The following is a 115343-nucleotide window of genomic DNA, read 5'->3' on the forward strand; positions in this document are numbered from 1 at the left end:
GTGTTCGGAGGCGGGGCGATTGGAGGCCGGGTCGGGCCTGACGTCGCCGATGCTGAAGATGCCGAATTGCATGGTGCTGCCTTCCGTAGCGGGCCGAATTACTTGGCCGACCACATAACTGTAACTCCAAATCTAGTGGCTGGCCACACATCTGCTCATCGGAAGTCCCTTCAGCCTCCACCGGGAGCCGATCACTTGTGCGAGCAGGCAAGGCTGACCGCGTATGCTGCACGGACTGCTTGAAGATCACCCACAACTACAGCGAGGTAGCCATGAGCCTGGAGCGAGAGGGCTCATTCGCCAGTCGGCTGACCGCCGCACGTGACCGGCTGTTCGTCGGCCGGGAAGCCGAACAGGAGCTGTTCCGGGCGGCGTTGAGCGAGCGGCCGGGTGCCGCTCCGGTGCACTACCTGCACGGCCCCGGCGGTATCGGCAAGTCCGCGCTGCTTCGGCGCTTCGCCCAGGAGGCCCGGCGGGCGGGCCGGTTGGTGGTCGAGGTCGACGGGCGTACAGTCCCTCCCACGCCGGAGGACTTCACCGCCGCCGCGAAGGACGCGGTGAGCGAGGCGGGAGCGGTGCTGCTGGTCGACACCTTCGAACGCTGTCAGGGTCTGGAGGGCTGGCTCTGGGAGCAGTTCCTGCCCGCGATGCCGGCCGGTGCCGTCGTCGTGGTCGCCGGACGGGTGCCGCCCGACGCGCGATGGGTGTCCGACCTGGGATGGGCGGACCTCCTCAACGTGGTGGCCCTGCGCAACCTCACGCCCGGGGACGCCCTGGCCTTCCTCGCGGCGCGCGGCGTACCCGCCCCCCGTCACGAGGTGCTCCTGCGGTTCACGGGCGGCAATCCGCTGGCCCTCGCGCTGGCCGCCTCCGTCGCCGTGAGCGCCGAACACCCCGCCGTCCCCACGGTGGGGCACACCCCCGACTGGACGCCCAGCCAGGATGTCATCGCCACGCTGCTGCCCCAGCTCATCGGCGAACCCTCGCCCAGCGCCACCCACCGCAAGGCGCTGGAGATCTGCGCGCACGCCTACGTCACCTCGGAAAGCCTGCTGCGGGCGCTGCTCGGCGAACAGGCGCCCGAACTCTTCGCCTGGCTGCGTGCCCAGCCGTACATCGAGAGCACCGCCCTGGGTCTCTTCCCCCACGACGTCGTGCGCGAGACGCTCGTCGCCGACCTGCGCTGGCGCGACCCGGAGGGCTTCGCTTCCCTGCACAAGCAGCTGCACCAGCACCTCTTCGAGCAGCTGCGTGCCGTGCCCAGCGCCCAACTCCTGCCCGCCACGGGCGCGTTGCTCTACCTCTACCGGACCGACGGCCACATGGACGACTTCCACGACTGGAACCAGGCGGGCCTGGTCTACGACGGCCCGTGCGTGCCGTCCGACGAGTCCCGCCTGGTGGCACTCGTCGAGGAGACCGAAGGCCCCGAGTCCGCGGCGATCGCCCGCTACTGGCTCGATCAGCAGCCCGAGGCGTTCCGCGTCTACCGCTCCGCCCGCACCGACGAGATCGTCGCCTGCTCGGCCTGGCTCCGGCTGACCGATGACCTCGGCTGCGACGTCGACCCCGTCGTGGCCGCCGCCTGGGAGCATGCTCGCGCCCATGAGCCCCTGCGCGCCGACGAGTTCCTTGCCGTGGCCCGCTTCACCGTCTATCCCAAGGCCTACCAGCGGCCCTCACCGGCCACCACTCTCGCCCAGTGGCGGGCCATGGGGGAGATCTTCCGCGCCGACCGCCTGGCCTGGCATTACATCGTCATGCGTGACGACGGTTTCTGGAACAAGCACCTCATCCACTTCGACATGCCTCCGACGTCGACCGCCCCGGTCGTGGGGGGCCACCCCTACCGCCTGTTCGCCCACGACTGGCGGGCCCAGCCCGTCATTCCGTGGCTGGCAGCCAGGACCGATGCCATCCTGGCGGGCGCCGAGGGCCCGGCGGAGGCGGCCGTCGACCCGGCCGTACGACAGCTGCCCGAACTGGCCGTACTGTCCCGGCCCGAGTTCGACGCCGCCGTACGCGACGCGCTGCGTGCCCTGCGCCGTCCCGACGCGCTTGCCGCGAACCCCCTCAACCGCAGCCGCCTCGTCCTGCAGAACGGCGGAGACCTCAAGGAGGTCCTCCAGCGTGTGGTGGAGGCGCTGCCCCGCGAGCGCGGGGGTGAGAAGAGGCACCGGGCGCTGGTCACGACGTACCTCAAGGGCGCTCCCACGCAGGAGGCGGCGGCCGAACGGCTCGACCTGCCCTTCAGCACCTACCGCCGTCACCTCACCTCCGGCGTCGAGCGCGTCGCCGAACTGCTCTGGCAGCATGAACTGAGCGGCACACCGCTGCCCGTTGCGGACGCGCCGCACGCGTGAGGAGCGCCGGTCTCAGGTCACCGGACGACGTCCGTGACCGCGCCACGAGCCTCCAAGGCCCGCCTCAGGGCGCGCAGCGCGCAGCGCGTAGTAGGACCGGGACTTGACGGTGCCCACAGGAATGCCCAGGTGTTCGGCGGCCTGCGCCGCGTTGAACCGGCCGTGGTAAAGGAGGCCGATCGCCTGGCGCTGCTGTTCGGTCAGCTCGGACACGGCGTCGAGCGCCAGTCGGCCCCGTAGCAGCCGGTCGGTCGGATCCGGCACCGACACCTCCAGGGTGGCGAGCACCGTGCTGGCGCGCAGGACCGCCTCCTGGAGGATGTCCTCGGCCAGATACCAGTCGCCGCCCAACGGGCGGGAGGCGTACCGCAGCGTGGCTCCTCCGTGCAGTGCGTACACGCCGCCGTGGCGCCGACATGAACCTTTCCTCCGCCGACGGCGTAGAACCCACGGGCCGACGCATCCGCGAGTACGGCCGTGATCTGTGAAGGGACATGTACGTGCGACCCACCACGACGAAGACCTGGACCCGTCGCTCACTGCTCGTCGCCGGCGCCGCTGCGGCCCTCGCCGGTGGCTCCGCCGTGCCCGTGGCTGCCCGCGCCGGCGAGCGGCGGGACGACGCCGTGCGCTCGCTGCGGGCCCTGGAGCGCCGGCACGGAGCCCGGCTCGGGGTGTTCGCCTGGAACACGGTGTCCGGCGAGACGGTGCGCCATCGCGCCGACGAGCGGTTCCCCATCTGCTCGGTGGCCAAGACGCCCGTCGTCGCCGCGGTGCTGCGGGACCTCGACCAGGACGGAACGTTCCTCGCGAAGGTCATCCGGTACGGATCGGACGACGTGACACGGTCCGGGTACGCCCCGGTCACCGGACTGGCCGAGAACCTGGCTCAGGGGATGACGGTGGCAGACCTGTGCGCCGCGACCATCACCCACAGCGACAACACCGCCATGAACCTGCTGGTGCGCGAGCTGGGCGGCCCGACCGCCGTGACGTGTTTCTGCCGCTCGCTCGGTGATGACGTGACCCGCCTGGACCGCTGGGAGCCGGAGCTGAACTCGGCCGAGCCCGGCCGCGTCACGGACACCACCTCCCCGCTCGCCATCGGCAAGACGTACGCGCGGCTCGTCCTCACCCGGGCGCTCGCCCCCGCGGACCGGGAACGCCTGACGGGGTGGCTGCTGGCCAACACCACGGGGGACAACCGGATCAGGGCGGGCCTGCCCGAGGGCTGGACGGTCGCGGAGAAGACGGGCACCGGGGAGTACGGCACCACCAACGACGTGGGAGTGGCCTGGACGCCCAAGGGTGAGCCGGTCGTGCTGGCGGTCCTGTCCACCCGGCCGGACCCCGAGGCGTCGGCGGACGAACTCCTGCTCGCGCGAGCGACGGCCGTAGCCGCCGCGGCTCTGGGCTGAGCGAGCGGCCCACCAACCCGCTTCTGGAATCTCAGTCCAAGTGTTAGATTCTAGGTCTAGTCGCTGGGCGTCGAAGGCGCCCGTCACCGGAGGCGTGGAATGCTGCACACAGAGCTGAGCGAAACCGACGATCACCCCTACCCCGTCGCCCGACGCAGCGGCGACCTGGTCGCGGTCTCCGGGCGGCTGGGGGTGAACGAGGCGGGAGAGCTCGTGCCGGGCGGCTTCGAGGCCGAATGCGTCCAGGCGTTCAGCAATCTGGACGCGGCACTGCGCTCGGTCGGCGCGACGCGCGAGGACGTGATCCAGGTCGTGGCGTACCTGACCGATGTCACCGACCGGGACCGGCTGAACATCGCCTACGGGCAGTTCTTCGCCCAGCCCCGGCCCGCCCGCTCCTGCGTCGGCGTGGCGGCGCTCCCGTACGGAGCCTGCGTGGAGATCGAGGCACTCGCCCACCTGCGGACGCACGCCGAGGCCACCGATGTCGCCTGAGGAACGGGCACGGGAGCAGGACGCGATCCTCGCGGCCTTGGCCCCGGTCGCCGACGGCCTCGCCGCGACACTGGGGTCCTTCTGCGAGGTGGTCGTGCACGACTTCCGCCGTCCGGAACGATCCGTCGTGGCCATCGCCGGATCGGTCACCGGACGCCAGGTCGGCGGGGCGATGAGTGAGATCGGCATGGGCCTCGTCGCCCGCGGCAACGACGCCGACGACGAGCTGAACTACCTCACCCGCACCCAGAGCGGAAAGCTCCTCAAGTCGTCCACCATGGTGCTGCGGGACTCGGCCGGCACGGTGTTCGGTGCACTGTGCGTCAATCTCGACGTCACCACCCTGCACCAGGCGGGTGCCCTGATCGCGGGCCTGGCTGGCGTGGCCGACGCCGCACCGGTGCCCACGACCACCTTCGGCAACGACATCGACTCGGTGGTGGACTCCCTCGTCGACACCCACCACCTGCACCAGGGCAAGACCTGGAGCGCCCTCGACCGCGACGAACGCCTGCGCCTGTTCGCCGCGCTGGACGCCGACGGCGTCTTCGCGGTCCGCGGCGCGGCCCAGCGGGTCGCCGAACGGCTCGGCATCTCCCGGGCGTCCGCCTACAACTACCTCGCCCAGGCCAGGGCCACCGCTCCCGCGCCGCCCCAGGACGGCACCGGGCGACAGCGCAACGATCGAAACGGAGAACCAGCATGACGGTCACCCTGAACGACGTACAGGACGCCGCCGCGCGCATCGAGGGAGTGGCGCACCGCACCCCCGTGCTGCGCTCCCGCACCCTGGACGCCCTCGTGGGTGCCGAGGTGCACGTCAAGTGCGAGAACCTGCAGCGCATAGGCGCCTTCAAGTTCCGCGGCGCCTACAACGCGGCCTCCCGGCTGTCCCCCGAGCAGGTGGCACGGGGCATCGCGGCGTACTCCTCGGGCAACCACGCCCAGGCTGTGGCACTGGCCGCCCGCGAACTCGGCACCACGGCGGTCATCCTCATGCCCGAGGACACCCCGCGCTCCAAGGTCGAGGCCACGCTCGGCTACGGCGCCGAAGTGGTCACCTACGACCGCTACACCGGCGACCGTGTCGCCATCGGCGAGGCGCTCGCCGCCGACCGCGGGCTGACCCTCATCCCGCCGTACGAGCACCCCCACGTCATCGCGGGCCAGGGCACCGCCGCCCTCGAACTGATCGAAGAGGTCGGGGACCTCGACGCCCTGGTGGTCCCGGTCGGCGGCGGCGGACTGATCGCCGGCAGCGCCACCGCCGCCAAGGGCCTGCTGCCCGGCATCAGCGTGATCGGCGTCGAGCCGGAGCAGGGCGACGACACCAAGCGCTCGCTGGAGGCCGGGCGGCGCGTCTCCGTCCCGGTGCCGCGCACCATCGCCGACGGACAGGCCGCGGACATCCCCGGCGAACTCACCTTCTCCCTCAACCAGAAGCTCGTGGATGACATCGTCCTGGTCAGCGACGACGAGATCCGTGACGCCATGCGCTTCGCCTTCGAGCGCATGAAGACGGTCATGGAACCCAGCGGCGCCACGCCACTGGCCGCGCTGCTGGCGGGCCGGATCGAGCCGCTGCCCCGCCGCGTCGGAGTCATCGTCTCCGGCGGCAACATCGACGCCCGCCGGTTCGCCGAGCTGATCGGCTGACGCCCAAGGGCTGCGCGGCTACCGGGAGTCGGCGTTGACCCGCCGCCGGGATCGGCCGCGTTGGCGGCGAGCCGGGGTGCCCGTGGCCATCCGGCTCTGCGCGTCGGCCCGGTGCCACCGGTAGCTGTGCAGGGACACCACCGCCGCGAGCGGGGCGCCGGCCGCCGCCCGCAGCGGGACCACCGTCCCGTGCCGTACGGCGTCGGCGCCCGCCGTTCCTGTCGCCTCCTCACCGCTTTCCGGAGAGGAGGCGGCGGCCGTGAGAAGGGCGTGCGCGAGAGCCGTCGGCGACCGCCGGCCCAGTACGTTCAGGAAGTGCGTGCCGTCACCGCCCATACCGGCCCTGGCGGCGACGGTGTCGAGAAGCCCGCGAAGGTCATCGGTGAGGTGTGTGCCGACGCCGGGGCTGGGGATCGCGGCGCGCACCGGCCGTCGCGCGTGTTCGTGAGGGTCGCTGTGGCCGGCGGGGTCATGTCCGCTGTCGCGGGCCGGTACGGCGGCAGGCCCGGGCGCCGTCCGCAGCCGTACGGGGGCCGACGCCGAGGCCATGGGAGCCGGTCCGGGCGCGCCGAAGACCTCGTGCCGCAGGATGCTCTCGTGAGCCCGGCGCAGTTCCGGCCCGGGGTCCATGCCAACCTCGTCGGCCAGCGTTCGGCGTACCGTCTCGAAGCGGCGCAGCGCTTCGGCGGCTCGCCCCGAGGCGTACAGCGCGTGCAGCAGCACCGCCCACGAGGACTCGCGCAGCGGGTCCCGGCCCACGACGTCCTCCGCCGCGGCAACGGCCCGCGCGTAATCCCCTTCCGCGTACAGCACGCGCGCCCGCAACTCCTCGGCGTGAGAGCGCAGTTCCCACATCCGGTACGACTCGCCCTGGGCGAAGCGGCGGCCCTGGGCGTCGTAGAACGGTTCCCCGCGCCACAGTGCCAGCGCGGCTTCCACCTCGCGCAGCGCTTGCCGGGTGCGGCCGGCGGTGAAGTATCCGCGGGCCCGGTCAGTGGTCGCCGCGAAGAGCGTGCTGTCCCGGCGCTCTGCCGGGAGCCGCAGGACGTACCCCGTCGCTTCGCGGGTGAGTACCGTGGCGCCCGGGCCGGGGCGGGACGAGTTGAGCGTCGAGCGCAGCCTGCTGATGTGGGCCTGGACCGAGGAGGCCGCGGCGGCCGGCGGCGCGCCCTCCCACAGGTCGTCGCACAGGCGCTCCACGCTCACCGGACAGGCGTCCGCGACCAGCAGCCGCAGCAGCAGCGCGCGGCGCTGCGGCGGTCCCAGGTCGATGACATCCGCTCTGCCTTCCCAGCGCAGCCGGAGCGGGCCGAGCACGTCCACGCGCAGAGCGGCACCGGTCCCGTGCGGGGCGGCCTGCCTCTCGTGTGCGTTCGGCCGGTATGTTCCGAGCATTTGCACGGTCTCGCTCACTTGCTTCCCCTTGCCGGCGGTCACCCTGACGAACGGCATCGTCGTCCGGCGCACTGCTCACACGGCAGACCGATTTCCTGCTCACTTCGCGCTACGCGCACGTCAGGCACTGCGGCTGCCGGCCGGCATGTCGCTCCAGGGCGGCCGTGAGTCAGCGGTGCAAGGAGCGGTTGAGTTCCACGGTCGCCTCCAGGGTGGGCGCGGAGGTGAGCGCGGCGAAGCGCTGCATCTGGCGGTCGCGGTCGCGGGGGGCCGCACTGCGGTCGGCGGCGGCAAGGGCCTTTTCGAGGTCCCGGAGGCTCAGTTCGGTGCAGTAGGCGGGCGTCATCGGCTGCTGGCGCCAGGAGTCGGCCAGTACACCGGCGTCGAAGGGCTCGAAGCCGCTCTCGTCCACCAGGCGCATGGCGACGCGGCGTTCCTCGTCGGAGTCGGCGGCGACCGGGAGCGCGATGCGGCCCGGGGTCCCCGCCGGTACGCCCCGGGTCTGCAACGTGCCTGCGAGGGCCGCGTTCCACGCCTTCGCCACGGGGCGCCCCAGCTGCTCGGCCACCCACAGGCTCTCCACCTGGCCGTCCTCCACCGCTTGGACGCGGCCGCTCAAGTGGGGGAAGTAGTTGGAGGTGTCGATGACCACCGCCTCGGCCGGCACCGACGCGAACAGCACGGCCACGTCCGGAATGCGCGTGAAGGGAACGGACAGGATGATGACGTCCTTGCCCTGAACGGCGTTCTCGGCCGTCACCGCCTGCGCCCCGAACTCCAGCACGGCGGCTTCCACGGTTTCCGGGCCGCGGGAGTTGGCCACCTCGACGTCGTGCCCGCCCGCACTGAACGTGCGCGCCAACGATGTCCCGACCGGGCCTGTTCCGATGATGCCGAGTTTCATGATGTGTCCGATCAAAAGGGTGCGAGTCAAAAGGGTGCGAGGCGCCGCCCGAAGAGGCGACGCGGGGGAGGGGTGCAGCGGCGAGGCGCGGGTGCCCGGGGTCTTGGGGGGCTACCCGGCGTCGCCGGGGCGGCGGTATCCGCTTTCGATGAGGTCGCGCAGGCGGCCGAGTGCTTCCTCGTCGGTGGCGCCGGTGCCCATCAGCCAGGCGACGGAGCAGGCGGCGAGGAACAGATCGAAGCCGGTCACCGAGGAGCGGGCACGCCCCGCCCGCTGAGCGGCTTCGACGTACTCGTCCGTGGTGGCGATGAGGGTGTCGCAGGGCAGGGTCAGGGGGTTGCCGGGTTCCTGCGCCTTGGCCGCGGCCATGAGCGGTTCCGGCAGCCCGCTGAAGGCGCTGAAGTACTCCTCCATGGCCCGCAGCCACCGGCGCAGCCGCTCGGCCGCATCCTCGACCCGGGCGATCTCGGCCCGGCGGGCCATCAGCTCGTCCGAGCGTGTCTGGAGCACCGCCGCGAGCAGCGCCTCCCGGGTCGGGAAGTGCCGGTACAGGGTCGCGGGACCGACCCCGGCCTCCTTGGCGACTGCCTCCAGTGACGTGCCCACCCCGTACCTGAGGAAGTGGCGCTGCGCCGCCTCCAGGAGAGCGGCCCGGTTGCGCAGGACGTCCGCGCGGGGCTTGCGTCCCTGTCGGCCGTCGCCACCCATGTCCACTCCGCCTCCGTCCACCCAGAAAAACGAATGCTGCCTCCGTATTTCGGTCCAGCGTAAAACGGAGGCAGCATCCGGTCAATTTTCGGCGCGCACCCGAATGCCGCGTTGCTCACACCGACGCCACCCGGGCGGACAGCGACGCCCGGGCTTCCTCCGACATGATCGGCTCGGCCAGGCGCAGGAGCTGGGCGGAGAGCGGGGCCGGGCGCAGCGTGGCCGGATCGAGGTTCACCTGGGTCCGCCGCCCCGTGGCGTGCACGGTCGAGCCGTCGGCCGACAGGAGCCGGAATCCGTAGCGGTAGCTCGTCCGTCCCACGTGCTCGATGCAGAAGTGCACGCGGATCTCCCCCATGCGCGTGATGGGCACCTCGTAGATCAGCTCAAGGCCCCGCACGACGTGCACGACCCGCTCACCGGCCGGGGAGCCCGTGCCGCCGAGGGGCACGTCCCGCGCGGCCCAGTAAGCAATCATCGCCCGCTCGAACAGCACCGCGTAGCGGCCGTGGTGCACCATGCCGTACGAGTCCAAGTCGTCGAAGTAGACCGGAACCGTCTCGCGCGCCCCCGGGCTGTTCCGGTGCTCGTTCGTGGCCGTCGTCATCATCGTGCCTCGTTCCTTTACATCGCTGTTCGAGGGGCACAACGGCCGCAGTCGGGGTCCGGTTCATCACCGGGCTTGTTGCCGCGGGGCGGGGCGGGGGTGGTGCTCGGCCGGCTTCCCCCGGCCGCCGTCGAACCGGTCCTCCGATCGGCACGTTACTGGGGACAGACAGGCGCACATCCGAGGCGTCGGCCCTGACACGGGCGGCCAAGTCGGTGACGGGGAGCGGCCGTTCTGGCCGGTCGCGGTACACACTGCCCGCAGACGGGCCGAAGAACAGGAGCGCGCGTATGAAGTCGCTGACCTACACCGGCAAGGGCGAGTTGAGCTGGAGTCATCTGCCGGCGCCCCGCATCCGGCAGCCGCACGAGGCGATCGTCGCGCCGGTGGCCGCGACCACCTGTGACCTCGACCGAGCCATGATTGCCGGACACACCCCGTTCCGGGGGCCCTTCGCGCTCGGACACGAATGTGTGGCCCGCGTCGTCGAACTCGGTTCGGACGTGGCGGGGCTCGCCGTGGGGGACCTCGTGGTCGTTCCCTGGCACGTCGCGTGCGGAAGCTGCGCTCCGTGCCAGGCGGGCCGCCCCTCCCAGTGCTCCCTCACCCCCGCCTACGCCATGTTCGGGATCCCGCTGGGTGGCGAATGGGGCGGAATGTTCTCCGAGTTGCTGCTCGTGCCCTGGGCGCGCACTGCCCTCACCCCGCTTCCGGAAGCCGTCAGCGCGGCTGCCGCAGCGGCCGCGTCGGACAGCCTCACCGATGCGTACAGCGCGGTCTGGACAGGCTTGCGGAATCGACCCGGGCAGCCGGTGCTGGTGGTCGGGGGCCTGACGCACGGCCTGTACGCGTGCGCCTTCGCGGTGGCGCTGGGCAGTTCGCAGGTCGTGTACGCCGACTCCGACGCGCGTCGGCGCCGCATAGCCGAGTCCTACGGCGCGCAAACCGTCGACAGCGCCGCCGAGCTGGACGCCGGAGCATTCCCCGTGACGGTGGACGCCTCGGCGGATCCGCGCGGGCTCGCCGCGGGGCTGCGCGCGACCGCACAGGGGGGCCACTGCCATAGCGTCGGCATTTACTTCGAACCGGTGAAGCTGCCCTTGATGTCGATGTACATGGACGCCGTCACCCTCACCACCGGGCGCCCCGACATCACACCGTACCTACCGGCCGTCCTGTCCCTGCTGGCCTCCGGACAGGTGGACCCTCTGCCCGTGTACAGCGACACGCTGGCCTACGACGACCTGCCCGAAGCCCTGCTCGACCTGCCGGCGAAGCCGCTGGTCCTCTTCGGCTGAGCAGGGAGTCAGTTCGCCCCGTGACCTCGTGCGGCGAGCGCCTTCTTCAGGGCGCGCAGGGCGTAGTACGAGCGCGACTTGGCGGTCCCCGGCGGAATGCTCAGGTGGTCGGCGACCTGGGCGACGCTGCACTCGAGGTAGTACATGAGGCGGATGATCTCCCGATGCTGCTCGGTGAGATCGTCGAGGGCGTCGGTGACGAGGTGGGAGGTGAGAAGACGCTCGACGTTGTCGTCGGTGGCGGTCGCGTTGTGCAGGGTGTCGAGGGCCACGTTCTCGGGCGGCCGGATGGTGCGGGCGCGCCGGTGGTCGATGACCAGGTTCTTGACGACCGTGAACATCCAGGGGCGCGCCTCGGCGACGTCCAGACCGAGGGCGAGGGCATGCTTCCAGGCACGCAGGGCGGCCTCTTGCAGGATGTCCTCGGCGCGGTGCCAGTCTCCGCCGAGCAGGCGGGCGGCGTAGCGCAGCAGGAGCGTGCCGTGCTCGGCGTAGAGGCGCCGGATGAACTCCTCCTCGCTGCCGCAGGGGAGGCCGCCGGGTACGGGAGACATGCGGGTGTTCAGGCTGTGCGGGAGCTCCGCGGTCCGCAACATGGGGTGGCGTCCTCATCCGTGATCAGTGTGTTTTCCGTCGCGGACTCACACTGCTGGGCGGGGCTTGGACGAACCTTGTCGCCACCTTGCCGATCCCCTTTGTCGGGCGGGTAGTTGCAGGGGACCTGCCGGGGCAGTGCTCAGGCCGCGCCAGGCATGCGGGGAAGGTCGGCCATGCTCTTCCGGTACTCGGCGCGCAGGGTGCGCGCGGTACCCTCCCGGCCCAGCCGACGCACCAGGCCCAGGCGCAACTCTCTGCGCTGCGCCGGTGTCGTCGCGCCCCAGATGCCGTCGTAGGTGAGCGCCGGGTTGTCCAGGGCCCAGATCAGGCAGAGGCGAACCAGTGGGCAGCGGCGGCACAGCGCCGTGGCGGCCAGCACCTCGGAGCTGCCCGACGGGTACTGGTCGAGGAAGAAGGCGTCGGAAGCGGTGCACGCCTCGGCGCCGGTCGTGAGCGGCATGGGAATGGGCCGTGCGGTGTTCATGAGGTGGTCACTCCTGGGGCACTGCCGGTGGCCGTGCCGCCGCCCGCGTGAGGGTGCGGCGCGCGGTCTCCGGCTTCTTCGTGGCACAGGGGACTACGACGGTGGGCGCGTGGTGGTTCGGAGGCGGTGGACGCCGTGGTGCGGGCGCGCTTCGCGCAGCGGCCGGAATCGGTCAGGAAAGTGACCTGTCGAATGAGCAGCGGTCCGCCGGATTCTCTGACGCGAAGACAGTCACTGTTCCAAGGAGTCCGCATGGCACACATCGTGGTGACAGGCGCCGGTATCGTCGGCAGTTTCGCGTCCATGGTCCTCGCGCAGGTGGGTCACCGTGTGACCCTGCTCGAGCGGGACCCGGTCGGCCGCGAGGCGCTGGAGGCCCGCCAAGGCGTCAAGCAGTACGAGCAGACGCACATCCTCATGCCGGGCGGCGCCCGCATCCTCGACCAGGAGACGCCCGACGCGGTCCGCCGCATCCTCGACGCGGGCGGCCGTAGCCACGACATGCTCGCGGGTGTGTGGGCAGCGGGCACCGTCGGCCCCCGGCGGCCCGGCGACGAGCAGTACGAGACGTACGCCGCCCGGCGGCCGGTGCTGGAAGCCGCCCTCCAGGGGGCTGCCACGGCCACCGACGGCGTGACCCTGCGCGCCGGTTCCCGGGTGCGGGCCCTGCTGACCGGCGAGCCGCGTGTCGTCGGCCGCCCGCACGTCACCGGCGTCGTCACCGACGACGGCACCCGCATCGAAGCCGACCTCGTCGTGGACGCCTCCGGGCGCCGCACCGAACTGCCCGCGATGCTGGAACGGCTCGGCGCGACGCCCCTGGTCCACCGTGAGGAGACCGGGTTCCGCTACTACTCGCGGTTCTTCCGCGCCGACGACCGCGGCCTGCCCGTGTCCCGCTACTGGCCGCTCACCCACCACGACAGCGTCTCCGTCATCACGGCCCCCGGCGACGGCGACCACTGGTCGGTCACCCTGGTCACCTCCGGCCGCGACCAGGCCCTGCGCCGGCTGAGCGACAGCGGCGTGTGGGACGCCGTCCTCGCCCTGTACCCGGAGGCCGCGCACTGGGCCGAAGGCGTCCCCGACGGCGACGTCCGCGTCATGGGCGGTACGGGGACCACGCATCGCCGTTGGGTGAGCGACGGCGAGCCGCTCGTGACGGGCCTGGTCGCCGTAGGGGACGCCCACATGACGCTCAACCCGCAGTTCGGCATGGGGATGACGGCCGGACTGGGCCAGGCCCAGGTGCTGCGCGACGTCGTACGCCGTACCGGGCTGGGTGACCCCGCCGACCTCGTGCTCACCCTCGACTCGGAACTGGAGGAGCGGTACTGGCCGATGTGGAACGACGGCGACACCTGGGACCGGCACCGGCTCGCGGAGGTCGACGCCGAGATCCGCGGCGAGTCGTACTCCACCGACGACCCCGCCTGGGCGCTGCGCACCGCGCTGGACACCGCGGCCACGCTCGACGCCGACGTGGTCCGCGGCTTCGGCCGGGTGGCCTCCCAGCTCGCGTCCGCGGAGGAGGCGCTCATCAAGCCCGGTCTGGTGCAGCGGATCGTCGAACTCGCCGCGGGACACCCGCGTTACGCGCCGGGGGCACCGGACCGGGCAGTGCTGCTGGAGACGGTCGGCCGCCTAGCCTGAGCGGCATGGTACGAGCAGGGCCGGGGGGCGGGTGGCCCCCCGCGCCCAGCCGCTCAGCCGCTCAGTCCAGCGAGTCCCAGAACGTGGTCAGCTCCCATGCGCTGTGCTCGGGATCCTCCAGCATCCACCAGTGCCCGAGATCCGGCAGTGCGACGGGGCGCGCGCCGAGGAGTTCGGCCGTCTGCTCGGACAACTCGGCGATCTCGACGTGGTCCTTCTCCGGGACGAGCACCAGGCCGGGACTCTGCGGCGCGGCGGTCGTCGTCCCCCAGTCGGCGAACACGTTCGGGGTGGCGGACCGGTAGAGCGAGAGGATCGCGTCACACATCGTCCGGTCCAGCCGGCCGTGCATGGCCAGGGCGTGCTCCTCGGGCACACCCCAGCCGCGCATCGCGGTCGCCGTGCTCTCGGGGTGGTCCGCAGGTGTGGTCAGCGCGTGCTCCATGAACGCCTCGCCCGCCGCGGGCGTCTGCCAGATCCGGGCCAACTCGTGCCAGTCGTAGGAGGGGTGGTAGACGCATGCCACGTCCATCGCCCAACTGCGCAGCGGCACCGCCCCGGTGGTGGCGACCCTGGCGGCCAGCAGCGCGCCCCAGTCGTGACCGACGAGGTCTATCGGGCCGTCCAGCTCCTTCAGGGCGCCGGCCAGCCAGTCGGCGTAGAACTCCTTCGTCGGGGTGGCCCCCTCCGGCAGCGTGGTGCCGAAGCCGGGCAGGGACAGTGCGACGCTGTCGCGGCCGAGCAGGGGACGCAGTTCGTCCCACACCTCAGGGGTCTCGGGCACGCCATGAACCAGGACGACGGGCATGGGTGGGCTCCGTTTCATCGGGCGACTGGATACACCACTGACTACGTGCGGGGAGCTGGGTCGGTTCGACCCGGTCTGTGGCGATGTGGCAAGCGGGCGCCCAGAGGCGGTGAACCGTGGCAATACCACCGACGTTGAAACGAAGACGAGAACAGGAGCAAGGGATGAACGACGTAAGCGCCCCACACCCGGCGGAGGGCCCGCGCACTGGTGACACCGTGCTGGTGACCCGGACCCTGCCGGACGGTACGACCCACCGCTTCCGCGGCACCCTGGAGCTGACGGCTCCCCCCGGCGGCTTCAGCGTCACCGGCGAGGACCTCGGCACCGGCCAGCGCACCCGCGCCTTCTTCCTGGCCGAGGACACCTCACCGGGCACGCGGCAGTCCGTCGAAAAGGTGCCTGTGCCCGGGAGTTCGACCAGCTGAGGTGCTACGCGCAGAGCCGCTTGAAGCTGCTCGCACCTGGCCGGGCGCGGAAGTGGACTTCATGTCCGGCGTCGTCGGTGAAGACGGCTTCCCTGGCGGACTTCAAGGTCATCGTCCCCCGTTGGGTGGGGTTGTCCCATCCCTCGGGCGGGTTTCCCGAACCGTCGGAGAGGGGGACTTCCGCCTCGAAGTACGCCGAGCCGATGCGGGCTTCGTCGATTCCGCAGTGCGTGTAGAGGTCGTAGGGGACCGCCCGGCCGGACGGCGGCGATTGGACAGCGCCCACGTCCGGGCCACCGGCCGTCGCACAGCCCGTGAGTATCCCGGCCGCCAGCGCGGCGGCGACGACGACTTGCCCAACTCTCTCAGCCATGACCGTCTGACGCGCAGGCCAAGTCGGCGGTTCCACGGTTTCGTCGCACGGGATGCGGAACACTTCGCCGGGTGATCGTGATGCAGCCCGTTCTGGAGGTATGCGCGCCGGACGGCTTCGACCTCTGGCCGGTAGCCGAGTTCAAGCCGCTCGAATTGCTGCCCCTGAGCTGTGGATTGTCACCGGCCGAGGTCGGGACGGCCTTGATGTGCATCGCCGGCTGTAATGACCTCGACCCCGACGGCGATCGGCCGCCTCGGCCGGCCGCCGCGCTCGACTCGTTCCTGCACGGACTGCTGACCTTCGACACCCTCTTCGCGGCCGGCGGCCTGAGGGTCACCGACCACTCCACGGGCGTCACCTTCCGGCCCGGGTGCTGCGATGGCCTGGAGGACTGGCGGGACTGGCACCGGTTCGTCGACGACGGCAGCATGCTCAGCTTCGGCCATGACCCCGTGTCGCCGATTGCGGAGCGCTTCGGCGACACCGTCCGGCTCACTGTCAACGCAGAGCGCAGCGACAGCCCGGTGATCGAGCTGGGTGTCGCCGAGCTCCGCCACCTGCTCAGCGGCGCTGAGCGAGACCTGACCGACTTCCTCACGCTGGCGACCGAATGGACCTCCAGGCACCTGCCTGGCCACAGCGTTGCCGTCACCGCCGCCGTGGCCCGACTTCTCGGCTTTCCCGCGGCGGCCATGCCGCCTCAGCCATAGGCCGCTCCCTCAGCCGCGCCGTCACCCCCGCAGCCGACCCACCCCCTCCACGAGCGGTGCCACGACCTGGTCGAGCAGATGCAGTGGCCCAGCAGCGACCCCGGCCCCCTCCACGGCCTGCCAGTACGCCAGCGCGGTAGGGGCGTCGACCAGGCCCCGTACCAGGGGGACGTCCACGCCGGAGGCGTGCAGCAAGGACTCCGCTCGGCAGGACGCCAGCGTGCCCGCGATCCCGTATGCGGCCGTGGCCTCGGCAGAGGCGACCGCTTCGGGAAGCCCGTCCGCCAAGGTGCGCCGAGTGTCACCGACCGTCAACAGGCCCCCGCCGACGACGAGTACGTCCCCCCGCTCCCGCATCCTGGCCAGCGCGCGATCGGAGGCGAAGCAGTGCGGGAAGCTGTCGTCAACGACGACGGCACCGGGCCGCAGCCGGTCCACGTCGATGAGGTCCCGGTGCCCGCTGACCGCCGCGACGACCAGCCCGGCCCGGTACACGGCGTCGGGCAGGTCCGGGTCGGAGACGTGGACCGCGATCTCGTCGGCCAGCCCGCGTTGCCGCAGTGTTCGGGCCAGCTCCGCGAGACGTGGGCCGCTGCCGGGCACATCGCACAACACCAGCCGGGCGGGCGGCCGTTCGGCCAGGGTGAGCAGCAGCTCCAGCGACGAGGCGCCGATAGAGCCGAGCCCCACTACGGCCACCTCCAGGTCGGCCAGGTCGCCGCCGGTCGCGGTCAGCGCGGCGTTCACCGTGCCGACCACGGAGACGACGGTGGTCGCGTGCCCGGTGGTGACGGAGGCTGCCGCGGCCCGGTCGGCGCGCAGTACGTCGAAGCCGTAGCCGGTGAGTGAGGGGATCATGCCGGCCAGCGAGACGCACCGGGCGCCGAGTTCGGTGGCCGTTCGCACGGCCCGCACGGTGTGCGTGACCAGGGCGCGCTCGCCTGCGAGTTCGTCGGCGAAGAGCGGCAGGGCGACGAAGCCGGAGCGGCCCAGCGGCGTAGTCGTCGTCTCCAGCAGGCGCGGTTCGCCGCCCGGGAACAGCAGGCGGCGGATGTCCTCGCGGGCCGCAGGGGTCTCCGGCAGGCCCGCGAGCCGGGCCAGATGGGCGGGAGCGGGGAGATAACCGACGAGTGCGGCGTCCAAGTCCCTCTCCGCGGTGCGCGGGGTCCGCCGTACGAGCCGGTGCTCGGCGGCCGGTACGGTCCGCACGAGCCGGTCGCGCAGCCCGTCGGCGAACGCGGCGAGCGCGGCCGGATCGAAGGCCGCCGCCGCGCCCCGCACGGTGATCCGCAGCCGGTCCCCGTCGGGCCGTACCGCGAGGAACACGTCCGTCCCGGCCGCGGGCGGAGTGAACCCGCTGTCCTCCTCGTCCCACGACACGGCCAGCACCTCCCCGCCTTGCGGGCCCAGCGCGCCGAAGTCCAGGAAGGTGAAGAAGAACTGCGAGGTCAGCGGCAGCCCGTTGGTGTCACGCGGTACGACGTCCTCATGGACTCGGGCGGCGACCGTCTCCGCCACCACCCGGTGCACCCGGGCCGCGAAATCGTCGCTACGAGGCGCTGTCACGCCCGGCCCGAAGGGGCGGACGGCGACGGCGGTGGCGTACGGCCCGAAGACACGATGGATGTCGGGCAGGGCGTGGTCCCGGCCGGACACGGCCACTCCGATGACCAGGTCCTCCTGACCGGTGCGGGCGGCGAGCGCCGCGTGGTAGGCGGTGAGCAGGGGCGCGTACAGGGTGGCGCCCGCGTCGGCGGCGATCTTTCGGAGTGTGCCCGAGACAGTGGCGTCCAGGATGAAGGCGTGAGAGTGGAAGCCCGGTTGCGCCGTCGGGGTGGGGCGCAGGACCGGCTTGGCGTACGGCGCGGACAGTGCCAGCCGCCGTTGCCGCGCGCCCTCCTCGTCCGCCTGCGGATCCCCGGCCCGCTCGGCGAGGCGCTGCGCGAAGGCGCGGAAGGTGCCGCGCAGTTCGGGCAGTGCGGGTGCCGTACCGCGGCTGAGGGCGTCGTAGGCCTCCGTCAGTTCACCGAGCAGCAGGGCGGCGCTGTAGCCGTCGCCGATCAAGTGGTGGGCGTGCACGACGAGTACGTGGTCGTGCGGAGTCAGGGTGAGGACCCGCAGCCTCAGCAGGGGCCAGGCCCACGGCTCGAAGCGGCGGCGCCGCTCGTGTGCCACCTGTGACTCCAGCTCGTCCGTCCCGGACACGGTCGCGAAGTCGACCGGCAGCCGCAGCGACGCAGGCAGTTGCTGCTGCACCGGCGGCCGTTCCCCCGCCGGGAAGACCGTGCGCAGCATCGGATGCCGGGCCACCAGGGTGTCCACGGCCCGCTGGAACGCCTCCCGGTCGAGCGGGCCGGTGAGGCGCAGCCGCGCCAGCCAGGACCCCCCGTCGCCCGGGGCGAGGGCCTCGGCGAGCAGGAAACCGCGCTGACTGGGCGTGGCGGGGAAGACCGCCGGGACGGCGAGGTCCTCGGGGAGGTGTGCTGCTCCCGGGCTGCCGTCGGCGTCGGCGTCGGCCGGTTCGGCCTGGGTCGCCGCCCTGTCCACGGCCGCGGCGAGGGCGGCCAGCGTGCGGTGCCGGTACACGGCCGTAGGCCTGGGCAGCGGACCGCCGCCGTGCCGGGCGAGCCGGTCGAACACCTGGAGCGCCAACAGCGAATCACCGCCCAGCTCGAAGAAGTCGTCGTCCGGTCCGACCTGGTCGACGCCGAGCACCTCGCACCAGATACGCCCCAGCCGGTCCTCGGTGTCACCGGCGCCGGACCGGGACTCATCCGCCTCCGGCGCCTCGACCGGGGCGGCCAGCAGCGCCCGCCGGTCGACCTTGCCGGTCCCGGTCAGCGGCAGGGCGTCCAGGAGGGTGATGCGGGCCGGCACCATGTACGGCGGCAGCGTCCGCGCCAGATGGCGCCGCAGCGACACCGCGTCCAGGTCCGTACCGCCCTCCGTGTCCCGGAGCACGACGAACGCGGACAGCCGCCCCTCACCGGCCATTACGACCGCCTGCGCGACGTCCGGCCGGCCGCGCAGCACAGCCTCCACCTCGCCCGGCTCGACCCGGTGGCCCCGTATCTTCACCTGGTCGTCGAGGCGGCCGACGAACCGCAGCGCCCCGTCGGGCAGCACCTCCACGCGGTCACCGCTGCGGTACCAGCGACGCCCGTCCCGTTCGATGAACGCGGCCTGTGTCAGGCCGGGTTCGCCGAGGTAGCCGGCGGACAGTCCGATGCCGCCGATCAGGAGTTCGCCGGTGCCGCCGGGACCGTGCGGCTCACCGTCGGGGTCGATGACGAGCAGTTCGGTCCCGGACAGGGCACGGCCGATGGGCAGGGCCTTCGCCTCCTCGTCCGGGCGTTCGGTGACGACGTGGTAGGTGGCGTTGATGGTGGTCTCGGTGGGCCCGTAGAGATTGACGATCGTCTGGCCCGGACCGAACAGGTCGTACCAGCGGCGCACCCAGTCCGCCCACAGCACCTCACCGCCGACGTGGACGAGGCGCAGCGCGGACAGGTCCGGCAGCGGCACACCGCGCCGGACGAGGTCCTCCGCGGCGGTCAGCAGCCGTTCCCACAGCGACGGCACCGAACTCCACACGGTGATCCGGGCCCGCGCCACGTGGTGCAGCAACAGTTCCGGGTCCCGTACGAGGTCGCGGTCGGCGGTCACCACGGTGGCACCGGTGAGCAGGGGCGCGAGCAACTGGCGCACGGAGGCGTCGAAGCAGGGCGAGGAGGTGTTGGCGAGCCGGTCGCCGGGGCCGTAGGCGAAGGTGGTCGTGGCCCAGTGGAGGTAGTTCTCCATGGCGCGGAAGGTGATGGGCACCGCCTTGGGGCGGCCGGTGGAGCCGGAGGTGAAGATGACGTACGCCGTCGCGTCGGCGTCGGCTGTCTCACCGGGGCCTTCGGCTGCCCGTCCGTCGTCGGGCCCGGTGACGGGCACGGCCGTCAGCGCGGTGAGCGCCCGCGCGGCGGTCTCGGTGCCCTCGTCGTGCACGACCACGCGCACAGCGCACCGGCCGGTCTGGTCGGCGAGGCGGGCCGCCGGGTGCTCGGCGTCCAGCGGCACCCATCCCGCGCCCGCGCGGAGGATGCCGACGACGGCGAGCACGGTGCAGGGGCCGGGGGTGGTGAGCATCCCCACCAGGTCGCCCCTGCCTACTCCGTTCTCCCGCAGCCGCCGGGCGAGGGCACCGGTGGCCGCGTCGAGATCGCGGTACGTCAGGACGCGCCGGCCGTCGTCGACGGCGACCGCGTCCGGAGTGGCCCGGAGCTGCTCCAGCAGCCGGGTGACCAGGGTCGACCGGCTGAGGCCCTCCGGTCCCGCCGCGCAAGCGCGCAGCTCGCCCTCGAAGGCGGTGGCGAGGCGGGCGATCGTCGCCTGGGTGAAGAGGCGTTCGGGGAAGTTCCAGGACAGGCGCAGCGTGGGCCCGTCCTCCCAGCAGAGCAGGTTCAGCCGGGTGGCGGCCGAGCCGGTGCCCGCCGCCGTGGGCCGGACCTGGACCGGGCAGTCCGGGTCCAGAGGAGCGGGGAAGCGGGCGAAGCTGAAGCTCGCGGGGCTCACGGTGCGCGGTCCCGAGGTGTCGCTGGGCAGCAGCCGGGCGAGGTCGAGGCTGCTGACGGTGGCGTGCCGCTCGCTGTCGAGCCAGGCCAGCCGCACACGCTCGGCGAGTTGGGGGAGCGGCTCGTCCGGGTCGGTTGTCAGCAGCAGGGGCAGGGTGTCGGCGAGGGGGCCGACCAGCCGGTCGAGGCCGGGCAGCCGGGCGTCGCGGCCCGCGCGGGCGACGTTGACGGCGATGTCGCGCTGTCCGCTCCAGTTGGCCAGGCAGCGGGTGTAGGCGGCGAGCAGGAGGTGGAACAGGGAGACGTTCCAGCGGGCGGCGCGTTCGCGCAGCCCGGCGACGAGGTCTTCGTCCAGGAAGCGGTGCGCGGAGAGCAGCGGGCCGTGGCCCTCCTCGGGGTCGGGGCGGCCGTCGTAGGGCAGGGGCATGGGGGAGTGGCCCGTGAGGCGGGCCGTCCAGTACGCGGTGTCCTCGGCGCGGGCGGAGGGTGTGCCGCCGGTGGCGAGGGCGGCGAAGTCCGCGGTGGGCGGCAGGGGGGCGGGGGCGCGGCCCAGGGCGAGGTCGGTGTGGAGCGTCCACAGTTCCGTGCCGAGGACGTTGAGGCTGTAGCCGTCGGCGGCGACGTGGTGCGCGGACAGCACCAGATGGGCCACTTGGGGGCGCTCGGTCAGCAGCAGGGCCCGAAGGGGCGGTTCGGCGGTGAGGTCCAGCGGCCGGTTGGCCAGCTCCGTCTCCAGCGCCTCGGGCCCGCCCTCGGGGCACGGCCGCGCCTCGAACCACACCGCGGGCTCGGCGCCCGGCGTCACCGTCTGGTGCGGTACGGGGGAGGGGTGGGCGTCGTCCTGGCCGATCCGTACGCGCAGCATGCCGTGCCGCTCGGCGAGCGCGGCGAGGGCGCGGCGCAGCAGACCGGCGTCAAGGGGGCCGTGAATGGTCTGGCGGACCCAGCCCCGTGCGGGAGTCTCGGGATACAGGACGCTGCTGGTGTGCAGGGCCAGTTGGACCGGGGTGAGGGGGAAGGGCATGCCGGGCGGGACGGCGCTCGCCGGGACGGTGCCTCCGCTCGCGTCGGAGGGCGTGGCGTCCAGGCGGGCAGCGAGTTCCCGCACCGTGCGGTACTCGAAGAACAGCGTCGTCGGCAGCTCCCTGCCCAGGGCGCGCTCCAGCCGCCGGACCAGGTCGACCGCGGCGAGCGAGTCCAGGCCGAGGGAGAGGAAGGGGGCGTCCTCGTCGACCTCCTCGGCGGGCAGGTGCAGGGCTTCGGCGAGCAGAGTGCGTACGAGGGCGCGGGTGCCGGAGGCGGCGGGAGCGGGTGCGGGGACGGGGACGGGGACGGGGACGGGGACCGGAGTCGGCACCGGGCTGGCCGCGGGCGCGGGGACCGCAGTGGGCGCCGGCTGCCGAGACGGCCGTACCGCCGGCGCGAGGTCGCTGAAGTCGGCGAGCACGAGCTGCGCGGTGTCGACGGTGCAGGCGGCGCGCAGCGCACGCAGTGCTTCGGCCGGTGCGAGGGGTGTGCCCCCGGCCTGCAGCGGCATCCGTGCCGCTGCAGCGGCGGCGAGCCCCGTGCGGGCCACGGCGCCGAGGTTCACCGCCAGCCAGTGGCGCCCGGCGGCACGCTCGGCCGCCGCGAAGGCGTCGAGGTAGGCGTTGGCGGCGGCGTAGTCGCCGAGCGCGCCCGCGGCACCGGGAACAACGGAGGCCACCGAGGAAAAGGCCACGCACAGGGCCGGGCGGTGCCCGTGGCGGTCGAGGGCACGGGCCAGCAGACGGGTGCCGACGGTCTTGGCGGCCAGTGAACGGCCGGTGTCCGCTTGGCCGGTGCCACGCAAGGAGCCCGGCATGGCAACTCCGGCCAGATGGAACACGGCGTCCAGCGGGGGGACTTCGGCGAGGAGCGCGTCGAGTTGCCGTGTGTCGGTGACGTCGGCCTGTCGGTAGCGGGCGTCGGCACCGAGTTCGACGAGTTCGGTGAGCAGCGCGGCCGGTGGCCGTGGGGAACGGCCGGTGAGGACGAGGGTGGGGCGGCCGCGCCCGGCGAGGTCCCGGGCGAGCGCGGCGCCGAGGCCGCCCGCGCCACCGGTGATCAGGTAGGTGCCGTCGGCGGGCAGCGGGTCCGTGCGGTCGTCGTCCGTCGCGGTGTCTCGGGGCAAGGGTTCGACTCCCCGCAGCAGTCGCGCACCACCGCGCCAAGCGGCTACGGCCACCTTGTCGCCCGGCGCGGCCAACTCTGCGATCAGACCGGCGAGTTGCCGGGCAGCGGTGTCCCGGGAGGACAGGTCGACGCAGACCAGCTCCGCGCCCTGGGTCTCCTCCGGGAAGGCGAGGGCGAGTCCGGTGAGCAGGGCCCGTCCGGGGCGCGGGGTCGCCTCGCCGTCCGCGCCGGTGCGGTGGGCGTCCTCGGTGAGCACGAGCAGGCGCTGGGCACCGGCCCGGTCGAAGAGCCGCAGGGTGTCGCGGAAGGCCGCCGCGGCTTCCGATCCGGTGTCGTCGTCGGCCCGCCCCGCGAGGTGGACGACGGTGTGCGCGGACTCCGTCCCCGGCGCGGCCAGCGGTACCCCGCACTCGGCCAGCCGCGCGGACAGCTCCCGTACCGCCTCGCCGTCGGGCCCGGTGACCAGCGTGACCGGAACCGGTGACAGCGGCTCGGGAAGAGCAGCGGGCGTCCAGACGACCCGGTGCAGCAGCCGGGCGGCGTCGGGGCCGGGCCAGTAGGACCGCCGCTGGAAGGGGTAGGTGGGCAGCGGCACTCGGCGTCCCGTCGGCGCGAGCGCGGCGTGGTCTACGGCGACACCGCGCGTCCACAGCCGGGCGACGGTACGCAGCAGCGCCGCCTTGCCCCGTCCGACCTCCTCGCTCGCGGCGGGCAGGGCGGAGAGCGTGAGGGGCGGCGGGCTGGACCGGTCGGCCGCCAGGCGCACGGCGCCCGGGAGATCGGTGCCGGGCCCCATCTCCACGAACGTGTCGAAGCCGTCCTCGACCAGCCGCCGTGCAGCAGAGGCGAAATCCACCGGTTGCAGGGCGTGTTCGCGCCAGTGGGAGGCGTCGGGGGAGGGTGCCCAGTCGCGTGTGAGGGTGCTCAGCAGCGGTATCGAGGCGGCCCCCGGCGACAGGGCGCGGGCGGCGTCGTACAGCGCCCGCGCGGCCGGTTCCATCAACGGTGAGTGGAACGCCCGGGTGACGCCGAGCCGTTGTGCGGCGACGCCTCGGCCGGTCAGCTCGGCCACCGCGGCCTCGACCGCGGGCACGGTCCCGGACAGCACCAGCCGACCGGGGGCGTTGCGGACGGCGACGGTCAGTGTCCCGTCCGACGCGGCGACCAGGGCGTGAACGACGTCGTCCGCCCCGCGTACGGCGGCCATCGCGCCCTGCTCGGTCAGTTCGGCGAGGATCCGGCCCCGCTCGGCGGCGAAGCGGACGGTGTCGGACAGCGGGAGCACGCCCGCCGCGCAGGCCGCGGCCAGCTCCCCGACGCTGTGGCCGGTGACGGCGTCCGCTACGACGCCCCAGGCACCCAACTGCCGGGCGAGCGCGACGGCGTGGGCGACCAGGACGGGCTGGGTGATCTCGGTGCGTGCCAGGTCGGCCGGGTCGACGCCGGGGTCGGTGCACCATTCGGTGAGGGTGCGGCCGTGGAGCGGGCCGAGGTGTGCGGAGGCCTCGTCGAGGGTGTCGCGGAACACGCGCGCGGTGGCGTACAGACCGGCCCCCATGCCGGGACGCTGGGTGCCCTGCCCGGGGAAGAGGAAGGCGAGGCGGGGGCGTGCCCGGACCGTGCCGGCGGACGGCAGTTGCGAGGTGCTGTCACTCGCCGAGGCCAGGGCGGCCAACTGTGCGCGTACGTCGCCGTCGCAGACGAGCGCGAGCCGGTGCGGGGCGTCGTCGCGGGCCGTGCCCGCGGTCAGGCACAGGTCGGCCTCGGTGATGTCCGGGCGGGCGGTCAGGTGGTCCGCCAGTTCCCGGACGAGGGCGCTCAGGGCAGGTGGGGTGGCCGCGGAGAGTGCGAGGAGGTGGGGCCCGTCCGCCTCCTCCGGCGCCGCGTCGCTTGTACGGCCGAGGGGTGCGGGCGCCTGTTCCAGTACGGCGTGGGCGTTGGTGCCGCCGAAGCCGAAGGCGTTGACCCCCGCCACGAGCGGGCCCCCCGAGGGTGGCGCGGGCCAGGGGACGAGCCCGCCGGGCACCTGGAACCCGGATCCGGCGAGTGCAGCGGCGGGCGGCTCGGAGTGCAGCGAGGGCGGCACCTGGCCGTGCTGCAGCGCCAGTACGACCTTCACCAGGCCGGGCAGCGCGGCGGCGTTGAGCAGGTGACCGATGTTGGTCTTGGCCGAGCCCAGCAGGCGCGGCCGTCCGTCCGGCAGCGGGGGGAAGGCGTGGGCGAGGGACTTCAGTTCGACCGGGTCGCCGAGGGCGGTGCCGGTGCCGTGCGCCTCGACGTACGTCACGTCGGCCGGGTCGAGGGCCGCTGCGGTGTGGGCGGCGGTGATGACCTCGCGCTGGCGGGCGGGGTTGGGGGCCAGCAGGCTCAGTGAGGTGCCGTCGTTGTTGACGGCGGTGGACAGGACCACGGCGAGCAGGTCGTCGCCCGCGCGCCGGGCGTCCTCCGTTCGTCGCAGGACGAGCACCGCGCCGCCCTCGCCGGGTACGAAGCCGTCCGCGCCGGCCGCGAAGGCCCGGCTGCGGCCGGTCGGGGACAGGGCCTGCGCGCCGTGCAGCATGCGGTGCCCGGTCGGCGTGAGATGCAGGTTGACGCCGCCGACGAGGGCGATGTCGCACTCGCCGTCCGCGAGGCTGCGGCGGGCCAGGTGCACGGCGACGAGCGCGGACGAACAGGCGGTGTCCACGGTCAGGGCGGGACCGTCCAGGTCGAAGCTCTGCGCGATGCGGGCCGCGAGGAGGTTGGGGAGGTTGCCGGTCAGTGCCGCGGGCGGCAGCTGGGTGCCGTGTGCCCGCTCCAGGAGTTCGCGGTAGCCGCTGTCGCCGGTCGTGGTGAACACGCCGATGCGGTGGGCGCGGCGGCGCGGCCCGGCGTAGCCGGCCCGTTCCAGGGCTTCGTGGGCCAGTTCCAGTAGCAGCCGGGCTTGCGGGTCGAGTGCCCGGGCCTCTTCGTCGCCGATCCCGAACCGGGCGGCGTCGAAGCCCGCCGGGTTCTTCAGGAACGCTCCCCACCGGGCCTCGGGTATCTCCTCGCCTTCCCACCGGTGCGGTGGCACGGGGGTGACGAGGTCGCGTCCATCGGCGAGCAGCTGCCAGTACTCGTCTGGGGTGGTGACGCCGGGGAAGCGGCAGGCGAGACCGACGACGGCGAGCGTGCCGTCCGGCAGCCGGCCCGTTTGGCGTGCCGTCGACGGCGCCGTCCCCTGCGACTTCGGCTCCGGCCTGTCGAGCAGGTGGCCGACGATGTCGGACACGGTGTCCGCCCCGGCGCGCAGCGCCGACACCTCCAGGTCGCTGCCGAAGACGTCCTCCAGCGCGGCCAGTACCTCCATCGCCTTCAGCGAGGTCCCGCCGAGCGCGCGGAAGGACGTACGGGCGTCGATCCGCTCGACAGGCAGGCCCAGCACGGCGGCCCACACCTCGCGCACCGTCCGCTCGGCCGCGGCCTGCGACCGGGGCACACCGCGCTCGCCCGGCTCGCGGGTCATGCCGCCGGGCGTGCGGAGCACGAGGTGGGAGAAACGGCCCGCCTCGAACCGCTCGCGCAGCGCATGGCGGCGTATCTTGCCGCTGGTGGTGCGGGGGAAGCGGCCGGGCGGCAGGGCCACGACCCGTACGTCGTCGTGGAAGAGCGCCTCGCCCACCCGGTCCGCGACCCGGCGCAGCACCTCGTCGGCCGAGCGGGGCGGGCGGGCCCAGGCGACGCAGACCAGCACGCGTTCATGGCCGGTGACGGGGTCGGTGGAGCCCACCACCGCGGCGGTTCCGGGCGGCAGGCCGGGCGTTGCGGCGGCGACCTCCTCCAGGTCGGCGGCGTGGTACTTCAGCCCGTTCAGGAAGAGCACGTCCTTGCGCCGGCCGCTGACGAAGAGCCGCCCGTCCCGCAGAAAGCCCAGGTCTCCCGTGCGCAGCCAGCCCTCCGTGCCGAAGGCGGCGGCGGTGGCGTCGGGCAGTCCCAGGTAGCCGCGGGCGAGTTGGGGCCCGCGTACCTCGATGTGCCCCACCCGCCGCTCACCGAGCACCCGTCCGCTGTCACCGACGATCCGCACGGAGCAGCCGGGCACGGGATGGCCCAGGTCCATGAGTTCGACGGCGCCGCCAGCCGCGCCGGAGGGAGCGTCGACCACGCGCCCGCGGCTGAGCGCGTCCCGCTGCACCGCCAGCGGCACGGCCACTTCGCCCGGCGGCGGGAACGTCACGGCCAAGGTCGCCTCGGCGAGCCCGTAGACGGGCTGAAGAGCGTGCGCCGCAAGTCCCGCGAGCCGCGTATGGCAGGCGAAGTTCCGCCAGACGGTGGGGGAGATCGGCTCGGCCCCGACCACCACCCGCCGGACGCTGCGCAGGTCGAACCGGGCCATGTCCGCCTCCGCCGTCCGCCGAACGGCCAGCGCGAGGGCGAAGTTGGCGGCCGACAGATGGGTGGCCCGGTGCGCGGTGGCCTTCTCGAACCAGAGTCCCGGCCGCCGGGCGAACGCCGACGGCCCGATCTTGACCTGCCGGGCCCGGGCGGCGAGCGGCGCGAGGTGCGTGCCTATCAGCCCCATGTCGTGGAAGTACGGCATCCAGCTCAGCACCACGTCGGCGGCGCCCAGGTCGGACACGGCCACGATCTGGCGCAGGTTGGCCGTCACCGCCGCATGGGTCAGCTCGACGCCCTTGGGCTGCCCGGTGCTGCCGGAGGAGAACTGCACGAACGCCAGATCGCCAGGCGCTCCCGGCCAGGCCGCGTCCCAGGGCTCGTCGTCCGGCAGCGCGTCCACCCGCAGTACGGCGGCCTCGGCGGGCAGGTGCCGTGCCAGGTCCTCTCCCGCCGCGTCCACGAACAGGGGCGGTCGGCCCAGGTGTTCCCACACCGGCGCCACCCGGCGGGCGTCGGCGGCGAGCGGCACCGGGACCAGACCGGCACCGACGAGGCCCCAGAACATCATCTGGAAGTCCTCGCTGCGGTCGGCGACCAGCGGCACACAGGTGCCGGGCGCGACACCGGCCGCCCGCAGCCCTCCGGCGATGCGCACGGCGTCGGCCAGCAGTTGGCGGTAGGTCACGGTCGACTCGCTGCCGTCGCCGCGCACATGCACGGTCACCTGCTCGGGGGCCTGGCGGGCGGCGTCCAGCAGGACGTTCCACAGGGTGTCGTTGCTCATGTCGTCTGCTCACACCAGGTCGAAGCCCTGCGGCAGGGCGGGACGGAGTCGGCCGGCTCGCACCGTCGCGAACCGGCCGTAGGGTGTCGTGGCGATCTTGTCCACTGCTTGTCGGGCGCTTGCTGCCGAGCACCGAGGACCGTGCATCGGGCCCCCGCCGGACCGGCAAACGGATGGGGACCCCCGCCACACACGTTCGAAACCGATATGGATCAAGATCTACCCGATGTGTATATCACCACGGCTCGTCGATCTGATGCGGCACCTGGAGTGCTGTGGGTGAGGTGCAGGTCAGCCGAGCGGGTTCGTCGTGTCGCGCAGGAGGGCCAGAGCCGGGGCGTACATGCGGGACTTGATGGTGCCGAGGGTGTCGCCGGCCTTGTTCACCTGGGCCTGGGCGAGCTCGATCGCGCTGGTGCGCACGGCGTCCTCGGCGACCGCCTGGTCGACTATGCCGACGGCCGCGGCGTCGGTGCCGCCGTAGCGGCGGGCGGTGAGCATGGCCTCGTGCGCGGTCCGCGGCGCCAGCCGGGACTGGATGAGGGCGGCCATGCCGGGCGTGAAGGGGATGTTGATGTCCGCTTCGGGCAGGCACCAGTAGCCGCGGTCGGCGCGCATCACGCGGAAGTCGTGAGCGAGGGAGAACATCGCTCCGGCGGCGAAGGTGTGTCCCTGCAGCGCGGCCACTGTGATGAGCGGCAGCGACAGCATCCGTGCGAGAAGCTCATGGACGGAGACGACGTAGTCCTGGTGCTGGTCGGCGTGGGCGAACAGCCACTCCAGATCGAGCCCGTTCGAGTAGAACTTGCCGGTGGCGGTGGTGACCAGGGCACGAGGGCCTTCCGCCTTCTCCACCTCGTCGAGCGCGGCGCTGACGGCGGTGAGCCAGTCGGGGTGGAAGCGGTTCTCGGTGTCTCCCAGGTCGAGGACGAATATGTTGTCCTGACGGTCCAGCGAGGGCATGGCGACTCCTTCGAGCTGTGTGGGTGAAGCGGCTGCGGGCTACGGCCGTGGACCGGATCCTGAACCGGGACGGTCGCGCAGGGCGTAGATGAGCAGGTCGTGGATCTCGGCGGCGGCCGCCTCGATCGGGGCGGTGTTCCGCTCGGCCCGGCACATGATCACCGCGCCTTCGACCGCGGCGATGACGAAGGCTCCGAGCCGGCGGCTGCGTTCCTCGGTCAGACCGTGCCGGACGAACAAGGCCGCAAGGGCCTCCTGCCAGCGGGCGAAGACCGCGGCGGCGGAACGGGCGAGCTGGGGCGCGTCGTCGTTGGTCTCCACGGCCACCGCCGCGATCGGGCAGCCGGCCCGGAAGTCGCTCTCGAGGAGCCGGTCGCGCCACAGTACGAAGAACGCGTCGACGGCCTCCAGCGGATCGTCCGTCTGCATGGCGGCGTGGATGAGGCCCGCGATGAAGTCCCCCGCCAGTTCCACCGCTTCGTCGATGAGCTGCGCGCGCCCGCCGGGGAAGTGGTGGTACACCGAGCCCCGGGGGGCGCCGCTGTGAGCGAGTACCCGGTCGATGCTGGTCGCGCTCGCCCCGTACTCACGCAGCAGAGCTGCAGCACTGAGGATCATACGGTCGCGGCTCTCACCCTTGCGCGGACTCATCCGCTCCCGACCTTCCGCACGGCGATACCGCCCCCCCCAGTTGGCTACCTGCTGGTAACTTATGGGGTATGCCATAGAACATGCAAGAGGGCTGCGGGGGAAACGGAATCGGCAGGTGGCCGACCGCAGATGCTGGAATAGAAGGTCCGGCCGGAGCCAACGCCGCGCTACAGCGGCGATGCTGGTGGCACATGTCTCGATCCGGCGGCGCATGGCCTTATTGGGGTACCACCCGCCGGAACAGCGGAATTTGTTCCGGTCCCGCCGCGGCCCTCGTCGGCGTAGGCCGTCAAACGCCACGCCGACAAGGGCTGCTCGCCGGCCGCCGCCGGCTCCACTGCCGCTACGAACGCGAAGCCGAGGACTCCCTCGCCTTCACCAGCTCCGCAGCCACCATCACTTAGGTGACGCGGACATCAGTTCACTACGACATTGTCCCCGGCCGAGGTCGAGGGTCCGGTGGTGGTGTTGCCGTGGTACGCCCAGCGCCACGTACCCGTCTTGGAGGCCTTCACGGTCGTCCTGAGGTCACCCGAGCTGTTCGCGTACACCTTCTTCACCGTGGTGTAGGAGGCGGCGCCGGAGGGCTTGAACTGCAGGCTCACCAGGCGGCCTCCGTAGGAGGCGTACTTCCTGGTCTCCCAGTTGGCCCGTGTGACCTTTCCGGTCACGGTGATGGTCTTGTCCTTGGCCACCGGTTCCGGCGAGGCGTTGACGGTCAGGCGGGAGTTGCGCTTGACGTAGACGGTCAGACCCTCGTCGTCGGTGTCACCACCGTCGCCCTTGAAGTACACCTGGGCCGCGACCTTCCAGGCCCCGGCCTCGCTGTTGTGCATGTCCCATACGCTCGGGTCGAAGTACATCGTCTCGTTGAAGTCGCAGACGCCCGAGCTCACCTTGATGCAGTCGCTCGTCTCGATGGCGTGCCACAGTTGATCACCACCGTTCGCAGTTCCGCGGTAGAGGAATACCGCTGGGTACTCCCACGCCTCAGTGGTCGCCATCCGGAAGGAGGCGGGCGCCGCGACCTCGTTCGACACCCCGATCACAATCGGCTTGCCGCCGTTCACCTGGACGCGGGTGAACGAGACCCCACCCTCGGCCGCCCCGGCCGGCACGGCGGCCACGGCCGTGAACACCACCGCCGCACCACCGGTCACGGCGGCTCTCCAGACCTGCTTCCCCACCTGATCCCCAATCTACGTACACATATGCTCCCGAGGGCATATCCCTCCAGCGCCTTGCAGACAGCCGGCGTCCCTACGTGGTTGTGCACCCGCGCATCACAATGCGGTCTCGGACAATCCCCGCCCGAGTTCGGCGTCTGGGCGCCGGTCGCAACGGCTCGGATCGTGTTGCGTTGGTGGCCCACCACCTGAGAGTGGTGCGAGCACCGCCCAGCGCTGCTGGCGCCGGGCAGTGCTCGCGCGGGTCTGGATGCCGTGACCCCTACGCTGACGGGCAATCAGTGGTTGCTAGCACGACTCGCTCATGCTGTTGAGCAGCTTGAAGGACGACAACTTGTCGTTGGCGAACGGGTTGACGTTGGGCGAGTAGTACCCCGGCGGGATCTTGGCGATGCCCTGCACTGCCATCGGGTGTTGGTAGTCGATGGCTTCGTACACGCACACATACTTGCTCGTCCGGTTCCAGTACGAGGTCATGTGGTCGTTGATGAAGGGGCCGACGTTGGGCGTGCTGTAGCCGCTCAGGAACCAGCGTCCCGTGTAGTTCGAATCGCCCCAGATGCAGAAGGCGTTGGCCACGCAGTCGCTGGTGGCCGATATGGAGGAAGAACCATCTGCGGGTGCGACCTGAGCGAGCGGGCTCGCTGCCGCGCTGGGTCCGGTGATGGTGACGAGCGAGATGACGGAAGCGGCCGCGACCGTTCCGGCCGTGCGGGAAAAGATGTTGACCACGTCATTCCTGGAGTTGAGGAACGGGATGCGCGACGGCGCATGCACCGTCCTTGACGGATACAGAGGCAGAGTCCGGACCGGATTTCCCTGGTCCTGCGCTGTGAGCACGGGCACGCCCTGCACAAAGTCGGAACGTGCCTGATCTCCCGCTACTACGAGCGTTGTGCCGTGCCGGTTCGAGCGGCAGTGAAGAACGCCGCGACGACGTGCGGTGGGAATGCCGTGTCACGTGAACCGTTCTCAGTCGGCCGTCGTTGTAGCGGGTGCCACCACACGCCGAGCTCTGATGCCAACAGCCGGGCGATGGCGCCTATGTGACGACTCATCGAAAGGCCCACGATCATGGCCAAACCCCTGTCCGCCGCCAAGATGCTCTCCGCCCTGAAGGCCGAGGGCCTCACCGTGCACGAGCACGCCGGATGGAAGACCCACAACCGCGAGGCGGCCACGGGAAAGACGTTCGGCCCGGTGATCGGGGTGCTCATCCATCACACCGGCGGGCACAACGACAAGGAACTCTGCTTCCGGGGCCGACCCGACCTTCCAGGCCCGCTGTGTCATGCCTGGCTGGGCAAGACCGCCGGGCTGTGGTTGCTCGGACACGGCCGGACCAACCACGCCGGTGCCGTCGATCTCGACGTACTCGAAGCGCTCCGCGACGAAGCTCCCCTCCCGCGCGACAACCAGGCCAACGCCGACGGCAACGACGCGTTGTACGGGCTGGAGATCGAGAACCGCGGCAGGGGCAACGATCCGTATCCAGACGCCCAGTATCAGCGGGCCGTGCTGTGGGCCGCCGCGATCTGCCGGGCCCACGGCTGGAGCGAGAAGTCGATAGCGGGGCACAAGGAGGTCCAGCCCGGAAAAATCGACCCGAGCTTCGACATGGACGACTTCCGGGCCGACGTGAAGAGGCAGCTGACCCGTAAGCCGGGTGGAGGCGGGGCGGCCAAGCCCGGCGGCGGCTCCGCGGCCAGGCCGCGAGTCGACCTGTCACGCCTGATCAAGGCGGCGAAGACCGACCCCGGTGCCAAGCAGGGCCACATCACCTACATGGCGGGGACGAATCTGACCGAGGCCGCCCTGGTCCAGTTGGGCTACCTCGCCAAGGCCTACGCGGGCGACGGGTCCTTCGGCTCCACCACGGTGGCCGCGTACGCCAAGTGGCAGCGCCGGCTCGGGTACTCCGGCGACGATGCCAACGGCATCCCGGGCAAGGTCTCGCTGGCCGAACTCGGGGACAAGACAGGCCTGTTCACGGTCACCGCCTGAGCGGCTGGTCGAGACGCCTCTCGGCGTCCGAGTGCCGTCGCGTGACCAGGTAGCCGAAGGCGGTCGCGAGGACGTACATGAGGATCGAGTACACGGCGCTGGGGATCGCGACCTCGGTGCTGTCGAGCACGCTGAGCGCGATGGTGAGTGCCACGGTCGTGTTGTGGATCCCGACCTCCATGGAGCTTGCTATCGCCTGGCGTTTGTCCAGGCGCAGCAGCCGGGCACCGGCGTAGCCGAGGGTGAGGCTTGCGAGGCAGAAGATGCCGGTCACGAGCCCGACCTGCTGGGTGTAGTCGGCCAGGTTCTCCCGCTCACCCAGCAGGGCACCGACCGAAACGATCACCAGTACGGCGATGGAGAAGATCCGGACCGGGCGGTCGCTGCGAGCGGCGAAGTCGGCCGAGCGCCGGCGGACCACCATGCCTATGCCGACCGGGATGAGCACGACCGCGATCACCTGTACCACTTTGCCGAGTTGCAGGCCGAGGTCGCCCTGGGCGTCGAAGTGGTCGATGGCGAGGTTGGTGATGACCGGGATGGTGATGGCGGCCAGCACCGAGTTGATGGCGGTCAGGGTGATGTTGAGGGCCACGTCTCCGCGGAAGAGGTGGCTGAACAGGTTGGCCGTGGTCCCGCCGGGGGAAGCGGCCAGCAGCATCACGCCGACGGCGAGCAAGGGGTCGAGGTCGAAGACCTTGACCAGCCCGAACGCCACGAGGGGGAGTACCAGCACCTGCAGCACCAGCGCGACGACCACCGCCTTCGGGGTGCGAGTGACCCTCCTGAAGTCGTCGGTGGTCAGGGACAGCCCGAGGCCGAACATGATGATCGCGAGCGCGATCGGCAGGCCGGTGGTGATGAGTGCCGAGTCGTTCATTGCTGTCCTTGAGGTCTGGACGGGGTGTGGGTGGCGCGTGTGTTCCGGCTCCTGCTGAGGGGCGTTGCGCGTCCGCTTCCCGGGCACGCCCGACGCCGAGATTGCGCCACCAGGTTTTGGCCACCGCTTCAGACGTGAGTGTGACTCACCGCTGGTCAGTTGGGGAGGGGGAGGCGCCGCCAATATCGTCCGCCCCCTCCCGCGTTTTCCGCTGGGCCGCCTCCTGTGCTCAGCCGGTGCGAGTGGTGGACAGGACCGCGGCGGCGAGGGCGTGCCCGATGGCTTTGGAGCCGTTGGCGTTGGGGTGGAGCGGTGTGGCGACGTGGGTGGGGACGAGTCCTTCGATGTGGCGGTCGGCGGGTGCCGCGCACGTGTCGTGGCCGATGCCGAGGGAGTAGGTGTCCACGTAGGTCGCACCGTTCTGCCCGGACGTCGTCCGGAGTGCGGCGCTGAGGTGGTCGACGGCGCCCTGGATGTAGGTGGCGTCGACGTCCCAGATGGGCTGGGTGGGGTAGCAGCCGCCGGGACGGATGTAGTTGCCGTATCCGATGACGAACACCTCGGCGTACGGTGCGCGTTGGCGGACCTGGTCGAGGGTGGTGGCGAACTTCGGGGCCCAGACGTCGATGCGTGCCTTCACGGTGTCGACGCCGTCCTTGGTGTTCCTGGCGGCGCAGCTGGTTCCGACGGGCTTGGGCAGCAGGTTGACGCATCCCAGGGCGGTTGCGACCAGTCCGGTGTCGTTGCCGCCGATGGTGATGCTGACGACGTCCGTCTCGGCGGAGAGGGCGTCGAACTGGGGCTTGGTGCCGAGGTGCTGGGAGGTGGTGAAGTGGTCGGCGGTGGCGCCGGAGCAGCTGACGTCGGTGAGTTCGGCGCCCAGCGCCTTGGCGGCGATGTGCGGGTAGTCGGCCAGGGAACGCGCGCACAGCAGGTTCGAGGGGTCGATCGGCGGCACCAGGGGTGCGGCGGCGTACGAGTCGCCCAGGGCCACGTACTCGAGGGGCTCGGTGGTCTCGGTGGCAACGGCCGGGGCGACCACTGTTGTTGACAGTGCTGTGGCTGCCACGGTGGCTGCCAGCGCCGTTCGCAGGCTGAGGTTCACGTGCGGCTCCTTTGGCTCTTGGGGGGGTGCGCGCGGATGCACCGGGGTGTCAGGGGATGGGGGCCGGCCGGCAGGCGGACAGTCCTGTTTACCGGCCGGTAAGTTTGTGGTGCGATACATCATGTCGGTTGCCGCTCCCCGTGCTTCCGGTCAGGAGAACAGCGTTCCGAGGGGTGGTTTGTGTCCGCGTACAACGTCGGCACGCTTGGCGACAGCGGTGAGAGCGTGCAGCAGTACCTCCTCAGATCCGTATACCGGCTGCAGGCAGCGGTCCTGGAGCGGCTGACCGCGGAGCTCCCCGTCTACCGGAAGTTGCCCACCGAACAGCTCAACGGCGATGTCGCGCGCATGGTGCGTCGCGGCATCACCGACTTCGCGGGGGTCCTGGCGAGCGGCTCGATGCCAGGCCCCGAGCAACTCGCTCAGCTGACCAGCTCGGCCACCCGCCGGGCGGAGGAAGGGTTGCCGGCCGAAGCCATCGTCTGCGCCTACTTCCTCGGGGCCCGCCTGTGCTTGGACGACGTCACCGCGGCGGCCCGCCCGGAAGACCTTCCTGCCGTCACCGCCACGTACAGCCTGCTGCTGGGGTACCTCCAGCACGTCACCACCGCCGTCACGGCCGGTTATCTGCAACAGCTGTCGACCACCGTCGGCGAACGGCACAGTGCCCGCCAACTACTGCTGACCGCGCTGCGCGAGGGCCGCGTCGACGAGGGGGCGGCCAGGGAAGCGGGGCTCACCCTCCCTCCCGGCTACCTCGTGCTCGCCCTGGCCATCGGGGCGCATGCCGATGAGCACGCGCCCGGCGTGGACACCAACGCGGCGGCCCAGCGCAAACTCAGGCGTCTGCGCACGGAACTCGCCCTGCACAGCCGCGGCGCAGCGCTCTCCTCACTGACCACTGCCGGGGGCCTGGTGCTCCTGCCCAGCGACACCAGCCCCTGCGAACTCGGCCCGGCCCACTGGGAGGACACCGCGCAGCTCCTGACCCGTCTGCAACGAGCGTGTGGTGCCACCGTTCTCGCCGCCGCAGTCCCGGCTGTGCCGGGCGATGTCGCCCGTGCGTGCCCCATCGCCACCGAGCTGGTCCACATCGCGACGACCTCCGCCCGCCCACCGGGCCTGTACCGGCTGGAGGACCTCGCCCTGGAGTACCAGCTTGCCCGGCCCGGCCCCGCCCGCGCCCACGTCGCCCGCCTCCTGGACCCGCTGGACGCTCACGCCGACCTGCTGCTCACCCTGACGGCTTTCCTGCGTCACGACCTGGACCGCCGCGCCACCGCCAGAGCCCTCAACGTGCACCCCAACACCGTGCTCTACCGGCTCCGCAAAATCGCCGGGCTCACGGGCCTCGACGCCTCCCGCCCCACCGACCTGCCCACCATTCATGCCGCTCTTACCTGCCGTACCGTCCAGGACTTGCCGGACGCGAGCAGCGGTTGAGGGCCGCTGTGGGCGCCGGCCCCCTGATGGCTCGCGGTCAGTGACCGACGTCGTGGTCGCCCGCTTCGATCAGTCCGCTCTCGTAGGCGAAGATCACGATCTGGATGCGGTCCCGCAGACCGAGCTTCGCGAGGATGCTCGACACATGGGACTTGACGGTCGCGGCACCGATGAAGAGCTGCTCGGCGATCTCCGAGTTGCTCGCGCCGCGGGCGGCGGCGATGACGACCTCGCGCTCGCGGTCGGTGAGCCGCGCCACCCGGCCCGACGCGGCTGAGCTGACGACACGGCGCCCGGCGAACTGGTCGATGAGACGCCGCGTGATCGAGGGAGCCAGCAGGGCTCCGCCCTCGGCCACGGTGCGTACGGCGACAGCGAGTTGCTCCGGCGGGATGTCCTTGAGGACAAAGGCGCTGGCTCCGACGCGCAGGGCCTCGTAGACGTATTCGTCCGGCTCGAAGGTGGTCAGGATCAGCACCCGCACCGGCCAGTCCGCCTCCTGCAGGATCCGGGAGGTCGCTTCGAGGCCGTCCATCTCGGGCATGCGGATGTCCATCAGGATCACGTCCGGACGCTGCAGGCGGGCTGCCTCGATCGCCTCCAGACCGGTCCCCGCCTCGGCCACGACCTCGATGTCGGCGTGGATCCGCAGGATCATGGCGAAGCCCCGGCGGACCAGCGCCTGGTCGTCGGCGACGACGACGCGGATGGTCACGCGGGCTCCTCATGGACGGGTTGGAGGGGCAGATGGGCGGTCAGGCGGAAACCGCCGCCGGGCCGCGGCCCCGCGTCGAGCGTGCCGCCGAGCAGCAGCGCCCGCTCCCGCATGCCGACGATGCCGTGGCCGCCCGTCCCCGTACCGCGGGCGGTACCGGATACGGACTGCAGGGCGGCGCCCTTGCCGTCGTCGACGACGTCGACGCTGATGCCGGGGCCGCACGGGTCGTGCTGGAGGCGGACTTCGGCGCGCGTGTGCGGTCCGCTGTGCTTGAGCACGTTGGTCAGTGCCTCCTGGACGATGCGGTAGACCGACAGCTCCACGCGGGCCGGGAGGGACGCGCGGATGTCGTCGGTGAGCGAGACGTCGAGCCCGGCCTCACGGACCTGCGCGACGAGCCGGGGCAGATCGGTCAGGCCGGGCTGGGGGCCGAGTCCGTCGCGCTCGGGCTTGGGGCGCAGTACTCCCAGCAGGTGCCGCAGCTCGTCCAGTGCCTGGCGTCCGGCTTCCTCGACCGCAGTCATCGCCTCCAGGGCGCCCTGGGGGTCCTCGGCGGCCACCATCCGGGCGGCGCCGGCCTGCACGGTCATCATGCTCACCCGGTGGGCCACCACGTCGTGCAGTTCCCGGGCGATGTGGGTGCGCTCCTCGGCGGCGATGCGCCGTGCCTCGGCGGCCTGAGCCAGAGCGCGCTGCGCAGCGCGCTCGGAGCGCAGCCGCAGGCGCCTGCCCATGTACCAGGCGCCCAGCATGATCAGGCAGCCGAAGCCGGTCTCCTCCGCGGGCAGGGAAAGGAGCAGGCCGTCGATGGTGAGCGCGCCGGCTGCCGCCGCGACGCCGAGGGGACCCCATCGTCGGTCGTCAGTATGCCGTCCCACGCTGTACAGGGCGACCATCACGATTCCGCTCACGGTGGCGTAACTGCTGCCCAGCGTCGGGGCCCACGCCGCGAGCGCCACGCCCAGTACCGCGATCGGCTTGTGCCGACGCCAGTAGAGCGCCACGCCCGCGGCCATGAAGAGCAGGAGGACCGGCAGGGGCAGGTCGACGACCGACCGGGCGACGATGGTGTCTCCCGGACCCTCCTCCAGAAGCGTCGTCGCCAGGAACATGGCGAGGGCGAGGAGGGCGTCCGCGGTCCGCGGCCAGCGCACGAAAGGGCCGCGGAACTTGGACGGCACACGTCGGACGGGCGTCCCGGCAGGCTCTGCCGTGCGGTTCATCCTCGCTCCATCACCGGGCTTCTGCCGCGCCGACCTCGATGGTCAAGGCGCTGAGCCGCCATCGTATTTCCCTGTCCGAGACGTCGTCACCCGTCGGCAGGCGGATCCGGCTGTCCGCCTGCAGGGGGAGGCGCCGCGCCGATGTACCCGTCCCGCGCCGGAGCTTCGAACCCCTCCGGCGGCCGGGGACAGCGGCGGCCGCCGGCGCCCACGATGGGAGCGCCGCACGCCGTACGCCGTCGCCGTGCCACAACGTCGCCGGCAGCCCTCTGACAGGAGCCCACGGATCCATGAACCGACTGACTCGACGCATCGGCAGGGCGAGCGCCCGCCGGCCGTGGGCCACCATCGCCGCATGGGGGATCGCCCTTCTCCTCGTACTGCCCGTGGCCGCTACGGCCGGCGGCTCCTTCGTCGATGACCTGGTCGCTCCCGGCAGCCAGAGCGAAGAGGCGATGGAACTGCTCGAGGAGCGCTTCCCGGAAGCGTCCGGAGGCAGTGCCCTGGCCGTCTTCGCCGCGCCGAAGGGGCAACGGCTCGCATCCCACCGGCCTGCCATCGACTCGGCGGTCGAGCGGATGGCCGAGGTGGCGCACGTCAACGCGGTGACCAGCCCCTTCCCTGCGGGCACGGTGTCGTCCGACGGGCGTATCGGTTACGCGCAGATCACCTTCGACGTGCCCACGATGAAGGTCGCTCCCGCGCAGATCGAGGCGCTGAGCGGCGCGATCGACTCCCTGCGCGAGGACGGTGTCGTGGCCGAGCTGGGCGGTGACGCCGTCTTCATCAACGCCGAGACACCGACGTCGGGTGCGGAGGCAGCCGGCCTGCTGGCCGCCCTGGTCATCCTGGTGGTCGCGTTCGGTACGGTCGTGGCCGCGCTGGTGCCCATAGCGCTCGCCCTGGTGGCCGTCGCCGCGGGCCTGGGCAGCATCACCCTGCTGGCCCGCGCCATGGACGTCTCCACCGCCGCCCCGACCATCGGCGCCATGATCGGTCTGGGTGTCGGCATCGACTACGCCCTGTTCATCGTGGCCCGCTACCGCGAGAACCACACCGCCGGCCAGGACAACCCCACCGCCCTGTCCAACGCCATGGCCTCCGCGGGCGCGGCCGTCCTCTTCGCCGGTGGCACCGTCGTCGTGGCGATGGGCGCCCTGGCCCTGACCGGCCTGGGCTTCCTGACCTCGATAGGCCTGAGCGCCTCGCTGGTCGTCCTCTTCGCCGTCGCGACCGCGCTCACCCTCCTTCCCGCCCTGCTGACGCTGCTGGGCGACCGCATCCACAAGCGGCGGCTCCTGGGCCGTGACCGTCCTGCGCGGAAGGTGGAGGAGAGCGCATGGTGGCGGTTCGCGCACCGGGTGTCGGGCCGGCCGTGGCCCTATCTGCTCGTCGCCTCGGCGGCGCTCTTGGCGCTGGCGGCCCCCGCGCTGCGGATGGAGACGGGCTTCCCCGACGCGGGCAACGACGCGACCAGCACCACCCATCGCCGCGCCTACGACCTGCTCACGGAAGGCTTCGGCCCCGGCGTCAACGCCCCGCTCCTGATCGTCGCCGACCTGCGCAGCTCCGGCGCCGACGCCGAGGACATCCCCGCGCTGTCCGAGCGCATCGCCGCCGACCCCGGCATCGCCACCGTCGGTGAGCCCCAGACGTCGACGGCCGGCGACACGGTGGTGCTGCCCGTGCAGCCCACCACCGCCCCCGCCGACGCCGAGACGTCGGCCACGCTCGACCGCATCCGCGACCTCGTCCCGGACAACGTCGCCGTGTCCGGCATGACCGCCATGACCGACGACCTCACCCGCCAACTCGCGGACACACTGCCGGTGTTCGTCGGCGCGATCCTGCTGAGCTCGTTCCTGCTGCTGATGCTGGTGTTCCGCTCCATCGCGATACCGGTGAAGGCCGCGATCGTGAACCTGCTGTCCATCGGCGGCGCATACGGCGTGGTGGTCGCCGTCTTCCAGTGGGGATGGCTCGGAGCGCTGTTCAACCTCGAGGGCACCTTCCCGATCGTGTCACCCCTGCCGACGATCTTCTTCGCGGTCCTGTTCGGGCTGTCGATGGACTACGAGGTGTTCCTGCTGTCGAGAGTGCGCGAGGAGTACGAGGCCACAGGGGACAACACCGAGTCGGTGGCGCGGGGTATCGCGGCCACGGGCCGGGTGATCACCTCTGCCGCGCTGATCATGACGGTGGTGTTCCTCAGCTTCGTCGCCAACCCCTCACCCCTGGTCAAGATGATGGGTCTGGGCCTGGCGACGGCGATCGTGCTCGACGCGACGATCGTACGGATGGTGCTGGTTCCGGCAGTCATGGCGGTGATGGCCAACGCGACCTGGTGGCTGCCCCGCTGGCTGGACCGCCTGCTGCCGCGCGTCAGCGTGGAGAAGGCCGACGTGCCGCGCGACCCCGAGCCGGTCTTCGCTGCCACCTCCGAACGGCTGTGACGCTCCGCCCACGCAACATCGATCCCATGTTCTAGCTGTCCCCCTCTCAGGTGAACTGGCGTTGCTGCGGGGGAGATTGAGGGGCCTGGGGACGTCTGGAGGGTGAGACGCGGACCGCGTTTCTGCCCGATGGATGGAGAGCCACTTATATGACGCCGTTCTTGGAGTGGACCGGGTATGTCCCGGCCGCCGTGAGCGCGGTGCACGCGCTGGGCGCACTGGTGCGCGTGTGGCGACAGAAGTCCGCCGGCCGTGAGGCCGCACGGTCCGACGCCGGGTTAGCGGCGGAAGGCCGACAGGAAGACCCGGCCGAGCGTGTTCCGGCCGCGCCCGCCGACGCTCCGTGCACCGACGTCGTGGTGCGTATCGACGTCACGGTCCGTGTCGTCGGCGGGGACGCGGCAGCCGATGCGGAGCGCGGAGCGTGGTAGGCGACCGGCTGTCGGGGAAAGCCGTCGCGGTCGGCTCGACGGTCGGCCAGCGCTTGGTGGAGGCATACCCGGCGTTCGTGCAGACACAGCCTGCCGTGCTGCAACGCTCGTACCGGACGCTGTCGTTGGCCACCTGTCAGGACATCGTGCAGGAAGCCGCCCTGGCCGTCGCGCGCAGGGCCGCCGCGGGAGAGCTCGCGCCGGAGACGAATGTGACCGCATACCTGCGGACGACGGCCCGCAACCTTGCCGTCGACATGCTGCGCGAGAGACAGCGGACCAACGGCGGCGAGGTGCTGCTCGGCGGGACCGAATCCCTGGACACCGTGGTGCCGCGGCAGCGGGAGGTGGGCGACGAGGACCAGCGGGTGCTGCACGAGCTGGTCATCCCGGCCATCTCCAGCATGCCCGCCGGCCCGCGCAAGCGGGTGGTCGATCTGCAGAGCCGCGGCATGAGCGACGCGGACATCGCCGCCACGCTCGGGATACCGGCGGCCCGCCTGCACAACCTGCGCAACAAGGCAGTCACGCAGCTGAGGCATGCCCTGGCTGGGCACATTCGGGACGGGCAGCGGAAAAAGCGGCAGCACGGAAAGCGGGGAAACAGGTGACGGATGTGGGCAGGTACGACGACCGCGGCGGCGGGGCGGGGCATCCGGAGCAGATGGTCCCGGCCGGGCTCGCGCACATGCTGGCCCAGCTCGCCGGACCCCACGACTACTGGGACCGGCCCGGCGGGGACTTCGGACCGTTGACGGACGTCTACGCGCTCGGCGCCCAGGCGTCGCAGCGTGCGAACTCCCTCTACCGCCTGGGTTCCAAGGCCCTGCGGCGAGGCGAACTCGGCCCGGCCGCCGACTGCCTGGGGGCGGCTGCCGAGTGCGGGCATCCGGGAGCGCTGTTCAAGCTGGCGGCCCTGGCCTGCCGTAGCGGCGGCTCTTGCGAGGACGTGCGGTTCCTGGTGGCGGAGGCGGCCCGGCACGGACACGGGGACGCACGCCTGCTGTTGAGCGCAGCCGACCACGCGGCGCCGGCCGCCACCGCGGAGGACCCGGAGTTCATCGAGGAGATCCGTTCGGCCCTGGGAGTCCCGCCGTCCCGATCCGGACCAGACCTCGCAGCACAGACATCCGGCGTCGGGGCATCGGGGCCAGGGAAGGAGACTCCAACCGCCGGTGGCTCGGGCCAAGAGCCGCAGAGATTACGGCACGACACCTGCGTCCCGGCGCGCCCGTATGTGACCACGGGCCAGACGGGGCCACCGCCTGCCGACTCCGCACCAGGGCTGTGGGCGCCACCGCGGACGTTATGGACCCCGCCTGCCGCCCGGCCGGCCCTCGAACACCAGCCGCGGGAATGGGAATCCGCGCTGCGCGTACTGGATGTGCTTCACCTCATCCACGGCTCGCAGACCTCCGTCACGGTCGCCGAGGCCGCCCGCACAGCAGGTGTGACAGTCACAGCAGCCGCCGAGCTGATGAGCTGGCTCAGTGAGAACAGCCTGACCAGCCTCCAGCCCGACGGCAGCTACACCTCCGGACCTCTGATGCAGGCGACCGCCCGTGGCGAGGACGTGCTCCAGCAGGTCCTGGACCGGCTGCGCGAGGACACCGGAGCCGCGATCTACGTCAGCGCCTACACCGACGGCAACCTCACCGTCACCCACGCCTCCTGTACGGCCGAGGCCCCGAAGGTCGAGGAGTACGTGCCCTTCCGGGAATGCGCCCATGCCAGCGCGGTCGGCAAGAGCATCCTGTCCCAGTTGTCGCCCGAGGCCCGGGAGGACCATCTCTCCCGCTGGCGCCCGGTCTCTCTCACCGCCAGGACCATCACCGACCCGGAGACCCTCTACCGCACACTCGACAAGCACGGCCCCGCAGGATCCCACTTCGATGTGATGGAGTACTGCGACACCGACGTATGCGCCGCCATCCCGCTGCCGCTGCCCGGTCAGGCCCGCTGCGTGGCGCTGTCGCTTCCCCTCGCCGAGCGCCACCGCCTCACCACCGCCGCCCGCATCCTCAGCAACCGCTCCACCGGACTTCTCCTGGCCGTCATCACAGCAGCCGTCCCGCTCGACTCGACCCCACCAAGCGACCGGACACCCCAGCCCGTCGCCCGCCCCGACGCCCCGCCTCGCACCTCCGGCCTGGGCGCGGGCCTCTTCCTGCCGCCCCGACTCCATGACCGGCTCGTCACCCCGGCCCGGTTGTTCATCGGGCGCCCTTGAAGCCCGCCTGCCGTAGATCCCGAACGGTCTCAGAAGCTCTGCGGCTGGGTGGGGTGCGGGAAGACACGTTGGCCTTGCGCGTCGAAGAGCATCAGCGCCCGCAGGTCGACGAGGAGGGGGATGCGGTCACCGGGTCGGCAGCCCGCTGCCTGGCGTGCGCGGAGGACGAGTTCTCCGACTCCGTAGTGGTCGGGCAGCGGGGGTGCCGGCGGGCTGGGTGGAAGGGGTCGGTGGGGGAGGGAGCCGCGGATGCGGTGGATGGTGCTGCGGACCGCTTTCAGGAGAGGGCTGCCGTGGCCCTGCTGTTCATCCTGGACGCTCGCCGTGCGGGGGACCTCCGCGGACCGGGCGCCGACGGTGACATGGAGCAGGGCTTCGTGGCCCTGGTATTCGACATGGGTCACCTCGGCTGTCAGCGGGCGCTCATAGGGCGTGGGTGTCCCGTTGATGCGCAGTGCTTCGGGGCGCAGGCCGATGAGGAGCGGCTGGCCTTGCACGACCCGCAGAAGCCGGTGGTCATCTGTCATCCGTTGGGGCAGTACGAGCTTCTGGGCGCCGAGACTGAGCGTCATGGCGCCGTCGATGGGCGCGTAGAGGGCGCCGTGCACGAGGTTGATGCGCGGTGTGCCCACGAAGGAGGCGACGAAGGCGTTGGCGGGCAGGTCGTACAGCTCGTCCGGGGCGCCGATCTGCTGCAGGATGCCCTCGCGCAGGACGGCGACGCGGTCGCCCAGTGCCATCGCCTCGGCCTGGTCGTGGGTGACGTAGACGGTGGTTGCGCCGGTGTGTCGCACCACGGAGAGAATCTCGGTGCGCAGCCGCACGCGCAGGCGTGCGTCGAGGCTGGAGAGCGGTTCGTCCATGAGGAAGACCGAGGGGCGGCGGATGACGGCGCGGCCCATGGCGACGCGCTGGCGTTCGCCGCCGGACAACTGGGCGGGTGTGCGGCTGAGCAGCGACCGGATCCCGAGGCGGTCGGCGACGGCGTTCACCGCTTGGGCGACGGTGTGCTCGTCGTGGGCGCGGGCGGCGAGGGGGAAGGCGATGTTCTCGGCGGCGGTCATGGTGGGGTAGAGGGCGAAGCTCTGGAAGACCATGGCCACGTCCCGTTCGCCGGCCGGCAGGTCGTTGGCGGGTTGCAGGTCGAGGAGAAGTTCGCCGCTGGTGATGGTCTCGAGCCCTGCGATCATGCGGAGCAGGGTCGATTTCCCGCAGCCGGACGGGCCGAGCAGGACGAGGAACTCGCCGGCTTCGAGGTGCAGTGAGATGTCGTGGACGGCCCGGTGGCCGCTGGGGTAGGTCTTGCTGAGTCGGTTCAGGGTGATGGTGCTTCCCACGGGTGACTCCTGGGAGGTGAACGAGGCCCGCAGGGCCGAGCGGCGTGTCCAGTGGCTGGACGGTGGGGCGGTGGCGGGCTTCAGCGAGTGAATTCGTCGGCCGTGACAGCCAGACAGGCGGTCACCAGGACCAGGTTCTTGAGGACGTACTGGCCTTCGAGGGTGGGCATGCCGTGGTGCCACATCTGTCCGGACAGCAGGGCCAGGGAGGTGAAGGCACCGGCCATGTGTGCGAAGAACAGGGCCAAGGCGATCCGTAGCAGCAGGCCGGTGACCAGGGTGAGTCCGATCAGCATCTCGGCGGTGCCCAGCAGCGGCAGGGACACTCGGGAGGGCAGCAGACCGCCGGTGAGCTCTGTCATGGCGGCGGCCGCTATCTCCTCGGCCGGGCTGGCGGCTGGGAAGAGTTTGAGCGCCCCGAACCAGCAGTAGACGATGCCGACGCTGATGCGCAGCACGGTGATGCTGTGCGCCCGGTAGTACTCGGCCGCGCGCTGTGCGGTGGTCCGGCGGGCTGAGGAGGTGCGCGTTGTGGGATGGACCGGTTCGGGCAGCAGGCGGCGGTGGTGCCGGGGCTGGGGGGAGGGGGTGTGGGGGTCGAGCATGGGGGCCTCCGTGCGGTGCCCGGCCCGGCGTCGGCGGCCGGCCGGTGACGGGAGTGGGTGAAGGCCCCGCGAGGTGTGCGCCTCGCGGGGCCGGTATGCCGAGGTGCTGGTTCAGTCGCGTCCGGCGGGCGTCAGGTGAAGTTGACGTCGCTGCACAGGAAGTACTTCTGGTCCATGTGCGACGCCTTCCAGACGGTCACCACGACGTGCCGTCCGCTGTAGCCGGAGGTGCTGACATCCGTGACGTAGTGCGCCTGGTAGGGGTAGCGGCCGGTCCTCTTCACCAGTTCGAGGTCGTTCCAGCCGATGAGCTGGTACTCGGGGTTGAAGCCCTGCTTGGTGACGTAGACCTCGAGCCAGTCGGCGCCGTGTCGTGCCTCGTCGTAGATGTCGACGGTGAAGTTGGAGCCGATGCCGGTCGTCTTCCAGGGGCCGGGGCGGTCGAGCGGTCGGTAGTTCGTCTCGCCCTGCCCGCCCGCGCTGCAGATCTGGCCGTCGGGGATGACCTGCTTGTAGTTGTCGCCGGTGTTGTTGGCGTAGACGGCCTTCCACGCGACGATGGCGTTCTGGTTCTCGTGGTAGGTGCGGTAGCACATGGGGTCCTGCGCCTCGTTCGGCTCGGCGTAGCCCCAGCGCTGCAGGCAGCCGTAGTTGCGGGTCTCGGGGGTGATGACCGTGCCGTGTGCGGAGGCCGACGGTGCGAGCGGCAGCAGGCACAGCAGGCTGGTGGCCAGCACGCCGGTACCGAGCGCGGCGCGGCGCGTGGATGTTGCGGGTGTGCGGTTCATGGTGCTCTTCCTCCGGTTGTCGGGGGATCGAGGACGGGATCTCCGCCCCCGCATTACGTGCACATGACAGCTTTCGATCAGGTGTCGAGCGTGCCTGCTACCTCCTTGTGCGGGACGGATTGCGCATGCCAGCGGCGGGCGAGCAGCGTTGTCACCGGCCAGCGGCCGGGACCGAGAGCGGCGATGAGGAGGAAGGCCCAGCAGAACAGGGCTGCCTTCTCGCCGCCGTTCTCCAGGGGCAGGAAGCCCTCTGGCTGGTGGTGGACGAAGTACGCGTAGGCCATGGACCCCGAGCACAGCGCCGCGGCTGTGCGGGTGAACAGCCCGGCAAGAACCAGGGCGCCGCCGGCGAGCTGGATGACCGCGGCCCACCATCCCGGCCATTGCCCTGGCTGTGGTGTCGAGTCGCCCTGGGGTCCGCCCAGCACATCGAACAGCGTCGCGGCCCCGTGGCAGGTGAACAGCAGCCCGGTGACCATGCGGAACAGGCCCAGGACGGTGGCTTCGTGGCGTGCGGGAAGTTCCACGAGGGGTGCTCCTTCCAGGGATACCGGAGTGAGGATGGCCGTCGGCGATGCGGGTGCGCCGACGGCCACCGGTCGGGTCAGCTGGTCAGCTTCCACTTCTGGCTGGCCCAGCCTCCGCAGTCCCACAGGTGCAGACGGGCGCCGTCGGCGGTGCTCTGGCCCTCGATGTCCAGGCAGCGGCCGGACTTGAGGTTCTTCAGGGTGCCGTCGGTCTGGAAGGCCCACTTCTGGCTGTCCCAGGTGCCGCAGTCCCACAGGTGCGCCTTGGTGCCGTTGGCGGTGGCTCCGCCCTCGACGTCCAGGCACTTGCCGCCGGACTTCAGCTGCTGACCGTCGAGCGCCCAGCTCATCGAGGCCACGTTGGCGCAGGACCACTGCTGGATGGCGGTGCCGTTGGCAGTGGAGCCGCCGGCGCGGTCGAGGCACTTGGACGTCGCCCCGTTGACGATCTTTCCGCCGGTGACCGGGTCGGGGTCAGGGTTGCCGCCACCGGGACCCCAGGCGTTCCAGTTGTCCCAGGTCTCGGCATCGAAGCCGAGCCGGCCGAGCTTGTCGGCGCCCCAGTTGGTGCCGGACTTTTGGATGACAGTGCCGCCGACGGTGTAGTTCTCCAGCTTCAACCCGCGGCTGTCACGCGTCTCGTTGCCGAGGGTGACCTTCTGTCCGGCGCTGTTGGTGTACCGCTTGAGGAGGCTGACCTGGGAGGACGGGTCCAGCTGGCTCCACGCGCCGATCTTGAGGTTCTTGACGTGGATGTTCTCGGTGCTGGAGAGGGCGAAGACGCGGATCGCGCAGTTGGTCATCCCTTCGACGGTGATGTTCTCGAAGGTCATGTTCTTCACCCACGCGTTCGGGTCGGCCTTGGTGGTCGAGCCCATGTCCTCCCAGTGGGAGGAGGAGTTGAGGATGCAGGTGTTGTACTTGACGTCCTTCCAGTACATGCGGTTGTGGATGACGTGGGTGTTGCTGACCCGGACGTTGTCGATGGTGCGTGGGGTCCAGCCCCACTGGATGACGGGTCCGTTCTCGTTCTTCCAGACGACGGTGTTATCGATGCTGACGTCGCTGTGGTACATCTTCAGCACGTCGTCGTTGGCGTTGAAGAACGTGTTCTTCATGGTGCTGCCGCGGTAGAGCTCGATGCCGTCGGTCTGCCAGTACCAGGAGCCGACCTGCTTGTAGTTGTCGACCCGCATGCTGAAGGTCTGCTCGTCGCCGTAGACCACGAAGGAGTGGTAGGGCGGCTCGTTGATGGTCACGCCCTGCAGGTCCAGGTGCTGCTGGCGGCCCTGCGCCGACTGGAATTGCAGCATCTTCACGCAGCTGCTGTGACAGTTCGAGGCGCCCGAGAGGTGGTCGTAGTTGTTGTTGGTGTCCGCCTCGTAGACGTACTGCTCACCGGAGAGCACGCCCTGGCCGGTCACCTTGTACAGCCCCTGGCTGTCGTCGGGGAACCGGATGGCGCCCTTCACGTACGCGCCGGGGGCCAGGTACACCCACTTGACCTGCTTGGGCAGCAGCGCGTGGTACTTGGAGGTCATGTAGTAGGTGCCGGGCCGGAAGTACACGATCTCCTCGCTGATCGTGTTCAGGTTGGTGACCTGGCCCTGCTGCGGGTAGTGGATGGTGCCGGATGCCGACGTCGGTACCAGCCGGTCCTTCTCCGCCCCGGTCGGGGCCGGCTCGGCGAAGATCATCATCGAGTTGCGGGGCTCGGTGTGGATGGCCCGGTTGCCGCCGCCGCCCTGCGTGGTCAGCTTGCCGGCGTCGCTGGCGGGGCCGGACATGTCGTTGTACGCCGTGTACAGCTGCGGGTCGAACTCCACGGAGAACCGGTAACCGGCCGAGCTGAAGGGCACCTTGACGCGCACGGTGTCGGAGTCGACCAGTTCCTTGGCGAAGTTCAGGCTGCTGGGCTTGATCTTCACCTGGTCGGCGGAGGAGATCGTCTGGCCGGTGCGCAGCGAGACGTCGACCCACGCATCGGCCGTGTACTGGAAGGACGACCAGCTCATGGTGAGGTTCGCGGACGAGGAGAACTCCGCCCCGTCCTCCTTCGTGTAACCGATCTTGCCCTTGCCGCTGCGCGGGATGCTCATGTAGGCGAAGGAGTCGTACTTCGTCGTCGGGGCCGCCGCGGTGGCGACCTGCACGTCGTAGAAAGACGACCGCCGGACCTTGTCGTTCGCCACCGGGCTGGTGGTGTTGAACTCGTGATTGCTGTGCCACCACGTCTTGAGCTGCGCGCTGTCGGCAGTGGTGACGGTCGCTGCCTCGGCGGCAGCTGCCGCCTGGTGGGGGAGCGGCCGCGGACTCGCCGTGCTGGCGGGCACGACGGCGCCGGCCAGGGCGAGAGCGAGGCCGGCGGCGAGTGCCGCCAGCCGGCTCAGTCTTGCTGCGGGCATGACGAGATCCTCATTCCGTTGCTGGGGAAGCAGCGCCTGCGGGCGCTGGAGCCTGCCGCGTCCCTGCGCCCGCCCGAGGGGCAGGAGCAGGGCTGACGGCAGGTGGACGAAGGCTGGGAGCACCGCCGTCCGGCGACCTGCGGTGCTGCAGCCGGATCGGCCACGGGTGTCCGGGCCGCGCGTCGAGGGAGGAGCTGCGCGGCTTGTCGCGCTCGGACCTCCCTTCGAACCGGTGCTTGATGCATGAGAGGCGTGCGGTCGTCCCGGGGACCGGGACGGGATATGTCTCGGTGATCACCCCGGACCTGGGGTGTCCCTTGGATGCGGGGCGGGCAGGCAGGCGGGGAAGCCGGGCAGCGCCGTGCCGGGGCCGTGCGTGCCCCGCCGTCGGTTGCCGTTCTGCGGTCGCCGGATAACGTCGCGTCATTTCTTCGCGCTGTCAATGAAATGAACAAGATCTCATCCCGAGTTTGCCCGGAGAGGGTCGGGAAGGTGACAAGAAGTGGGACAAAAGCCCAGCAGCGACCATTGAAGGCCCGGGATCACGGTTATGTAACGCGAAGTTTTCTTCCTTGACGCACGAAATAGCGGGGGTCAGACTCCTGTCATCCGCAGTCGGCCGCAGTCATCGCAGCGGTCGCCCCGATGAACCGGGAGGCCGTCATGACGGTCGACGCACTCGCCTTACCGACCTTGGTGTGACGGGTCGGCCTTACAGTCCGACCAGCGGTTCGTCACCGAGCCGACCGATTTCTTCCAGCCGATCACTGCTTCGGAGGCATGTGTGATGACCCCGTCCAAGATCCGTTTCTCGGAGCTTGTCGGTGAGCAGACCCGTGCGGAGATCTTCGCGACCGTCCTCACCGCGGGGCCCATTTCGCGCACCCAGCTCGCGCAGCGGCTCGGGCTGGTGCCGTCCAGCGTGACGCGTATGCTTCCGCCGCTGCTGGAGCACGATTACCTCCGCGAGCTCGACACCGCCCCCCAGGGGCGGGGCCGGCCGCAGAAGATGCTGCAGGTCAACCCGGACAAGCACATCGTGGTCGGCGTCAAGATAGGGCCGGCCCAGGTCTCCGGAGTGGTCACCGACATGGCCGCGGGCGTCCTGGCGCGTGCTGAGCAGCCGATCGGCGACTGCACCCCGGAAACCGCCCTGTCCGCCGTCGCCGACCTGACCCGGAGACTCCTGGCGGAGGCGCCCGAGGCCGCCGACAGGGTGCTGGGACTGGGGGTCGGGGTCAGTGGTCACGTCGACTCCAGTGCCGGAGTGTGCCGTTACTCCGCCCTGCTGGACTGGAACAAGGTCGATGTGGCCGGGCCGCTGCGTGCGGCGACAGGGCTTCCGGTCGTCGTGAACAATGACGTCAACACCCTTGTGGTGGCCGAGCGTTGGTTCGGTCAGGGCCGGGACGTCGACTCCTTCGCCGTCGTCACCGTCGGTCCGGGCATCGGCTGCGGACTGCTCCTCGACGGCGCCTTGTTCTCCGGCGCCACCGGACTGGCCGGCGAACTCGGCCACCTGCCCCTGGACCCGGCAGGCCCCATGTGCAGCTGCGGCCGCCGCGGCTGCCTGGAAGCCCTCGCCGGTGACCGCGCCGTCCTGCGCCACCTTCAGGACGCCGGAGTGTCCTGTGCGGGGATCACCGAGGCGATGGAGCTGGCCCGCTCGGGCAGCGGCTCGGCGCAGACCGTGGCCCGATCCGCCTTCACCGAGGCCGGAACCGCACTGGGCAGGGGACTGGCCGGCATGTGCAATCTGCTGAACCTCCAGAAAATCATCATCGCCGGTGAGGGTGCGGTGGCCCACGACCTGTTCGGGCCCGCCATGTCCCAGGCCCTCCAGGCCCACGCCTTCTCCACGGCCGCTCACGACTGCGACATCCGTGTCGACCCTGTGAACCACGACCTCTGGGCCCGGGGCGCCGCCTGCCTCGTGATCCAGGACGCGGTCGGCGCGGCGCTGTCGTGACCGGCTCAGCTCTGACGACATCAGGTAACGACTGACGACGTCACGTAACCGAAGCTCTGACGACACCCAGTACCCGAGACACACGACGAGGTTTTGACGTGCCCGAAAACGTGCCCGGTCCCGCCGACTCCTGGTGGAGCGACGCGGTGGTCTACCAGATCTATCCCCGCAGCTTCGCCGACTCCGACGCTGACGGCATCGGAGACCTCCCAGGCATCATCGAGCGACTCGACTACCTGTCGCAGCTCGGCGTCGACGTGCTGTGGCTCTCCCCGGTGTACCCCTCGCCCCATGACGACAACGGCTACGACATCAGCAACTACCAGGACATCGACCCGCTGTTCGGCACGCTCGCCGACTTCGAGCGGCTGCTGGCCGGCGTCCATGAGCGCGGCATGAAGCTGGTCATGGACCTGGTCGTCAACCACACCAGTGACGAACACCCCTGGTTCACCGCCTCCCGTGACGGCGGCCCGGGCGGTGACAAGCGCGACTGGTACATCTGGCGTCCGGCCCGCGAGGGCATGGAGCCCGGCACACCCGGCGCGGAGCCGAACAACTGGGGCTCGTTCTTCTCCGGCCCGGCCTGGACGTACGACAAGGCCAGCGGGGAGTACTACCTGCACCTGTTCTCCCGCAAGCAACCCGACCTCAACTGGGACAACCCCGAGGTCCGGCAGGCGGTGTACGCCATGATGCGGTGGTGGCTGGGGCGGGGCGTCGACGGTTTCCGTATGGACGTCATCAATCTCATCTCCAAGGCTCCCGGCCTGCCCGACGGGCCGGTGCACGAGGGCAGCCGCCACGGAGACGGCAGCGCCCACTACATCTGCGGGCCCCGCATCCACGAGTACATCGCCGAGATGCACCGCGAGGTCTTCGAGGGCCATGCACGTCCGCTGCTGACCGTCGGCGAGATGCCCGGTGTGACGGTCGAGGAAGCAAGGCTCTTCACCGACCCCGCGCGCCGCGAACTCGACATGGTCTTCCAGTTCGAGCACGTCGGGCTCGACCAGGGCCCCGGCGGAAAGTTCGACGTCCGGGCGCTGAAGCTCACCGACCTCAAGGCCAGTCTGGGCCGCTGGCAGGCCGGTCTCGGGGAGACCGGCTGGAACAGCCTGTACTTCAGCAACCACGACCAGGCGCGGGTGGTCTCCCGGTTCGGCGACGACAGCCCGGCCTACCGCGACCGGTCGGCCAAGCTGCTGGCCACCGTGCTGCACCTGCACCGCGGCACGCCGTTCGTCTACCAGGGCGAAGAGCTCGCGATGGCCAACGCCCCGTTCGCCTCCATCGACGACTTCCGCGACATCGAGTCCCTCAACCACTACCGCGACCAGCTCGCCCTCGGCGCCGAGGAGACACACATCCTCGAAGGGCTGCGACACCGCAGCCGCGACAACGCCCGCACCCCGATGCAGTGGGACGCCACCGCACACGGCGGCTTCACCGCCGGCACCCCGTGGATCGCCGTCAACCCCGACCACGTCGACGTCAACGCCGAGGCACAGCTCGCCGATCCCAACTCGGTCTTCCACTACTACCGGCGCCTGATCGCTCTGCGCCACACCGAACCCGCCATCACCCACGGCGACTTCCACCTGCTCCACCCCGAGCACGAGCAGCTCTACGCCTTCACCCGGCACGACGCCACCTCCGGCACCGAGCTGCTGGTGATCGCCAACTTCGGGGCTGCCGACCTCACCGTCGGCCTGCCCCACGGCTGGGAGGACAGCGAAACGCTCATCGCCAACCTTCCGGCCGGCCCACCTCTCACGAGCACCTACACCCTGCGCCCGTGGGAAGCCCGCGTCCACCGCCGCCGCACCGCCTGACCGCCCGCCCTTGCCGCAACGACGCACACCAAGGAACCAGCCATGAACAACCCGCGCACCCGCACCGCCCGCAGACGGACCCTCCTCCTGGCGGCCACCACCCTCACCCTGCTGGCCCCGCTGACCGCCTGCGGCGGCTCCGACACCGGCGCGGGCGACGGCAAGACCCTGCGGCTGTGGCACTACGAGCAGCAGGACGGCGCCCTGAGCAAGGCTTGGGACGCAGCCATCGCCGAGTTCAAGAAGACCCACCCGGACGTCAAGGTCGTCTTCGAGCGCAAGACGTTCGAGCAGATCCAGCAGAACGCCGGGATGATCCTCAACTCCGACAAGGCGCCCGACGTCATGGAGTACAACAAGGGCAACGCCACCACCGGACTGCTCGCCAAGCAGGGCCTGCTCAGCGACCTCACCCCCCTCGTGAAGGAACACGGCTGGGACACGGCGATCAGCGAGCGGGCCTCCGTCACCGCCCGCTACGACGCCAAGGGCGAGATGGGCGGCGACAAGTGGTACGGCGTGCCGAACTACGGCGAGTTCGTCCTCACCTACTACAACGAGGACCTGTTCAAGAAGCACGGCATAGCCAAGCCCACCGACTTCAAGAGCTTCGAGGCCGCGCTGGCCAAGTTCAAGGCCGCCGGCGTCACACCGCTCGCCAACGCCGGCAACGACCACCCCGCGGGCCACTGGCTCTACCTGCTGGCCGTGTCCAAGGCCACGGACACCTGGGTCGACGACTACCAGCTCTACAAGGGCAAGGTCGATTTCCACGGCCCCGAGATGAACTACGCGGTCAACAAGTACCAGGAATGGCTGGACAAGGGTTACTTCGAGAAGAAGGACGTTGGCCTCAAGGGCAGTGACATGACCGAGCAGTTCGTCTCGCAGAAGCGGCCCATCATGGTCGGCGGAAACTGGTGGTTCGGCGGTCTCAGCACCGACATCGAGGACTTCTCCTGGTCGACCGCCCCCTACCCGGGCAGCGAGAAGACGCTCGGCTCCGGCGGCAACCACTGGGTCATCCCCACCAAGGCGAAGAACAAGCAGCTCGCCGAGGACTTCATCGCCATCACCATGTCCGACAGGATCCAGAAGCTGATCGGTGAAGAGGGCAGCGTCCCCCTCACCGCCAAGGCCGACACCATCGCCAACGCCAAGGCGAAGGAACTGATCAACGCCTTCGACACCTACGAGACGAACAACGGTCTGGCCTTCTACCCGGACTGGCCCGTGACCGGCTACTACGACACCTGGCTCGCCTCCACCCAGAACCTCATGAACGGCGTCAAGCCCGACACCGTCCTCGATGAACTCGCCGCGCCCTACGACAAGTACGTCGCCGGCCGGTCCTAGCACCCCCTGGTGCTGCGTCGTTCAGGGGACGGCGCCCCGGTAATCCGGGACGCCGTCCCGCCCACCTAGGAGCAACCGTGAAAACCACACGTCACCGGCGGTCCACGGGCTACGCCGTCTTCCTCGCCCCCGGCCTGCTGCTCAGTCTGCTCTTCCTCGTCGTCCCGCTGGTGATGACCTTCTACTACAGCTTCACCACCTGGCAGGGCATCGGCACCCCCGCCTTCACCGGCCTGGACAACTACACCCGCCTCTTCCAGGACGCCGACTTCTGGGCATCGTTCCGCAACATCGCCTTCGTCATCGTCGGCATCGCGATCGTGCCCACCGTCCTGGGCCTGTTCCTGGCCGCGCTGCTCTTCGACTACATCGGCAAGAAGCACGGCGACGGAGTCGTCAGCGTCTTCCGCTCGGGCCTCTACCTGCCGCAGGTCATCCCCGTCGCCGTCACCGGCCTGATGTGGGGCTGGATCCTCGCCCCCGAAGGCGCCGTCAACAGCATCCTCGACACCATCGGGCTCTCCTCGCTCGCCCAGAACTGGCTCGGCGACCCCGACCTCGCCCTGTGGATCGTCCTCGGCGTCCTGGTCTGGATGCAGCTCGGCTATCCGCTCGTGCTGTTCATGTCCGGCCTGCAGCGCATCGACCCCGAACTCTACGAAGCCGCCTCACTCGACGGGGCGAGCTGGTGGCAGCGCTTCACCCGCATCACCGTCCCCATCCTGCGGCCCGAGGTCTACGTCGTCCTGGTCACCACCACCATCGCCGGCCTGAAGGTCTTCGCCCAGATCTTCGTCCTCACCGGCGGCGGTCCCGGCAACTCCACCCTCGTCCCCGCCTACTTCGCCTACCAGAACTTCTTCGAACGCGCCGACGTCGGATACGGATCCGCGATCTCCAGCACCATCACGCTCCTGGTGCTGGTCATCGCCGGAACGATGCTCTCCCGCCAGGCCCGCGAGGACGGATGACCATGAAGACCGACACGATTCCACCCGCCGCGCCGGATGCCGAGAAGGCCGCGCTTCCGCGCCCCGCCCGCCGGGCAGGGCATCGCCGGAAGCCAACGGCCACCGGACGGGGAGCAGGTTCCTACGCCGTCGTCGCCGCCGTCACCCTCTTCGTCCTCGCCTTCCTCGCCCCCTTCCTGATCATTCTGGTCAACTCCTTCAAGACCAGCGCCGACTACCGCGCCAACGGCTCCCTGTCCTGGCCCGAGCAGTGGAACTGGAGCATCATCGGCGACGTCTGGGAACGCGTCGACTTCACCCAGAAACTCGTCAACAGCATCCAGATCAGCCTCGGCGTCGTCGTCATCGCCGTCGTCCTGGCCCTCCTCAACGCCTACGCCATCGGGATCGGCCGCATCCGCTGGCGCACCGCCTTCCTGGTGTTCTTCCTCGGCGTCAACGTCCTGCCGCAAGAGGGCCTGGTCTACCCCATCTACTACCTGTTCAAAGAACTGGGCCTGTACGACGGCAAGCTCGGCTACACCATCCTGGTCGGCATCACCTACAGCGCGTTCGGCACCTACCTGCTCTCCTCCGTCTTCAGCACCTTCCCCCGCGAACTCATCGAGGCCGCCTCCCTCGACGGCGCGGGCCGCCTGACGATCCTGTGGCGCATCGTGCTGCCGATGAGCTGGCCCACCCTGTCGGTGATGTGCGTGTTCTTCTTCGTCTGGAGCTGGAACGAGTTCCTCTACCCACTCGTCCTGCTCATCTCCAACGACCAGCAGACGGTCCCGCTCGGCCTGTCCGTCATGCAGGGCCAGTACACCAGCGACCCCACCGCCATGAGCGCCGCCGCCCTCCTCGGCGTCATCCCGATGATCGTCTTCTTCCTCATCTTCCAGCGCTCCCTCACCCGCGGCCTCACCGCAGGCGCCGTGAAGTAGCCCTGCACGGCCACCCAGCCACCCCGGATCCGGAACCCCAACCGCCCCGCACCGGATCCGGGGTACCACCGACCCCTCGAAGCCGTCCCCGGCAGCACAGAAAGGAGCCGAGCTCCCCACCCGACAGATCCCCACCTCGATGAGGCCCCATGAAGACCACCACCCACCAGAGCATGCGCCCGCAGCGAAACTGTGTCCCGCACGCGACCAGCCTTCCGCTGGACCACACCCCTCAGGCACCGCACCGGGCCCGCCACCACACCTCGACGACCCTGCGCGGATGGGGACTCTCCCCGGCAGTGGTCGACGACGCAGTCCTGATCGTCTCCGAGCTGGTCACGAACGCCTACCTGCACGCCCGCACCGAGACCGTCGGCCTGGAACTGCTGCTTGACGCAGGGCAGTTGGTCATCTCCGCGCACGACGGATCCCCAACGCCCATCGACGTAACCACCCCCTGTCACACGCCTGGCTGCGAACACGGCCGAGGCTTGGGCATCATTCGCACGCTGGCCCACGCGGTGGGCTGCAGCCCTACGGCCACCGGCAAGACGGTATGGGCGCTGATGGCGGTATGACCGGCCAGGCCGCTCAGTGGTGACGGGCGACTTTGACCGCTGAGACGAGCAGGATCACGGCCAGCGCAGGGACGAGCACCAGGTCCGGGAAGACGCCGAGGAGCAGTCCGCCCAGTACGGCGCCGGTGACCGAGCCCACTGCCATGACTGCTGCGAAGCGGAGGTTGGCGCCGAGGACAGCGAAGCTGCCGTCCCGGCTGTAGCGAGCGAAGGCCACCAGCATGGTCGGCAGGGAGACCAGCAAGGACAGACTCCCGGCGGTCTTGATGTCCTCGCCGAACAGCAGCACGATCGTCGGGATCAGCAGCTCGCCACCCGCTACGCCCATGATCGCGGCGACGACGCCGATGCCGAACCCGGCCGAGACTCCCGCGGGTATCTGGACCCCTCGTGGCAGTGCGAGGGTGTCCAAGGTGGTGCTGTGGGTGACCACGAGCGCGACGGCCATGAGAACCATCAGGACGGCCAGCACTTTGTACAGGGTGGCGGAGCGCATCCGGACGGCCCACGACGCGCCGGCCCAGGCACCGAGGAGGCTGCCGGCCAGCAGGTTGACCGCGACGGGCCAGCGAGTCGCGATCTCGGCGGCCGGGACGGCGGCCAGCCGTGCAGGCAGGGCGACCAGGACCACGACCAGGCTCATCGCCTTGTTCAGGATGACCGCCGACAACGCGGCGAACCCGAACAGACCGATCAGCAGGGGCAGGCGGAACTCCGCGCCGCCCAGCCCGATCATCCCGCCCAGGATCCCGACGGCAGCCCCCGCCCCGAACACGACATGTGCCGAGTGCGTCGGCCGAAGGAGGGGAAGGGACTGGTCGGTGCTCATGACCGGCATCCTGCCCAAGGGCCCCTCGGGTTGCCACGGCCTGTCGCCACCTTTGGAACAAGGCACCGGGCGCCCACCGAGGATCCGTCCAGACCTCCCAAATGCGTGTGCCGCACCTTCGGCAGCAGGTGCTGTCTGCCGGGACAAGCGTCGGGGCTCAGCCGACGACGCTTGCGAGGTCGTGTTCCGAGTCTGCCTTGGCTGCGGAGACCTTCGTGCTGTCCGCGCGGGCGGCGAGGAAGCGCTCGGCGTCCAGGGCGGCCTGGCAGCCGCTGGCGGCAGCGGTGATCGCCTGACGGTAGGTGTGATCGACGACGTCGCCTGCGGCGAAGACGCCGGAGAGGTTCGTACGCGTCGAGGGCGCGTGGACCTTCAGATATCCCTGCTCGTCGAGGTCCAGCTGATCCTTGAACAGTTCGGTCCGCGGGTCGTGGCCGATCGCGATGAACAGGCCTGTCACGTCGAGGTCGCGGGTCGTGCCGCTGAAGACATCGCGCAGCACGACGCCGGCGAGCTTGCCGTCCTGCTCCTTGATCTCCGCTATCTCGCTGTCGAAGGCGAAGGCGATCTTGTCGTCGGAGAAGGCGCGATTCTGCATGAGCTGGGAGGCCCGCAGGGTGGAGCGGCGGTGCACGACGGTCACGGAGCGGGCGAAGCGGGTGAGGAAGGTGGCCTCCTCCATGGCCGTATCGCCGCCGCCGACCACGACGATGTCGCGATCGCGGAAGAAGAAGCCGTCGCAGGTGGCGCACCAGGACACCCCCCGGCCGGACAACTCGTCCTCCTTGGGCAGGCCGAGCTTGCGGTAGCCGGACCCGGTGGCGACGATGACGGCCTTCGCGCGGTGCACGGTGCCGGCGCTGTCGATCACGGTCTTGATGTCGCCGCTGAGGTCGACTTCGACGATGTCGTCGTCGACCATCTCGGCGCCGAAGCGCATGGCCTGGGCTCGCATGTTCTCCATGAGGACGGGGCCGTCGATGCCGTCGGGGAAGCCGGGGAAGTTCTCCACCTCGGTGGTCGTCGTCAGCGCGCCACCGACGAAGATGGCGCCGCCGAAGACGAGCGGCTTGAGTTCGGCGCGGGCGGTGTAGAGGGCGGCGGTGTATCCGGCGGGGCCGGAGCCGATGACTTCGCGTATGCCGTCTCTGTCGCCCGGTTCGGGGCTGTCGGTTCCGTCGCTCACCGGTGTCACGCCTCCTGCTTCGCGTCGATCTCGGCGATCAGGGCCTCGATGCGCGTCTTGATCTCGTCCCGGATGGGGCGGACGGACTCGACGCCCTTGCCCGCCGGGTCCTCCAGGGCCCAGTCGAGGTACTTCTTGCCGGGGAAGATCGGGCAGGCGTCGCCGCAGCCCATGGTGATGACGTAGTCGGACGCCTGGACGGCCTCGGTGGTCAGGATCTTCGGCTGGGCTGCGGAGATGTCGACGCCGACCTCCTTCATGGCCTCGACCGCGGCCGGGTTGACCTGGTCACCCGGGATGGAGCCGGCGGAGCGGACCTCGATCCGGTCGCCCGCGAGGTGGGTCAGGAACCCGGCGGCCATCTGGGAGCGCCCGGCATTGTGGACGCAGACGAACAAGACGGAGGCGAGCGGGGTGGAGGACATGGGTTCTTCCTTCGTAAGCGGGTCGAAAGAGTTGTTCGGGGTTCAGGTGTTCGGCAGCGAGTCGAGCAGTTCGGTGATGCGGGCGTCGATCTCGTCGCGGATACCGCGGACGACGGTGATCGGGGCGTCCTCGGGGTCGGTGACCGGCCAGTCCAGGTAGCGGCGGCCGGGCACGATCGGGCAGGCGTCCCCGCATCCCATGGTGATGACGATGTCGGCGGCCTTTACGACCTCGTCGGTCAGCGGCTTGGGGAACGCGTCCGTGACATCCACGCCGGCCTCGCTCAGCACCTGCGCCACGGCCGGCTCGACCTCCGCAGCAGGATGCGTGCCGGCGGAGGAGACGGTGACATGGCCTTGGGTGCGATGGGTGAGGAGGGCCGCGGCCATCTGCGAGCGGCCGGCGTTGTGGCTGCACACGAACAGCACTCGGGGCAGGCCGCTGCCCGGAGCGCCTTGGACGTGAGCGAGCGCGTCGAGGCGCTCGGCGGCCAGGTGCTCGGCCAGCACGACGAGGTGCGTGCGGACGCGGGCGTGGTCGGCGAGACACTCGTAGGAGTCGGTGACGAGGCGCTGGATGGTCTCGGGCGAGAAGCGACCGCGGTATCGCAGAGCAAGGCTCGCGATGCCGGAGGCCAGGCGTTCGTCGGGCAGGACGGGGGGCGGGGACGCGGTCATGGGAAACGCTTTCGGGGCGTGGGCTCCACGGGCGTGGGGATGCGGGTCCCAGGGTTCAGCTCGGGCTGGTATCAGCTCGGAGTGATGTGAGAGTATCAGCCCATGATGACGTCAGTCGACACTGATCTGATGCGGGTTCTCGCGGACCCGCTACGCCTCCAGATCGTCACCCTGCTCGCCAAGGAGACGCTCTGCAGCACCCACCTGATAGAGGAGACGGGGGCCAAGCAGACCAACCTCTCCAACCATCTCAAGGTGCTGCGCGAGGCCGGGGTCGTGGCGACCGAGCCCTGCGGCCGGTTCACCTACTACCGGCTCAAGCCCGACGTCATCGCCGCCCTCGCCGGTCAGTTCGCCGACCTGGCGGAGACCGCGCGCGCCACCGCAGAGAACAACGTCAAGCGGTCCTGCCCCTGATCACCGCCCTTACGGCGACTGCATGAAGGAGTCCTGTTGACCGCCACCGAGGCCGCCGAGCACGACAGAGCCGGGGAGGCTGCCATAGCCTCTGCCGCTCCCCGGCATGAGCCGAAGCCCGCGCCGGGTGCCATCCCGCCGCGGGTCCCACTGCCTTCCAAGGCGGCGGCCGAATTGCTCGGCACCGCTCTCCTGGTCGCCGTCGTGGTCGGCTCCGGCATTCAGGCGACCGAGCTGACGCAGGACGTCGGGCTGCAGTTGCTGGCCAACTCGATCGCCACTGTCTTCGGTCTGGGCATCCTCATCCTGCTGCTCGGTCCGGTGTCGGGTGCGCACTTCAACCCCGTCGTCACGCTGGCGGAGTGGTGGACGGCCCGACGGGGCGGCGACGGTGTCACGGCTCGCGAGGTCGCGGTGTACGTCCCCGCACAGGTCGTCGGCGCGATCGCGGGCGCGATCCTGGCGGACGCGATGTTCGGCAAGCCCTTGGTGGAGTGGTCCACGCACGACCGCTCGGCCGGCCATCTGCTGCTGGGCGAGGTGGTGGCCACCGCCGGTCTGATCCTGCTGATCTTCGGCCTGGCCCGCACCGATCAGCTGCGGTTCGCGCCGGTCGCCGTGGCCTCGTACATCGGCGCCGCGTACTGGTTCACGTCCTCCACCTCCTTCGCCAATCCGGCGGTGACGATCGGCCGTACCTTCACTGACACGTTCGCGGGCATCGCGCCTGGCTCGCTGCTGGGCTTCATCGGAGCTCAACTCGTGGGCGGGGCCGTCGGTCTGGCGCTGGTGGCGGTCATCTTCGTGCACGGCCGGTCCGCTGAATGACCCTTGATGTGCAGGTGGTGGTGATCGGTGGCGGCCAGTCCGGTCTTGCCGCCGGTTACCACCTGCGGCGCCTCGGCATCGACTTCGTCATCCTCGACGCCCAGACGGCGTCGGGGGGCGCCTGGCAACACACGTGGGACTCGCTCCACCTCTTCTCGCCCGCCGCTTTCTCCTCTCTTCCGGGACGGCTCATGCCGCCGCAGGCAGGGGAGGAGTACCCGGACGCCGAGCACGTGGTGGCGTATCTGCAGGACTACGAGAAGCGTTACGAGCTGCCGATCGTGCGACCGGTGCGGGCGCTCGGCGTCCACCGTGACGGAGAACTCCTGCGCGTGCAGACCGACTCCGGCACCTGGCGCGCCCGCGCCGTGATCAGCGCGACCGGCACGTGGTGGCGCCCTTTCCTCCCCGCCGTTCCAGGGCGTGGAGTGTTCGAGGGGCGCCAGGTGCACACGGTGGAGTACCGCAGTCCGGGTGACTTCGCCGGGCAGCGCGTCGTGGTCGTCGGCGGCGGCAACTCCGGTGCTCAGATCGCCGCCGACCTGGCCGTGGACACCGAGCTGACCTGGGTCACCCAGCGACCGCCCCGCTATCTGGCCGACGACATCGACGGCCGCGCCCTGTTCGACGCGGCCACCGCCCGCCGCCGCGCCCTCGATGCGGGGCGTACGGACACGGGCGGTGTGGCGTCGCTGGGCGACATCGTCGCCGTACCTCCTGTGCGGGAGGCCCGGGATCGAGGGCTGCTCCAGGCGAGCCCGATGTTCGCCAGGCTGGTCCCCGATGGCGTGGACTGGGTTGACGGCACCCGTGCCGAGGTCGACGCGATCATCTGGTGCACGGGCTTCCGGCCCGCCCTTTCCCACCTCGCCCCCCTCCAACTGCGTGGCCAACGCGGTCGCATCGCCACGGAGGGCACCCGCGCAGTGGACGAGCCGCGCCTGCACCTGCTGGGCTACGGGGACTGGACCGGACCTGCCTCTGCGACTCTGATCGGCGTCGGCCGCACTGCCCGCGAGGCCGCTCAGCAGATCGCGTACCGACTGAACTCCTGAGCAGGCGATCGAACCCGTACGGCACGCGAAAGGGAGCTGCGGCCGGGTTCGCTGTCAGCCTCCTGCGCCGTGGCGGTCTGGTCGTGTCCTGCAAGGACGGCAAGGACGGCAAGGACGGCAGCGAAGCTTCTGCCGCGCAGACGGCGTGAGCACGGGCCGGGCGGCTCGGTGCGCTCAGGTGCGCAGGTCGAGCATGGCGGACATCGCGGCGACCACGGGCGGGGCGACCTGGTAGTAGACCCAGGTCCCGCTCCGCCGGCTCGTGAGGAGGCCGGCTTCGCGCAGCTTCTTCAGGTGGTGGGAGACGGTCGGCTGGGAGACGCCGACGTCGGAGATGTCGCAGACGCACGCCTCGCCGCCCGCGGACGAGGCGACCTTGGAGAACAGGCGCAGCCGCACGGGATCGGACAGTGCCTTGAACATCGCGGCCATCCTCTCCGCGTCTGCCTGCGACAGTTCCCCGGCGGTGATCGGCGGGCAGCACGGCACCGCCGCCCCGGTGTCCAGGACGGGAAGCTCGACAACCCGTGACTTTGACATGTGTCTATGTTGACACTCGTCGATACAGGTGGCAAGCTCCAGGCAAGGAAGACATCGACGGGCATCAAAACAAGGAGTTGTTGTGACCACTCGGATCCGTACCACTCTCACCACCGCCCGGGCCCGCCGCACGGCTCGCCTCCTGGCCGACGTCAGCTTCTGCGACGGCTGCGCACAGGTCTGCGACGCCTCTTGCCGGGCCGCGACCCACCAGCGGCGCATGCAGTCCGCTCACTCCTTCGCCCGCTGATTCCGCCCCCCACCACTCAGGGAGATCGACCACCATGAGCGAGCAGCGCCTCCCCGTCGTCGTCATCGGAGCCGGCCCGACCGGCCTGGCCGCGGCCGCCCACCTTGTCGAGCGCGGCATCGAGCCCCTGGTCCTGGAAGCCGGACCGGCCGCCGCGGCCGCGGTCCGCGAGTGGCGCCACGTGCGCCTGTTTTCCACCTGGGGCGAGCTCATCGACCCCGCCGCCGACAAGCTGCTCGCCCTCACGGGCTGGAGCAAGCCGGATGCCACCGACTACCCGACCGGAGGCGACTGGGCCGAGCGCTACCTGCAGCCCCTGGCCGACGTCCTCGGCCGGCGCGTCCGCTACGGCACGCGCGTCACCGGGGTCTCCCGCACCGGACGCGATCGCATCGTCGACGCCGACCGCGAGAGCCAGCCCTTCGTCGTGCATGCCACCACCTCCGACGGCGACGAGGAACGCTTCTTCGCGCGCGCCGTCATCGACGCCTCCGGCACCTGGAACACCCCCAGTCCGGCCGGGGCCAGCGGCCTGGCCGCCCTCGGCGAGAAGGCCGCCGCGGACCGCATCACCTACCGCGTGCCCGACCTCAAGGACCCAGCCGTTCGCGCCCGCTATGCGGGCAAGCGCACCGCCGTCATCGGCTCCGGGGCCTCCGCCTTCACCGCGCTCGCCACCCTCGCCGATGTCGCGCAGGACGAGCCCGGCACCCACGCGGTGTGGGTGCTGCGCCGAGGCATCGGAGGCGACACCTTCGGCGGTGGCGAGAGCGACCAGCTGCCCGCCCGCGGCGCTCTGGGCCAGGCCGCAAAGGCAGCCGTCGACAAGGGCTACGCCGACGCCGTCACCGGTTTCCGCACCGAGGCCTTCGACCGCGCGGAGGACGGACGGCTGGTCATGGTCGGGGAGGACGGCCGACGCCTCGACCCCGTCGACGAAGTCATCGTCCTCACCGGCCTGCGCCCCGACCTGTCCTTCCTCTCGGAGATCCGCCTCGGCCTGGACGAGCGCCTCCAGGCGCCCGTCGAGCTGGCCCCGCTGATCGATCCCAACCAGCACTCCTGCGGCACCGTCTACCCGCACGGTCACCAGGAGCTGTCCCACCCCGAGGCCGGCATCTACCTGGTCGGCATGAAGTCCTACGGCCGCGCGCCCACCTTCCTCGCCATGACCGGCTACGAGCAGGTTCGCTCCGTCACTGCCGCCATCGCGGGCGACCTGGAATCCGCCGACCGAGTCGAACTCACCCTTCCCGAAACGGGGGTGTGCGGCGGCGCAGGCCTCTTCGACGACCCGGCCGCTGAACAGAGCGACGGCGGCGGCTGCTGCGCCCCGGCACCGCAACTCGTACCGATCGGCATCGGCGCTCCCGTCACAGTTGCAGCCGGCGAGGCGCCCTCAACCGGCGGCTGCTGAGCCTGAACCACCAGTGCCCCAGCCGGCCTTGGCCGGGGCGCATCCACCCCAACGGCAGGAGGACCGTCATGTCCCGAGTGCAGCTGGCCCTTCACGTCCCTGATCTCGAGGCCGCGATCGCCTTCTACAGCAAGCTGTTCGGCACCCAACCGGCCAAGCTCCGCGACGGCTACGCCAACTTCGCCATCGCCCAGCCCCCGCTGAAGCTCGTCCTGATCCAGGGCAAGCCGGGGGAGGACACGCGCATGGATCACCTCGGCGTCGAAGTCGAATCCTCCGAAGCCGTCCACGCCGCGGCCACCCGCCTGGCGGAGCAAGGTCTGGCAACGGACGTGGAGAACGACACCGCCTGCTGCTACGCCGTGCAGGACAAGGTGTGGGTGCACGGGCCCGGCCGGGAACCGTGGGAGGTCTACGTCGTCAAGGCCGACGCCGACACCCTGGCCAAGCAGAAGGAAAGCACCTGCTGCGCCACCGCAGCCCAACCGGCCGCGGCCGGTGGCTGCTGCTGACCGCGCGCATGGCCAACGTGCACACCGACAAGGCCGCGACCGGTGCGGGGGACCGGTCGCGGCCTCGCGCCGCTCTGCCCGCCCTGTGCGCAACCCAGATAACCAGCTGGGGCATCGTCTACTACGCCTTCCCGGTGCTCAACCCGCAGATCAACGAGGCCACCGGCTGGCCGGTCGGGGCGACCACAGCAGCCTTCTCCACCGCCCTGCTCGTCTCCGCGTTCACCGGTATACGGGTCGGCCGGATCATCGACCGCAGCGGCCCGCGCGCCGTGATGACCGCCGGCTCGGTTCTCGGCGTCCTCAGCATCCTCATCGTGGCGGCCGCGCCGAACCTGGCCGTCTTCACCGTGGGCTGGCTGCTCGCCGGAATGTCGATGGCGGCCACCTTCTACCAGCCCGCCTTCGCCGCGCTGACCCGGTGGTGGGCCCCCGACCACATCCGCGCGCTCACCCTCGTCACCCTCGCCGGCGGCCTCGCCTCCACCGTCTTCGCGCCCGTCACCGCGGCGCTCGCCGACCACATGTCCTGGCGGGCGACGTACGCCGTCCTGGCCGCTGTCCTCGCCGCTGTGACCATCCCGGCCCACTTGCTCGCGCTGAACGCGCCCTGGCCTCCAGCGCCGCAAGGGCCCGCCCACGTCACCGGCGGCGCGGCCACGGTAGTCCGCAGCCGGCCGTTCTTGCTCCTGGCGACGGCACTGACCCTCTCCGCGTTCAGCATTTCCGCCGTCGTCGTCGCCCTTGTCCCGCTCCTGCTCGAACGCGGCTTCACCACCAGCGAGGCGGCCTGGGCCCTGGGCCTCGGCGGCGTCGGTCAGACCCTCGGCCGCACCCTGTACGCCGCCCTGGCGCGCCGTACCCGGCCCACAGCTCGCACGGTCACGCTCATCGGCCTGAGCGGTCTCACCACAGCGGCCCTGGCGCTCGTTCCGGGCCCCTACGCCCTGCTGGTGACGTTGTCGGTCGCGGCCGGCATGGTCCGCGGCAACATCACCCTCCTGCAGGCCACCGCGATCACCGACCGCTGGGGAACCACCCACTACGGCCGCCTGTCCGGGCTCCTCGCGGCGCCCGCGACCGCGGCTTCCGCCCTTGCCCCGTTCGCCGGGGCCGCCCTGTCCGCACCGTTGGGGGGATACCCGCACCTCTTCGGGCTGCTGGCCGGCCTTTCCCTGCTGGCCTCGCTCATCGGACTCGGCACGGCTGTGCGTCTTGAGCGTGAACCCAGCGTTCGCGGCGCCCCCGTGCGGGCGCTGTAGAACAACGACCGGACAGCGGCTTGGCCGATATCCTAATTGTTCTAATTATCTGAATTCATGGTAGATACGAGGTGTGTCGCACTGGGAGGACGTGAACGCGCCGGGCGCCTCCAAGGAGCCCGCCCCTGAGCGTTCGCTACTGGGCTCGATCGTCGTCGAGCCCGGTTACCTTCCCGAACTTCTCGCCGATTTCGCCGTCCGCCGGATGGGCCCGGCCGTGCCTGGATCGGTCGACCAGCTGCGGCAGGACCACCCTGACGCCACGGCCGAGGAACTTCGCCAGGTGGTGGTGACTCGGGGTCGCAGGGCCGTCGTCGCGGAGGGATCCTTCGTGGGTGGCCCCTTCGTGGTGCTCATTCCCGTCGCGTTCTGCGCGGCGCTGCTCCGCCAGGCGCGTACGGTCCTGGAGCTGGCCGCCCTGGACGGACGCGACCCGACGGCGAGGGCCCGCGCCGGTGAACTTCTCGTCCTGCAAGGCGTGTACGAGGACACGGGGCAGGCGCAGGACGCGCTTGCCCGGTTGCCCCGCGCCGGTGACACACCAGCCCGCCGGAGGCGATGGAAGACCCTGTGGGGGGTCACCCTGCGGATGGCTCGCCTCCTGGGAGTGCTCACTCCGGGCGACGGGGGGCCAGAATCGGGCGGACGCCTGCGCGGGCTCGCCGTTCAGGTGTGGCGCTGGTTGTTCCTCGGGGCCGTGTTCCTGGTGGGACTGGTCGCGCCCCTCGTCTGGCTCCCGTACATGGCGATGGTCTACCAACGTGGCGATGCCCGGCTCACAAAGAGGGTGCTCGCCTACTACTTCGGCGACACCGCACCCTCGCCCCGACGCCGGAGGACCCGCCTGCAACCGGAGGCCGTGGCGGCCGCTCTCCGCGCGCTCCTGTCGCTCCTCGTACCGATTGGCATGATCGCCGTGACGCTCCTGGCCGGACTGCGTATCGCCGACAGCCACTGGCCGGTCTTCGGCATCGCCCTGGCCACGGCGTCCGCGGTGGTCGGTGCGCTCTGGTACGAGCGCCGCCGCCGGCGTCGTAGGCAGGCGTCGCACGATTGACCGGCGATCTTCGATCGCTGCCGCTGCGACCACGGCGGTCGCCTCGTAGGCTCAGCCGACCCGCAGGATCAGTGGTATGGCGCCGCCGAATGCCCCGCCATACCGCGACGGCGCCCACCACGTCAGGCGGCGGCAGACCTCCCCGGGCCAGGGACGGTGCGGAAGCGGAAGGGTTCCGGTTCGCGGTCCGGCTGGACGAACCAGCACTCGCCCGTACCGTCCCCGGTGAGGATCCGCAGCACTGTGTCCGCCACGACCTCGGCCGGGATGACGGGCAGCCCCTGCGCGGTCAGCATGTCGCGCAGCGAGTCGATGATCCGCGATTCCGCGAACCCCGGGCAGACCGCGTTGAAGCGCACGTTGTCCGGCGCCAGAGCGGGACCCAGTGAGCGGGCGAGTCCGACGACTGCGTGCTTGTTCGCCGCATACAGAGGGTCCAGCGGTACGGCCGTCAGTCCCGCGAGGGAGGAGGTCGCCACGATCGAGCCTCCGCCGCGGGCCCGCAGCGCGGGGAGTACCGCATGGGTGCCGTAGACCACGCCGTCGAGGTTGGCGCCCATCGCCCGGCGGTAGCGCGCGGGGTCGAAGTCGTCGCCGACGCCGCATCCGGTCGCCACGCCCGCGTTGAGCAGCGCGATGTCGACGCCGCCGTACTGCTGCCGGGCGAAGTCCACGAGCGCACGGTTGGCGTCGAGGTCGGAGACGTCACAGGCGCGGAAGGCCCCGCCGACCAGGTCGGCCACTTCCCGTCCGGCCTGCGCGTCCAGGTCCGCGACGACCACCCGTGCCCCGGCCTTGCCCAGCGCGAGTGCCATGGCGCGGCCGAGCCCGCTGGCACCGCCGGTGACGATCGCCACCTTGTCCGCGAGCGCGGCGCTGTCCGTCTGCCCCTCCCGGGGGCTCTCGGGGGCGGTCACGCCAGCTCCAGCACGAGCTTGCCGACGTTCTCGCCGCGGAAGAGCATCTGCAGCGTCTGAGGGAAGTCGTCGACGGTGCCCTGCACCACGTGTTCCTTGACCTTGACCCGGCCGTCCGCGATCCAGGCGGAGATCTCCTGCGCGGCCTTGGCGTACTGCTTGGCGTAGTCGAAGACGACGAAGCCCTCCATGCGGGCCCGACGCACCAGCAGCGTCAGGTAGTTGGAGGGTCCCTTGACGGGGGTGGAGTTGTTGTACTGGCTGATCGCGCCGCAGACCACGACGCGCGCGTGCATCGCCAGCCGGGTCAGGGCGGCATCCAGGATGTCCCCTCCGACGTTGTCGAAGTAGACGTCGATGCCGTCGGGGGCTTCGCGACGCAGTGCCTTGCGCACATCCTCGGCGCGGTAGTCGATCGCTGCGTCGAAGCCCAGTTCGTCGGTGAGCAGGGCGCACTTCTCCGGTCCTCCTGCGATGCCCACGACCCGGCTGCCCTTGGCCTTGGCGATCTGGCCCACCATGGTGCCGACCGCGCCTGCCGCGCCGGAGACCACGACGGTTTCGCCGTCCTTGAGCGCTCCCACGTCGAGGAGTCCGAAGTAGGCGGTCATGCCGGGCATGCCGAGCGCACCGAGGTAGGTGGAGGGCGGGGCGAGGGATGTGTCGATCTTCAGGGCGCCCTTGCCGTCGGAGACCACGTACTCCTGGACGCCGAACGTGCCGACCACGTGATCGCCCGGCTGGTAGTCGGGGTGATTCGAAGCGGTGACCTCGACGACCGACCCGGCGCGCATCACTTCACCGATGCCGACCGGGGGGAGGTAGGAGGGGCGGTCGTCCAGCCAGCCGCGCATGGCCGGGTCGAGGGATATGACGCGCGTCCGCCCCGCGAACTGGCCCGGACCGGGTTCCTGGACGGGCTCGGAACGGTGCTCCCAGTCCTCGGGTTTCACGTCACCGAGGGGACGGGCTGCCAGGCGGATCTGGCGGTTGGTCGCAGACATTCACGGCTCCTGTCGATCGCGGTCTACGGTGAGGGTACCGACCGGTAGGTATGTCGGCAGTAGTGACATGCGTCACTCATGGTGGCGGCAGCGTCGACCATGACCGGATTTGATGCGGACCGTCCCCGCGGCCGATGCGTCGTCCACGGCCAGACCCCGCTCTGAGGCTCGACGTGTGGAGGGTCGAGCCTCGGCGCAGGTGATGTCGGACCCGTCCCGCCCTTGGCTTCCGGACCTTGGGTGGGACGGGCGTCCGTGTGGTGCGACCCTGTCCCGCTTCGGTCGCCGTAGGCCCCGTTTGCGCCAGGGAGGCGTGCCACTGGTCAGCGGATGCGGACGGTGTTGCCGCAGCGTTCGTGGATCCGGCCGGAGACGGCCGCGCCTCCGGACTGGCTGCCCTGGACGAACGGGTGGGTCGTCTCGCCCAGCTTGAGCGGCTGGTCGCAGGCCAGGCACGCGCGGACGCCGGTGAGCGTCTCGTAGTGGTCGCACAGCGCCAGGAGCGACCGGCCGAGTCTGCGCACGTGCGTGACGGAGTCGTAAGGCCTCAGTCCGGGGCGGGCGTCCAGCTTCATGCGGGCTTCGCGGAGCGCCACGAGCGCACAGTAGCGAGGTACGTCGTCGGCGGGCAGCCCCGCGGCGGCCTGCTGGATTTCGGGGATGAGCAGTTCCATGTGGCTGCACAGGAGGCCAGTCAGTGTCTCCAGCGTGGTGAGGTCGACGGGAGTCGCATCAGGTGGAAGTACTCGGGCAACAGTGGCGCGCATCGTGGCGATGTCCACCGGTAGAGCCCCCGTCGCGGCGTGAGGCTCGGTCACGACTTTGCCTCGCTGTCGTCCTTGCGGCTCAGGCCGCCGGCCACCATGGCGAACGTCAGCACATCGGCCGTCTTGCACAGCCAACCCGGCCTGGTGACGGGCACCGCCCAGTACGAGCCCTCAGCGTGCTCCTCCACCTCCGCCAGGTCAACGCGGGGCACGCCCAGGTAGGTGCCGTCACCGAGACAGGGAGCCGCGGGCGCTCCCCAACCGTGGGCGGAGCCGGGCGGCACGAGGGCGTAGTAGCGGCGGCCCGCGGGGTCGTGGATGACCGGACGACCGTTGAAGCGCCAGCCGAGCCAGACGTTCACGGTGGACGGTTCGCTGACCTCGGCCGCGCTGTGCACGAGGCTTTCGGAGATGCGGACGGCGTCGAAGAGCTTCCCGAGTGGGATCAGGGCGAGTCTGGTGTCGCTGTCCCATTCACGGCGCACTGCCCCGGGTGACGGGTGAGCGGAGGCGAGCCAGGCTTCAATCGCCCGGGTAGATGGCGGACTTCCTGGTGTAAAAGCCTCGTTTGCGGCCGTACTATTCGTCATGTCGACGCTCCCTCGCAGATTGAGCGTTGACCATTCCCGGGGCCGTTCGCGCGGTCGCCGGGTCTGATCTGTCGCGTATCGAGGTTCGCCGCTGGAGCCCAACTCAGGAATGCCCGGCGCGGGTTACCGAGGCGGCAATACACTCGTTCTCCGATTCGGAACGGCGCGACGAAGCGCATACGATCACACCGGAAGTGGGCCCTTATGGACGCCACCACCCCCGGCCCTCTGGTACCTGAAGTCCTCGCACGAGACGAACTACAGCGAGCCCTCGCGGAGCACGACTTCTCCGCGGCCTTCTCCCTTATCAAGAAGTGGGGCGGTCTGTCGCAGAACCGCATCGCGGCGGCCTGCCAGCTCTCACCAGGCAAGGTCTCCACGATTATCAACGGGCAGCAACAGGTGACCAGTTTTGAAGTGATCTGTCGTATCGCTGACGGGCTGCGTATCCCTGGACGCATGGTGGGGCTCGCTGACCGGCCCTGGGAACGACAGCATGATGTGCCCAACGCGCCAACTCAGCCAGCTCCACGGACATCCATCGACGGTCCCTGGGAACCCGTAACAACCGTGAGCCTGGCCGCCGACCTGACCAGGAGCGATCTCGTGATGGACCGCCGCGCAGCCACGCGCGCCCTCGCCAGCGCTGCCCTGTCCGGGGCTTCCCTGCTCGACTCCCTCGAAGGCTGGCTCCAGCCCACGCCAGCAGCAGCGCCCGCGTCTCGCCGGGGCCGTATCGGGCAACGAGAAGTCCGCGAACTCGAGACGACGGCGCGCGCCTTCAGGGCTTGGGACCACAAGTACGGTGGTGGACTGCGCCGCAAGGCCGTCGTCGGACAGCTCAATGAGGTCGCCGGTCACCTCGAGGAACACCAGACCCCCGAAGTCCAGCGCGGCCTTTTTCAGGTGATGGCCTACCTCAGCGGCACGGCAGCCACGATCGCCTGGGACTCGGGGCTGCAGAAGAAGGCGCAGAACTATTACATGCTTGCCCTGCGTTCTGCCCACGCCGGCAGCGACCCGGCTTTCGGGGCGAACGTGCTCGCTGGCATGGCTCGGCAGATGCTGTACAGCGATCGTCCGCAAGACGCTCTCGAACTCGTACACCTGGCCCAGAAGGGTGTGGGCAGGACTGCCGGTGCGAGGGTTAGGGCCATGCTCCACACCCGGGAGGCTTGGGCGTACGCAGCCATGGACCGTGCCGCAGCCTTCAAGCGGGCGACGAGCGAGGCGGCCGAAGCTCTCGCCGACGCGCCCGCGGACGAAGGGCCGCACTGGATTGCCTACTTCGGGGAAGCTGAGCTGGCCGGCGTCACCGGCGGCCGCCTTCTGGACATGGCCCGCTCGGATCCGCAACACCACGCCGAGCCCGCGGCACAGAGCATCCGCCGCGCACTCGCCGCCCGCGGAACCGAGGCCGGCCGCAGCTATGCCCTGGATTTGATCGGCCTGGCCGAATGCCACTTCCTGATGGGCGATGTGACGGGGGCCGTTGCGCAGACCCATCTTGCTGTAGGCGCTGCCGCACGCACTCAGTCCAGCCGGGTCCGCTCCCAATTGGGGCAGCTGTACCCGTACACGGTGGGACGCTCGGTATCGCGTACGGTCAGCGAAGCGCGGGCTAGCATCCGTGAACTGCTGTCGAGCTGAAGGAGCGACGTGACCACCATTGCCGTCACTGGTCACATGGACCTGACCGACTCCAGCGTCCCCCTGGTCCGTCACGCACTTCTGGAAGCGCTCAGGCCATACGCCGACGACTTGACCGGCGTCTCCTGCATTGCCAAGGGCTCGGACTCCTTGTTCGCAGAAGTCGTACTTGAGCTTGGTGGACGCCTGGTCGCGGTCATCCCCTCGCAGGACTATCACCAGAAGAAGGTCAAGGCTGATCACAAGGAGACCTTCGGTCGGCTCAGGGATGCCGCGTCCGAAGTCGTGGTCCTAGACCATGAGACGGCGAACCGCTCAGCCTATGAGGACGCCAACCGTCTGCTGCTGGAGCGTAGCGACCGCCTGGTTGCCGTCTGGAACGGAGAACCGCCGAGCGGGAAGGGCGGCGGTACAGCCGACACCGTGCTGGAAGCCCGTGAAGCGGGCTTGCCGGTCGACGTGATCTGGCCCGACGGAGCCGCGCGCCAAGGCTGACGTGACCAGCCGCGTGCAGAGTTCTGTCAACGGCACCACAGACAAGGCAACACCCGGCCTCCAGCGCTGTGGCCCCCGACACCGACGCCCCGGGACGGGGTTGCCCACATCCCTGCGGGCCGTTCAGATAAGGAAGCCAAGCTGATGGGCTGTTGCTTGGTGGAGTGCCGGACGAGGTGGGCGGGTCAACCGCGACGGTTGCCCTCGACGCAGAACCGGTTGCCTTCCGGATCGGCCAGCACCACATACGGTCGCTCTCCGAGGGACAGGCTTTCCGGGTAGTGCTGCCAGTCGACCCGCTGCGCCCCCAGGGCCACCAGTCGCGCTACTTCCTCGTCCAGGTCCCGGTCACCGGCGTCGAGATCGAAGTGGACCCGGGGAAACTCCTGGGCGGGACTTTCACTCGTGTCCATGGCGATAGCGACGCCGCGCTCACCGGACGGCGGTTCGAGAACGATCCAGTCATCGCCCTCGAAGCGTGGAGGACGTCGCACGTACCCCAGTGCCCGTTGCCAGAACTGGCCTGCCCGCTTGTCGTCGTGCACGCCCAACGAGACCTGTTTGATCGACGTCATGCCAGCACAGTAGATGGGCACGACCGTCGCAGGCATCGATTGGCGCAAGTCCGCTGGGAACCCCATCCGGCGCTGTCGATGACCGGTGCGGCGGCGGATCGGGCAGGCCCCTCGGACACCCGGCACGGATGCTCCTTGAACAGCGGGCCCGCGCCCTCCCGTAGCCGAGCGATGGCCGCAACCCGGGCCCAATGGCGCCCGCAGGAGCGCGCGCACAACCAGATGTGTCACAAGTGCAGGCTTTACGCGTTCGGATCCCAGTCTGCGAGCTGCTCCATCGGCTCCGTGTCGCCGATGATTTCCAGGCCGTCGAGCGGGATGCGCTCGTAGAAGTAGAGGACCAGTTCGCTCGCTGCGCCTCGCATCGCCATGTCGCCCGGCTCCGCGTCGGCGGCGAGGTCGTCGCAGCGGACGCCTTCGGCGTTGAGGGTCAGGCGCCAGGAGCGGCCCTCGGTCGTGTGCAGGTCGATGGTCGCCGGCTTGAACGGCCAGGGGACGGTCGTCGCCGCGACGGTCGTCAGGAACTCGTCGACGCCCTCGACCGCGACGTCCGTCGGCAGGGGCTGTGCGGCCCCCTGGGTGAGCTGGGCGTCGTAGGTGTGGACGGCGATCTCCTGGATCTGGTGCCGGGCCACGGCTCCGCTGGTCTCCGGGGCCTGCGAGCGGCCCCACCAGGTCCAGCAACCGCGGTCCGGGCCGGCCTCGCGCATCGCGTCGAGCATGAGCTCGGTCGACTCGGCGAGCCAGGCGTCCAGGGCTCCCCGGTCGCGGGGCGCGGTCGGGGCGCCCTTCGGGTCTGTCTTCGCCGGGGGCTCAGCACCCGGGCCCGCCGCGACGATGGCGGCCTGGCGGCGCCGGCCGTCGCCGAGGTGCTGCGCCAGTTCGCGCAGCGTCCAGTCCGGGCAAGTCGGGACCTGGTCCTCAAGGTCGGGGGCGGACGCGATCGCGGCGCGGAACGCGGCCGAGCGCTCTTCGATCAGCCGCAGGACCTGGGGGAACTCCAAGTTGTTTTGCACGTCGGTTGTGTATCACGGTGCTCCGGCCGCCGGGTAGCGAATTTGTGGGACGAACGCGTCGACGGGCGGGCGGAGAGCCGGCGCAGGGTGCCGTGGCCGACATCGGCAAGATCAGGGGTCAACTCCCGCCGAATCGCGCGCAGTACGCGCCAGGCGGACCGCCCACCCGATAGGGGTTGAGGCGCGGCACTCGGCTCGCAATGCCCTGCGGGTGTCGTTTCTGACGCCGGGAGCGTCCCGCAAGCCGACCCTCCCGATATGTGCAGACGGGGGAGGCGCGGCATCCGGTGCTCACGCCCCTCGGGCTTGCGTTGGCCGCCGGCGGGGCCGCCGGCACCGTCGTCCGACTGGCGCAACCCACCGAGCCCGCTCCGCCCGGGGCGCCAAGGATGGTGCGCACGACGGCGGCGCGGTCGCCGCGCCGCCCACGCGCGCAGGAGGCCCTGGTGAGCGTTTCCGACCGGCCCACTCCCCTCGACATGCCCGACTTCTCGGACCGGGCCGACTTCGAGGACGCCGACCGGGGGCTGGTCGCATCGCCGGCCGCCGCAGTCGTGACCGCTGATGACGGGCGGGTGGTCTGGGACTTCGGGGCCACCGCCTTCCTGGACGGTGACTGTCCCGGCACCGCGAACCCGAGTCTGTGGCGCCAGTCCCAGCTGTGCGCCCGCGCGGGGCTGTACGAGGTGGCCGACGGGGTCTACCAGGTGCGCGGCTTCGACCTGTCCAACATGTCGCTGATCGAGGGTGAGCGCGGCGTCGTCGTGGTCGACCCGCTGGTGTCGGCGGAGTGCGCGCGCGATGCGCTGGCGCTGTACCGGGCACACCGCGGGGAGCGGCCGGTCACGGCGGTGGTGTTCACCCACTCGCACATCGACCACTTCGGCGGCACCCTCGGTGTTGTCGACGAGGGCGCGGACGTGCCGATCGTCGCGCCCGAAGGGCTGATGGAGCACGCGGTCGCGGAGAACGTGTACGCGGGGACGGCCATGCTGCGGCGCGGTGTCTACCACACCGGGGGAGATCTGCCCCCGGGCCCGGAGGGTCTGATCGGGGTGGGGCTGGGCTTCGCCGCCTCGCACGGGCTGCCGAGTCTGCTGCCGCCGACGCTGGAGATCACCCGGACCGGGCAGGAGGAGCGGCTGGACGGAGTGCTCTTCCGCTTCCAGCTCACGCCGGACACCGAAGCGCCCTCGGAGATGAACTTCCACCTTCCCGAGCGGCGTGCGCTGTGCATGGCCGAGAACGCCACCCACAACCTGCACAACATCCTGACCCTGCGCGGAGCCGTGGTCCGCGATGCCCGGGTCTGGTCGCGCTACCTCACCGAGGCGATCCAGCTCTTCGGCGACGACTCCGACGTCCTGTTCGCCTCCCACCACTGGCCGACCTGGGGCACCGACCGGCTCAAGCGGTTCCTGTCCGAACAGCGCGACCTCTACGCCTACCTGCACGACCAGACCCTGCGGCTGACCAACCAGGGCCACACAGGCACCGAGATCGCCGAGATCCTCGAACTCCCGCCCGCGCTCGAGCGGTCCTGGCACGCCCGCGGCTACTACGGCTCGGTCAGCCACAACGTCAAGGCGATCTACCAGCGGTACATGGGCTGGTACGACGGTCACCCGGCCTCCCTGTGGGAGCACCCGCCGACCGCGAGCGCCGAGCGGTACGTGGCCTGCATGGGCGGCCTGGACGCGGTAGTGGACAAGGCCCGCTCCTACGCCGACGAAGGCGACCTGCGTTTCGCGGCCCAACTCCTCAAGCACGCTACCTTCGCCGCACCGGACAGCGCCGAGGCCAAGGACCTGCTCGCGCGGGTCTTCGAACGCCTGGGACACGGCGCGGAGTGCGGGACCTGGCGCAACAACTACCTCATGGCCGCGAAGGAGTTGCGCGAGGGCGTCAAGCAGGTCCCGATCTCCGCCGGCAGCATGGCGTCGGCGCTCAGCGTGGACCAGATCCTCGACTCGCTCGCCATCCGGGTCAACGGCCCCAAGGCGTGGGAACACACCGTGTCCACCCACTGGCGCTTCACCGACCTCGGCGAACACCACCAGGTGACCCTGCGCAACGGCGTCCTCGTCCACTACGCCACCGAGAGCCCCGAAGATGGCACCGATCTGACGCTCACCCTGACCAAAGCCCAACTGGCGGGCATGCTGGCGGGCCGCAGCGGGCTCGATGGCATCGAGCACAGCGGTGACCCGGCTGCGCTGCGGACGCTGCTGTCGGTCCTGGACGAGCCCGACCCCAGCTTCCCCATCGTCACCCCTTGAGCCCGCACCGGGCCGGTTCCCGAACGGAGGTGGCAGCACATGGGTGATGCCGTCGGACAAATGCTGGCCTCGGCGGTCGGCATCGCCATCAGTCCGATCCCGATCATCACCGTCGTGCTGATGCTGGCCACGCCGCGCGGGCGCGTCAACGGCACGGCGTTCACCCTGACCTGGGTCGTGTGCGTCGCGGCCGTGGTGACCGCGGTCGTCCTCCTCGGCTCGGGCGCCGACGCCTCCGGTGACGACGGACCGGCCGACTGGACGCTGTGGGTGAAACTGGTCCTCGGCGTGCTGTTCCTCCTGTTGGGCGGCAAGCAATGGGCAGGCCGTCCGCGCGAGGGCCAGGAGGCAGAACAGCCCGGCTGGATGAAGGCGATCGACCGGTTCACGCCCGCTAAGGCGGCCGGGAGCGCCGCGGTACTCGCGGTCGCCAACCCCAAGAACCTGGTCCTGGCCGTCGGGGGCGCTCTCTCCATCGCGGGCAGCGACGCCTCGGCGGGCGGCAAGGCCGGGGCCGCGGCCCTGATGGTGCTCATCGCCTCGCTGTGCGCGCTGATCCCGCTCGGCGTCTACCTGTTGGGCGGCGCTCGGTCCGCCGAAACGCTGTCCGGGTGGAAGACCTGGATGGCCCGCCACAACGCGGCCATCATGACCACGCTGCTCATCGTCCTCGGCGCCAAGTACATCGGCGACGCGGTCAGCGGACTCGCGTCGAGCTGACGAGGGTGCGAAGGCCGGGGCGTTCAGGGCGGGCACACCAGGGCATGCGTCACGCAGCGGCTGGGGGATGGCTGCGCCACTATCGCTTGTCCGGCCTGCGCGGTGACGGCCTCGGGGCGCTGACGGCGTGGGCACTGATCGTGCCCGAGTGCGTGGCCTACGCGCAGATCGCCGGCGTGCCTCCCCAGAACGCCTTCTACGCAGCCCCGGTCGCCCTCCTGGTGTACGCGCTGCTCGGCCGCTCCAACTCTTCCTGGTCGTCGGTGCTACCTCGGCCGCCTCGGTCCTGTCCGCCTCTGCCATCGCCGGCGTCGGATCCCCGGAAGACGCGGTGGGACTGTCGGCGGCCGTCGCGATCATCTCGGGTGCCGTGCTGGTCGTGGCCGGGATGGCGCGGCTCGGCTTCATCACGAACTTTCTCGCCGAACCCGCTCTCGTCGGCTTCCTGTTGGGCATGGCTCTGACCATCATCGTCCGCCAGCTGTCCAAGCTCACCGGAACCGACAGCGGCGACGGTAACTTCTTCGAACGGCTGTGGGCGATCCTCCGTCACATGCCCGACTGGTCCCTGACCACCCTCACCGTCGGCCTGGTGGCCCTCGCGGCGCTGCTCGTCCTGGAGCGCTTCCTGCCCCGGCTGCCCGCCGCGCTGCTGGTCCTGGTGGCGGGCCTCGCGGTGTCCGCCGCCACGGGGCTGGAGAAGCACGGCGTGGAGGTCGTGGGGGAGATCCCGTCGGCGGTTCCGGTGCCGCACCTGCCGGGGATTCCCGCCGCCGACTGGCTCGCCCTCGCCGGGGGCGCTCTGGGTGTGGCCCTCGTCGTGTTCGCGGAGGCGTACAGCATCGCGGGCCGCTTCGCCCGCGAGCACGGGCAGGAGGTCGACGCCGACCGGGAGATGATCGCCGTAGGAGCCGCGAACGTCGCCGCCGGCCTCGTACGCGGCTTCGCGGTCTCCGGCAGCGCCTCACGGTCCGCGGCCGCGGTCGGGGCGGGGGGACGCACACCCATGGTCTCGCTGATCGCCGCCGCACTGATCCTGCTGACCGGCGCCTTCCTCACCCCGCTCTTCACCGACCTGCCCGAGGCGGTCCTGGGCGCCATCGTCATCGTCGCCGTCCGCGGCTTCCTGAGAGTGGGGGAGCTGCGCCGGTACGCCCGCCTGGACCGGAGCAGTCTGTGGGTCGCGCTCACCGCGGTCATCGGCGTCCTGCTCTTCGACCTGCTGCCCGGACTGCTGCTGGCGGTGGCCCTGTCCCTGGTGATGTTCATCGCCGCCGCCAGCCGCCGCCATGTTGCCGTGCTGGGCCGGTTGCCGGGCAGCGACCGGCCGGGCACCGGACAGGGCTTCGTCTACGGCGACATCACCATGCACCCCGCTGCCGAGCCGGTGCCCGGTGTGCTCGCCGTCCGCCCGGACGGCAGCCTGTTCTTCGGCAACATCAGCCGCGTTCGGCTCGCGATCCGTGACCGGGTGCGGGCCGCCGAGCCACCGCCCCGCACCGTCGTCCTGGACCTGGCCGACAGCTACCACCTCGGCGTCCCCGTCCTCGACACGCTCGACGAACTCCGCGACGAACTGCACCGCCAGGGCATTGCCCTGCACCTCGCCCACATCCGGGCCCGCGCCGCCGCCGACCTCGACGGCCACCCGCTCGCCGCCCGGCTGGGGCCCGGCGCTCTGCACCCGACCGTGGACGAGGCGGTGACAGCGGCCCGTACCGCCTAGCGCGCGGCATCGCCCCCGCGGGCCCGTACCGCCTAGCGCGCGGCATCGTCCCTGCGGGCCTGCGGGCCTGCGGACTGCGCCTGCGCCGAGGGTTCAGCGGTCCTGGGACAGCTCCAGAAGTTCGGCGAAGGTTCCGCCGCCGTGGACGAGGTCGTCGTAGCTGCCCTGTTCGGTGATGCGGCCGTGTTCCATCACGATGATGTGGTCGGCGATCTTGGTGTTCTCCAGGCGGTGGGTGACGACGATGGTGATGCGGTCGGCGGCGATGGCCTTGATCTGTTCGAAGATGCCGTGTTCACCACGCGGGTCCATCTGGGACGTGGGCTCGTCCAGGATCAGCAGCTCGGGCTTGCGGTACAGGGCCCTGGAGCAGGCGATGCGCTGCCACAGGCCGCCGGAGAGTTCCGATCCGCCGAAGACGTCGCGGGCCAGGAGGGTGTCCAGGCCGGCGGGCAGGTCGTCGATCGCCTCTCGCAGGCCGACCGCGTCGACGGCCTCCCACACCGGGCCGTCGTCGTGGGTGCGGGGCTGGCCGAGGGTGATGTTCTCCCTGACGCGCAGGGGCCATTGCGCGAAGATCTGCGGCACCAGGCCGGTGTTGGCCCACACGGTGGCGGGGGCGACGGTGGCGAGGTCGGTGCCGTTCCATGTCACCTTGCCCTTGTCCGGGAGGTAGATCCCGGTGAGCAGCCGGGTGAGGGTGGATTTGCCGGAGCCGTTCGCTCCGACGATCGCGAGGATCTCGCCGCGCCGCAGCGTGAGGGAGACGCCGGCCACCGCGGGCTTGTCCTTGCCCGGGTACTGGTAGACGACTTCCTGGAGGGTGATTTCCTCGATCGGGGCGGCCACGGACTGGGGACCGCGCTTGGGGGCGCGGGCCGCGGCGTCGTCGAGGAAGGACTGCATGTCGCCGAGGTAGAGGCTGGTGTGGAAGACGGCGGCCCCGTTGAGGACGACCTGGGACAGCGCGGCGAGCGTCGTCTGCACGGCCACGACGGCGGTGGCGGCGACCGCGAGGTCGATGCGTCCGCTCACCGCGAGCCAGGCCAGCGCTCCCCAGACGGCGACGAGGAAGACGCCTCCGGCCAGGGAGGACAGCAGGGAGATCCGCAAGGTCCGGGGGACGGCGGCGAGGGTGCGGCGGTCGCAGCGGTCGGACAGGGCGTGGTACCAGTAGATCAGGTAGTCCGTCATCGAGTTGGCGCGGACCTCGTCGCCGTACCTCGATGTGGTGGCCCACCAGCGCATCATGCCGCGTACGTTGCGGTCGGCGACGTTGGCGTAGTGGGTCTCGTAGTCCACCCGGGCGGTCAGGACGGCACCGACGCCGGCCGGGAGCACGGCGAGCAGCAGCAGCGGCAGCATCAGCACGTTCAGCACCGACAGGACGCTGCCGGCGGTGATCATGCGGATCAGCGCCGACATGAACCGCTGGGCGTCGCTGACCATCACCAGCGTGCGAATCGCTCCCATTTCGGCGGCCTCCTGCCGGTCCGAGAAGCCGTCCACGGCATACGCGGCGGCCTCGACCCGGCACACCGCCTCCACCAGGGCGCTGTCCGTCTCCGTGGCCAGCCGGGGAGTGATCCGCCGCTCGGCATACATGGCAACGGAGCTGACGGCCCGGCCGAGCGCGGCCGCCACGGACACCACCAGGAGTGCGGGCAGGGCATTGCGCAGCCGGTCGGAGACGGCGTCGTCGGAGAGGATCGGTTGCATGGCCTCGGCGGTCGCGGTCAGCAGGACGGCCGCCGAGACGCCGGTGAGCACCTGACAGACCAGCAGGAGCTGCACGGCCCGCCGGTCGGTCTTCCATGACAGTCGGCCAATCCTGGCCAGCACCTTGGGGATTTGCGCGCACATCCGCCGGAAGGACACCTCGGCAAGCGGGTTGACGGAGTACTGCCCGCTGTAGGTGATCTCTGCCGGCGGAGGAAAGGGCGGCGCGGCGCTCTGCTGCTTGTGGGTCTCGGCCGAACTCAACGTGGTTCCCCCTTCGTCGCGGCTGTTCATGCGGCTCAACGAGTCCGCCAGGATTTCGAACACCTGTGTTTCGGACGGACCGTGGACCGTGCGGTAGAGCGGGCGGCTGAGCATGTGCGATGCACCGGTCCTTGCCGCGCATGGAGCCAGGCTCTGCATCGCGGTGGCCGAAACGCCGAGCTCTGAGCTCCTGCGAAGTTTCGAGAATCATTCCGAAAGGCGATGCGGCTTCGATGCCAAGTGCGCGACCAGCAGCGGGCCGTGATCCATGCGGGCCTTGGCGGACGGTGGTGCGTTTCGGCTGTCGACCATGTGACCTGTGACGTTGCGCGCGGGAGCAGTGCGCAACATTTCGGCTGTCGAGGCGACTCTTGCGAGAAGTATTGACGCCGTTCGCCCGCTCCCTATTATTCAGTTGCTCGATACTCCGACACTCGTTCGACATTGCGAACGTCACGGAGGCGCTTCATTCCCCCGGCCGCCGACCCGGAAGGAGCCCCACGCGCCTGTATGTCATGGACTAGACAACAGAGGCTTGACGGAACCGCCTACTCAAGATTGGGAAGTCCGTATGCGCAGAGGAAGTATCAGCCGCAGGCACCCAGTTGGGGTGTTCGCCGCCGCGGTTGCGGTCCTCGCCGCGTTGGCGGCGATGCTCGTCGCCACCCCGGCGCAGGCGGCCAGCACCGGCGCCTTGCGCGGTGTCGGCTCGAACCGGTGTCTCGACGTGCAGGGCGCCGGCCAGGCCAACGGCACGTACCTGCAGCTCTACGACTGCTGGGGCGGGACCAACCAGCAGTGGACGTCGACGGACAGCAACCAGCTGACCGTGTACGGAAACATGTGCCTGGACGTGCCCGGCCATGCCACCACGCCCGGTACCCGGGTGCAGATCTGGGCCTGTTCCGGCGGCGCCAACCAGCAGTGGCAGGTCAACTCCGACGGCACGATCGTCGGAGTGCAGTCCGGGCTGTGCCTGGAGGCCGCGGGCGCCGGGACGGCCAACGGCACGGCAGCGCAGATCTGGACGTGCAACGGAGGAAGCAACCAGAAGTGGACCGGCCTGACGGGGACGCCCCCGGACGGCTCGTGCTCCCTGCCGTCGACCTACCGGTGGACATCGACCGGTGTGCTGGCGCAGCCCGCGCACGGGTGGGCCGCGGTGAAGGACTTCACCACGGTCACGCACAACGGCCGGCACCTGGTCTACGCGTCCAACTTCTCGGGATCGACGTACGGCTCGATGATGTTCAGTCCCTTCACCAACTGGTCGGACATGGCGTCGGCCGGCCAGATCGGGATGAACCAGGCCGCGGTGGCGCCCACGCTGTTCTACTTCGCGCCCAAGAACATCTGGGTGCTGGCCTATCAGTGGGGTGCGTGGCCGTTCATCTACCGCACGTCGAGCGATCCCACCAACCCCAACGGCTGGTCCGCTCCGCAGCCGCTGTTCACCGGAAGCATCTCCGGCTCCGACACCGGCCCGATCGACCAGACGCTGATCGCCGACGGCCAGAACATGTACCTGTTCTTCGCCGGTGACAACGGCAAGATCTACCGGGCGAGCATGCCGATCGGGAACTTCCCGGGCAACTTCGGCTCTTCGTACACGACGATCATGAGTGACACGAAGGCCAACCTGTTCGAGGGCGTTCAGGTCTACAAGGTGCAGGGCCAGAACCAGTACCTGATGATCGTCGAGGCGATGGGCGCGAACGGGCGCTACTTCCGCTCCTTCACGGCCTCCAGCCTGAACGGCTCGTGGACCCCGCAGGCCGCCAGCGAGAGCAACCCCTTCGCGGGCAAGGCCAACAGCGGTGCCACCTGGACCAACGACATCAGCCATGGTGACCTGGTCCGCAACAACCCCGACCAGACCATGACCATCGACCCCTGCAACCTGCAGTTCCTCTATCAGGGCAAGGACCCCGCTGCGGGCGGCGACTACAACCGGCTGCCGTGGCGGCCGGGCGTGCTCACCCTGCGGCGCTGACCCTCCCGGCCCAGGCTGACTGACACGCACCTTCGAGGAACCCCGGCCGTGCGGCGGCCGGGGTTCCTCTCGCTTTTGGCGGTGGTCGGTCAGGCGGGTGCGGGCAGGGGGCGCCGGGCGACTTCGTGGGCGTCCTCCGGGGGTACGCCGAGCATGCGCAGCACCATCTCGGCCAGGTTCACCGCCGCCTCGTCGCCGTCCAGGTCGGGGCGGGTGAACCGCAGCTCGACCAGGGACAGCAGGGTCCCGCCCAGTGCGGACAGGGCGACCGCCGGGTCGGCGATGGAGAAGCGGCCGGAGGCGGTGCCGACCTCGATGTCACGCCGTGCCCGCCGGGCCAGACCGTTGTCCGAGTGGATGTGACCGAGTCCGCGGCGGCGCAGGACCTGCATCAGCTCGGGGTGGGAGTCGGCCATGCGGGCGCTGAGGCGGAGGCCCGCCGCGACGAGTTCCGCGGGGTCGTCGATGCCCGTCAGGCGCTCGTCGAAGCTCTGGCCGAACTCCTCCAGGGCGTCGGTCACGGCCGCCTCGAACAGTTCGGTCTTCGATGCGAAGTGGTTGTAGAAGGAGCCGAAGCCGACGTCGGCGCGTTCGGCGATGGCCTGGATGCTGGCGCCGGTGTCCCCGGTCTCGGCGAGGATCTGCCGGGCGGCACGAAGGAGCGCGCGGCGGGTCTCGGCGCGGCGCCGCTCGAACCGGTTGGTGGGCGGGGCTGAAGCAGGCATGGGCGAAGTCTAACCGCGACGACGATGCCGACCGCAGTTCTGATGAATCCATCATTTCCTGGCGGCGACATCTTGACGACGGAGTTGTCAAAGTTGATGATTTCATCATTACGGCGATGTTGCTCGGAGGGCACCATGTCTGAAACCCGCGTCCCGGCGGCCGCTGCCAAGACGGCCCACCAGGACCTGCACAGCGAACAGGGAGCCCTGCGCGGCGAGCATCCCGGCCGCTCCCGGAATCCCGTGATCAAGGTGGCGGACCTGGCCTGGCTGGAATTCGAGAAGCCGGACCTGGAGCGGGCCGAGGTCTTCGCCCGGGACTTCGGCTTCCAGGTCGCCGCCCGCACCGAGAGCGACCTGTGGCTGCGCGGCACCTTCGCCGGCTCGCCGTGCATGGTGATCCGGCGCGGGCGCACGTCCCGCTTCATCGGCCCGGCATTCCGCGCGGCGGAGGGGGCCGACCTGGACCGGCTCGCCCGGGCCACCGGGTCCGAGGTGCGGGACGCGGACGTGCCCGGCGGCGGCAAGGCGGTCGACCTGCTCGATCCGTCCGGCTTCCCGGTGCGGGTGGTGCACTGCGGCGAGCAGCTGCCGGCGCTCCCCGAGCAGCAGCCGCTGCTGCTCAACTCCGGCACCCAGCACCGCCGTACGAACGCCACGCAGCGCCCGCCCCGCGAGCCGTCCCGGATCCAGCGGCTGGGCCATGTCGTCCTGGAAACACGGGTGTTCGGGCGGGCCCTGGACTGGTACCTGGACACGCTGGGCATGATCGTGTCCGACTTCCTGTTCCTGGACGGGCAGCGCGACCGCGGCCCGACAATGGCGTTCATCCGCTGCGACCTCGGCGGTGTACCGGCCGACCATCACACGCTCGCCATGCACCTCGGGCCGGGGACCGGCTACGTCCACTCCGCCTACCAGGTCACCGACCTGGACTCGATCGCCGCCGGTGGCGAATACCTCAAGGAGCGCGGCTACCGGCGCAGCTGGGGCATCGGCCGGCACATCCAGGGCAGCCAGCTCTTCGACTACTGGCGTGACCCCGACCGCTTCATGCTGGAGCACTTCGCCGACGGCGACCTGTTCTCCTGCGACGTCGAGCCCGGATGGGCGCCCATGTCCACCAGCGGCCTCGCCCAGTGGGGTCCGCCCGCCACCCGCGACTTCCTCGGCGCGAGCCCCTCCCCGCAGCGGATCCGCGACGTCGTCAAGGCCCTGCGCGGCGACAACGAAGTGGACCCGGCGCGCCTGCTGGGCCTGCTCAAGGCCGCCAAGTCCTGAAGCCCTCCATCCCCTCACGAAGGTACCTACATGAGCACCAACGTCCTGCGTACGACCGACGGATGGTGGGTCGTCCGCGACAACCGGGCCGTCCCCGTCGACACCAAGGCCGCCACCACCGCCGAACTGATCGCCGACCGCCAGGCCGTACGGGAGGCGGCGCGCTCGGCCGCCCCGGGCACGCCCGTCGCCGACCTCGTCGCCCTCTCGCCGGTCACTACCCCCTGCCGCGTGGTCGCCCAGATGGTCAACTACCGCAGCCACGCCCGCGATTCGGGCTTCACGGGCGACATCCCGCCCGCCTTCTTCCGCAAGGCGTCCGGCTCGGTCAGCGGCCCCGGCGACGCCGTCGTACGGCCCTCCCACGTGAAGTTCCTCGACTACGAGATCGAACTCGGGCTCGTCATGGGCGCCACCCTGCTCATCGGCGCCACCGTCGAGGAGCGGGACCTGCCGTCGTACGTCGCCGGACTCGTCATCACCAACGACGTCAGCGCGCGCGACGTCCAGCTGACCAAGACGCAGTTCTACGAAGCCAAGTCCTACCCCACCTTCACACCGACCGGCCCCCACCTCGCCCTGCTGGAGCCGGAGGACTTCGCCCATCTGCCCGACCTCAGGCTGCGGTTGTCCGTCAACGGCGAGCTGCGCCAGGACCGCACCCTCGCCGACATGATCGTGCGCCCGGCGCGGGCCCTGACCCTGCTGGCCCGCTTCCAGACCCTCGACCCCGGCGACCTGCTGCTGACCGGCACCCCCGGCGGCACGGCCCTCAAGGCCCCGCCCAAGCCGGTCGAGAAGATCGGCGCGCTGCTGCCGCCCGCCATGAAGTGGAAGGCGTTCTTCAAATCCCAGGCCAGGAACCCCCGTTACCTGCACACCGGTGACGTGATCACCGCGACCATCGCGACCCCGGACGGCCGGATCAACCTCGGCGAGCAGAGCACGCCCGTCACGGACGCGAAGTAGGGACCCGAGGTGAGCCGCACCCAACCACCCGTGCCCGTGGTGATCATCGGCGCCGGACCCGTCGGCGTGACCGCCGCGCTCCTCCTCGCCCGGCGCGGAATCCCCACCGTCCTCCTCGAACGCCACCAGGACGTCTACCCCCTCCCGCGCGCCGTCGCCGCCGACGACGAGGTCCGCAGGATCCTTCAGTCAGCGGGCGTGGGGGAGGAGTTCGCCGCGATCGCCCGTCCGGCCAACGGGCTGAGGCTGCTGGATGCCCGGCACCGGGTGCTGGCCGAGTTCCGTCGCACCGGGCACGGCCCGCACGGCTACCCGCGGATCAGCATGTTCGACCAACCCGAGCTGGAACGGCTGCTGCGCGACGCGCTCGCCCGGACCCCGCAGTGCGACCTGCGCGGCGGCGTCGAGGTCACCGGTGTCACCCCGGATGCCACCGGCCCCGTCGACGTCACCTACCGCGACGCCGACGGAGAACACCACCTGCGGGCCGAGGCGGTCCTCGGCTGCGACGGGGCCAACAGCCTCACCCGCGACGCCATCGGCGCCGTATGGGAAGACCTGCGCTTCGAGGAGAGCTGGACGGTCGTCGACGTCCGCACTAACGCCGACGTCCGCTGCTGGGAAGGCGTCGACCAGGTCTGCGACCCGCACCGCCCGGCGACGTTCATGCGCGTCGGCGAGGACCGCTACCGCTGGGAATTCCGCCTCGGGGACGGCGACGAGCCGGTCCGCGAGCTGATCGCCCCCTGGCTGCCCCCCTCCCACGCCGGGGACTTCGAGGTCGTCCGCGAGACCCGGTACACCTTCAAGGCACGCCTGGCCGACCGCTGGCGCAGCGGACGCGTCTTCCTCCTCGGCGACGCCGCCCACCTCACCCCGCCGTTCATCGGGCAAGGGCTGTGCTCGGGCCTGCGCGACGCCGCCAACCTCACCTGGAAACTCGCCCGCGTCCTGGGCCAGGGCGGCGACGAGCAGTTGCTGGACACCTACGAGAGCGAACGCAAGCCGCACGCCCGTCACGTGATACGGCTCGCGGTCGCCATGGGCTGGGCCATGACCGGCGGCCAGGACGGCGCCGCCCCACTGCGCCGCAGACTCCTCACCGCGGCCTGCCGCATACCCGGCCTGACCGCGCTCACCGGCCGCGACCTCAGCCCGCCCCTGCCCGCCGGCCCCCTCGTCCGGCGCCGCCTGCGCGGGGGCCTGGCGGGGACCCACTGCCCCCAACCGTGGATCACGGCCGTCGGACGGCGTACCCGCCTCGACGACCTGCTCGGCGACTCCTTCACCCTCCTGACCGCCACCGAACCCGGGCCCTCACTGAACGCCCTCGCCCACGCGCTCGGCGTCCGCGCGATCCCCGTGAGCGACCTCGGCGACGACGGCACCCTCACAGCCTGGCTGCACCGTGGACAGGCGGAAGCCGTCCTGCTGCGCCCCGACCGCGTCGTTCTCGACGTCGTCCCGGTCGGCGGCCGCGACTTCACCGACACCGCCACCTGGGCGGCCCTGCTGCACACCACACGCAGCCCTCTCCCGCCCCGACGGGCCGCCGAGCCAAGCCTGCTGAGGAGCACCACACGATGACCAGGCCGGACCCCTTCATGACGCCCGATCCGCAGACCGTCGCGGACAGCCGCATCACGGACTTCGCCCGCCGCACCGGAAAGGACGGCAGCGACTACGCCTCCCTCCACCAGTGGTCGGTCACCGACCTGGAGGGCTTCTGGGGCGCGGTGTGGGAGTACTTCGGCATCGACGCCGACACCCCCTACGAGCAGGTGCTGGCCGATGAACGGATGCCCGGCGCCCGCTGGTTCACCGGAGCCACCCTCAACTACACCCACCACGCCCTGCGCAACCTCACCGACGACGCCGCGGCGATCATCGCCCTCGACGAGACCGGCTCCGCATACGAGGTCACCGGCAGCCGGCTGCGCGCCCAGGTCGCCTCCGTCGCCGCCACCCTGCGCGAGCTGGGCGTCGGCCAGGGCGACCGGGTCGTCGGCTACCTGCCCAACACCCCGCACGCCATCGTCGCGTTCCTCGCCGCCGCGAGCCTCGGCGCCGTCTGGTCGGTGTGCGGGCCGGACTACGCCCCGCAGGCAGCCGCCGACCGCTTCGCACAGCTCGAACCCACCGTCCTGATCGCCGCCGACGGCTACCTGTTCAACGGCACCACCCTCGACCGCCGCGACGCCGCCCGCGAACTCGCCGCGTCCCTGCCGACGTTGAAGGCGACGCTGCTGGTGGACCACATGGGCCTGCCCTGGCCGTCACGAGCGTTCCCGTCGCCGGTGGTGCCGTGGGCGGACGCCGCCACCCGTACCGAGGAACTCATCTGCACGCCGGTGCCGTTCGACCACCCCCTGTGGGTCGTGTTCTCCTCCGGCACCACCGGGCTGCCCAAGGGGATCGTCCACGGCCACGGCGGCGTCCTGCTGGAGCACCTGAAGACCCTCGCCCTCCACTCCGACCTCGGCCCCGGCGACCGCCTCCTGTGGTACACCACCACGCACTGGATGATGTGGAACCTGGTCGCCTCCACGCTCCTGACAGGCGCCACGACCTGCACCTACGACGGCAGCCCGGCGCCCTTGGCGCAGCTCGACGTCCTGTGGGCCCTGGCCGCACGCCACCGGGTGACCGTCTTCGGCACCAGCCCCCAGTACCTGCTGGGCATGGCCAAATACGGCATCGACCCCTCCGGGCACGATCTGTCGTCGGTCCGCGTGGTCGGCTGCACCGGCTCCGCCCTGCCCGCCTCCGCCTACCCCTGGGTCCGCGACCACGTCGGCGAGCACGTCCTGCTCGCGTCCATCAGCGGCGGCACGGACGTGGTGTCCGGCTTCGCCGGCAGCGCACCCAACACGCCGATATGGGCAGGGGAGTTGTCCGCGCCGCACCTGGGTGTGGCGCTGGCCTCCTACGACGCCGAGGGCCGCCCGGTGACCGGCCAGGTCGGGGAACTGGTCCTCACCCGCCCGATGCCGTCGATGCCGCTGTACTTCTGGAACGACCCCGACGGCACGCGCTACCGCGACGCCTACTTCTCCTCCTACCCGGGCGTGTGGCGGCACGGCGACTGGATCACGGTCACCGGTCATGGCTCGGTGATCGTGCACGGCCGCTCCGACAGCACGCTGAACCGCAACGGCGTACGCCTGGGCAGCGCCGACATCCACGACGTCGTCGAGCGCCTGCCCGAGATCACCGAAGCCCTCGTCATCGGAGCGGAGGAGCCCGGCGGCGGTTACTGGATGCCCCTGTTCGTGGTCCTCGCGCCCGGGGCGACCCTGGACGACGCCCTCCGCGACTCGATCAAGGAGGCGATCCGCGCCGGAGCCTCACCCCGCCACGTCCCGGACGAGATCCTCGAAGTACCCGGCATCCCCCACACCCGCACCGGAAAGAAACTCGAGGTTCCCGTCAAACGCCTCCTCCAGGGCGCCCCCGTCGAGGAGGTCGTCAACCCCGCGGCCGTGGACGCCCCCGACCTCATCGACTACTACGCCCGCCTGGGCGCCGCCCGCCGGGGCCGGCCGGAGTGACGGCCGCGCAGCTCACCCTCGCCGTCGCGCTGTCCGTCGTACTCCTCCCACTGGGCCTCGCGAAGATCACCGCGAGGCCCGTCATGCGCCGGGCGGCAGCCCACCTGGGCATGTCTCCGGGCGTCTACCGCATGGTCGGCGCCCTGGAACTTGCCGCAGCCGTCGGACTGCTGCTCGGCCCGGTCTCCGCCCCGCTCGGCCTGGCCGCCGCGACCGGACTGACCCTGCTCATGGCCGCGGCAGCAGCGATCCACCTGCGCCACGGCGACCCACCTGCGCGCGCTCTGCCCGCCGCGGTGGTGGGCTTGGCGGCGGTGGCTTACGCCGGGGTGACGTGGTGACCGGCATGCCGCGCGGCCATCTGCAGCTGATCAACCCCCGAGGTCGAGCAGGCCGCCGCGAGGCTGCCCGGTGACGATGTCCCGCGCTACTGCGCACTCGCTCACGCAGGACGAGGACACGCTCCCGTACGGCAGGGACAGCCCGTCCGGGGAGGGTGGTACGCGACGTTCCGGCCCGCTCGGGCCGGGGCCAGACTCCAGGCGCTGCTCGACACGATCACCAGCCATCAGGACCAGGCTGTCGTCTTCCTGCCCCTGGCCCTCGGGTGCTGGCTGACCGGCCGAAGCATTGCTGAACTCATCTGAGCGGTGACAGACGGTCCCATCCCCGGGCAAAGGTGCGTGCGAGGTCCTGCGGTGTTGGAATGGGAGGCGGTGACGAGCGCGATCGGGGGGCGCGGCTGCCGCACCATCGCAGGCGGGAAGGCCGCCAGACGAGGAGTCGGTATGAGCGTCGACGAATCCCCCGAGATGGGACCCGTTGATTACCTGGTCCTGGAGTTCCCGGGCAATCGCATGACCGGCGAAGGGTGGCCCCTGCTGCTCGACCTCGTGGAGCGGCGCATCATCCGCATCCTCGACCTGTCGTTCGTCCGGAAGGACGAAGACGGTTCGGTCAGAGCGCTCATGCTCACCGACCTCGACGGCGACGGGGAACTGGACCTTGCCGTGTTCGAGGGCGCCTCCTCGGGTCTGCTCGGCGACGACGACCTCCAGGAGGCCGCCTCCGTCATCGAACCCGGCAACTCGGCGGGCGTGATCGTGTACGAGAACGTGTGGGCCGCACCGCTCGCAGCGGCACTGCGTCGCAGCGGGGCGCGCATGGTGGCCAACGGACGCATCTCGGTCGAGGACCTCCTGGCGACCCTGGAGGCCACCGAAACCGGATCCGCCTCCTGACGGCCGAGCCTGCCCGACGACAAGGAGCCTTCCATGCCTGGTCTACTTCGTGGTGTCGCCCGTACAGCGGTCATCTCCGGTACCGCCACCGCCGTCTCCAACCGGGTCTCGCGTCGTCAGGCGGGCCGATGGGCGCAGCAGGACTACGGTCAGCCCGTCGCGGCGCAACCCCAGCAGGCCTACAGCGCTCCGGCGCCTGCCCCGGCACCGGAGCCCGTGGTGTCGATGGACACCAAGATCGCGCAGTTGAAGGAGCTCGCTGAGCTCAAGGAGCAAGGGGTGCTGTCGGAGGCCGAGTTCGCGGCCCAGAAGAGCCGCCTCCTCGAACTCTGAGACAGGCGATCTGACGAGCCCGCCACTTCGTAAATGCGTCGACAGCGCCCCGCGGTACCCGGCAGAGTGGCAGCCCGTGACGAGCAGTGAGCTGTGGACCCGTGCGACCGCCGACCGCTACGACGCCGAGGAGACCGAAGCGTTCTCGGCCGCGGTTCTCGGTCCGACTCTCGCCTTCCTCGCCGAGCTCGCCGGAGACGGCCGGGCACTGGAGTTCGCCATCGGGACGGGACGAGTCGGCGTCCCGCTCCGTGAACGCGGCGTGCCGGTGGTGGGCATCGAACTGTCCGAGCACATGGCAGCGGTGCTGCGCCGGAAGATCGACGCGGACACGCTTCCGGTCGTCATCGGGGACATGGCCACCACCGTCGTTCCCGGCGAGTTCACCCTGGTCTATCTCGTCTACAACACCATCACGAACCTGCTCACGCAGGACGAGCAGGTCGAGTGCTTCTGCAACGCCGCACGTCATCTGGCGCCCGGCGGCCGATTTGTGATCGAGCTGGGCGTGCCGCCGCTACGATTCCTGCCGCCCGGCCAGGTCGCGGTGCCGTTCGACGTCTCTGACCGGCATCTCGGCTTCGACACCTTCGACCTCGTCGAGCAGCTTCTCGTCTCGCACCACTTCACCCGCGACGACGACGGCCGCTATCGCCGCGGCAACTCCCGGCACCGCTACGCCTGGCCGGCAGAGCTCGACCTGATGGCCCGTATCGCCGGGCTCGAGCTGGAACGTCGCGTAGCGGACTGGGACGGGGCGCCGTTCGCTCAGGACTCCGCGAAGCACATCTCCGTGTGGCGCAAGCCGGCCTGAGGGGTCAGGGAGTGACGATGGGGAAGCGCTTGTCCGGAGAGGTGACGAGGGCGAAGAGGCGCTGAAGCAGGCCCATGTCACCGGCGTGCTCGACCTGATCGAGGCCCTGGCCTGCGAGGAGGCCGACCAGTTGCGGTTTGGTGAGAGTGAGGGTGAGTCCGGCCGGCGGGCGTGCGGCGCTGCGGGTTCCGGTGCTGAGGGTCCGGTGCGTGAGCGCTCCGTTGTGCAGGGTCAGCCGGTGACTGCGCCCCTCGTCGGTGAGGACCACGTCGATGGTGAGATCCTCGTCCCAGGCCTTGGGCCCGTCGATCCTGATGGCGATGGAGTCCAGGAGCTGCTCGGTGGTGAGCGCCATGACCATCTCGGGGTTGGTGACATCGGCGACTTCACCACCGACGCCGGCGCGCAGTTCGAGGGCGGCGGTGAGGTAGAAGTTCCGCCAAGTGCCGTTCTCGGAGCCCTGGCCGAGCCGGTCGTACACGGAGGCGAGCACTTCCTTGGCTTCGGTGTCCCCGGGGTCACCGAAGACCAGGTAGTTGAGCACCGTGGCGGCGAACCGCATGTCGCCTTGTTCGAGGTAGCCGCGTGCCTTGGCCAGGGCGCTGTCCCGGCCGCCCGCGAGATCGACGTGACGCTTTGCCTGCTCGACGGGCGGGTGTTCCCACAGGGTGGCCGGGTTGCCCTCGAACCAGCCCAGGTAGCGGTGGTAGATCGCCTTGACGTTGTGGCTGAGCGAGCCGTAGAAGCCACGCGTGTTCCACGCGCTCTCGATCGCGGGCGGCAACTGCATCGCCTCCGCGATCTCGGAGGCCACGAGGCCTTCGTTGAGCATCCGCAGCGTCTGGTCGTGCATGTAGCCGTAGAGGTCCCGCTGCTCGCTCAGCAGGCGTACCACGTTGTCGTGGCCCCAGGTCGGCCAGTGGTGGGAGGCGAAGCCGACGTCGTACTGCCCGGCGAAGTACTCGATCGCCTCGTCGATGTAGCGGGACCAGTTGCGTGCGTCCCGCACCATCGCGCCGCGCAGTGTCTGGATGTTGTGCATGGTGTGCGAGACGTTCTCCGCGAGGCACAGCGCCCGCTGGTCGGGGAAGAGGAAGTTCATCTCCGCGGGCGCCTCGGTGCCGGGAGTGAGCTGGAAGACGATCCGTACGCCGTCGACCGTCTCCGACTGCCCCGTCTCCGTGATGTCGACGGTCGGCGGGATCAGGCTGATCGTGCCGGTGGACATGGCCATGCCCAGCCCGGCGCCGATCTGTCCGTCGGCGGCCCTGGGCAGCCGATCGCCGTACATGTACACGGCCCGGCGCGTCATCGCGTTGCCGGCGTAGACGTTCTCACTGATGGCGTGCTCCATGAAACCCGCCGGTGCCAGGACGGGAACGCCGCTCTCGGTACCCGGGGGCAGGACGCCGCGGGAACCACCGAAGTGGTCGGCGTGGGAGTGGGTGTAGATCATGCCGGTGACGGGACGGTCCCCGCGGTGCTCCCGGTAGAGGGCGAGCGCGGCAGCGGCGCACTCCGTGGAGATGAGCGGGTCGATGACGATGACACCGCGCTCACCCTCGACCAGCGTCATGTTCGACAGGTCGAGGCCTCGTACCTGGTAAATCCCCTCGGTGACGCTGTACAGCCCCTGCTTGGAGACCAACTGCGCCTGGCGCCACAGGTTCTGGTGTGCGGTGTCTGGGCATTCCCCGTCCAGGAACGCGTAGGTGTCGTTGTCGTACACGACACGGCCTTCGGCGTTCTCGATCCGCGCCGGTGCGAGGGCGGCGATGAAGCCACGGTCCGCGTTCTCGAAGTCCGTGGTGTCCTCGAACCGAGGTGTGCTCATGGTGGCGCTCCCTGGAGGGGTCGACGCTGGAAGGGAGGGGGAGGGGCTCAGGGGTGCTGCCCGCCGATGCCCTGGTCCCACAGACGGCGAGTTGGAGGTAATTGTCCCAGTCCCGCCCCGGGAGCACGAGTCGGGCGGTTCCGTCTCGATCGGCCAGGACATAGCGGCCGGGGAGGTGCGTGCTGTCGATCGTGTGCAGGAACCACCCGATGCAATTGATCACCGGCACCGCGGTGGTCGGGTCGTTCACCGCCGGTGACAAGGCCCTAATGGCGATGTCGACGAGGATTCTCAGAGCGAGGGCGGGGTCCTGTTCGATCGTGCGCTCGGCTCCGAGGGCGACGGGACGGGTGGACCCGCTCCTGGGCGGGGGCGGACGTGCCTCCTCAGGTGATCACCTCGACAGGACGAAACGGACACCGCCCGCCTAAGCTGATCGGGTGCTGCCGGGTTTCCCGGTCCCGTGCGGTCGACCGGGGCTGAAAGGGGCCACGATGGACGACTACCCCCTGATCGAGGACCACGGTCTCATCGGTGATATGCAGACCGCGGCCCTCGTGACGACCGACGGGACGATCGACTGGTTCTGCTGCCCGCGGTTCGATTCGCCGAGCGTTTTCGGCGCTCTGCTCGACCGGCACAAAGGCGGTCACTTCACCGTACGGCCGGCCGCCGGGACGTACACGACCAAGCAGCTCTACCACCCGGACACCGCCGTTCTCGTGACGCGTTTCATGACCGAGGCCGGGGCGGGAGAAGTCGTCGACTTCATGCCGGTGACCGGAACGACCGCGACCGACCGGCACCGGCTCGTCCGTATGCTGCGGTGTGTGCGAGGCAGCATGACGTTCGAGGGGGAGATCGCGCCTCGCTTCGACTACGGTCGCACGCCGCACGAACTGCACCTCACCGAGCACGGGGCCCTGTTCACCTCGGAGGGCCTCGACCTCGCAGTCCACGCCGTGCGCGAGCCGCACGACGAGCGGCTGCTGAACATCCTCTCGGGCGACAACGATCTGCGCTTCTCCCTGACGCTGCGGGCCGGACAGCAGCGCGGTCTGGTCATGGAATCCTCCCCCGGAGGGCCTCCCCACACGGTTCGGGTGGAGGAGTTCGAGCGCCTCTTCGACGAGACGGTCCGCTTCTGGCGTTCCTGGCTGGGGCAGTCCACCTACTCCGGGCGCTGGCGGGAGGCGGTGGAGCGTTCGGCCGTGACGCTGAAGCTCATGACCTACGCGCCGACCGGTGCCCTGGTCGCCGCCCCCACGGCAGGGCTGCCCGAACAACTGGGCGGAGAGCGCAACTGGGACTACCGGTTCACCTGGATCCGTGACGCGTCGTTCTCGGTGTACGCCCTGCTCGGCCTGGGCTTCAAGGAAGAGGCGGCCGCGTTCATCAACTGGCTGCACGACCGGGTCAGACAGGAAGCCGGCCAGGGCAACGGCTCCGGGCCGCTGAACATCATGTACCGGGTGGACGGCACCGCCGACCTGGTCGAGGAGACCCTGGATCACTGGGAGGGGTACCGAGGCTCCGCCCCGGTGCGCATCGGCAACGGGGCGGCGACCCAGCTCCAACTGGACATCTACGGCGAGGCACTGGACAGCATCTACTTCGCCCACCAGCGCGGCATGCACCTCGACAACCGGGGCTGGAAAGCCCTGCACACGCTGCTCGACTGGCTGGTGAACCACTGGGACCAACCCGGGGAAGGGCTGTGGGAGACCCGAGGCGGCCGCAAGGACTTCACCTACGGCCGTGTGATGTCCTGGGTGGCCTTCGACCGCGCCGTGCGGATCGCCGCCGACGACGGCCGCCCGGCAGCGCGCGGCCGCTGGATGGACGCGCGGGACGAGATCTACGCGCAGGTGCTCACCAAGGGATGGAATCAGGACAAGCAAGCCTTCGTGCAGCACTACGGCGACGACGTGCTCGACTCGTCCCTGCTGCGCATGCCGACCGTCGGCTTCATTACGCCGGACGACCCGATGTGGAAGTCCACCTTGGCTGCGATGGAGAGCGAACTGGTCAGCGACAGCCTGGTCTACCGCTACAACCCCGAGGCGTCACCCGACGGCCTGCGCGGCTCCGAGGGCACCTTCTCGCTGTGTACGTTCATGTACGTCGACGCCCTCGCACGTGCCGGGCGCACCGACATGGCCAGGCTGGTGCTGGAGAAGATGCTCACCTACGCCAATCACCTTGGCCTGTACTCCGAGGAGATCGACCTGACCGGTCGCCAACTGGGCAACTTCCCGCAGGCCTTCACGCATCTGGCCCTGATCGACGCGGCGATCACGTTGGACTCGATGCTTCAGGGGTCGCGGAAGAGCGGGCTGTAGGGTCGTGCGGTGGCCCGACCCGGTCAGGCCGGACAGCGTCATCCGCCGGTTGCGAAGCCCGGGAAGAGGGTCATGCCGCCGTCGACGTACAGGGTGGTTCCTACCACGTAGTCCATGAGGTCGGAGGCGAGTGCGACCACGGCGTGGGCGATGTCCTCGGGGTCACCGATCCGGTCGTAGGGGATCAGCCGCAGGAGGTCCTCCCGCGCTTCGGGCGTCGCCCAGGCATCATGGTTGATCGGCGTCTTGATCGCTCCTGGGGCCACCGCGTTCACCCGGATCTTCTCCGGCGCGAGCTCCTGGGCCAGGGTCTGCATCATCATGTGCACACCGCCCTTGGAGGACGCGTAGTTCACGTGACCGGACCAGGGGATGAGCTGGTGCACCGAACTCATGCAGATGATCTTCCCGGCGGACCGGGACACCTCGGGCACCACGCCCCGGCGCCGGAACTCCTTGGTCGCCTCCCGTGCGCACAGGAACTGACCGGTGAGATTGACGTCGAGGACCTTCTGCCACTGGGCGAGGGTCATCTCCGTGAGCCGGGCGTCACGCTGCAGTCCCGCGTTGGCGACCAGGATGTCGATGGTCCCGAACTCCTCGACCATCCGGTCCATCATCGCGACGACCTGTTCCTCCTTCGACACGTCGGCTTCGTACGCCGCGGACCGCACCCCGAACGAGGCGATCTGCTCGGCCACCTCCTCGGCGGCCTCGCGATTCGCCACGTAGTTCACGACCACGTCCGCACCGGCTCGGCCCAAGCCGAGGGCCGTGGCCTTGCCGATGCCCGAATTGGCGCCGGTGACCAAGGCCTTCTGCCCCTGCAGCAGCCGAGCCGGGATCACGTCCCGCGGTGCTTCCGTGGTGGAACTCATGCGTACTGTCTCCTTTGCCGCGCGATGGCGCTCCGTCCCGCGGCCCTTCGGCCGGGCACGGCCACGCAATCACCGGACACGGTGGACGGCATGTCCCCGGTACGACCGGTGACCCATTGGGCCGAGCGGCTTCGTCCGTTCGGCCCAGGGAGCGGTTCAGCCCAGTCGGGCCAGGAGGTGGTCACCGACCCGCAAGGCGTTGGCCATCGCCGTCAGGGACGGATTGACCGCGCCGATGCTCGGGAAGAAGCTCGTGTCGACGACGTACAGGTTGTCGAGATCGTGTGCCTTGCAGTCCACGTCCAGTGCGGAGTCGGCGGGATCGGCGCCGAAGCGTACGGTGCCCGCCTGGTGCGCTGTTGCGCCGATGGGCATGCCCTTGTGCAAATAGAGGCTCCGGGACAGCAGGTGGTGCTCGTGCAGACCCAAGTGGCCGAGCATGCCCTGGAGTTTATGTCTCAGTCGCCTCAGGCCCTCGACGTTGTTCTTCTCGTCGAGTGCCAGACGGATGCGCGTATCGCTGTCGAGGGTGACGCGGTTGTCCGGCAGCGGCAGGTCCTCTCCGCACAGCCAGAAGTCGACGGCATGGTGGGCCAGCACCTCGAACGGCATGTCCGGGGTGACCGCCCCGGCCCACCGGGGTGCCTCGCCGTGGATCTGCTCTGCGTCCGACTTACCCAGCATCTGGATGCCGCCCAGCGGGAAGTCCCAGTCGTCCGCGCCGAGGTACCAGTCGTTGAGGGCGAGGGTCTTCTGGAACTGGGTGTCGTTGGGTTCCTTCGACACGGCCATCAGGGCCAGGTTGTTGTGGCGCATGTAGAACCGGCCGACCACGTCGGAACTGTTCGCCAGCCCGCGAGGATGGTGCTCGTTCGCCGAGGCCAGCAGGAGCGCCGCGGAGTTCACCGCCCCACAGGAGACGACCACCACGTCTGCCCTGAACCGGAGTTCGGAACCGTCGGGGAGCCGCCCGACGACCGCGCTGACACTGCGGCCACGAGAGTCGGTCTCCAGACGCACCACCTGTGTGTGCGTGACCATCTCGACGTTGGGATGTTCCAGCGCCGGCTCGACGCAGATCACCTCGGCGTCGGACTTGCCGCGCACCAGACAGGGAAAGCCGTCGACCCGGTTGCAGCGGATGCAGACGCTGGAGCGAGCGGCCCGACCGCCTTTCTCCTGACTGAGATTGACACCGATCGGCAGGTGGAAGGGATGCAGTCCACGCTTTTCGAGGTCGTCGCTCAACTGCTGGATCCGCGGCTCGTGCTCCACCGGGGGATGGGCGTACTGCGCGCTCACCGGGCCTTCGCAGGGATCCTCGCCATGTCGGCCGTGGACGAGGTAGAGGTGCTCGGCCTGCGCGTAATACGGCTCCAGGTCCTCGTACCGGATGGGCCAGGCGGGGGAGAGGCCGCCGTGGTGACGGATCTCGCCGAAGTCCTCGGGCCGCAGCCGGAAGAGGGCGGCGCCGTAGAACTTGGTATTGCCGCCGACGTAGTAGTTGACCTCGGGCGGGAACTCACCGCCATCCTTGTCCAGCCAGAACTCCGGGGCACGGTACTTGGCCTTGACGAACACGGCCGTCGAGTTCCAGTTGTCCCGCTCACGCGGAAGGTAATCGCCGCGCTCGATCAGGAGGACGCGCTTTCCGGACGGGGCGAGCCGATGGGCGAGGGTGCCTCCGCCGGCGCCTGTACCGATGATGATGACGTCGTAGTGAGGGGTGTCGCCCACGACGACCACCGTCCCTGGGATCTTGGCCCTGTCCTGGTGTCAGGTGTCAGGGGTCAGGTATCCGGCTCCGCTGAGCGCGGGCCCAGCGGTCCCACGCTCTTCGAACGTATCCGCCCCGGCTGCGAGCGGCGACCGGAGCGACGGGCACCGGTGCGCGCCCCGGTCACAGCACCGCGATCGGGTTCACGGGCGACCCGGTCGCTCCGGGCAGCCGCAGGGGAGCGACCACACACAGGAAACTCCAGCGCCCCGCCTGAGCACAGATCGGGGTCAGGTCCTCGAACTGCAGGTAATCCATGAGGTGGATGCCCATGGCTTGGATGGCGAGCACGTGTACCGGGAAAGCGATGTCCTCCACCGCGCTGGGGGCCGTGTCGTTGTTGCCGTCACTGCCCATGACCGCGACCTCTCGCTCTGCCAGGAGGCGCAGGGCGGTGGGGTGCAGGCCCGTTCGCGCCACCGAGGCGTCCCACGGTCCGTGCTCCGTACGGCGGCGTCGGTGTCCCACGCGGATGAACAGCAGGTCGCCTGGTCCGACGCGCACCTCCTGGGCGGCCTCTGCGGCGGTCAGGTCGGCCGTGGTCACGTGGTCGCCCGGTTCCAGCCAGGGCACACCGCGCAGCCGCGGTATGTCCAGTAGTACGCCCCGACCGACCAGGCCGTCCTTCAGCAGGTCCACGGTGAGTGCACCCGCAGCCTCGGTCCTCACGGTGCCCGCCGGTACGCCGCCGTACAGCTCACCGTCGAAGACCACGTGGCAGAGGGCATCGAGATGGCTGTTGGCGTTGCTGTGCACGTTCATGGCGAAGCGGTCCGTCGCGAAGTGCAGCCCCGGCGCGTTCAGTTCGGCCAGGGCGGGTCCAGTCATGGTGTGCACCGCCGGCTCGGGGTCGTCGGGGCCGGCGGTGGTGCCGATCGGAGCCGCGAGGGACACAGTGCGCCCGAGGCGGACTTCCGCGACGGCGGCTGCCACGCGCTCGGGAGTCAGATGTCGCAGCGCGTCCGGTTTTCCGTTCGCCTTCGGCAGCGTGGTCTTGCTCCGCAGGAACCGGTAGAGGGCCTGGAACCCGGTGGCGGTCATGCGGGGCGCGCCCGACGACTCCGTGGGCGAAGTCATGTCTGTTCCCCCTGCTCGTCGGCGCGCCACACATGCCGCACGGGATCGGGCGGTCTGCGGTGCGCGTTGACGCGGCAGCAGTCACCCCGGAGCTGTATGTCAACCGCCCTCATTCGCCTGCCGGGCTGAGGGCCTGGATGGCGCTTCCCGCCCCACGGCGTTGCCCGTCCGGCCTGCGACGGAGATACACCAGGAGAACTCGACGGCGCCCTGCCAGCAGCTTGCCCCTGTAACGCCGCTTGAGCGCGGAACAGGTCACGGCGGCCGACCGACCGGCTGCGATCTCCTGGTCCATCCACGCCCCGACTGCATCCAGCCACGGCATCCGGTCGCTGTCCGTCATGGCCTGCCCGGGGGCCATCTTTGCTGCGGTTGCCCTCGGAGGGGAAGTCGTCGGCGTCTTGGTACGGCCAGCCGAGCCGTTCGGCGAGGAGGCGTGCCACGGTTGTCTTTCCGGACCCGGCGACGCCTACGACGAGCACCAGGTGCGGCTCTCCTGGCACGGGTTCGCGTGCCGCGGGCGGATGTCCCGGACGTCAGTCCCCCCACAACGGCCGGGGAGCGACGCACAGTCCCCAGATGATGAGGGCGTCGATCGCGATGATAAGGAGTGCCCACCACGGTGTGTAGGGGAGCCACATGAAGTTGGTGATCATGCTGAGGCCGGCCAGTGCCACGCCGACGACCCTGGCCCAGGTGGCGCCCTTGAACAGGGCCGCACCGGTGACCGCGATCAGGATGCCCAGGATGAGATGGATCCAGCCCCAGCCCGTGAGGTCGAACTCGAAGACGTAGTTGCGGGTGGTCAGGAAAACGTCGTCCTCGGCGATCGCCGATATGCCGCCGAGCATCGTCATGATGCCGCTGAAGAGCATGATGACGGCGGCGAACACCAGCCAACCGCTGGTGTGTGTGTCCGTTCGGGGACCGCGGTCACTCACGTGGGTTGCCATGACAGGTTCCTCCTGCCCTCGGGCCTGCCCGCCGAGCCGGGTGTGTCCCGTCCGGGGGTCGGATACCTCCAATCTGGCCCCCGTCGGCCTCCGGCGCATGTCGGAGGGTTCCACCGGGCCGGTCAGGGGTCGATGGCAAACGCGGTGACCTGCGACGACGGGACGCGGGACTGTCATCGCGGGCTTCGGCAGCGGTGCTGACTGCGGCCGGGCCGACTCGCTGGGGTGAGCGGCTGCCGTTCAGGGTGTTGAAGAACGTGCTGTGAAGCGCGAGCGGATGAGCGGATCGGCCTCATGCGATGAGCGTCCGTGAGCCGTAAGTGGTGCGGTTGTGAACTGGGACATGAGCGACTGCCCGACGGACAGGGCGCAGCTCGCCGCAGCGCCCGGGCCTGCCGTAGACGACTCATAGACGAGCCATAGACACACCTGTTCAAGGATCAAGAAGCACCTGCCCGCCATTCGGCGTGGCACTCCGACAGGAAATGAGCTGGGGGACGACCGTGCACGTTGACATGCGGGACGCTCGACCGGTGGGGATAGCCGGAGCCCAGACGCTGCTCGGCCGGAGCACGGAGATCGCCGCACTGAAACGTCTCATCACACAGGCCTGCGCCGGCACCGGCGGTGTCCTTGTAGTGCACGGTGAAGCGGGCATCGGCAAGACGGCGCTGCTCGACAGCGCCCAGAAGGAGTTCGGGCGGCTGCAGATGCTGCGTGTGGAGAACACGGAGGCCGAGGCCGCGCTGTCCTTCGCAGGACTGCACCACCTGACCAGCGCGCTGACGAGTCACTTCGGCGCATTGCCCCAGCCGCAGCGGGAGGCGCTGGGGGTGGCCCTGGGCCGCCGTCCGGGGTCGCCCCCCGACCATCTGCACCTCGGACTGGCGGTCATGGGCCTGCTGTCCGCTGCGGCCGAGACACAGCCGGTCGTATGCCTGGTCGATGACGTGCAGTGGATGGACAGAAGCTCCCTCGCCGTGCTCGCGTTCGTGGCCAGGCGGATCGGCACGCGCCGGATCGCCATCGTCGTAGCGGCGGAGGGGGTCGGTGACATCGCCGAACTGACGGGACTGCCGGCCCTGGCGGTGCGACCTCTCGGGGATCGCGACGCACGGGAACTGCTGGACAGCACGGTGCGGGCCCCTCTCGACCGGAGAGTGCGGGATCGGGTCCTGACCGAGGCGCACGGCAACCCGCTGGCTCTGCTGCATCTCCCGCGCTGGATCGGCCCGACGGAGATGACGGCCCGGCTCACCGGCGGGGACGTGAGAGCGCCCAAACGACTGGAGGAGTCCTTCAAGGCCAGGCTCTCGCGGCTCCCGGTCGAGGTCCGGCGCTTTCTGCTCCTGGCGGCGGCGGAACCGGACGGGGACCCGCTCGTCGTACGCCGGGCGGCGACCCTGGCCGACGTCGGGCCGGACGCGGCGACGATGGCCGAGGCGGCCGGCATCCTGGACCTGCATGGCGTACGGATGTGCTTCCGTCATCCTCTTCTGCGTTCCCTGGTGTACGCAGCCGCGTCTGCGGGCGAGCGGCGGGGCGCACACGCGGCCCTTGCCGAGAGTTGTGATCCCGTGCGGGACCCTGACCGGCACGCCTGGCACCTCGGACAGGCCGCTGCCGGATTCGACGAGGACGCGGCCGGCCGCTTGGAGGCAGCCGCCCGGGGCGCGGTGCGGCGCTCGGGCGGGGGGCCTGCTGCCGCTGGTGGCTTCTGGGAGCTGGCTGCCGAACTCACCGCCGACCGCACGGTGCGCGCGTCACGTCTGCTGTCCGCGGCGCGGGCCAAACAGGAGACGGGTGCGTTCGCCGAGGCGCTCGCCATCCTCTCCGTCTTGCGACACGAGCCGCTGCCGGAGCGCGAGCGCGGCCGGGTCGAGCTCATGCACGCGCGGAACGCCTACGCCGTCCACCGCGACGAGGGTGCCACAGCGCTCCTCCTGGACGCGGCGTGCCTCGTGGCCGACCAGGACCCGAGGGCGGGGCGGTCCCCATTACTGGACGCGTTCGGCGTCCTCGCCTTCACCGAGCGCGGCCTGCCCCGGGACCGCATGCGTGACATCGTTGCCAGGGTGCGGCGGCTCGACCTCGCCGCAGAGGCAGGCGACGCCGTGGGACTCCTGCTCAAGGCACTGGTCACCTCGCTCACGACAGGCCGCCGCCGCGCCGGCGCTGGCGAGAGCGGTGCAACGTTGTCTCGCCGACACCGGAACCGCTGCGGCAGGCGCCGCGAGCACGGCCCGCATCGCCGGTCACGCGGCCCTGCACCTGTGGGACGCACAGGCCTGGCGGCACCTGGTCGAACGCCAGGTGCACGCGGCGCGCGCCGAGGGAGACCTCGCCGCACTGCCGCTCGGCCTCAACCAACTCGCCCTGGTGAACATCCATGCAGGCGACCTCACGGCGGCAGCGCGATGCGCGACGGAGGCCCACAGCATCACCGAAGCAACCGGCGCGGCACCCCTGCGCTATGCGGAACTGGCGCTCGCCGCATGGAGGGGAGATGAGCCGAGGACACTGGCGCTCGTGGACCTCGCCACGCGGGAGGCGGCCGAGCGTCGAGAGGGGCGGCTGCTCACCGCCGCTGAACACGCCCAGGCAGTGCTGCACAACGGAGCGGGCAGGCCGGAAGCGGCTCTCGCGGCCACCGCACGGGTGCGAGGAGACATCGAGCCGGGCTACTGGGGACTGCTGACCGCGGAGCGGGCGGAGGCGGCGGTCGCCTGCGGTCAGAGGGCCTGGGCCCGTTCCGCGTGCGACATGCTCCGGGACAACGCCCAGGTGCACGGCACTCCATGGGCCGAAGCGGTCCACCTGCGAGCACAGGCGCTGCTCGAACGCGGTCTCGATGCGGAGCTGCTGTTCCAGCGAGCCGTCGAGCAGTTCACCGCAGCCGGGGCGGTGCTGCAGACAGCGCGCACCAGGCTGTTGTGGGGTGAGTGGCTGCTGGCGTCCGGAAGGCGTACGCAGGCCCGCGAACCCTTGCGCACGGCGCAGAGGGCGTTCTCGGCGGCGGGGGCGCGCGCGTTCACGGTCAGAGCGGGTATCAAGCTCGGTGCGGCAGGCGAGCGGGCTGCGCGCCCGAGCACAGGGGTGCACACCCTCACCGCGCAAGAACTGCGGGTGGCGAGGATGGTGGCACGGGGTGAGACCTCACGCGAGATCGGGGCGGCACTCTTTGTGAGCCCTCGCACCGTGGATGCGCATGTGCGCAGCATCCTGCGCAAGCTTGAGGTGCCCTCGCGGCGGCAACTGCGCCATGTCGAAGGGCTGCGTACCACCGACCGCGCCGGGGCGTGAGTCGCTCACGAGGGCCGATGCGCGGGTGGGGCCAGCGCCTGCGCGGGCCGGTGTTCAGTGGGAACCGTACTCCTGGGATCAGCGCGGCCTTCCTGGCGTCAGTAGGCGGCGGGACCCTCGATGTCGTATCCCGTCGAGCCCGGACCGTCCGGACGCCGCCGGGCAGAGGGAGCACGACCATGCATGACGCAGCCGCCACGCGTATCGCGGGCGTATCCGCCGTACTGACCCTACTGGTCACCGTGTGCTTCACCAGCGCATGCGGAAACGGTGCCGTGCCGTCGCACGCCTCTGCGACCGCAAGCCGCCCGGCGTTGCCGAACGCGTCCGTCGTCGGTATGTGGGTGACCGCCGACGGACGCATCCGGCAGGAGCTTCTCGCCGACGGCAGGTACGAAGAAGCCCGGGACGGGCGGGAGAAGGCCTACACCGGTCGTTATGCCGTCGAGGGGAACCACATCGAGTACGTCGACGACACCGGTTTCACGGCGACAGGTGACATCCGGGACGGGGTGCTCTACCACGAGCATCTGGTGCTGTACCGGGAAGGCGACCCGCGGATCGCTGAACCCGGCGACGTGACAGCGAACTGACGTGCGTAGCTGACCGATCCGGGGCTGGGCGCTCACAGCGCGGCGCTCAGGGCGAAGCCGGTTCGTCGTGGGCCCGCCTGGCGTCCACGGAGGACTTCCAGGTGGCCAGCAGACGCAGCGCTGTCTCGTCCCGGGACCCCGGCCGGGTGGTGTAGGCGAACAGTGTCTGGTCGTCCTGGCCGGCCAGGGCCATGGCTTGGTAGGAGACGGTGAGGTCGCCGACGACCGGATGGTGGTAGGCCTTGGTGCCGTCCGCGCGCTCGATCACCCGCTGGTCGGCCCACAGGGCGCGGAACTCCGGGCTGCGCGCCGAGAGTTCGCTGACGAGAGTGCTGAGCACGCGGTCGCCGGGCCGGCGTCCCGCCTCCATGCGCAGCATCGCCGCGGTGTCTGCGGCGACCGAGTGCCACTCGCCGTACAGCTCGCGGGCGTAGGGGTCGAGGAAGACGAAGCGGGCCTGGTTCCGGTCGTGAGAAGGGAGCACGGCGAAATCGGTGATCAACGCGGAAGCGAGCCGGTTCCCGGCCAGTACGTCGGTGTAGCGGCCCAGGACGAAGGCGGGGCTGTAGGCGCTGTCCAGCGCGGACAGCACCTGCTGCGTCGTCGCGTTCACCCGCTGAAGCTTGCGGTCGCCCGTTCCCGGTCGCGGCCGGTGATCGGTTGCGAGGTCGAACAGGTGGGCACGCTCCGCGCCGTCCAGGCGGAGCGCGGCGGCCAGGGCGTCGAGCACGGCGTGGGAGGCCGTACGGCTGCGGCCCTGCTCGAGTCGCGTGTAGTAGTCCACGCTCATTCCGGCGAGCTGGGCCAGTTCCTCGCGTCGTAGTCCCGATACCCTGCGCCGTCCGGTGCGGGGCATGCCGACCTCGTCGGGGTCGAGCCGAGAGCGGCACGACTTGAGGAATTCTCCGAGAGTGACGAGCTGATCCATGCCGTCCATGGTGGGAGGCGGACGAAGGAACGGTCGAGCGGAAAGGGTGGCCGTGTTCTTCCTACCTTCGCGGGTGAGACGTTCCGCGTGGGCTCAGCGGACGCGGCCCCTGGGCTTGAGCCGGGCCAGGGGCAGTTCCGGTGCGGGTGTGGGAGTGCCGTCGAAGCCGTGGACGGTGCCGAAACCTCGCCCGGCGTTCCAGTCCGTGCGGGCCCGGACGATCTCCTCGGCGGTTCGGCCGATGAAGTTCCACCACATGATGATCTTCTCGTCGAACGGTTCGCCGCCCAGCAGGAGCAGGCCGCTGTCCGTGGAGGCGAGCAGCGGCAGCTCCCGGCGGCCGCACCCCAGGTACAGCATGGAGCCGGGCTCCAGCGGGACGCCGTCAACGCGACAGGACCCGGACATGGTCAGCACCGCGTACTCGAAGTCGGGCTCGAGCGGCAGGCGTACGGAGGAGCCTTCAGCGAGGGTGAGGTCCGCTCCCACCAGGGGCGAGTAGGTGGTGCCCGGGGAGGCGGCACCGTCGACCTCGCCGAGGATTACCGTTCCCCGCAGCCCGGCGCGTGCCGTGATCAGCGGCAGGTCGGTGTGGTGCTCGAAGGCGGGGGAGACGTGGCGATGGGCGTCCGGGAGGGCGATCCACAGTTGAGCACCGTGCAGGGAGGGTGCGTGGGCGCGCGGGGACTGTTCGGCGTGGGCGATGGCCCGGCCCGCGGTCATGAGTCCCAGCTCCCGTGCGCGGATGGTCTGCAGACTGCCGACGCTGTCGCGGTGCAGGACGTCACCGGCGTGCAGCCAGCTGACCGTCTGCAGGCCGGTGTGCGGATGGGGTGGAACCCACATCCCTGGTTCGTCTGTGATGTCGTCGGGTCCGTAGTGGTCCACGAAGCACCAGGCCCCCACCATCCTGCGTCCGAGGTTGGGCAGGAGCCTGCGGACGACGGTGCTTTCGCCGAGAGGGGTGATCCTTGGCTGCAGCACCTCGTGAACGGGGCGTGCGGAGACTTCTTCCCTGCCTCCTCGCACGTGCACGGCCGGTGCCGATTCGAGGTTGCTCACGGTGTCACAGGCCGAACCGGGCGCGGTCGTTCTGCGGGACCAGGTCGGTGTACTCGGGGTGCTTGGTGATGTAGGCGCGTACGAAAGGGCAGTAGGGCAGCACCTTCAAGTGGCGTTCTCTCGCGGTGTCGAGAGCCGTACCGATGAGTCGGCCGGCGAGACCCCGCCCGCCGAACTGCTTGCCGATCTCCGTGTGCAGGAACGCGATCTCGTCCTTGAAGGCGTGGTACTGGGCGAAACCGGCGAGCTTCTCGTCCTCGCGTAGTTCGAAACGTGACTCCGACGAGTTGTCGATCACGACGACAGCGGTCATGGGCTCTCCCTGAGGCAAGTGACTGATGCACGCACACTCGCACAGTGCCGCGTTCGGTGGCGTCGGCAGAAACCGCCTAGTGGGGGCTTGGTGACGGCGGACGGCCACGCGTGACAATCTTTTGGTGACGTATCAACAAGATGGTACCCTTTTGTCATGACCGAACCGCAATGGCTGAGTGCGGAAGAAGCCGACGTGTGGGCGAAGTACCGGCGCCTGCGCCGCAGTCTCCACAAGGCGCAGGAACGGCAGTTGCTGCGGGATTCCGGGCTCTCCGCGGCCGATTACGCGCTGCTCGCCCCACTGTCCGAGGCCCCCGAGGGTCTGCTGCGGGCCAGGGAGCTGGGGGCCGAGGTCGACTGGGAGCGCAGCCGCCTCTCGCACCAGATCAGCCGCATGGAGAAGCGGGGCCTCGTGACGCGCGAAGCGTGCGCCGACGATGCACGCGGCTCGATGATCAGGCTCACCCCTGCCGGACGCAAGGCCATCGAGGAGGCCGCCCCCCGCCACGCGCAGACCGTGCGACGACTCTTCTTCGATCCGCTCAGCGCCGACGAGGTCCGGCTCCTCGGTCGATTTCTCGACCGCATCCTCGCCGAGGTCGACGCCGAAACGGAAGAGTCGCCATGACCCACGCCGATGCAGGCCCGCCGGCGCGCGTGAACGTGGGTGGATCACACCCAGGATAGGCACGGCCTGGTACGCCACAGTGGTGCGCGACACCGTGGATGCCATGAACTCCAACGACACCTCCACCACCGCTCCGCACCCCTTCGTCGGCATGTGGGTGACCGCGGACGGCTACATCCGCCAGGAACTGCTTCCCAATGGCCGCTACGACGAGGCACGCGGCACCCGCCGGAGTGCCTACACGGGCAGCTACACCGTCACCGGCAACCACATCGACTACGTCGACGACACCGGATTCACCGCTACCGGCGACGTCCGCGACGGAGTCCTCTACCACGAGCACCTGGTCCTGTACCGGGAGGACCCCGCGCCCGCCCGCGACGGCCGCTGACCGGGCTGGGACTCGGTCATGGAGAGCCTGGAACTGATCGTCGCCGTGGCGGCCGCCGTGCTCGCCGCAGGGTGGCTGGCCCGCCGCACCGGCCTGAGCGAGCCCCTGCTCCTGCTGGGCGCCGGAATCCTCATGGGCCTGACCCCCTCCTTCGGCAGCGTCACCCTCGCACCCGAAGTGGTGCTCCTGCTGTTCCTGCCCGCGCTGCTGTACTGGGAGGCGCTGACCTCATCGGTGCGGGAGATCCGTCACAACCTGCGCAGCATCGCCCTGCAGTCCACCGTGCTGGTACTGGTCACCGCACTCGCCGTGGCCGTGGTCGCCCACGCCTTCGGCTGTCCGTGGCCGATCGCACTCGTCCTTGGAGCGGTCCTCGCACCGACCGATGCCGCCGCCGTGGCCGCCGTGGCACGTGCGATGCCGCGACGCATCCTGACCGTGCTGCGCACCGAGAGCCTCCTGAACGACGGCACCGCGCTGGTACTGCTCGCCGTCTCCATCGAGGTGGTCGTCGATGACGCCCCCTTCAGCTGGGCAGGCACCTCGCTGCGCTTCCTCGAGTCCTACGCCGGCGGCATCGCCATCGGGGCCGTCGTCGCCCTCCTGCTCAAGTGGGTAAGGCGACGGCTCCACGACCCCTTGCTGCACAGCGTCCTCAGCGTCGCCACACCGTTCTTCGCCTTCCTGCCCGCCGAACTCGTGCACGTCTCGGGCGTCCTCGCGGTCGTCACCTGCGGCCTCGTCAGCAGCCGCTACGGCCCCCGCGTGATCAGCCCGCACGCCCGCGTCCAGGCGACGGCGTTCTGGGAGGTCACCAGCCACCTGCTCAACAGCGCCCTGTTCGTCCTGGTCGGCGTGCAGATGCCTGCCGCGGTCCGGGCACTGACTTCGACAGACCTCCTGCAAGCCGTGGCCATGGCGACCGCCGTGAGCGCCGCGGTCATCGGATCGCGGTTCCTGTGGTTCTACACCGTCCCCTACGCGGTGCGCTTCGTGGACCGGCGGCCCGTGCAGAAGGAACGACGCATCGGGGCGGCTCAACGCCTGCCGCTGGCCTGGGCCGGCATGCGCGGTGCCATCTCCCTGGCGGCGGCGCTGACCATTCCGGCCGCCACCGCGGACGGCCGGCCCGTGGCGCACCGCGACGCCGTCGTCTTCACCACCGTGGTCGTCATCGTCATCACCCTCACCGTGCTGGGCCCCACGCTCCCGGCCGTGGTCCGCAGGGCCCGCTTCGACGCCGACGGGGAGCAGGCCGCCGAGTCCGTACTCGCCCACCAGTACCTCAGTGCCGCCGCTCTGCGCGAGCTGCCCGAACTGGCCCGCCACTACGGCGTCGAACCGGGTACGGCGGCGCAGCTCGAAGGCGACATCAGGGACCGCATCGCCGGAGGGCAGGACGCGGTCCGCCGCAGCCGCGGCATGCACCAGTTGGAGACCGCTCTGCTCCAGGTCAAGCGACGGGCCCTGACGCAGTTGCGGGACGCGGGACGCATCGACGACATCGTGCTGCGCAACGTCCAGGGCTTGTTGGACGCCGAGGACGTCCGGCTGTCCCTCACAGCGGCCCGCATACCGGCGGTCGACGCCACGCCGACGGTCAATCGGACGCCGTGATCCGCGCCTTCGCGCCGGTGTTGGCGGCCAATGGACCGCCGCGCGTCCTCGGCGTGGTCAGGCGGAGCAAGCCGGACTCGGGCAGCCTCGTGAGGTTCTCCGGTTCGACGCGGCGCTCCCGCTCCGTGCGCTCCGGGTTCCCCCGGCATTGGCAGCCAGTGGCGCTCCATTCCCTGCTGACTGCCGACCCCGCCCGCCGCGCGAGGCCGCCCAGGCTCTGCGCAAGCTCAAAAGCCGCAGCTCAGGGGGGTTTCGGCGGATACCGTGCGATAGGTTGTGCGAAGTCAGCACCTGATCGGTTCCGTGACCGCGGAGCAGATCAGCTTTCGAGCACGATGAGGTTCACCATGGGGGCAACGGGCATACCGAGCACGTACTTCTCGGTGCTCGGGCCGCTGCGGGCGCGCCGCGCCAGTACCGACTTGGATCTTGGTTCGCCTCAGCAGCGGGCCGTGGCCGCCGTCCTCGTACTGCGGCACGGCCGTGCGGTGAGCATGGACGATCTCGTGGGCGCCCTGTGGGAGTCCCCGCCGCAGCGTCCTGCAGCCGTTGTACGTACCTACATCTGGCGGCTGCGCCATCTGCTGGAGCCTGAGCACACGCAGGGGCAGCCCTGGCGTCTGTTGCAGTCCGTGCCCGGCGGCTACTCGCTCCGTCTGGCCGACGGCGCCCTGGACTGGGAACTGTTCGAGGAGCGTGTCGCCGAGGCCCGGGCCCGCAAGGCGGCCGGCGAGACGGCGTCGGCCCGGCATCTCTTCGACCAGGCCCTGGCCCTGTGGCAAGGGACGACGTTGATGGGCGTGCCCGGCCCGTTCGCCGACGCCGAACGCTCCCGGCTGGAGGAACGCCGCCTGGACGTGATCGAGGCCCGGCTGGAGACCATGGTGGAACTCGGCGCCTGCGCGGACGCGGCCACCGATCTCACCACCCTCGTCGAGACGCACCCGCTCCGCGAAGGCCTGCACTACCTGCTGATGCTGGCCCTCCATCAGACCGGCCGGCAGGGCGAGGCCCTGGCCGCCTACCGTCGCGTGCACCGACTGCTGGCGCAGGAACTGGGCATCGAGCCCAACGCCCGTCTGCAACAGCTGCACGACGACATCCTGCAGCGCACCGCACCGTCCGTCAGTACGCCCGAGGTCGTCACCCGCCAGGAACGCGCACCCCGGCAGATCCCCCATGCGGTGCCCGATTTCACCGGCCGGGCCGAGGAGACCGAACGCATCCGGGCCACGCTGCTGAACCCCTCGCCGGAAGCGGTGCCCATTGTGCTGGTCACCGGCATGGGCGGCGTCGGCAAGACCTCCCTGGTCATGCACAGCGTGCGGACCGTGCTCTCCGCTTACCCCGACGGGCAGCTCTACGTCGACCTGCGGGGAGCCGACGGAGCCCCCGCCGATCCGGCCGCGGTCCTGGCTTCGTTCCTGCGCGCCCTGGGCGAACGCGACCCCTACATCCCCGCCGATGTCGCCGAACGCGCGGCGCTGTACCGCTCCCGGCTCGCCCAACGGCGCGTGCTCGTCGTCCTGGACAACGCCGCGGACATGCAGCAGGTGGTGCCCCTGCTGCCCGGCGCCCCGACCTGCGCCGTGATCATCACCAGCCGCAACGGTCTGGCCACCCTGCCGGTGAGCCTGCGCATCGTTCTCGGCGCGATGCCCGACGACGTGGCGATGCAATTGTTCGCTCGGTTGATCGGCACCACCCGTGTCAACGCGGAGCCGCACACGGCTCACCGCATCCTCGCCGCCTGCGGCGGCCTGCCCCTGGCGGTGCGCATCGTCGGCTCCCGGCTGGCGGCGCGCCCCGAGTGGACGCTGGCCGACCTGGCAGGACGCCTGGCCGACGAAAGGCACCGGCTTTCGGAACTGACGGTGGACACAGTCACGGTGGAGGCCAGCTTCGCATTGGGGTATGGCCAGTTGGACCCGGCCACAGGCCAGGCATTGAGACTGCTCGCGCTGCCGGCCCACGGTGTGTACGACCTGCGCACGGCGAGCGCTGTGCTCGACATGCCGAGCGAGATGGCAAAGGGGCTGCTGGAGCGGCTGGTTGCCGTCGGACTGCTGGAGTCACCCGCTCTGGACCGGTACCGCTACCACGACCTGGTCCGTCTGTTCGCCCGGCGTCTGGCCCTGGAGGCGGACACGGACCGGACGCGGCACGCCACTCTGGGCCGCCTTCTCGACCAGCACCTTGTAGCAGCAGCCGAGTCCTATCGTGTCATGCGTCCCGGACATACGGTGGCCCGGCCGACGCTGCCTCAAGTGCCGGGAGAGACACGCTTCGACAGCGTCAGCGAGGCTCTCGCCTGGAGCGCGTCCAGTCTCGACGACATACTGATGCTTCTGACGCAGACTGCTTCCTCCCACACCGATCGTGCCGCGACACTCCTTCTCCTGCTCGACGCCGTCCTGATGAACGCCCATCTGTGGCATCAGGTCATTCCGGCGGCCACCCTGGTCGCCGACGCGGCTTCCCTTGCCCGCGACTCCCGCTCCGAGGGCCGTGCCCGCTACATCCTCAGCGGCGCGTTGGCGCAAGTCGGCCGCCTGAACGAGGCGGAAGACCAGGTGAACCGAGCACTCGAGGCGTCGCGCGACAGCGAAGCCGATGTCCATGCCTTGTCACTGAACGTCAAGGCGTTCATCGTCGGGCACAGCGATCCTGAACGCGCTATTCGTCTGTTCCGGGAAGCCGCATCTCTGGCGCGCACTCTGGGCAACCACTCCTTGGAGGCGTTGGTGCTGGGAAACGGCGTGCAAACTCGTCTACGCATCGATGGCATGGACGACCAGACCGTACGGGACTCGCTACGGCACAAACGTCTGTACCGCCAACTCGGCGACCGCCAGGGGGAAGCCTTCGCCCGTTACCGCCATGGTCAAGTGCTCGCGCGCCTGGGCCTGCTGGATGACGCCATGGCCGCTTACCAGCAGGTCTTGGAGATGCTTCAGGGGGGCGGACAGGACTTCGTGCGCGCCGCCTGCCTGGTCCGTCTCAGCGAGACATGTGCACAACTGAAGAAGTATCAGTCAGCATTGGATTACGCCGATGAAGGGCTGCTGCTCACCAGAGCAGTCCGGCACGAACAGTTGGAGGCGGTGGCGCTGCGCGCGCGTGGCGACGCCTTGTTCGCAACAGGTCTGGCGGAGCAAGCCGATCAGCACTGGCACGAGGCGCTGGACATTTGCCGACACCTCGGCTTTCAAGCCGAAGCCGATTCCGTGGAAAGGCGGATCGCGAGCGGCTACCCCTTGGCGTAGTGCCGCTTTGCGACTCACCAAACGCCGCCGTTCGATGCTCTGCCTGCCGTTCGAGGCGACATTCGGCTACGCCGCCGTCCTGCAACGCTCTGCGCTCCGCTGTTGTCCGGCCTGGGGCGCCTGCCCGAGCCGCAACGAGAAGCCCTGCGGGCGGTGTTCGGACTGGCCGAGGGCGCGGCACCGAGCCGGGAGCCGCCCCGGCCACCTGCTCGTGGTGCGAGCTTCCTGGGTGCGGTGCTCCCAGGTAAACGGCGGCCTGTTCCGGTGCGGCGCCGGCGAGGAGCGTAGTGCGTGGCACCGGCCGGACAGCGGCCGGTGGTGTCACCCACTATTGGATTGGGGTTGTGTGTCATGTATCTCGAAGGTGCGACTCGTGCGGCTCTGCTGGACCAGCTTCGGATGTCGGCCGGTGACCGCGGCCGCAAGGTGCTGCTGACCGGCGCCACGGTGGTGACGATGGACCCGGCGACGGGGGTGCTGGACAGGGGCGACGTCCTGATCGAGGGCGACACGATCGCCGCGGTGGGCGCGAACCTGCGAGCGCGGGGCGCCGAGTCGGACGCGGTGGTGATCGACGCGACGGGATGCATCGTCGCGCCGGGCTTCGTGGACACGCACCGGCACGCCTGGGAGGCGCAACTGCGCAGAATCATGCCGGACGTGGACGACCTGGCCGGCTACGTGACGACGACGCTCCTGGGGTACGCGCGGGTGTACCGGCCGCAGGACATGTACGTGGGCACCCGGCTGGCGGCGCTGACGGCGATCGACAGCGGGATCACGACCATGCTGGACTTCTCGCACAACTCGCGGACGGCGGCGCACTCGGACGCCGCGGTCCGTGCCCTCGTGGACACGGGCATCCGGGGCGTGCACGCGGCGATGGCGCCGCACTTCGGTGACTGGGACAAGCAGTGGCCGGGGGATGTGGCACGGCTGCAGAAGGAGTACGGCAGCGACCTGCTGTCCTTCCGCATCGCCACGCTGGCCACCGGGGAGATCGCGGGACCGGAGCGCGCGTTCGGTCCGGAGCTGGCGGCCGCGGCGCGCGAGCTGGGCGTGGGCGTCAGTGTGGACGCGGTGTTCGGGCAGGCCTCCTCGCAGGCGATCCTGGAGTGGGAGCGGCAGGGGCTGCTGGGACCGGATCTGACCCTGATCCACTCGACCGGTCTGACGCGTGAGGCGTGGCGGGCGATCGGGCAGAGCGGTACGACGATCGCGCTGGCGCCGACCTCGGACGCGCAGATCGGACTGGAGTCGGCGATTCCGGCGGTGGACGAGGCGCTGGCGGTCGGGGTGCGGCCCGGGCTGAGCATCGATGTGGAGGTGGCGCTCGCCAGCGACATGTTCACGCAGATGAGGGCGCTGCACGCCATCCAGCGGATGCGGGCGGTGAATGCCGTCTACGGCACGGACGCCGAGCCGCAGCGCATCGGTACGTTCGACGTCCTGGACTTCGCCACTCTGCAAGGGGCGCGGACGAACGGACTGGGAGGCGTGACCGGTTCGCTGACCCCGGGCAAGCAGGCCGACCTGCTGGTGGTGCGTGCCGAGGATGTCAACAACATGCCGTTGAACGACGCGGTGGGCACGCTGGTGCTGGGCAGCGACGCCCGCAACGTGGACACCGTGTTCATCGCCGGGCAGGTCCGCAAGTGGGACGGCCGTCTCCTCGACGTCGACCTGGCGGCCCTGCGTGACGAGGTCGCCGCCTCCCGCGACTACATCCTCAACACGCACCCCAGCACCTGAGCGCTGGCTGTTGCCCGGACCGGAGACGGCGCCACCCGTTGGGGCGGCGCCGTCTCCATTGCTGCTCAGTCCTCTTTTCCCAGGACGACGCGGAGAGTGGCCTCGCGCGCCGCGGGGGCGATGATGAAACCGACCGGCCCCGGCCAGCCGAGGCCGTACTTCTCCTCGTAGGCCGTGTCGATCCGGTCGAGCAGGGCGGTGTCCTCGACGGGCTCGAAGCGGGCGCGGACGATGCCCTCCGGCCACCACAACTGGGCGGTGGTGGTGGCAATTTGCCGATACCACCGCGTGCCGACCCCGGACAGCGCCCGGAGGTAGGCATGGTCGTCGACGCAGACGATCCACAGTTCCAGGGTCCGTGTCCGCTCGCCCGTTCCCTCCACGTACAGGGTGACCTGTGTCTGATGTGCCAGGTGAACCGCCGGCTCCACGTGCGCCCTCCTCGCGGCCCCGTCCGGTGACCGGGCGGGTGCCCGGTGGGGAGGCCGGAATACGCGGCGCGGCGGAAGGGGTGAGCCGGCGGGATCGCGGACTCGTTCCCCGTCCGCCGTGATGCGCGCGGGCTGTCACTGTGCCCTGACACGGGGCGTCCTCGCTTCGGCGGTTCTCACCTAGCGGCGGTCACCTGCCGCCATGGCGAGGGGTGTGTGCATCCGTGGGCCGCCGGCTCAGACGGAGTCGACCACGAGCGCGCTGGCGGTCGCGAAGGTGTGCCGGAACTCCTTCAGGGGCTGGTAGTCCTCGGAGTTGTAGAAGTCCAGCACGGCCTGCTTGTCGGGGAACTCCAGGATCACTCCGATGCTGGGGCGCTGGTCGGCCTCAAGGACGAAGCAGTCGGTGTCGCGGGCTATGGGCTTGCCTCCGTAACGCGAGACGACTTCCAGTGTCCTGGACTCGTAGTCCCGCATCTTCTCGTCGTCCTGGGGGGAGACGCTGATGACCATGTAGGTGCTCACTGTCACTCCTGTGCAGTTCGTTAGTTCGCGATTACGTGAACTATTGAACTGAAGAGCGCGGGAGCGGGCAAACTTTCCGCGTGTGAGTCGTGACACAACTATTCGTCAGTTCGTGAGGGCACGTACAATGTGAGGGTGAAGGCACTGACCCATCCCAGCCGCGCGGACCTGCGCATCGAGTCCGTGCTGGATGCCATGGCCAATCCGACCCGGCTGAGGATCATCGAGCGTCTTGCCGAGGGCGA

The 115343-nt window shown here is 70.3% G+C and carries 100 protein-coding genes and 2 pseudogenes (1 of these 102 running past the window's edge); 54 read left to right on the plus strand and 48 right to left on the minus strand.

The features are described 5' to 3' along the window. Window positions 1-239 precede the first annotated feature (239 nt). A complete protein-coding gene (locus M8H82_RS09410; RefSeq protein WP_250072057.1) occupies window positions 240-2363 on the plus strand; it encodes an ATP-binding protein in 2124 nt (707 codons plus the stop codon). Window positions 2364-2375: 12 nt separating this feature from the next. Here M8H82_RS09410 and M8H82_RS09415 read toward each other — a convergent pair whose 3' ends face one another. Beyond that, window positions 2376-2762, minus strand: a complete 387-nt coding sequence (locus tag M8H82_RS09415; RefSeq protein WP_250072058.1) for a sigma factor-like helix-turn-helix DNA-binding protein — start codon at window positions 2760-2762, stop codon at window positions 2376-2378. Between the two features lie 95 nt (window positions 2763-2857). On the opposite strand from M8H82_RS09415, the gene bla reads away from it, so the two are divergent. The 4 genes from bla (at window position 2858) to M8H82_RS09435 (ending at window position 5932) form a co-directional block, all read left to right on the plus strand. Further along, window positions 2858-3781 carry a class A beta-lactamase gene (bla, locus tag M8H82_RS09420; protein ID WP_374211638.1) on the plus strand — a complete coding sequence of 308 codons (924 nt, stop codon included), beginning with the start codon at window positions 2858-2860 and terminating at the stop codon, window positions 3779-3781. A 99-nt stretch (window positions 3782-3880) separates the two neighbouring features. Next, a complete protein-coding gene (locus M8H82_RS09425) occupies window positions 3881-4276 on the plus strand; it encodes a RidA family protein (protein WP_250072060.1) in 396 nt (131 codons plus the stop codon). Next, a complete protein-coding gene (locus tag M8H82_RS09430; protein WP_250072061.1) occupies window positions 4266-4982 on the plus strand; it encodes a transcriptional regulator in 717 nt (238 codons plus the stop codon). The genes M8H82_RS09425 and M8H82_RS09430 overlap by 11 nt, the downstream gene beginning before the upstream one ends. Next, on the plus strand, window positions 4979-5932 hold the full coding sequence (locus tag M8H82_RS09435) for a threo-3-hydroxy-L-aspartate ammonia-lyase (RefSeq protein WP_250072062.1): 954 nt from the start codon (window positions 4979-4981) through the stop codon (window positions 5930-5932). The genes M8H82_RS09430 and M8H82_RS09435 overlap by 4 nt, the downstream gene beginning before the upstream one ends. 18 nt (window positions 5933-5950) lie before the next feature. Here the strand turns inward: M8H82_RS09435 and M8H82_RS09440 are convergent, their stop codons facing one another. The 4 genes from M8H82_RS09440 to M8H82_RS09455 form a co-directional block, all read right to left on the minus strand. Next, window positions 5951-7345, minus strand: a complete 1395-nt coding sequence (locus tag M8H82_RS09440) for an AfsR/SARP family transcriptional regulator (RefSeq protein WP_250072063.1) — start codon at window positions 7343-7345, stop codon at window positions 5951-5953. Between the two features lie 151 nt (window positions 7346-7496). Further along, a complete protein-coding gene (locus tag M8H82_RS09445; protein WP_250072064.1) occupies window positions 7497-8231 on the minus strand; it encodes an NADPH-dependent F420 reductase in 735 nt (244 codons plus the stop codon). Window positions 8232-8342: 111 nt separating this feature from the next. Continuing rightward, window positions 8343-8939: a TetR/AcrR family transcriptional regulator gene (locus M8H82_RS09450; protein WP_250072065.1), complete on the minus strand. Its 597-nt coding sequence runs from the start codon at window positions 8937-8939 to the stop codon at window positions 8343-8345. A gap of 115 nt (window positions 8940-9054) precedes the next feature. Further along, window positions 9055-9549 (minus strand): thioesterase family protein, encoded by a 495-nt coding sequence (locus tag M8H82_RS09455; protein ID WP_250072068.1) that lies wholly within the window; start codon window positions 9547-9549, stop codon window positions 9055-9057. Between the two features lie 287 nt (window positions 9550-9836). Here M8H82_RS09455 and M8H82_RS09460 point away from each other — a divergent pair, with 287 nt between their 5' ends. After that, window positions 9837-10844 (plus strand): zinc-binding dehydrogenase, encoded by a 1008-nt coding sequence (locus tag M8H82_RS09460; RefSeq protein ID WP_250072070.1) that lies wholly within the window; start codon window positions 9837-9839, stop codon window positions 10842-10844. 8 nt (window positions 10845-10852) lie between these two features. Here M8H82_RS09460 and M8H82_RS09465 read toward each other — a convergent pair whose 3' ends face one another. Together M8H82_RS09465 and M8H82_RS09470 are read right to left on the minus strand one after the other, a co-directional pair. Further along, complete coding sequence (locus M8H82_RS09465) at window positions 10853-11398, minus strand: sigma-70 family RNA polymerase sigma factor (protein WP_250072071.1); 546 nt, start codon at window positions 11396-11398, stop codon at window positions 10853-10855. Between the two features lie 182 nt (window positions 11399-11580). Beyond that, window positions 11581-11925: a WhiB family transcriptional regulator gene (locus tag M8H82_RS09470; protein WP_250072074.1), complete on the minus strand. Its 345-nt coding sequence runs from the start codon at window positions 11923-11925 to the stop codon at window positions 11581-11583. A gap of 192 nt (window positions 11926-12117) precedes the next feature. Between M8H82_RS09470 and M8H82_RS09475 the strand changes: the two genes are divergently transcribed. After that, window positions 12118-13578, plus strand: a complete 1461-nt coding sequence (locus M8H82_RS09475) for an FAD-dependent oxidoreductase (protein ID WP_374211639.1) — start codon at window positions 12118-12120, stop codon at window positions 13576-13578. 61 nt (window positions 13579-13639) lie between these two features. Here the strand turns inward: M8H82_RS09475 and M8H82_RS09480 are convergent, their stop codons facing one another. Then, window positions 13640-14386, minus strand: coding sequence for an alpha/beta fold hydrolase (locus M8H82_RS09480; protein WP_250072078.1), 747 nt, complete (start codon window positions 14384-14386; stop codon window positions 13640-13642). A 164-nt stretch (window positions 14387-14550) separates the two neighbouring features. On the opposite strand from M8H82_RS09480, the gene M8H82_RS09485 reads away from it, so the two are divergent. Then, window positions 14551-14814: a hypothetical protein gene (locus M8H82_RS09485; RefSeq protein WP_250072080.1), complete on the plus strand. Its 264-nt coding sequence runs from the start codon at window positions 14551-14553 to the stop codon at window positions 14812-14814. A 4-nt stretch (window positions 14815-14818) separates the two neighbouring features. On the opposite strand, the gene M8H82_RS09490 is transcribed toward M8H82_RS09485, so the two are convergent. Further along, window positions 14819-15187, minus strand: coding sequence for a hypothetical protein (locus M8H82_RS09490; protein WP_250072082.1), 369 nt, complete (start codon window positions 15185-15187; stop codon window positions 14819-14821). A gap of 80 nt (window positions 15188-15267) precedes the next feature. On the opposite strand from M8H82_RS09490, the gene M8H82_RS09495 reads away from it, so the two are divergent. After that, window positions 15268-15900: a hypothetical protein gene (locus M8H82_RS09495; protein ID WP_250072510.1), complete on the plus strand. Its 633-nt coding sequence runs from the start codon at window positions 15268-15270 to the stop codon at window positions 15898-15900. A 21-nt stretch (window positions 15901-15921) separates the two neighbouring features. Here the strand turns inward: M8H82_RS09495 and M8H82_RS09500 are convergent, their stop codons facing one another. The 5 genes from M8H82_RS09500 to M8H82_RS09520 form a co-directional block, all read right to left on the minus strand. After that, entirely contained in the window at window positions 15922-27756 is an 11835-nt protein-coding gene (locus M8H82_RS09500) for a non-ribosomal peptide synthetase/type I polyketide synthase (RefSeq protein WP_250072084.1), read from the minus strand. Window positions 27757-28047: 291 nt separating this feature from the next. Further along, window positions 28048-28719, minus strand: coding sequence for an enoyl-CoA hydratase-related protein (locus M8H82_RS09505; RefSeq protein ID WP_250072085.1), 672 nt, complete (start codon window positions 28717-28719; stop codon window positions 28048-28050). A gap of 39 nt (window positions 28720-28758) precedes the next feature. Next, window positions 28759-29337 (minus strand): TetR/AcrR family transcriptional regulator, encoded by a 579-nt coding sequence (locus M8H82_RS09510; protein WP_250072088.1) that lies wholly within the window; start codon window positions 29335-29337, stop codon window positions 28759-28761. A gap of 449 nt (window positions 29338-29786) precedes the next feature. Continuing rightward, a complete protein-coding gene (locus tag M8H82_RS09515) occupies window positions 29787-30557 on the minus strand; it encodes a hypothetical protein (protein ID WP_250072089.1) in 771 nt (256 codons plus the stop codon). 288 nt (window positions 30558-30845) lie between these two features. Further along, window positions 30846-31289, minus strand: coding sequence for a peptidase inhibitor family I36 protein (locus M8H82_RS09520; RefSeq protein ID WP_250072091.1), 444 nt, complete (start codon window positions 31287-31289; stop codon window positions 30846-30848). 342 nt (window positions 31290-31631) lie between these two features. On the opposite strand from M8H82_RS09520, the gene M8H82_RS09525 reads away from it, so the two are divergent. After that, entirely contained in the window at window positions 31632-32561 is a 930-nt protein-coding gene (locus M8H82_RS09525; RefSeq protein ID WP_250072093.1) for an N-acetylmuramoyl-L-alanine amidase, read from the plus strand. Here the strand turns inward: M8H82_RS09525 and M8H82_RS09530 are convergent. Next, window positions 32551-33441: a bile acid:sodium symporter family protein gene (locus tag M8H82_RS09530; protein ID WP_250072099.1), complete on the minus strand. Its 891-nt coding sequence runs from the start codon at window positions 33439-33441 to the stop codon at window positions 32551-32553. The two genes, M8H82_RS09525 and M8H82_RS09530, sit on opposite strands and share 11 nt — an antisense overlap. A gap of 229 nt (window positions 33442-33670) precedes the next feature. Further along, entirely contained in the window at window positions 33671-34546 is an 876-nt protein-coding gene (locus tag M8H82_RS09535; protein ID WP_250072100.1) for an SGNH/GDSL hydrolase family protein, read from the minus strand. Window positions 34547-34726: 180 nt separating this feature from the next. Here M8H82_RS09535 and M8H82_RS09540 point away from each other — a divergent pair, with 180 nt between their 5' ends. Beyond that, a complete protein-coding gene (locus M8H82_RS09540) occupies window positions 34727-35989 on the plus strand; it encodes a helix-turn-helix domain-containing protein (protein ID WP_250072101.1) in 1263 nt (420 codons plus the stop codon). Between the two features lie 37 nt (window positions 35990-36026). Here the strand turns inward: M8H82_RS09540 and M8H82_RS09545 are convergent, their stop codons facing one another. Both M8H82_RS09545 and M8H82_RS09550 read right to left on the minus strand, forming a co-directional pair. Next, the gene (locus M8H82_RS09545; RefSeq protein ID WP_250072102.1) at window positions 36027-36704 is read right to left on the minus strand and encodes a response regulator transcription factor; all 678 of its coding nucleotides are present in this window, start codon (window positions 36702-36704) and stop codon (window positions 36027-36029) included. Next, window positions 36701-37930 carry a sensor histidine kinase gene (locus M8H82_RS09550; RefSeq protein WP_250072103.1) on the minus strand — a complete coding sequence of 410 codons (1230 nt, stop codon included), beginning with the start codon at window positions 37928-37930 and terminating at the stop codon, window positions 36701-36703. The genes M8H82_RS09545 and M8H82_RS09550 overlap by 4 nt, the downstream gene beginning before the upstream one ends. A 290-nt stretch (window positions 37931-38220) precedes the next feature. Here M8H82_RS09550 and M8H82_RS09555 point away from each other — a divergent pair, with 290 nt between their 5' ends. From M8H82_RS09555 to M8H82_RS36605, 4 genes are all read left to right on the plus strand, one after another. After that, window positions 38221-40383: an MMPL family transporter gene (locus M8H82_RS09555; protein WP_250072104.1), complete on the plus strand. Its 2163-nt coding sequence runs from the start codon at window positions 38221-38223 to the stop codon at window positions 40381-40383. A gap of 149 nt (window positions 40384-40532) precedes the next feature. After that, a complete protein-coding gene (locus tag M8H82_RS09560; protein WP_250072105.1) occupies window positions 40533-40814 on the plus strand; it encodes a hypothetical protein in 282 nt (93 codons plus the stop codon). Then, window positions 40808-41425 carry a sigma-70 family RNA polymerase sigma factor gene (locus tag M8H82_RS09565; protein ID WP_250072106.1) on the plus strand — a complete coding sequence of 206 codons (618 nt, stop codon included), beginning with the start codon at window positions 40808-40810 and terminating at the stop codon, window positions 41423-41425. The genes M8H82_RS09560 and M8H82_RS09565 overlap by 7 nt, the downstream gene beginning before the upstream one ends. A gap of 5 nt (window positions 41426-41430) precedes the next feature. Next, a complete protein-coding gene (locus tag M8H82_RS36605; RefSeq protein ID WP_250072108.1) occupies window positions 41431-43044 on the plus strand; it encodes an IclR family transcriptional regulator C-terminal domain-containing protein in 1614 nt (537 codons plus the stop codon). Window positions 43045-43073: 29 nt separating this feature from the next. On the opposite strand, the gene M8H82_RS09575 is transcribed toward M8H82_RS36605, so the two are convergent. The 5 genes from M8H82_RS09575 to M8H82_RS09595 all read right to left on the minus strand — a co-directional run bounded on the left by M8H82_RS09575 (window position 43074) and on the right by M8H82_RS09595 (window position 48706). Continuing rightward, complete coding sequence (locus tag M8H82_RS09575) at window positions 43074-44381, minus strand: ABC transporter ATP-binding protein (protein ID WP_250072110.1); 1308 nt, start codon at window positions 44379-44381, stop codon at window positions 43074-43076. Between the two features lie 80 nt (window positions 44382-44461). Further along, window positions 44462-44986: a DoxX family membrane protein gene (locus tag M8H82_RS09580; protein ID WP_250072111.1), complete on the minus strand. Its 525-nt coding sequence runs from the start codon at window positions 44984-44986 to the stop codon at window positions 44462-44464. Window positions 44987-45117: 131 nt separating this feature from the next. Beyond that, window positions 45118-45774, minus strand: coding sequence for a lytic polysaccharide monooxygenase auxiliary activity family 9 protein (locus M8H82_RS09585; RefSeq protein WP_250072113.1), 657 nt, complete (start codon window positions 45772-45774; stop codon window positions 45118-45120). Between the two features lie 77 nt (window positions 45775-45851). Further along, window positions 45852-46253, minus strand: coding sequence for a DoxX family protein (locus M8H82_RS09590; RefSeq protein WP_250072511.1), 402 nt, complete (start codon window positions 46251-46253; stop codon window positions 45852-45854). 125 nt (window positions 46254-46378) lie between these two features. Further along, window positions 46379-48706: a family 49 glycosyl hydrolase gene (locus M8H82_RS09595; RefSeq protein ID WP_250072115.1), complete on the minus strand. Its 2328-nt coding sequence runs from the start codon at window positions 48704-48706 to the stop codon at window positions 46379-46381. A gap of 787 nt (window positions 48707-49493) precedes the next feature. Here M8H82_RS09595 and M8H82_RS09600 point away from each other — a divergent pair. The 6 genes from M8H82_RS09600 (at window position 49494) to M8H82_RS09625 (ending at window position 56341) form a co-directional block, all read left to right on the plus strand. Beyond that, window positions 49494-50675, plus strand: a complete 1182-nt coding sequence (locus M8H82_RS09600; RefSeq protein ID WP_250072117.1) for an ROK family transcriptional regulator — start codon at window positions 49494-49496, stop codon at window positions 50673-50675. A gap of 98 nt (window positions 50676-50773) precedes the next feature. Further along, complete coding sequence (locus M8H82_RS09605; RefSeq protein ID WP_250072119.1) at window positions 50774-52510, plus strand: alpha-glucosidase; 1737 nt, start codon at window positions 50774-50776, stop codon at window positions 52508-52510. A 42-nt stretch (window positions 52511-52552) separates the two neighbouring features. Next, complete coding sequence (locus tag M8H82_RS09610; RefSeq protein WP_250072120.1) at window positions 52553-53866, plus strand: ABC transporter substrate-binding protein; 1314 nt, start codon at window positions 52553-52555, stop codon at window positions 53864-53866. Window positions 53867-53943: 77 nt separating this feature from the next. Further along, window positions 53944-54837, plus strand: a complete 894-nt coding sequence (locus tag M8H82_RS09615) for a carbohydrate ABC transporter permease (protein ID WP_250072121.1) — start codon at window positions 53944-53946, stop codon at window positions 54835-54837. A gap of 2 nt (window positions 54838-54839) precedes the next feature. Further along, window positions 54840-55763 carry a carbohydrate ABC transporter permease gene (locus M8H82_RS09620; protein WP_250072124.1) on the plus strand — a complete coding sequence of 308 codons (924 nt, stop codon included), beginning with the start codon at window positions 54840-54842 and terminating at the stop codon, window positions 55761-55763. Between the two features lie 149 nt (window positions 55764-55912). Continuing rightward, window positions 55913-56341 (plus strand): ATP-binding protein, encoded by a 429-nt coding sequence (locus M8H82_RS09625; protein ID WP_250072126.1) that lies wholly within the window; start codon window positions 55913-55915, stop codon window positions 56339-56341. 13 nt (window positions 56342-56354) lie between these two features. Here M8H82_RS09625 and M8H82_RS09630 read toward each other — a convergent pair whose 3' ends face one another. From M8H82_RS09630 to M8H82_RS09645, 4 genes are all read right to left on the minus strand, one after another. After that, window positions 56355-57170, minus strand: a complete 816-nt coding sequence (locus M8H82_RS09630) for a sulfite exporter TauE/SafE family protein (RefSeq protein WP_250072128.1) — start codon at window positions 57168-57170, stop codon at window positions 56355-56357. Between the two features lie 157 nt (window positions 57171-57327). Then, window positions 57328-58356 (minus strand): thioredoxin-disulfide reductase, encoded by a 1029-nt coding sequence (trxB, locus tag M8H82_RS09635; RefSeq protein ID WP_250072130.1) that lies wholly within the window; start codon window positions 58354-58356, stop codon window positions 57328-57330. Window positions 58357-58361: 5 nt separating this feature from the next. Continuing rightward, window positions 58362-58781, minus strand: coding sequence for an arsenate reductase ArsC (locus tag M8H82_RS09640; protein ID WP_250072138.1), 420 nt, complete (start codon window positions 58779-58781; stop codon window positions 58362-58364). A gap of 42 nt (window positions 58782-58823) precedes the next feature. Further along, entirely contained in the window at window positions 58824-59459 is a 636-nt protein-coding gene (locus M8H82_RS09645) for a low molecular weight phosphatase family protein (protein WP_250072139.1), read from the minus strand. Between the two features lie 102 nt (window positions 59460-59561). On the opposite strand from M8H82_RS09645, the gene M8H82_RS09650 reads away from it, so the two are divergent. Genes M8H82_RS09650 through M8H82_RS09660 form a run of 3 tightly spaced genes read left to right on the plus strand, consistent with a single transcriptional unit; the run spans window position 59562 to window position 61759 of the window. After that, window positions 59562-59876 (plus strand): helix-turn-helix transcriptional regulator, encoded by a 315-nt coding sequence (locus M8H82_RS09650; protein WP_250072148.1) that lies wholly within the window; start codon window positions 59562-59564, stop codon window positions 59874-59876. A gap of 36 nt (window positions 59877-59912) precedes the next feature. Then, window positions 59913-60704: an MIP/aquaporin family protein gene (locus tag M8H82_RS09655; RefSeq protein WP_284048719.1), complete on the plus strand. Its 792-nt coding sequence runs from the start codon at window positions 59913-59915 to the stop codon at window positions 60702-60704. After that, window positions 60701-61759: an ArsO family NAD(P)H-dependent flavin-containing monooxygenase gene (locus tag M8H82_RS09660; protein ID WP_250072150.1), complete on the plus strand. Its 1059-nt coding sequence runs from the start codon at window positions 60701-60703 to the stop codon at window positions 61757-61759. Before M8H82_RS09655 ends, M8H82_RS09660 begins: the two co-directional genes overlap by 4 nt. 174 nt (window positions 61760-61933) lie before the next feature. Here M8H82_RS09660 and M8H82_RS09665 read toward each other — a convergent pair whose 3' ends face one another. Next, window positions 61934-62299 (minus strand): helix-turn-helix transcriptional regulator, encoded by a 366-nt coding sequence (locus tag M8H82_RS09665; protein WP_250072153.1) that lies wholly within the window; start codon window positions 62297-62299, stop codon window positions 61934-61936. A gap of 82 nt (window positions 62300-62381) precedes the next feature. Between M8H82_RS09665 and M8H82_RS09670 the strand changes: the two genes are divergently transcribed. The 5 genes from M8H82_RS09670 (at window position 62382) to M8H82_RS09690 (ending at window position 66797) form a co-directional block, all read left to right on the plus strand. Continuing rightward, window positions 62382-62549: a hypothetical protein gene (locus M8H82_RS09670; RefSeq protein WP_250072155.1), complete on the plus strand. Its 168-nt coding sequence runs from the start codon at window positions 62382-62384 to the stop codon at window positions 62547-62549. Between the two features lie 34 nt (window positions 62550-62583). Next, a complete protein-coding gene (locus M8H82_RS09675; protein ID WP_250072157.1) occupies window positions 62584-63966 on the plus strand; it encodes an NAD(P)-binding domain-containing protein in 1383 nt (460 codons plus the stop codon). A gap of 68 nt (window positions 63967-64034) precedes the next feature. Continuing rightward, window positions 64035-64478 carry an ArsI/CadI family heavy metal resistance metalloenzyme gene (locus M8H82_RS09680; protein ID WP_250072159.1) on the plus strand — a complete coding sequence of 148 codons (444 nt, stop codon included), beginning with the start codon at window positions 64035-64037 and terminating at the stop codon, window positions 64476-64478. An 8-nt stretch (window positions 64479-64486) separates the two neighbouring features. Then, window positions 64487-65740, plus strand: coding sequence for an MFS transporter (locus tag M8H82_RS09685; protein WP_250072161.1), 1254 nt, complete (start codon window positions 64487-64489; stop codon window positions 65738-65740). A 73-nt stretch (window positions 65741-65813) separates the two neighbouring features. Further along, window positions 65814-66797 (plus strand): hypothetical protein, encoded by a 984-nt coding sequence (locus tag M8H82_RS09690; protein ID WP_250072163.1) that lies wholly within the window; start codon window positions 65814-65816, stop codon window positions 66795-66797. 122 nt (window positions 66798-66919) lie between these two features. Here the strand turns inward: M8H82_RS09690 and M8H82_RS09695 are convergent, their stop codons facing one another. The 4 genes from M8H82_RS09695 to M8H82_RS09710 form a co-directional block, all read right to left on the minus strand. Continuing rightward, window positions 66920-67714: an SDR family oxidoreductase gene (locus tag M8H82_RS09695; RefSeq protein ID WP_250072165.1), complete on the minus strand. Its 795-nt coding sequence runs from the start codon at window positions 67712-67714 to the stop codon at window positions 66920-66922. Next, complete coding sequence (locus M8H82_RS09700; protein WP_250072167.1) at window positions 67711-68718, minus strand: NADP-dependent oxidoreductase; 1008 nt, start codon at window positions 68716-68718, stop codon at window positions 67711-67713. The genes M8H82_RS09695 and M8H82_RS09700 overlap by 4 nt, the downstream gene beginning before the upstream one ends. A gap of 323 nt (window positions 68719-69041) precedes the next feature. Further along, on the minus strand, window positions 69042-69485 hold the full coding sequence (locus M8H82_RS09705; RefSeq protein ID WP_250072169.1) for a DUF6415 family natural product biosynthesis protein: 444 nt from the start codon (window positions 69483-69485) through the stop codon (window positions 69042-69044). Between the two features lie 47 nt (window positions 69486-69532). Next, complete coding sequence (locus M8H82_RS09710; protein ID WP_250072171.1) at window positions 69533-69970, minus strand: hypothetical protein; 438 nt, start codon at window positions 69968-69970, stop codon at window positions 69533-69535. Between the two features lie 309 nt (window positions 69971-70279). On the opposite strand from M8H82_RS09710, the gene M8H82_RS09715 reads away from it, so the two are divergent. After that, window positions 70280-71725, plus strand: coding sequence for a helix-turn-helix domain-containing protein (locus M8H82_RS09715; protein ID WP_374211640.1), 1446 nt, complete (start codon window positions 70280-70282; stop codon window positions 71723-71725). Window positions 71726-71734: 9 nt separating this feature from the next. Next, window positions 71735-72220, plus strand: coding sequence for a hypothetical protein (locus tag M8H82_RS09720; RefSeq protein ID WP_250072173.1), 486 nt, complete (start codon window positions 71735-71737; stop codon window positions 72218-72220). 185 nt (window positions 72221-72405) lie between these two features. Here M8H82_RS09720 and M8H82_RS09725 read toward each other — a convergent pair whose 3' ends face one another. Together M8H82_RS09725 and M8H82_RS09730 are read right to left on the minus strand one after the other, a co-directional pair. Beyond that, window positions 72406-72795, minus strand: coding sequence for a VOC family protein (locus M8H82_RS09725; protein ID WP_250072175.1), 390 nt, complete (start codon window positions 72793-72795; stop codon window positions 72406-72408). A gap of 242 nt (window positions 72796-73037) precedes the next feature. Beyond that, a complete protein-coding gene (locus M8H82_RS09730) occupies window positions 73038-73811 on the minus strand; it encodes a maleylpyruvate isomerase family mycothiol-dependent enzyme (protein WP_250072177.1) in 774 nt (257 codons plus the stop codon). Window positions 73812-74290: 479 nt separating this feature from the next. Between M8H82_RS09730 and M8H82_RS09735 the strand changes: the two genes are divergently transcribed. The 4 genes and pseudogenes from M8H82_RS09735 to M8H82_RS36430 all read left to right on the plus strand — a co-directional run bounded on the left by M8H82_RS09735 (window position 74291) and on the right by M8H82_RS36430 (window position 78536). Next, window positions 74291-76090, plus strand: coding sequence for an alkyl/aryl-sulfatase (locus M8H82_RS09735; protein WP_250072517.1), 1800 nt, complete (start codon window positions 74291-74293; stop codon window positions 76088-76090). 39 nt (window positions 76091-76129) lie between these two features. Next, window positions 76130-76810, plus strand: a complete 681-nt coding sequence (locus M8H82_RS09740) for a GAP family protein (RefSeq protein WP_250072179.1) — start codon at window positions 76130-76132, stop codon at window positions 76808-76810. A gap of 44 nt (window positions 76811-76854) precedes the next feature. Next, a pseudogene (locus M8H82_RS36745) lies at window positions 76855-77046 on the plus strand (SulP family inorganic anion transporter); the annotation flags it as partial. Further along, the gene (locus tag M8H82_RS36430; RefSeq protein ID WP_308293241.1) at window positions 76959-78536 is read left to right on the plus strand and encodes a SulP family inorganic anion transporter; all 1578 of its coding nucleotides are present in this window, start codon (window positions 76959-76961) and stop codon (window positions 78534-78536) included. The pseudogene M8H82_RS36745 and the gene M8H82_RS36430, both read left to right, overlap by 88 nt. Before the next feature lie 93 nt (window positions 78537-78629). Here the strand turns inward: M8H82_RS36430 and M8H82_RS09755 are convergent, their stop codons facing one another. Next, on the minus strand, window positions 78630-80519 hold the full coding sequence (locus M8H82_RS09755; protein ID WP_250072182.1) for an ATP-binding cassette domain-containing protein: 1890 nt from the start codon (window positions 80517-80519) through the stop codon (window positions 78630-78632). Between the two features lie 571 nt (window positions 80520-81090). Here M8H82_RS09755 and M8H82_RS09760 point away from each other — a divergent pair. Next, complete coding sequence (locus tag M8H82_RS09760; RefSeq protein WP_250072184.1) at window positions 81091-82512, plus strand: non-reducing end alpha-L-arabinofuranosidase family hydrolase; 1422 nt, start codon at window positions 81091-81093, stop codon at window positions 82510-82512. Window positions 82513-82601: 89 nt separating this feature from the next. Here the strand turns inward: M8H82_RS09760 and M8H82_RS09765 are convergent, their stop codons facing one another. Further along, window positions 82602-83237 carry a TetR/AcrR family transcriptional regulator gene (locus M8H82_RS09765; protein ID WP_250072186.1) on the minus strand — a complete coding sequence of 212 codons (636 nt, stop codon included), beginning with the start codon at window positions 83235-83237 and terminating at the stop codon, window positions 82602-82604. 135 nt (window positions 83238-83372) lie between these two features. On the opposite strand from M8H82_RS09765, the gene M8H82_RS09770 reads away from it, so the two are divergent. The 8 genes from M8H82_RS09770 to M8H82_RS09805 all read left to right on the plus strand — a co-directional run bounded on the left by M8H82_RS09770 (window position 83373) and on the right by M8H82_RS09805 (window position 91426). Beyond that, window positions 83373-84518: a VOC family protein gene (locus M8H82_RS09770; RefSeq protein ID WP_250072195.1), complete on the plus strand. Its 1146-nt coding sequence runs from the start codon at window positions 83373-83375 to the stop codon at window positions 84516-84518. A 30-nt stretch (window positions 84519-84548) separates the two neighbouring features. After that, on the plus strand, window positions 84549-85487 hold the full coding sequence (locus M8H82_RS09775) for a fumarylacetoacetate hydrolase family protein (RefSeq protein WP_250072197.1): 939 nt from the start codon (window positions 84549-84551) through the stop codon (window positions 85485-85487). Between the two features lie 9 nt (window positions 85488-85496). Then, complete coding sequence (locus M8H82_RS09780; RefSeq protein WP_250072199.1) at window positions 85497-87074, plus strand: bifunctional 3-(3-hydroxy-phenyl)propionate/3-hydroxycinnamic acid hydroxylase; 1578 nt, start codon at window positions 85497-85499, stop codon at window positions 87072-87074. Beyond that, complete coding sequence (locus M8H82_RS09785) at window positions 87071-89038, plus strand: acetoacetate--CoA ligase (RefSeq protein ID WP_250072201.1); 1968 nt, start codon at window positions 87071-87073, stop codon at window positions 89036-89038. The genes M8H82_RS09780 and M8H82_RS09785 overlap by 4 nt, the downstream gene beginning before the upstream one ends. Then, on the plus strand, window positions 89035-89379 hold the full coding sequence (locus M8H82_RS09790) for a DoxX family protein (protein WP_250072203.1): 345 nt from the start codon (window positions 89035-89037) through the stop codon (window positions 89377-89379). Before M8H82_RS09785 ends, M8H82_RS09790 begins: the two co-directional genes overlap by 4 nt. 447 nt (window positions 89380-89826) lie before the next feature. Continuing rightward, on the plus strand, window positions 89827-90279 hold the full coding sequence (locus M8H82_RS09795; protein ID WP_250072204.1) for a DUF6325 family protein: 453 nt from the start codon (window positions 89827-89829) through the stop codon (window positions 90277-90279). Between the two features lie 33 nt (window positions 90280-90312). Then, window positions 90313-90612 carry an SHOCT domain-containing protein gene (locus M8H82_RS09800; protein WP_250072205.1) on the plus strand — a complete coding sequence of 100 codons (300 nt, stop codon included), beginning with the start codon at window positions 90313-90315 and terminating at the stop codon, window positions 90610-90612. A 76-nt stretch (window positions 90613-90688) separates the two neighbouring features. Continuing rightward, window positions 90689-91426 carry a class I SAM-dependent methyltransferase gene (locus tag M8H82_RS09805; protein WP_250072206.1) on the plus strand — a complete coding sequence of 246 codons (738 nt, stop codon included), beginning with the start codon at window positions 90689-90691 and terminating at the stop codon, window positions 91424-91426. A 4-nt stretch (window positions 91427-91430) separates the two neighbouring features. Here M8H82_RS09805 and M8H82_RS09810 read toward each other — a convergent pair whose 3' ends face one another. Continuing rightward, on the minus strand, window positions 91431-93260 hold the full coding sequence (locus tag M8H82_RS09810) for an alkyl/aryl-sulfatase (protein WP_250072207.1): 1830 nt from the start codon (window positions 93258-93260) through the stop codon (window positions 91431-91433). Window positions 93261-93369: 109 nt separating this feature from the next. Next, window positions 93370-93579, minus strand: a pseudogene (locus tag M8H82_RS09815) (DUF2254 family protein); the annotation flags it as partial. 175 nt (window positions 93580-93754) lie between these two features. On the opposite strand from M8H82_RS09815, the gene M8H82_RS09820 reads away from it, so the two are divergent. Continuing rightward, window positions 93755-95602 (plus strand): glycoside hydrolase family 15 protein, encoded by a 1848-nt coding sequence (locus M8H82_RS09820; protein ID WP_250072210.1) that lies wholly within the window; start codon window positions 93755-93757, stop codon window positions 95600-95602. Window positions 95603-95640: 38 nt separating this feature from the next. On the opposite strand, the gene M8H82_RS09825 is transcribed toward M8H82_RS09820, so the two are convergent. The 5 genes from M8H82_RS09825 to M8H82_RS09840 form a co-directional block, all read right to left on the minus strand. Continuing rightward, the gene (locus M8H82_RS09825; RefSeq protein WP_250072212.1) at window positions 95641-96480 is read right to left on the minus strand and encodes an SDR family oxidoreductase; all 840 of its coding nucleotides are present in this window, start codon (window positions 96478-96480) and stop codon (window positions 95641-95643) included. Window positions 96481-96636: 156 nt separating this feature from the next. Continuing rightward, the gene (locus tag M8H82_RS09830; protein ID WP_250072213.1) at window positions 96637-98217 is read right to left on the minus strand and encodes a GMC family oxidoreductase; all 1581 of its coding nucleotides are present in this window, start codon (window positions 98215-98217) and stop codon (window positions 96637-96639) included. 163 nt (window positions 98218-98380) lie between these two features. After that, window positions 98381-99334: a cyclase family protein gene (locus M8H82_RS09835; protein ID WP_250072215.1), complete on the minus strand. Its 954-nt coding sequence runs from the start codon at window positions 99332-99334 to the stop codon at window positions 98381-98383. Next, complete coding sequence (locus M8H82_RS36750) at window positions 99331-99837, minus strand: shikimate kinase (protein ID WP_374211641.1); 507 nt, start codon at window positions 99835-99837, stop codon at window positions 99331-99333. Before M8H82_RS36750 ends, M8H82_RS09835 begins: the two co-directional genes overlap by 4 nt. A 33-nt stretch (window positions 99838-99870) precedes the next feature. Beyond that, on the minus strand, window positions 99871-100287 hold the full coding sequence (locus M8H82_RS09840) for a hypothetical protein (protein ID WP_250072222.1): 417 nt from the start codon (window positions 100285-100287) through the stop codon (window positions 99871-99873). Window positions 100288-100820: 533 nt separating this feature from the next. On the opposite strand from M8H82_RS09840, the gene M8H82_RS09845 reads away from it, so the two are divergent. The 3 genes from M8H82_RS09845 (at window position 100821) to M8H82_RS09855 (ending at window position 104183) form a co-directional block, all read left to right on the plus strand. After that, entirely contained in the window at window positions 100821-102797 is a 1977-nt protein-coding gene (locus M8H82_RS09845) for an AAA family ATPase (protein WP_250072223.1), read from the plus strand. Between the two features lie 19 nt (window positions 102798-102816). Continuing rightward, window positions 102817-103590 carry a LuxR family transcriptional regulator gene (locus M8H82_RS09850; protein ID WP_250072225.1) on the plus strand — a complete coding sequence of 258 codons (774 nt, stop codon included), beginning with the start codon at window positions 102817-102819 and terminating at the stop codon, window positions 103588-103590. A gap of 338 nt (window positions 103591-103928) precedes the next feature. Next, entirely contained in the window at window positions 103929-104183 is a 255-nt protein-coding gene (locus tag M8H82_RS09855) for an Atu4866 domain-containing protein (RefSeq protein WP_250072522.1), read from the plus strand. A gap of 46 nt (window positions 104184-104229) precedes the next feature. On the opposite strand, the gene M8H82_RS09860 is transcribed toward M8H82_RS09855, so the two are convergent. The 3 genes from M8H82_RS09860 to M8H82_RS09870 all read right to left on the minus strand — a co-directional run bounded on the left by M8H82_RS09860 (window position 104230) and on the right by M8H82_RS09870 (window position 106486). After that, window positions 104230-105111 (minus strand): helix-turn-helix domain-containing protein, encoded by an 882-nt coding sequence (locus M8H82_RS09860; RefSeq protein ID WP_250072227.1) that lies wholly within the window; start codon window positions 105109-105111, stop codon window positions 104230-104232. Window positions 105112-105204: 93 nt separating this feature from the next. Then, complete coding sequence (locus tag M8H82_RS09865) at window positions 105205-106173, minus strand: pirin family protein (protein ID WP_250072229.1); 969 nt, start codon at window positions 106171-106173, stop codon at window positions 105205-105207. A gap of 4 nt (window positions 106174-106177) precedes the next feature. Next, window positions 106178-106486, minus strand: coding sequence for a GNAT family N-acetyltransferase (locus M8H82_RS09870; RefSeq protein WP_250072231.1), 309 nt, complete (start codon window positions 106484-106486; stop codon window positions 106178-106180). Between the two features lie 156 nt (window positions 106487-106642). Between M8H82_RS09870 and M8H82_RS09875 the strand changes: the two genes are divergently transcribed. The 5 genes from M8H82_RS09875 to M8H82_RS09895 all read left to right on the plus strand — a co-directional run bounded on the left by M8H82_RS09875 (window position 106643) and on the right by M8H82_RS09895 (window position 114142). Continuing rightward, the gene (locus M8H82_RS09875) at window positions 106643-107116 is read left to right on the plus strand and encodes a MarR family winged helix-turn-helix transcriptional regulator (protein ID WP_250072233.1); all 474 of its coding nucleotides are present in this window, start codon (window positions 106643-106645) and stop codon (window positions 107114-107116) included. A gap of 103 nt (window positions 107117-107219) precedes the next feature. Next, a complete protein-coding gene (locus tag M8H82_RS09880) occupies window positions 107220-107507 on the plus strand; it encodes an Atu4866 domain-containing protein (RefSeq protein ID WP_250072234.1) in 288 nt (95 codons plus the stop codon). Window positions 107508-107525: 18 nt separating this feature from the next. Then, on the plus strand, window positions 107526-109124 hold the full coding sequence (locus M8H82_RS09885) for a Na+/H+ antiporter (protein WP_250072235.1): 1599 nt from the start codon (window positions 107526-107528) through the stop codon (window positions 109122-109124). A gap of 347 nt (window positions 109125-109471) precedes the next feature. After that, window positions 109472-112390, plus strand: a complete 2919-nt coding sequence (locus M8H82_RS09890) for a BTAD domain-containing putative transcriptional regulator (protein WP_250072236.1) — start codon at window positions 109472-109474, stop codon at window positions 112388-112390. Window positions 112391-112741: 351 nt separating this feature from the next. Then, the gene (locus tag M8H82_RS09895) at window positions 112742-114142 is read left to right on the plus strand and encodes an amidohydrolase family protein (RefSeq protein ID WP_250072237.1); all 1401 of its coding nucleotides are present in this window, start codon (window positions 112742-112744) and stop codon (window positions 114140-114142) included. A gap of 65 nt (window positions 114143-114207) precedes the next feature. Here the strand turns inward: M8H82_RS09895 and M8H82_RS09900 are convergent, their stop codons facing one another. Then, window positions 114208-114573 (minus strand): DUF2255 family protein, encoded by a 366-nt coding sequence (locus M8H82_RS09900; protein ID WP_250072238.1) that lies wholly within the window; start codon window positions 114571-114573, stop codon window positions 114208-114210. A 237-nt stretch (window positions 114574-114810) separates the two neighbouring features. Continuing rightward, a complete protein-coding gene (locus M8H82_RS09905) occupies window positions 114811-115098 on the minus strand; it encodes a DUF1330 domain-containing protein (RefSeq protein WP_250072239.1) in 288 nt (95 codons plus the stop codon). Window positions 115099-115233: 135 nt separating this feature from the next. Between M8H82_RS09905 and M8H82_RS09910 the strand changes: the two genes are divergently transcribed. After that, window positions 115234-115343: the 5' portion of a metalloregulator ArsR/SmtB family transcription factor gene (locus M8H82_RS09910; RefSeq protein WP_250072240.1), read on the plus strand. 208 nt of this gene lie beyond the right edge of the window; the window shows 110 of its 318 coding nt (coding positions 1-110); the start codon lies at window positions 115234-115236; its stop codon lies off the right edge, out of view.

It is taken from the genome of Streptomyces sp. YS415 (assembly GCF_023544665.1).
GTDB lineage: Bacteria > Actinomycetota > Actinomycetes > Streptomycetales > Streptomycetaceae > Streptomyces.

Bases quoted from the DNA above. Each gene is read 5' to 3' on its own strand.
- M8H82_RS09775 (WP_250072197.1), top strand. From the start codon at position 84,549: ATGAGCACCAACGTCCTGCGTACGACCGACGGATGGTGGGTCGTCCGC.
- M8H82_RS09640 (WP_250072138.1), bottom strand. From the start codon at position 58,781: ATGTCCTCCACCCCGCTCGCCTCCGTCTTGTTCGTCTGCGTCCACAAT.
- M8H82_RS09680 (WP_250072159.1), top strand. From the start codon at position 64,035: ATGTCCCGAGTGCAGCTGGCCCTTCACGTCCCTGATCTCGAGGCCGCG.
- M8H82_RS09895 (WP_250072237.1), top strand. From the start codon at position 112,742: ATGTATCTCGAAGGTGCGACTCGTGCGGCTCTGCTGGACCAGCTTCGG.
- M8H82_RS09595 (WP_250072115.1), bottom strand. From the start codon at position 48,706: ATGCCCGCAGCAAGACTGAGCCGGCTGGCGGCACTCGCCGCCGGCCTC.
- M8H82_RS09510 (WP_250072088.1), bottom strand. From the start codon at position 29,337: ATGATCCTCAGTGCTGCAGCTCTGCTGCGTGAGTACGGGGCGAGCGCG.
- M8H82_RS09485 (WP_250072080.1), top strand. From the start codon at position 14,551: ATGAACGACGTAAGCGCCCCACACCCGGCGGAGGGCCCGCGCACTGGT.
- M8H82_RS09625 (WP_250072126.1), top strand. From the start codon at position 55,913: ATGAAGACCACCACCCACCAGAGCATGCGCCCGCAGCGAAACTGTGTC.
- M8H82_RS09675 (WP_250072157.1), top strand. From the start codon at position 62,584: ATGAGCGAGCAGCGCCTCCCCGTCGTCGTCATCGGAGCCGGCCCGACC.
- M8H82_RS09600 (WP_250072117.1), top strand. From the start codon at position 49,494: ATGACCCCGTCCAAGATCCGTTTCTCGGAGCTTGTCGGTGAGCAGACC.
- M8H82_RS09860 (WP_250072227.1), bottom strand. From the start codon at position 105,111: ATGGATCAGCTCGTCACTCTCGGAGAATTCCTCAAGTCGTGCCGCTCT.
- M8H82_RS09455 (WP_250072068.1), bottom strand. From the start codon at position 9,549: ATGATGACGACGGCCACGAACGAGCACCGGAACAGCCCGGGGGCGCGC.
- M8H82_RS09715 (WP_374211640.1), top strand. From the start codon at position 70,280: ATGGACGCCACCACCCCCGGCCCTCTGGTACCTGAAGTCCTCGCACGA.
- M8H82_RS09890 (WP_250072236.1), top strand. From the start codon at position 109,472: ATGGGGGCAACGGGCATACCGAGCACGTACTTCTCGGTGCTCGGGCCG.
- M8H82_RS09685 (WP_250072161.1), top strand. From the start codon at position 64,487: ATGGCCAACGTGCACACCGACAAGGCCGCGACCGGTGCGGGGGACCGG.
- M8H82_RS09430 (WP_250072061.1), top strand. From the start codon at position 4,266: ATGTCGCCTGAGGAACGGGCACGGGAGCAGGACGCGATCCTCGCGGCC.
- bla (WP_374211638.1), top strand. From the start codon at position 2,858: ATGTACGTGCGACCCACCACGACGAAGACCTGGACCCGTCGCTCACTG.
- M8H82_RS09700 (WP_250072167.1), bottom strand. From the start codon at position 68,718: ATGTCTGCGACCAACCGCCAGATCCGCCTGGCAGCCCGTCCCCTCGGT.
- M8H82_RS09495 (WP_250072510.1), top strand. From the start codon at position 15,268: ATGCAGCCCGTTCTGGAGGTATGCGCGCCGGACGGCTTCGACCTCTGG.
- M8H82_RS09705 (WP_250072169.1), bottom strand. From the start codon at position 69,485: ATGCGCGCCACTGTTGCCCGAGTACTTCCACCTGATGCGACTCCCGTC.
- M8H82_RS09810 (WP_250072207.1), bottom strand. From the start codon at position 93,260: ATGAGCACACCTCGGTTCGAGGACACCACGGACTTCGAGAACGCGGAC.
- M8H82_RS09785 (WP_250072201.1), top strand. From the start codon at position 87,071: ATGACCAGGCCGGACCCCTTCATGACGCCCGATCCGCAGACCGTCGCG.
- M8H82_RS09760 (WP_250072184.1), top strand. From the start codon at position 81,091: ATGCGCAGAGGAAGTATCAGCCGCAGGCACCCAGTTGGGGTGTTCGCC.
- M8H82_RS09880 (WP_250072234.1), top strand. From the start codon at position 107,220: ATGAACTCCAACGACACCTCCACCACCGCTCCGCACCCCTTCGTCGGC.
- M8H82_RS09435 (WP_250072062.1), top strand. From the start codon at position 4,979: ATGACGGTCACCCTGAACGACGTACAGGACGCCGCCGCGCGCATCGAG.
- M8H82_RS09450 (WP_250072065.1), bottom strand. From the start codon at position 8,939: ATGGGTGGCGACGGCCGACAGGGACGCAAGCCCCGCGCGGACGTCCTG.
- M8H82_RS09840 (WP_250072222.1), bottom strand. From the start codon at position 100,287: ATGGCAACCCACGTGAGTGACCGCGGTCCCCGAACGGACACACACACC.
- M8H82_RS09610 (WP_250072120.1), top strand. From the start codon at position 52,553: ATGAACAACCCGCGCACCCGCACCGCCCGCAGACGGACCCTCCTCCTG.
- M8H82_RS09620 (WP_250072124.1), top strand. From the start codon at position 54,840: ATGAAGACCGACACGATTCCACCCGCCGCGCCGGATGCCGAGAAGGCC.
- M8H82_RS09445 (WP_250072064.1), bottom strand. From the start codon at position 8,231: ATGAAACTCGGCATCATCGGAACAGGCCCGGTCGGGACATCGTTGGCG.
- M8H82_RS09820 (WP_250072210.1), top strand. From the start codon at position 93,755: ATGGACGACTACCCCCTGATCGAGGACCACGGTCTCATCGGTGATATG.
- M8H82_RS09825 (WP_250072212.1), bottom strand. From the start codon at position 96,480: ATGAGTTCCACCACGGAAGCACCGCGGGACGTGATCCCGGCTCGGCTG.
- M8H82_RS09770 (WP_250072195.1), top strand. From the start codon at position 83,373: ATGTCTGAAACCCGCGTCCCGGCGGCCGCTGCCAAGACGGCCCACCAG.
- M8H82_RS09500 (WP_250072084.1), bottom strand. From the start codon at position 27,756: ATGAGCAACGACACCCTGTGGAACGTCCTGCTGGACGCCGCCCGCCAG.
- M8H82_RS09425 (WP_250072060.1), top strand. From the start codon at position 3,881: ATGCTGCACACAGAGCTGAGCGAAACCGACGATCACCCCTACCCCGTC.
- M8H82_RS09645 (WP_250072139.1), bottom strand. From the start codon at position 59,459: ATGACCGCGTCCCCGCCCCCCGTCCTGCCCGACGAACGCCTGGCCTCC.
- M8H82_RS09580 (WP_250072111.1), bottom strand. From the start codon at position 44,986: ATGCTCGACCCCCACACCCCCTCCCCCCAGCCCCGGCACCACCGCCGC.
- M8H82_RS09660 (WP_250072150.1), top strand. From the start codon at position 60,701: ATGACCCTTGATGTGCAGGTGGTGGTGATCGGTGGCGGCCAGTCCGGT.
- M8H82_RS09590 (WP_250072511.1), bottom strand. From the start codon at position 46,253: ATGGTCACCGGGCTGCTGTTCACCTGCCACGGGGCCGCGACGCTGTTC.
- M8H82_RS09490 (WP_250072082.1), bottom strand. From the start codon at position 15,187: ATGGCTGAGAGAGTTGGGCAAGTCGTCGTCGCCGCCGCGCTGGCGGCC.
- M8H82_RS09725 (WP_250072175.1), bottom strand. From the start codon at position 72,795: ATGACGTCGATCAAACAGGTCTCGTTGGGCGTGCACGACGACAAGCGG.
- M8H82_RS09735 (WP_250072517.1), top strand. From the start codon at position 74,291: ATGCCCGACTTCTCGGACCGGGCCGACTTCGAGGACGCCGACCGGGGG.
- M8H82_RS09480 (WP_250072078.1), bottom strand. From the start codon at position 14,386: ATGCCCGTCGTCCTGGTTCATGGCGTGCCCGAGACCCCTGAGGTGTGG.
- M8H82_RS09460 (WP_250072070.1), top strand. From the start codon at position 9,837: ATGAAGTCGCTGACCTACACCGGCAAGGGCGAGTTGAGCTGGAGTCAT.
- M8H82_RS09585 (WP_250072113.1), bottom strand. From the start codon at position 45,774: ATGAACCGCACACCCGCAACATCCACGCGCCGCGCCGCGCTCGGTACC.
- M8H82_RS09555 (WP_250072104.1), top strand. From the start codon at position 38,221: ATGAACCGACTGACTCGACGCATCGGCAGGGCGAGCGCCCGCCGGCCG.
- M8H82_RS09855 (WP_250072522.1), top strand. From the start codon at position 103,929: ATGTGGGTGACCGCCGACGGACGCATCCGGCAGGAGCTTCTCGCCGAC.
- M8H82_RS09630 (WP_250072128.1), bottom strand. From the start codon at position 57,170: ATGAGCACCGACCAGTCCCTTCCCCTCCTTCGGCCGACGCACTCGGCA.
- M8H82_RS09800 (WP_250072205.1), top strand. From the start codon at position 90,313: ATGCCTGGTCTACTTCGTGGTGTCGCCCGTACAGCGGTCATCTCCGGT.
- M8H82_RS09475 (WP_374211639.1), top strand. From the start codon at position 12,118: ATGAGCAGCGGTCCGCCGGATTCTCTGACGCGAAGACAGTCACTGTTC.
- M8H82_RS09870 (WP_250072231.1), bottom strand. From the start codon at position 106,486: ATGACCGCTGTCGTCGTGATCGACAACTCGTCGGAGTCACGTTTCGAA.
- M8H82_RS09765 (WP_250072186.1), bottom strand. From the start codon at position 83,237: ATGCCTGCTTCAGCCCCGCCCACCAACCGGTTCGAGCGGCGCCGCGCC.
- M8H82_RS09525 (WP_250072093.1), top strand. From the start codon at position 31,632: ATGGCCAAACCCCTGTCCGCCGCCAAGATGCTCTCCGCCCTGAAGGCC.
- M8H82_RS09550 (WP_250072103.1), bottom strand. From the start codon at position 37,930: ATGAACCGCACGGCAGAGCCTGCCGGGACGCCCGTCCGACGTGTGCCG.
- M8H82_RS09885 (WP_250072235.1), top strand. From the start codon at position 107,526: ATGGAGAGCCTGGAACTGATCGTCGCCGTGGCGGCCGCCGTGCTCGCC.
- M8H82_RS09665 (WP_250072153.1), bottom strand. From the start codon at position 62,299: ATGTCAAAGTCACGGGTTGTCGAGCTTCCCGTCCTGGACACCGGGGCG.
- M8H82_RS09530 (WP_250072099.1), bottom strand. From the start codon at position 33,441: ATGAACGACTCGGCACTCATCACCACCGGCCTGCCGATCGCGCTCGCG.
- M8H82_RS09875 (WP_250072233.1), top strand. From the start codon at position 106,643: ATGACCGAACCGCAATGGCTGAGTGCGGAAGAAGCCGACGTGTGGGCG.
- M8H82_RS09740 (WP_250072179.1), top strand. From the start codon at position 76,130: ATGGGTGATGCCGTCGGACAAATGCTGGCCTCGGCGGTCGGCATCGCC.
- M8H82_RS09560 (WP_250072105.1), top strand. From the start codon at position 40,533: ATGACGCCGTTCTTGGAGTGGACCGGGTATGTCCCGGCCGCCGTGAGC.
- M8H82_RS09505 (WP_250072085.1), bottom strand. From the start codon at position 28,719: ATGCCCTCGCTGGACCGTCAGGACAACATATTCGTCCTCGACCTGGGA.
- M8H82_RS09835 (WP_250072215.1), bottom strand. From the start codon at position 99,334: ATGACTTCGCCCACGGAGTCGTCGGGCGCGCCCCGCATGACCGCCACC.
- M8H82_RS09465 (WP_250072071.1), bottom strand. From the start codon at position 11,398: ATGTCTCCCGTACCCGGCGGCCTCCCCTGCGGCAGCGAGGAGGAGTTC.
- M8H82_RS09470 (WP_250072074.1), bottom strand. From the start codon at position 11,925: ATGAACACCGCACGGCCCATTCCCATGCCGCTCACGACCGGCGCCGAG.
- M8H82_RS09795 (WP_250072204.1), top strand. From the start codon at position 89,827: ATGAGCGTCGACGAATCCCCCGAGATGGGACCCGTTGATTACCTGGTC.
- M8H82_RS09650 (WP_250072148.1), top strand. From the start codon at position 59,562: ATGATGACGTCAGTCGACACTGATCTGATGCGGGTTCTCGCGGACCCG.